The following is a 115343-nucleotide window of genomic DNA, read 5'->3' as shown; positions in this document are numbered from 1 at the left end:
AGCGCGTCGTCGAACCGCTTGCCGGCACGGCCTGCGACCCGCCAGCGCTCGAGCAGCGCGCGGTAGTCCGGGATGGCGTCGGCGCCCTGGGGCACCAGCGCCTCGGCCTGGTCGATGAGCGCCTGCTTGGCCTGCTTGGCCTCGCGGTGCGCGGAGTCGAGGTCGGCGAAGAACGCCTTGCGGTTCTGCTCGATCGTGGTGCGCGCTCCGCGGAACCGGCGCCACAGCTCGTTCGCGTCGTTCTTGGGAAGGCGCGGGCCCTGCTGCTGGTGGTTCTGCCAGCGGGCGAAGAGGTCGTCGATCGCGGCGCTGGCCTGCTTCCACTGCGTCTTCGCCGGGTCGACCGCCGCCAGGGCCTCGGCCTCGGCGACGATCGCCTCGCGGTAGGCGAGGGCCTCGGACAGCGCGGCCTTCGACTCGGCCGCCTGCTGCTCGGTCAGATCCTCGACGGAGCCGCTCAGCGCGTCGACCCGGGTCTGCAGCGACTCGAGGTCGCCGACCGCGTTCGCCTGCGCGATGGCCGCGGACAGCGACTGCACCGTCCGGGCGACGTCTCCGGCGGGTGCGCCCCGCTTGGCGCGCTGCTCGAGCAGGGAGACCTGCCCGGCGAGCTCCGTGTACTTGCGCTCGTAGTAGGCGAGCGCCTCCTCGGGAGTCGCATCGGGGTACTGGCCGACCTCTCGCTCCCCGTCGCCGACGCGGACGTAGACCGTCCCGTCGTCGCCGACCCGTCCCCACGGCTGCTGGTCACTCATCGCTCGGAGCCTCACCTTGCTGTTCGATGTCGTGCTTCTCGGTGCCCGTCGCGTCGTCGGCCGGTGGGGCTCGACGGCCGGAGGGCCGAAGACCGCGCTCGGCCGCGAACGGGCAGTGACGACAAGCCTATTGCACTCCCCGCGCGGGCGGACCGTGACGACGCCGCGGGTGCGGCTACTCGACGGAGACGGAGGTGATGGTCACGGGCTCGGCGGGGGCGCCGTCACCCGATCCGTCGGCCGTGCCCTTCGACACGACGTCGCTGACGAGCGCGTCCAGTCCCGAGGTGACCTGCCCGAGCACGGTGTACCCGCCGGCCGCGTCGGCGGGCAGGGTCGTGTCCTGGTAGACGACGAAGAACTGGCTGCCCTGGCTGTAGCCGTTGCCGCCCTGGCGGGCCATGGCGATGGTCCCGGCCGGGTAGACGCCGTCCTCGGGCGCGTTCTCGACGGGGCCGTAGCTGTAGCCGGGGCCGCCGGTGCCGTCGCCGTCCGGGTCGCCGCACTGGAGGACGTAGAGGCCCTCCGTGGTGAGGCGGTGGCAGGAGACGCCGTCGTAGAAGCCGGACTGCGTCAGCGAGATGAAGGAGGACACCGCCTGCGGGGCGGCGGCGCCGGCGAGCGTGATGCCCAGCGGGTCCTCGCCGATCGTGAGCGTGCCCGTCCAGTCGCGGCCCTCGGCGATGTCGGAGGAGGGGACGTCGCCGGTGTTCGACCCCGTCGCCTCGGGCGTCGGGGTCGCGGAGGAGGAGGAGGTCGGCTCGGCGACCGGGGTGCCGGGGCCGCCGGAGAAGTAGAGGATCTGGGCGACGACGGCGAGCCCGATCACGACGACGGCGGCGATCGCCGCGATCACGTTGTCGCGCACGCGCCGCTTCTGCCTCGAGCGGTGGAGGCTCTGACGGGCCTGGTAGGCCCGGAGCCGGGTGCGCGCCTCGCGGTCGTTCGACTTGCCCTGGGCCACGTGTTCCTCCGACGTCCTCGTCCGCGCACGGCTTCGGCGCGGCGGCCCGCGCACGCAGGCCGCGTCGAGCCTACGAGAACCGCCGGAGACGCGACAAACGCCGCTCCGTCGCGCCGGGCAGTCGGGCCGGGGCTCTGTCGGAGGCCGTCGTTACGCTGGGGGCATGACCATGCAGCAGGCCGGACTCCGCTCCGGGGCGACTCCGCTCGCCGTGCGGATGCGGCCGCGCAGCCTCGAGGAGGTCGCCGGCCAGCGCCACCTCCTGACGCCCGGCTCGCCCCTGGTCGCCCTCGCCGCCGACACGACGGGGGAGCGGGGAGCGGTGTCCGTGATCCTCTGGGGCCCTCCCGGCACGGGCAAGACCACGCTCGCGCAGGCGGTGGCCCACTCCAGCGGCCGCCGCTTCGTCGAGCTCTCCGCCGTCACGGCGGGCGTGAAGGACGTGCGGCAGGTGATGGAGGAGGCACTCTCCACCCGCGACCTCTACGGCACGTCCACCGTGCTCTTCCTCGACGAGATCCACCGCTTCACCAAGGCGCAGCAGGACGCACTGCTGCCCGGGGTCGAGAACGGGTGGGTCATCCTCATCGCGGCCACGACCGAGAACCCCTCGTTCTCGGTGATCGCGCCGCTGCTCTCGCGCTCGCTCCTGCTGACCCTCGAGCCGCTCAGCGACGACGACCTGGGCGTCCTGGTCGACCGCGCCCTGCACGACGAGCGGGGTCTGCGCGACTCGGTGACGCTGGAGGAGGAGGCCCGGGCGAGCATCGTGCGGCTCGCCTCCGGAGACGCCCGGCGGGCACTGACCGCGCTCGAGGCCGCCGCCACCTCCGCCCGCTCGGAGGCCCGCGAGGCCGACCGGGTCGCCCGCGCCGCCGCCGCGGAGGACCCGGACGAGGAGAACGAGGACGACGAGGGCGCTCCCGTCGAGGCCGCCGCCGAGGAGCCCGCGCTCCCCGTCATCACGACCGAGGTCGTCGCGCGCGCCGTCGACCGCGCCCTGCTGCGCTACGACCGCAACGGCGACGAGCACTACGACGTCATCAGCGCCTTCATCAAGTCCATCCGGGGCTCGGACGTCGACGCGGCGCTGCACTACCTGGCCCGGATGATCGAGGCGGGGGAGGATCCGCGGTTCATCGCCCGCCGCATCATCGTCTCCGCGTCCGAGGACATCGGCATGGCCGACCCGCAGGCGCTCGTCGTCGCGATCGCCGCGGCGGACGCCGTGCAGTTCATCGGCATGCCGGAGGGGCGCATCCCGCTCGCCCAGGCGGTCGTGCACCTGGCGACCGCCCCGAAGTCGAACGCGTCCTACTCCGCCATCGACGCGGCCATCGCGGACGTGCGCGCGGGCCGCGCGGGCCGCGTGCCGGCGCACCTGCGCGACGCGCACTACCCCGGCGCCAAGAAGCTCGGCCACGGGAAGGGCTACCGGTACCCGCACGACGCCGACCTCGGCGTCCTCGAGCAGCAGTACCTCCCGGATCCGCTCCAGGGCGCGCGGTACTACCGGCCCACCGAGCACGGCAACGAGCGCGACGTCTCCGCACGCCTGGCGAAGCTCCTGCGCATCATCCGCGGCGACCGGGGCTGACCGCGCCGACCACGAGCTCGCGCGACCCGCACGGGAGGCCGTGGCCTGATAGTCTTGCGAGGTTGCCCACCGCTCTGTAGCCGAGCGGAGCAGCGCATCCCTCTGAATCGCGCAGCCCGCCACTGCGGTCACCCTTCCCCCGCACCCGCGGAGGACACGACCGCGGCGACCGCCCTCCTCCCGGAGCCGGCGGTCGAGAGCTGCGACCGAACCTCTCAGACCTTGGAAGGACCACTGTGTCGACCACGTCCCGTACCCGCTCGAAGACGCGCCTCTCGCGCGCCCTCGGCATCCCCCTGACCCCGAAGGCCGCCCGCTACCTCGAGAAGCGTCCCTACGCTCCCGGTGAGCACGGCCGCTCGAAGCGCAAGGCCGACTCCGACTACGCCGTCCGCCTCCGTGAGAAGCAGCGTCTGCGCGCCCAGTACGGCATCCGCGAGAAGCAGCTCCGCATCGCCTTCCAGGAGGCGCGCCGCACCCAGGGCCTGACCGGTGAGAACCTGGTCGAGCTCCTCGAGATGCGCCTCGACGCCCTCGTCCTGCGCTCGGGCTTCGCCCGTACCACCGCGCAGGCCCGCCAGTTCGTCACCCACCGCCACATCATGGTGGACGGCAAGACGGTCGACCGCCCCTCCTTCCGCGTGAAGCCGGGCCAGGTCATCCACGTCAAGACCCGCTCCGAGGGCACCGAGCCCTTCCAGGTCGCCGCCGCCGGTGGACACGTCGACGTCCTCCCCAAGACCCCGGGCTACCTCGAGGTCGAGATCGACAAGCTGCAGGCGACGCTCCTGCGCCGCCCGAAGCGCGCCGAGGTCCCCGTGACCTGCGAAGTGCAGCTCGTCGTCGAGTACTACGCGGCCCGCTGAGTCCAGCCCCGCAGAGAAAGGCCCCGGTGTCCGCACCGGGGCCTTTCCCGTTCCCGGGGTCGCGATCCGGAGTGCCCGCCGCGCTCCGAGAGTCCCGCGCTGCGCCCGATCCGGCCGTCGCGCCCGAGCCGAGCGCCCGTCCCCGCGTCCGACCCTCTCGCGGCCCGTCGGTAGGCTGGAGTGCCGCGCTGGGCGGCATCGAACGGAGGTCACCGTGACCGGTGGAGACATCGCAGGGCTCATCGCCGCGGGGGTGTTCGCGATCCTGGTGGCGATCACCGCCGTCCCGCTCTGGAAGCTCGGGCGCGTCTTCGACAGCACGAGCGAGGCCATCAAGCAGGCCAGCGACGGCCTGACGCCGATCCTCGACGAGTCGGCCTCCACCCTCCGCGAGGCCAACCACCAGCTCGCGCGGGTGGACACGATCACCAAGGACGTCGCCGAGGTCACCGGCAACGTCAACGCGCTCGTCGCCCTCACAGCCGCGACCGTCGGCGGTCCGCTCATCAAGCTCGCCGGCTTCACCGCCGGAGTCCGCGCCGTGCTCGTCGCCGGACGCACGGCCGACAAGGCCGGAGCCGCGGTCGGCCGCTCCGCCGCGAAGCGCACGAAGAGGCCGCGCTCGAAGTAGCGCCGCGCCCGCGCCCTAGAATCGAACGGGTCGTCGCGCCGTCGCGCCCGCCCCGCCGCTGTGGAAGGACACCCCGTGAAGAACATCCTCCTGATCGTCATCGGGATCGGCCTCGGATTCGCGGTCGCCCACCAGGTCTCGCGCACCGAGGCGGGCGCCCGGCTCTTCGCCGACATCAACCGCACCGCGAAGGAGCTCGGCGAGGCCGTCTCCGAGGGCTACCACCAGCGCGAGGCCGAACTGAAGGCCGCCATCGGCGAGGGCTGACGCCCCGCCGCCCGACATCCGCGTCGTCACCGACCGAACCGTAACGGAACCCATGCAGACCGCAGACATCCGCAACCGCTGGCTCGACTTCTTCGGGAGCCGCGGCCACACCGTGGTCCCCTCCGCCTCCCTCGTGAGCGAGGACCCGAGCCTCCTCTTCACCGTCGCCGGCATGGTGCCGTTCGTGCCCTACCTCACCGGAGTGGTCCCCGCGCCCTACCCGCGTGCCACCAGCGTGCAGAAGTGCATCCGCACCAACGACATCGAGGAGGTCGGCAAGACGCCTCGTCACGGCACCTTCTTCCAGATGAACGGCAACTTCTCCTTCGGCGACTACTTCAAGGAGGGGGCGATCGGCTACGCCTGGGAGCTGCTCACCGGCGCCGAGAGCGACGGGGGACTGGGCTTCGACGAGAAGGACCTCTGGGTCACCGTCTACAAGGACGACGACGAGGCGATCGCGCTCTGGAAGACGATCGCGGGACTGCCGGACGAGCGCATCCAGCGCCTGGACAAGGACACCAACTACTGGTCGACCGGCCAGCCCGGCCCCGCGGGCCCCTGCTCCGAGATCTTCTTCGACCGTGGACCCGCCTACGGGATCGACGGCGGCCCGGCGACGGACGACGACCGCTACGTCGAGATCTGGAACCTCGTCTTCATGCAGTACCTCCGCGGCGAGGGCACGAGCAAGGTCGACTTCGACATCCTCGGCGAGCTGCCGCGCAAGAACATCGACACCGGCATGGGCCTCGAGCGCGTCGCCTTCCTCAAGCAGGGCGTCGAGAACATGTACGAGATCGACCAGGTCCGTCCGGTCCTCGATCGCGCCGCCGAGCTCTCGGGCCGCCGCTACGGAGCCGTCCACGAGGACGACGTCCGCATGCGCGTCATCGCCGACCACGTGCGCTCCTCGCTGATGCTGCTGTCGGACGGCGTGACGCCTTCCAATGAGGGGCGCGGCTACATCCTCCGTCGCCTGATGCGCCGCACGGTGCGCGCCATGCGCCTGCTCGGAGTGGACACCGCGACGTTCCCCGAGCTCTTCGCCGCCTCGCGCGACGCGATGGCGTCGGCCTACCCCGAGGTGTCCACGGAGTTCGAGCGCCTCTCGACCAGCGCCTACGGCGAGGAGGAGGCGTTCCTCCGCACCCTCGCGGCCGGCACCGAGATCCTCGACCTCGCGGTCCTGAAGACGAAGAAGGCCGAGTCGCCGACGCTGCCGGGCGACACCGCGTTCCTCCTGCACGACACCTTCGGGTTCCCGATCGACCTCACCCTCGAGATCGCCGAGGAGTCGGGTCTGACGGTCGACCGCGAGGCGTTCGACTCCCTCATGACCGCGCAGCGCACGCGTGCGAAGGCCGACGCGAAGTCGAAGAAGTCGGCGCTGGCCGATCTCTCGGTCTACGCCGACTTCCGCGCCCACGGCGAGACGCTGTTCACCGGCTACGACGTGCTCGACACCGAGACGCGCATCCTCGGCCTCATCGTCGGCGGGCACTCCGTCACGAAGGCGGTCGCGGGCGACATCGCCGAGGTGATCCTCGAGGCGACCAGCCTCTACGCGGAGTCGGGCGGCCAGGAGGCCGACGCCGGCCGCATCGTCGGCTCCGGCTTCGATCTTGAGGTCCTCGACGTGCAGAAGCCCGTCAAGGGGCTCATCAGCCACAAGGTCCAGGTCGCCAGCGGCGAGGTCGGAGTGGGCGACGCCGCCACCTCCGTCGTCGACCGCGACTGGCGCCGGGGCGCCACGCAGGCGCACTCGGGCACGCACCTCATCCACGCCGCGCTGCGCCAGGTGCTCGGTCCGCAGGCGCACCAGTCCGGCTCCTACAACAAGGCGGGCTACCTGCGCCTGGACTTCTCGTGGAACCAGGCCCTCTCGCTCGAGACCCGCAGCGAGATCGAGGAGATCGCCAACACGGCGATCCGTGACAATCTCGAGGTCGTCACGCGCGAGCTCCCGATCGACGAGGCGAAGGCGCTCGGCGCGATGGCCCTCTTCGGCGAGAAGTACGGCGACGTCGTCCGCGTGGTCGACATCGGCGGGCCCTGGTCGCGCGAGCTCTGCGCGGGCACCCACGTCGGGCGCTCGTCCGAGGTCGGCGTGATCAGCCTGGTCAGCGAGTCCTCGGTCGGATCGACCAACCGCCGCGTCGAGTCGCTCGTGGGCCGCGAGGCCTTCCAGGAGCTCGCCGCCGAGCGCGCCCTCGTCAGCACGATCTCGTCCTCGCTGAAGACACCCCGCGAGCAGCTCCCCGAGCGGATCGGCGAGCTCGTCGCGAGCCTCAAGGCCGCCGAGAAGCGGATCGCCGCGTTCGAGGCCAAGGCCCTCGCCGACCGGGTGCCCGCCCTCGCCGCGACCCGTCGCACGGTGGGCGGCACGACCGTCGTCGCCGAGAGCATCGGCACCGCGGGATCGACCGACGAGCTGCGCTCCCTCGTGACCTCCGTCCGCGAGCGGCTCGGCCAGGAGCCGGCCGTCGTCGCGCTCGCCGCCGACGTCTCGGGCAAGCCCGCGGTGATCGTCGCCACCAACCAGGCCGCCCGCGACCAGGGCCGCCGCGCGGGTGCGCTCGCCAAGCGCGCCGCCGGGATCCTCGGTGGCGGCGGAGGCGGCAAGGACGACCTCGCCCAGGGCGGCGGCTCCGACGTCTCCGCCATCGGCGCGGCGCTCGAGGCCGTGGTGCAGGAAGCGACCAGCTGAATGGGCCGGTTCGGCGTCCGGCTCGGCATCGATGTGGGCCGTGCCCGCATCGGGGTCGCCCGCTGCGACGCCGACGGCCTGCTCGCGGTGCCCGTCGAGACGGTCGCGCGGGCGGGCACTGACGGCGGATCCTCGGACGTCTCCCGGATCGCGCACCTCGCCGCCGAGTACGATGCCCAGGCGATCATCGTCGGACTGCCGTTGTCGCTGTCGGGGGCCGAGACGGCCTCGACGGAGGACGCGCGCGGATTCGCTCGACTGCTCGCCGAGGCGGTGCCCACCGCCCCGGTGCGGCTCGTCGACGAGCGGCTGTCGACGGTCACCGCTCAGAGCGCCCTGCACCGCTCCGGACGCACCACCCGCGGCTCCCGAGCCGTGATCGACCAGGTCGCCGCCGTGGTGATCCTGCAGCACGCCATCGATTCCGAGCGCTCGGCCGGCACCCCGGCCGGAGTCCTGCTCGAACCGAACGAAGGACCTCCTCGTGACCGACGTCCCCCCGAGCCGCCGCGACGCCCGCGCCGCCGAGCAGGCGCAGCCGACTCCGCCCGACCCGACTCCGGAGCAGCAGCCCGCGCCGACTGAGGCGCACGATCCGCTGGGCCGCCTCTTCACCGGGCCCGACGTGCCCGAGCCCCGTGGCCGCGACGACGCGGCCGCGTTCGACCCGGACGCGCGCCCGAAGCGTCGCCGCGCGGCTCGCGCGACGGGCGGCGCGAAGAAGCGACGCAGCCGCCGCGGGCTCATCGGCGGGCTTCTGGCCTTCGGCGTCTTCGCCGCGCTCGTCGCCATCGCCGTCACGATCTTCCTCGAGCCCGTGCGCGGCCTGTTCGCCGAGCCCGAGCCGACCGACTTCACCGGCACCGGCTCGAGCGAGGTGCTGTTCACGATCCACCAGGGCGACGGCGGCAGCGACATCGCCAACAACCTCGTCTCGGACGGGGTCATCAAGTCGTACGACCCCTTCTACGACCTGCTCCTCGCCCAGAGCCCGGAGCCCGTCTTCCAGCCCGGCGCGTACTCGCTCAAGGCCGAGATGAGCGCCAAGGCCGCACTGTCGGCGCTGCTCGACTCCGAGTCGACGCGCCTCGCGAACACCTTCGTCATCCCCGAGGGGACGGCGCTCAAGGAGGCGCTGCCGCTCATCGCGGACGGTACCGGGGTCGCGCTGACGGACCTCGAGGCGGCCGCCGCCGACTGGGGCTCGTTCGGGCTCCCGGCCGGGGCGACGAGCCTCGAGGGGTTCCTGTTCCCCGCGACCTACGACATCGACCCGTCGACGCCGGCGCACGACATCCTGAAGACGCTGGTCGACCGGATGTACCAGTCGCTCGACCAGGCCGGTGTGCCGGTGGACGACCGCTACCGCGTCGTGGTGTTCGCGTCCCTCGTGCAGCGCGAGGCCCGCGTCGCCGAGGACTTCCCGAAGGTCGCGCGCGTGTTCCAGAACCGCCTCGACCAGGGGTGGCGCCTGCAGTCGGACGCGACCGTGGCGTACGGCACCGGCGCGACCGACCGCGTCTCGACCACGGACGCCGAGCGGAACGACGCCGGCAACGTCTACAACACCTACCAGCGCGACGGCCTGCCGCCCGCGCCGATCTCGAACCCGGGCGACGTGGCGATCGACGCGGTCATGCACCCCGCGGACGGCACCTGGATGTACTTCGTCACGGTGAACCTCGAGACGGGCGAGACGGTCTACTCCACCACCGACGCCGAGCACAACGCGGCCGTCGACCAGTGGCAGGCCTGGATGCGGGACCACCCGGAGTACCAGTGACGGTCGCCGGGTACCGCCTCGCGGTCCTCGGCGCGCCGATCGCGCACTCGAAGTCGCCCGCGCTGCACGCGGCCGCCTACCGGGTCCTCGGACTCGACTGGAGCTACCGCGCCGTCGAGACGACGGAGGCGACCCTCTCCGAGGTCGTGTCCGGTGAGCCCTGGCACGGCCTGTCGCTGACCATGCCGCTCAAGCACGCGGTGCGCCCGCTGCTGGCGGAGGAGGACGCGGTCGCCCGGGTCACCGGCGCGGTCAACACCGTGCTGGTCGACCGCTCCGGCCCGGCACCCCGCCTCCGCGGGTTCAACACCGACGTCGCGGGCATCGTGCGCGCCCTCGCCGAGGCGGGCGTCGTCTCGGCGGAGCGCGTCCAGGTGCTCGGCGGGGGAGCGACCGCCGCCTCCGCCCTGGCCGCCGCCGCCGAGCTCGGCGCGGCGCGGGTCGATCTCGTCCTGCGGTCGGCGTCGAGGGCCGTCGAGCTCGCTCCGCTCGCGGAGTCGCTCGGCGTCCCGCTCTCGGTCCGCTCCTTCGCCGACTGGTCCACCGGAGCGCCGCTGGTGATCTCGACGCTCCCCGGCGGGGCGGCTGACGGCCTCGACGTGCCCGACGCGGCGGTCGCGGGCTCGACCCTGTTCGACGTGGCGTACTCCCCGTGGCCGAGCGCTCTCGCCCAGCGCTGGGAGCAGGGCGGCTCCCCGGTCGTCTCCGGGCTCGGGATGCTGCTCCACCAGGCCCTCGTGCAGGTGCGGATCTTCGTCGGCGGCGACCCGGCCCTGCCTCTCGATCGCGAGGACGAGGTGCTCGCGGCGATGCGCCGAGCAGTCTCGGCGGGTCCGGCGCACTGACCTCGTGTGCCAGAATCGGAGGATGCTCCGTTGGCTCACGGCCGGGGAATCCCACGGTCCCGAACTCGTCGCCGTCCTCGAAGGACTGCCGGCGGGCGTCCCCGTCTCCCTCGACGACATCCGCGCCGATCTGGCGCGCCGGAAGCTCGGCTACGGCCGCGGAGCCCGGATGAACTTCGAGCAGGACGAGCTGACGATCTCCTCCGGCGTCCGGCACGGAGCGACGATGGGCAGCCCCATCGCCCTGCGCATCGGCAACACGGAGTGGCCGCGCTGGGTCGACGTCATGTCGGCGGAGCCCCGCGACCCCGAGAGCCTGCCCAAGGGCCGCGGCGCCGCGCTCACCCGGCCCCGCCCGGGCCACGCCGACCTCGTCGGGATGCAGAAGTACGGCTTCCCCGAGTCCCGCAACGTGCTCGAGCGCGCCTCCGCCCGCGAGACCGCGGCCCGTGTCGCCCTCGGTGCCGTCGCCCGCCGCTTCCTCGGCGAGCTCGGCGTCTCGCTCGTCAGCCACACCCTCGCCATCGGGCCGGTCCGCGTGCCCGAGGGCTCGCCGCTGCCCGGCCCGGCCGACGTCGCCGCCCTGGACGCGGATCCGCTGCGCTGCCACGACGCCGCGACCAGCGCCCTCATGGTCGCCGAGGTGGACCGCGCCCACGACGACGGCGACACCCTCGGCGGCGTGGTCGAGGTCCTCGCGTACGATCTCCCGCCCGGACTCGGCTCCTACGTGCACTGGGATCGTCGTCTCGACTCCCAGCTCGCGGCAGCCCTGATGGGGATCCAGGCGATCAAGGGCGTCGAGGTCGGCGACGGCTTCCTCACCACCACCCGCCGCGGCTCGGAGGCGCACGACGAGCTCTTCCAGTCCGACGCCGGCATCTCCCGGTCCAGCGACCGGGCCGGCGGCACCGAGGGCGGGATGAGCACGGGGACCGTGCTGCGGGTCCGCGCCGGCATGAAGCCGATCGCGACCGTGCCGCACGCGCTGCGCACCGTCGACGTCGCCACCGGCGAGGCAGCCGGCGCTCACCACCAGCGCTCCGACGTCTGCGCGGTGCCGGCGTCCGGTGTCGTCGCGGAGGCGATGGTCGCCCTGGTGCTCGCGAACGCCGTGCTCGAGAAGTTCGGCGGCGACAGCGTCACCGAGACCCGCCGCAACCTGCAGGGCTACCTCGCCGCCATCCCCGACGAGCTCCGCACGGCCGCCGCGAGCGACCCGGGTCTCGGGCTCGCCTGATGGCCGCGTCCTCGGCGGCCCGCTGATGGCGGGTCACGATACCGGCGCGGCCCGCGCCCGCCTCGTCCTGATCGGCCCGATGGGCGCCGGCAAGACGACGATCGGCAAGCGGGTCGCGAAGGCGCTGAGCGCCGGGTTCGTCGACTCCGACGCGGAGTTCGTGCGCACCCACGGCCCGATCGCCCCCTACTTCGACGCCCACGGCGAGCCGGCCTTCCGCCGGGAGGAGCGCCGTGTCGTCGAGCGCGCCGTCCGCCGCGACGTGGTGCTGAGCCTCGGCGGGGGAGCGGTGCTCGATCCCGCGACGCGCGCCGACCTCGCGGACGTGCCCGTCGTGCTCCTCACCACCACGGCCGAGGCCGTCCGCGACCGGCTCGGCTCCGGCTCCCGCCCGCTGGTGCGCGGCGGAGTCGGCGACTGGGTCCGCATCTTCGACGAGCGGCGCCCGGTCTACGAGTCCCTCGCGGACACCGTGGTCGACACCTCCCGGCGGCCGATCACCCTGATCGCCGCCGAGATCGCGGAGTGGGTGCGCGCGCAGCGCCCCTCCGCCACCCCTGCACCATCGGACCCGGCGGCCACGAGCCGCCCGAGCGGAAGACAGTCATGAACGACGGCACCACCGCCATCCCCGTCGCTGGAGAGAACGGCTACGACATCCACGTCGGGCGCGGACTCCTCGACGGCCTCGCCGACGCGATCGGCCCCCGGGCCGCGAAGGTGCTCATCGTGCACCCGCCGACCCTCGCGGTCCTCGCCGCCGAGATCCGCGAGAGCCTGCTCGAGCGCTACGAGGTGCTGCTCGCCGAGGTCCCGGACGCCGAGGCCGCGAAGCGCGTGGAGGTGGCGGCCTTCTGCTGGCAGGTGATGGGGCAGTCGGACTTCACCCGCACGGATGTGGTCGTCGGCTTCGGCGGCGGCGCGATCACCGACCTGGCCGGCTTCGTCGCCGCCACCTGGCTCCGCGGGGTCGACCTGGTGCAGGTGCCGACCACCGTGCTCGGGATGGTCGACGCGGCCGTCGGCGGTAAGACCGGCATCAACACGGCCGAGGGCAAGAACCTCGTCGGCGCCTTCCACGCGCCGCGGGCGGTCGTCGCCGACCTCGACGTGCTGACCAGCCTCCCGCGCAACGAGATCCTCGCCGGCTTCGGCGAGATCGTGAAGTACGGGATGATCGCCGAGCCGCGCATCCTCGACATCATCGAGTCCGACATCGACCTGGCCACCGACCCGACGTCGGAGGAGTTCCGCAGCCTGGTCGAGCTGTCGATCGGGATCAAGGCGCGGGTCGTCGGCGAGGACTTCACCGAGAAGGGCCTGCGCGAGATCCTGAACTACGGGCACACCCTCGGGCACGCGGTCGAGCACGCCGAGCGCTACCAGTGGCGCCACGGCGCGGCCGTCTCCGTCGGGATGATGTTCGCGGCCGAGCTCTCGCGCCTGACCGGCTCGCTCAGCGACGCGGTCGTGGACCGCCAGCGCCGGGTCCTCGAGTCGCTGACCCTGCCGACGAGCTACCCGCTCGGACGGTGGGAGACGCTCCTCGCCGCGATGCAGCGCGACAAGAAGACCCGCGCGGGGATGCTCCGCTTCGTGGTCCTCGACGACATCGCCCGCCCGAGCATCCTGCAGGGGCCGGAGACGTCGCTGCTGTTCGCGGCGTACCAGGAGATCGGATCGTAGGTCCGACTCGGCTGAGCCCGGGCGGCGCCGTCAGCCTCCGCCCAGGGCGGCCCTCCGCGCCTGGGCGTACTCGGCGTCGGTGATCGTGCCCGCCGCTCGCAGTGCCTCCAGCTCGGCGAGCCGGTCCGCCAGCGGGCGGGCGGAGCCGGGACCTTCGCGCGCGAAGCGGGCCGCGACGTCGGTCCGAAGGGTCAGCGGATCCACTCCGAGCGAGCGCGCCCGGCGCACGTTCACGACGATCAGCACCACGACGAGCACGATCACGACGGCGATGACGATCGGCACCGCGGTGAACGCGATCGAGTACCAGGGCGGCACGACGGTGTCGGCGGGAACGGCGTCCCTGTGCTCCTCCTCGGGTCGGTCCTCCACCGTCTCGCGCTCCGGCGGACCGGTGGGGCGATTCGCATGCGGCGTCCAGACTCCTCTGCCGACGGGGCCGCGTCGACTACACTCGACGGGTCAGCCGGACCGGCCGATATCGCCGCGCCCGCGTACCGGGCTCGCCGGCGCAGACTTCCACCGAAACGGATCCCCCTTCGCATGGCCTCTACCACCGACATCAAGAACGGCACCGTCCTCAGCATCGACGGCCAGCTCTGGAACGTCATCGACTTCCAGCACGTCAAGCCGGGCAAGGGCGGCGCCTTCGTCCGCACCAAGATGAAGAACGTCCTCACGGGCAAGGTCGTCGACAAGACCTTCAACGCGGGCGCCAAGATCGACACGGCCAACGTCGACCGCCGCGACTTCCAGTACCTCTACCGCGACGGCGCGGACTTCGTGTTCATGGACACCAGCGACTACGACCAGATCACCGTCCCCGAGGCGGTCGTCGGCGACGCGGCGAACTTCATGCTCGAGAACCAGAACGTGACCCTCGCCCTGCACGACGGCGACCCGCTCTACATCGACCTCCCCGCCTCGGTCGTCCTCGAGATCACGTACACGGAGCCGGGCCTCCAGGGCGACCGCTCGACCGGCGGCACCAAGCCCGCGACGGTCGAGACCGGCTACCAGATCCAGGTCCCGCTGTTCCTCGAGCAGGGCACGAAGGTCAAGGTCGACACCCGCACGGGCGACTACCTCGGCCGCGTCAGCTGAGCCGGGCCTCCCGTGAGTGCTCGCACGAAGGCGCGCAAGCGCGCCCTCGACATCCTCTACAACGCCGACGTCCGGCAGATCAGCTTCGCCCAGTCGCTGCGCGCCGAGGCCGAGCGGGCGGCGAACGAGCCGGCCCGTGAGGCCTCGTGGCTCTACGCCCGTGAGATCGTCGACGGGGTCATCGACCACGCCGACGAGATCGACGAGCTGATCGCCCGGCTCGCCCAGGGCTGGACCCTCTCGCGCATGCCCTTGGTCGACCGCGCGATCCTCCGGATCGGGGTGTGGGAGATCCTGCACAACGACGCGGTGCCCGACGGCGTCGCCATCTCGGAGGCCGTCGAGGCCGCCACGTCGCTGTCGACCGACGACTCGGCGGGCTTCATCAACGGGCTCCTCGCCTCCGTCGCGGAGTCCCGCACGACGGCCTGACCCGCCCCGGAGACCTGCTCGGCCCGCCGGATCCCCGTGATCGGACGGGCCGAGGTCGTTCCCGGGGAGGTCGTCCGGCGGGCCACGCGACGGCCCCTATACTCGTCACGGCTTTTCCTTTAACAGCCGTCCTGTGAGGCGGGGAAGGAGGTCGGTGTGACGGCACGAATCGTGCTCAACGGCGCTGACATCACGCGAGCGCTCACGCGCATCGCCCACGAGATCCTCGAGTCGAACCGCGGCCCCGAGTCGCTGGTCGTCCTCGGCATCCCGACGCGCGGCGTCGCCCTCGCGAGGCGCATCGCCGAGACGATCGCGCGGATCGAGCCGGACGGTCCCCCCGTCTTCGCCGGCTCCCTCGACGTGACCATGTACCGCGACGACCTCTCCCGGCACCCGGTCCGCACCCCCGCGCGCACCGCCGTCCCCGCGAGCATCGACGGCCGGACCGTGGTCCTCGTCGACGACGTCCTCTTCTCGGGCCGCACCATCCGCGCCGCCCTGGACGCCCTCAGCGACATCGGCCGTCCGCGAGCCGTGCGGCTGGCCGCGCTGGTCGACCGCGGACACCGCGAGCTCCCGATCCGGGCGGACTTCGTCGGCAAGAACCTGCCGAGCAGCCTGAGCGAGCGGATCAACGTCCGGCTCGTCGAGACGGACGGTGAGGACCTGGTCGCGATCGAGTCGCAGGCCACCGGCGAGGAGACGGCTCCGTGAAGCACCTGCTCTCGACCCGGGACCTCGACCGCGCGAGCGCGATCGCCCTCCTCGACATCGCCGAGGACATGGCGGACGTGCAGAACCGCGAGGTCAAGAAGCTGCCGACCCTGCGCGGGAAGACCGTGGTCAATCTCTTCTTCGAGGACTCCACCCGCACGCGGATCTCGTTCGAGGCGGCGGCGAAGCGGCTCTCGGCCGACGTCATCAACTTCAGCGCGAAGGGCTCCAGCGTCTCCAAGGGCGAGAGCCTGAAGGACACCGCGCAGACGCTCGCCGCGATGGGCGCCGACGGAGTGGTCATCCGCCACAGCGCCTCCGGAGCCCCTGCGGTTCTGGCGGCGAGCGGCTGGATCGACGCCTCGATCCTCAACGCCGGCGACGGGACCCACGAGCACCCGACCCAGGCGCTCCTGGACGCGTTCACCATCCGCCGGCGCCTGCACGGCGCCTCCGCGTCCCGCGGCAAGAGCCTCGACGGCGTCGCGGTCACCATCGTCGGCGACGTCCTGCACTCGCGGGTGGCGCGCTCGAACGTCTGGTTGCTGACGGCGCTGGGCGCCGAGGTGACCCTGGTCGCACCGCCGACCCTCGTGCCGGTCGACACGCGCGACTGGCCCGCGACCATCCGCTTCGATCTGGACGAGGCTATCGACACCGGGCTCCCCGACGTCGTGATGCTCCTGCGCATCCAGCTCGAGCGGATGTCGAGCGGGTTCTTCCCCAACGGCCGGGAGTACGCGCGGATCTGGGGCCTCGACGACGAGCGGCTCGCCCGGCTGGGTCCCGATACCATCGTCATGCACCCCGGACCCATGAACAGGGGCGTCGAGATCTCCTCGGCGGCCGCCGATTCGAGCCGCTCCACGGTGCTCGAACAGGTCACGAACGGAGTGTCCGTCCGGATGGCCGCGCTCTACCTGCTGCTGTCCGGCGAACGGGAGGTCCACTGATGAGCACTGCCCAGCCGCTTCAGAGCACGGCGCCGGAGCGGATCCTGATCTCGGGGGCGACGCTCGCCGACGAGTCGACCGCCGACCTGCTGATCGACGGGGGCGTGATCGTCGAGATCGGCGCCGACCTCGACTCGCGCGGGGCCCGCGTGATCGACGCCGACGGCCTGCTGGCGCTGCCCGGCCTGGTCGACCTGCACACCCACCTGCGCGAGCCGGGGTTCGAGCAGAGCGAGACGATCCTCACCGGCACGCGAGCTGCGGCCGCCGGAGGCTTCACCGCCGTCTTCGCGATGGCGAACACCTCGCCGGTGCAGGACACCGCGGGCGTGGTCGAGCAGGTGCAGAGCCTGGGCGAGGACGCCGGCTACGCGACGGTCCGCCCGATCGGCGCGGTGACCGTGGGTCTGGCGGGGGAGTCGCTCGCCGAGCTCGGCGCGATGGCCCGCAGCCGCGCGGCCGTGCGGGTCTTCTCGGACGACGGGAAGTGCGTCTCGGACGCGCTGCTGATGCGCCGCGCTCTCGAGTACGTCAAGGCGTTCGACGGAGTCGTCGCCCAGCACGCGCAGGAGCCGCGGCTCACCGTGGGCGCGCAGATGAACGAGGGCGCCGTCTCCAGCGCCCTCGGCCTGCAGGGCTGGCCCGCCGTGGCCGAGGAGGCGATCATCGCCCGCGACGTGCTCCTCGCCGAGCACGTGGGCTCCCGCCTGCACGTCTGCCACGTCTCGACCGCGGGCTCGGTCGACGTCATCCGCTGGGCGAAGGCCCGGGGGATCGACGTGACCGCCGAGGTCACCCCCCACCACCTGCTCCTCACCGAGCAGGCCGTCGCCGGCCAGGACGGGCCGAGCTACGACGCCCGCTTCAAGGTGAACCCGCCGCTGCGCCGCGACGAGGACGTGCTCGCCCTCCGCGAGGCCCTCGCCGACGGCACCATCGACATCGTCGCCACCGACCACGCGCCGCACCCGGTCGAGGCGAAGGACTGCGAGTGGGACGCCGCGGCGTTCGGCATGGTCGGCCTCGAGAGCGCGCTGAGCGTGGTGCACGCCGCCGTCGTCGAGGACGGGCGGATGAGCTGGTCCGACGTCGCGCGCGTGCTCTCCTCCGCCCCCGCCCGCATCGGCCGGCTCGACGGCTACGACCGGGGCCTCGCCGTCGGGGCCGCCGCGAACGTCGTGCTCTACGACCCGGAGGCGCGACGCCGCTTCTCCGTCGAGGACCTGCGCGGCCGCAGCGGCAACTCCCCGTACCTCGGTCGCGAGCTGCCGGGCCGCGTCGTCGCCACCCTCCACCGGGGCTTCCCGACCGTGCTGGACGGCGAGCTCGTCGACGCGGCGGTCGTCGCCGGCTCCGCGAAGGCCTCCCGTGGATAGGGCCGCGATCACGATCGTCATCGCCGCGGTCGTCGTCCTCGTCTTCGTCGGCATGCTGCTCTCCTGGCGCGCGCGGCGCCGCCGCTCGGCCGCCCTCGCGCCGGAGCCCGTGCCCGCGTCCTCGCTGGGCGCCGAGGTCGAGCGCGTCGACCTCCCGTACGTGGCCACGACCCGCTTCGAGCAGCCGCTCGAGCGCGTCGTGCTGCCGGGGCTCGGCTTCCGCGGCAACGCGGTGCTGCGCCTCCACGAGCGCGGCGTCGTGATCGCCCCCGTCGGCGAGCGCGAGACGGTGATCCCGGCCTCCCTCCTGCGCGGAGCGGGCCAGGGCAGCTACGTGATCGACCGCGTCGTCGAGGAGGGCGGCCTGCTCGTGATCTCCTGGTCGCCCCGCGGCGACGAGACCGTCGACAGCTACCTCCGCGTGGCCGAGCCCGCCCTCCGGGCGCACCTGGTCGCCGAGCTGCAGCGCCTCGCCGGCCTCCGTTCCTCCCCCTCCCACCCCGGAGCCGCCGACGGCGGCCCCGACACGACCCAGAAGGGCTCCTAGTCCGTGCCAACGACACGCCTCAGCACCGAACCCACCGCCGTCCTCGTCCTCGAGGACGGACGACGATTCCGGGGACAGGCCTACGGCGCCCGAGGCCGCACCCTGGGCGAGATCGTCTTCGCCACCGGCATGACCGGGTACCAGGAGACGCTGACCGACCCGAGCTACGCCGGCCAGATCGTCGTGCAGACCGCGCCCCACATCGGCAACACCGGGACCAACGACGAGGACATGGAGTCGCGCCGCATCTGGGTCGCCGGCTACGTCGTCCGCGACCCCTCCCGCGTCGTCTCCAACTTCCGCGCGCAGCGCTCCCTCGGCGACGACCTGGAGACCGACGGCATCGTCGGGATCTCCGGCGTCGACACCCGGGCGATCACCCGCCACATCCGCTCGGCGGGCTCGATGCGCGCCGGCGTGTTCTCCGGCGAGGACCTCGCCCTCCCCGAGGAGGAGCAGCTCGCGCTGGTCCTCGGCGGCCGGCAGATGCAGGGGCTCAACCTCTCCTCCTCGGTCTCGACCGACGAGCAGTACACGGTGCCCGCCCGCGGCGAGCGCGTCGGCTCGGTCGCGGTCATCGACCTGGGGGTGAAGACCTCGACGGTCAACTACCTCGCGGAGCGCGGCTTCGACGTGCACGTGCTGCCCGAGTCGGTGACCGCCGAGCAGGTGCTCGCGCTCGACCCGTCCGCGCTCTTCTTCTCCAACGGCCCCGGCGACCCCGAGGCCTCGGACCGCCACGTCGAGCTGCTGCGCACCACCCTGCGCGCCGACCTGCCGTTCTTCGGCATCTGCTTCGGCAACCAGCTGCTCGGGCGCGCTCTCGGCTTCGGCACCTACAAGCTCCCCTTCGGCCACCGCGGGATCAACCAGCCCGTGCTCGACAAGCTCACCGGCCGCGTGGAGATCACCTCGCAGAACCACGGGTTCGCCGTGGACGCGCCGATCGAGGGCGAGCTGGACTCGCCCGAGGGCTTCGGCCGCGTCGAGGTCAGCCACTACTCCCTCAACGACTCGGTCGTCGAGGGCCTGCGCTGCCTCGACATCCCCGCCTTCTCGGTGCAGTACCACCCGGAGGCGGCGGCCGGCCCGCACGACTCCAACCACCTCTTCGACCGCTTCCGCGAGATGGTCGTGCAGCGCACGGCCGGGCGCGCGGCCTCGGAGCCCACCGACATCCCCACGACCAGCAGCATCGGAGAGCAGAAGTAATGCCGCGCAGGGAAGACATCCAGAGCGTCCTGGTCATCGGCTCCGGCCCGATCGTCATCGGACAGGCCGTCGAGTTCGACTACTCCGGCACCCAGGCCTGCCGCGTGCTGCGCGCCGAGGGGGTGCGCGTGATCCTCGTCAACTCCAACCCGGCGACGATCATGACCGACCCCGACTTCGCCGACGCCACCTACGTGGAGCCGATCACGCCCAAGGCGATCGAGGCGATCATCGCCAAGGAGAAGCCGGACGCGATCCTGCCGACCCTCGGCGGGCAGACGGCCCTGAACGCGGCCATCCAGCTGCACGACCTCGGGATCCTCGAGAAGTACGGCGTCGAGCTCATCGGCGCGAGCTTCGAGGCGATCAACCGCGGTGAGGACCGCCAGATCTTCAAGCAGCTGGTGCTGGACGCGGGCGCCGACGTCGCGAAGTCCTACATCGCGCACACCGTCGACGAGGCGATCGAGTACGCCGAGGACCTGGGCTACCCCCTCGTCATCCGCCCGTCGTTCACCATGGGCGGCCTGGGCTCCGGCTTCGCCTACACCCGCGAGGAGCTGGTGCGGATGGTCGGCGACGGCCTGCACCAGAGCCCCACCACCGAGGTGCTCCTGGAGGAGTCGATCCTCGGCTGGAAGGAGTACGAGCTCGAGCTCATGCGCGACACGGCCGACAACACGGTCGTCGTCTGCTCGATCGAGAACGTCGACCCCGTCGGCGTGCACACGGGCGACTCGATCACCGTCGCACCGGCGCTGACCCTCACCGACCGCGAGTACCAGAAGCTGCGCGACATCGGCATCCGGATCATCCGCGACGTGGGCGTGGACACCGGCGGCTGCAACATCCAGTTCGCGATCGACCCGGCGGACGGCCGGATCATCGTGATCGAGATGAACCCGCGCGTCTCCCGCTCCTCCGCCCTCGCCTCCAAGGCGACCGGCTTCCCGATCGCCAAGATCGCCGCGAAGCTCGCCATCGGCTACCGCCTGGACGAGATCCCGAACGACATCACCAAGGTGACGCCGGCGAGCTTCGAGCCGACGCTGGACTACGTGGTCGTGAAGGTCCCGCGGTTCGCGTTCGAGAAGTTCCCGGCCGCCGACAAGACGCTGACCACGACCATGAAGTCGGTGGGCGAGGCGATGGCGATCGGCCGCAACTACGCGCAGGCGCTGCAGAAGGCGCTCCGCTCGCTCGAGAAGCGCGGCTCGTCGTTCCACTGGGGCGCGCAGGAGCGCTCGGTCGAGGAGCTCCTCGAGATCGCGAGGACCCCGACCGACGGCCGCATCGTCACCGTGCAGCAGGCGCTGCGCCTGGGAGCCACGGTCGAGCAGGCGTTCGAGTCCACGAAGATCGACCCCTGGTTCCTCGACCAGATCGTGCTGATCAACGAGATCGCCGACCTGGTGCGCGAGCACGACGGCCTCGACGCCGGACTCCTCCGCCTGGCGAAGGACCACGGCTTCTCGGACGCGCAGATCGCCGAGCTCCGCGGGCTCGACGAGGCGGAGGTCCGCCGCACCCGCTACGCGCTGGACGTGCGCCCGGTCTACAAGACCGTCGACACCTGCGCGGGCGAGTTCCCGGCGCTCACGCCGTACCACTACTCCTCGTACGACGAGGAGACGGAGGTCGTCGCCGCCGACCGCCGCAAGGTCGTCATCCTGGGCTCCGGCCCCAACCGCATCGGCCAGGGGGTCGAGTTCGACTACTCCTGCGTGCACGCCTCGTTCGCGCTCTCGGACGCGGGCTTCGAGACGATCATGATCAACTGCAACCCCGAGACGGTCTCGACCGACTACGACACCTCGGACCGCCTCTACTTCGAGCCGCTGACTCTCGAGGACGTGCTCGAGGTCATCCACGCGGAGTCGCAGTCCGGCGAGCTCGTCGGCGTCGTCGTGCAGCTGGGCGGCCAGACGGCGCTCGGGCTCGCCGCGGGCCTCGAGGCGGCCGGCGTGCCCATCCTCGGCACCACCCCCGCGAACATCGACCTCGCGGAGGAGCGCGGCGCGTTCTCGCGGATCCTCGACGAGGCGGGGCTTCTCGCTCCGCGCAACGGCACCGCGACCGACCTCGACGGCGCCCGTGAGGTCGCGGTGGAGATCGGCTACCCGGTCCTCGTCCGTCCGTCCTTCGTCCTCGGCGGGCGCGGCATGGAGATCGTCTACGGCACGCCCCAGCTCGAGGACTACTTCGAGCGGATGGCCGGCGAGGGGATCATCGACGAGGCGCACCCGCTGCTGGTGGACCGCTTCCTCGACGACGCGATCGAGATCGACGTCGACGCGCTCTTCGACGGCGAGCAGCTCTACATCGGCGGCGTGATGGAGCACATCGAGGAGGCCGGCATCCACTCCGGCGACTCGGCGTGCACGCTCCCGCCGGTGACGCTCGGCCGCCGGCAGATCGACCAGGTGCGGGAGGCGACCCTCGCGATCGCTAAGGGCGTCGGCGTCCGGGGACTGCTGAACGTCCAGTTCGCGATCGGCCAGGGCGTGCTCTACGTGCTCGAGGCGAACCCCCGGGCCTCGCGCACCGTGCCGTTCGTGTCGAAGGCGCTGGGCATCCCGCTCGCGAAGGCCGCGTCGCGCCTGATGGTGGGCGAGACCATCGCCGCGCTGAAGGCCGAGGGCCTGCTGCCCGAGCGCGACGGCTCCGACGTCCCGATGGACTCTCCCATCGCGGTGAAGGAGGCGGTCCTGCCGTTCAAGCGCTTCCGCACCAAGGAGGGCCAGATCGTCGACTCGCTGCTCGGGCCCGAGATGCGCTCCACCGGCGAGGTCATGGGGATCGACCGCGACTTCCCGCGCGCCTTCGCGAAGAGCCAGGACGCCGCGTACGGCGGCATGCCGGCGAGCGGGACCGTCTTCATCTCGGTCGCCGACCGCGACAAGCGCTCGATCGTCCTGCCCGCGCTGCGCCTGCGCCAGCTCGGCTTCGACATCCTCGCGACCGAGGGCACGGCCGAGGTGCTGAACCGCAACGGGATCCAGGCCCGCGTGGTCCGCAAGTACAGCGAGACCGCCGAGGGCGACGCGCCCTCCATCGTCGAGCTGATCGCCCGCGACGAGGTCGACGTGGTGATCAACACGCCCAGCGGAGGAGCGACCCGCGCCGACGGCTACGAGATCCGCGCCGCCGCGGTCGCCGCGGACAAGCCGCTGTTCACCACGATCGCCCAGCTCGCGGCCGCGGTCGCCTCGCTCGACGCGGCGAACGAGCCCTTCGAGGTGACGAGCCTGCAGGACTACGCCCTGCGCCGCGCGGAGCGCACCGCGTGAGCGGCGGCGCGGCGGGCACCGCCTCCTTCGGCTCGCGCCTCGAGGCGGCGTTCGCCGCGCACGGCCGGCTCTGCGTCGGGATCGACCCGCACGCGTACCTGCTCGACGCGTGGGGCCTCGCCGACGACGCAGCCGGACTCGAGAGCTTCGGCCGCACGGTCGTCGAGGCGGCGGCCGGCCGCGTGGGCGTGGTGAAGCCGCAGATCGCGTTCTTCGAGCGGCACGGCTCGGCGGGCTACGCCGCGCTCGAGCGCGTGCTCGCCGACGCCCGCGAGGCCGGACTGCTGGTGATCGCCGACGTCAAGCGCGGCGACATCGGCACGAGCGTCACCGCCTACGCCGAGGCGTGGCTCCGGCCGGGCTCGCCGCTCGAGGCGGACGCCATGACCGCCGCGGCCTACCAGGGGCTCGGCTCCCTCGAGGGGATGCTGACCCTCGCCGAGGAGGCGGGCAAGGGCGTGTTCGTCCTCGCAGCCACCTCCAACCCCGAGGCCCGTCCCGTGCAGCGCGCTCTCGTGCAGGACGGCGACCGGGCGGGATCCACCGTGGCACGCGCGGTCGTGGCGGACGTGGCATCCTGGAACGACGCTCACGCTCGCGCGTCGATCGGCTCGGTCGGCGTGGTGCTCGGCGCCACGGTCGCCCTGGGCGACTTCGGCATCGGCATCGACGAGCCGCTGCACCCCGCACTCCCGGTGCTCGCGCCCGGCTTCGGCCACCAGGGCGCGGCCGTCGCGGACGCGCAGCGGCTGTTCGGCGCGCTGAGCGCCGCCACCATCATCAGCGAGTCGCGGAGCGTGCTCGGCGCCGGCCCCTCGGGGATCGCGGCCGAGATCACCCGCCGCGCGACCGACATCCAGGAGACCCTTGTCCGCTGAAACCGTCAGCCCCGATCCCGGCGCCTCCTCGCGCCCGGAGGCCGTGCGCCGTCCCTCGCCGCCCGAGGTGGACCGGCGCGCCGCCTCCGAGGCCGCGATCGCGGCGCGCCGTGCCCGCGCCGCCGTCAAGAAGGCCGTCGCCGCCGGACGCCGCCCCGCGACCGCCGTGCTCGCGGCGGCCCAGGCCGAGCCGCTCGGAGTCGAGGGGCGGATGCGCGTCAGCGAGTTGCTCCGCGCGGTGCCCGCACTCGGCGTGGTGAAGACGCCCCGGGTGATGGACCAGCTGCGGATCGCCGAGTCGAAGCGCCTCGGCGGCCTCGGCCGGCGCCAGGTCGAGGGCCTGGCGTCGTTCCTCGAGGAGCGGGAGTCGCGGCAGCGCCGCCCCGGCCGCAACCGCCTGCTCGTCCTCGCCGGTCCGACTGCGGTCGGCAAGGGCACCGTGTCGACCTACATCCGCGAGAACTACCCGGACGTCCTGCTCTCGGTCTCGGCCACCACCCGGGCCCCGCGTCCGGGCGAGGTGAACGGCGTCAGCTACTACTTCGTCGACGACGCCGAGTTCGACCGGATGGTCGCGGCGGGGGAGTTCCTCGAGTACGCCGTCGTCCACAACGCGCACCGCTACGGGACGCCCCGCGGCCCCATCGACGCCGCGCTGGAGCAGGGCCGCCAGGTGATGCTCGAGATCGACATCCAGGGTGCCCGCCAGGTGCGCGAGCGGATGCCGGACGCGCGGCTGGTCTTCCTCCTGCCGCCGAGCTGGGACGAGCTGGTCCGCCGCCTGGTCGGCCGCGGCACCGAGAGCGCGGAGGAGCAGGAGCGCCGCCTGGCCACCGCGAAGGTGGAGCTGGCCGCGCAGGACGAGTTCGATTTCGCCGTCGTCAACAGCACCGTGCCCGAAGCGGCCCGCGAGGTCGTAGAATTGATGTCGCCTCGTGCCGACGGCGCGCCCGCTGACCCGGGCCGCTGACACCGGGCCACCGACCACCTCCGGGCCGACGCCCCGGGTCCCACCGGGCACACGCCCCTCGGAGCCCGCGCGCCGTGTTGCTCCGGAGCCGCAGATCGGCGCTGATGCGCCTGCAAGGAGACACCCATGGCCAACAACCTCGGCATCATCGACCCGCCCATCGACGAGCTCCTCTCGAAGGTCGACTCCAAGTACGCGCTGGTGATCTTCGCCTCCAAGCGCGCCCGCCAGATCAACGACTACTACGCCGACCTCCACGAGGGCAGCCTGTTCGACAACGTCGGCCCGCTGGTCGACTCCACCATCGACGACAAGCCCCTCTCGGTCGCACTGCACGAGATCAACGAGGACAAGCTCGTCGCCAAGCCCCTCGCCGAGTAGTCCCCTCCGGGTGGGCTCCTCTCTCGAGGCCGGCCGACGGCTCAACGTCGTCGTCGGCATCACCGGCGGCATCGCCGCGTACAAGGCCGTCGGAGTCGTCCGCGCGCTGGTCCTCGCGGAGCACGACGTGCACGTCGTCGCGACCGAGGCCGCGCTGCGCTTCGTCGGCAAGCCCACCCTCGAGGCCATCTCGCGGAACCCGGTGCACACCGAGCTCTACGAGGGCGTCGCCGAGGTCCGGCACGTGGCCATCGGCCAGGCCGCCGACCTCATCGTGATCGCGCCCGCGACGGCGCACACGCTCGCCAAGCTCGCCGCCGGCCTCGCCGACGACCTGCTCGGCAACACGGTGCTCGCGAGCACCGCCCCGCTCGTGGTCGCCCCCGCGATGCACACCGAGATGTGGGCGAACGCCGCCACCGTCGCGAACACGGCGGTGCTCCGCTCCCGCGGCGTGCACGTCGTCGGCCCCGCGGTCGGCCGCCTCACCGGCGCCGACTCGGGCCCCGGCCGCATGGAGGAGCCCGAGACGATCGTGGCGGAGGCCCTCGCCGTCCACGCCCGCTCCGCCTCCGCCCGCCGCGACCTCGCGGGCGTGCGCGTCCTCGTGACCGCCGGCGGCACCCGCGAGCCCCTCGACCCGGTGCGCTTCGTCGGCAACCGCTCCAGCGGCAGGCAGGGCGTCGCGCTCGCGCTGGCCGCTGCGGCCCGGGGCGCGGAGGTCACCCTCCTCGCCGCGAACCTCGACGTGCCGGCGCCGGAGGGCGTCACGGTCCTCCCGGTGGGCACCGCGCTCGAGCTGCGCGAGGCCGCCCTCGCCGCGGCCACCGGCGCGGACGTCGTGATCATGGCCGCGGCCGTCGCCGACTACCGGCCCGCCGCGGTCGCCGACGCGAAGATCAAGAAGGAGCAGCAGGGCGACCGTCTCGTCCTCGAGCTCGTCAAGAACCCGGACGTCCTCGCCGAGATCTCCGCCTCCCGGCGGGAGGGGCAGATCGTCGTCGGCTTCGCCGCGGAGACCGAGCCGGACCGGGACGCGATGCTCGCGCTCGGCCGTGCCAAGATCGCCCGCAAGGGCTGCGACCTGCTCGTCCTCAACAGGGTGGGCTGGGCCGAGGGTTTCCAGAGCGACAGCAACGCCGTCGTGGTCCTCGATCGGGCCGGCGATATAGTTGGCGAGGCCTCGGGCAGCAAGGCGGAGGTGGCCGATCGCGTCCTCGACGCGGTCGTGCGCTAGCCCCGCCGGTCCGCCCGCCCAGGCGCCGATCGCCTGCCGCCCGGCATCGCGCCCGCCAGGCCACTCCCGGTACGAACGACCCCGGTCCGCACGAGCCGGGACGAGAAGAGAAGCATGACCTCCGGTCCCCTCCGCCTGTTCACCTCCGAGTCCGTCACCGAGGGCCACCCGGACAAGATCTGCGACCAGATCTCGGACCGCATCCTCGACGCCCTGCTCCGCGAGGACCCGCACAGCCGGGTCGCCGTCGAGACGCTGGTCACGACGGGGCTCGTGCACGTCGCGGGCGAGGTCTCCACGAGCGGCTACGTCGAGATCCCCAAGATCGTGCGCGACACGATCGTCGAGATCGGCTACGACTCCTCGGAGAAGGGCTTCGACGGCCGCTCCTGCGGCGTCTCGGTCTCGATCGGCCAGCAGTCGCCCGAGATCGCGGCGGGCGTCGACACGGCGCTCGAGGTCCGCTCCTCCGAGGCGGGCGAGGACGCCTTCGACCGCCAGGGCGCGGGCGACCAGGGCCTGATGTTCGGCTTCGCGACCGACGAGACCCCCGAGTACATGCCGCTGCCGAGCTGGCTCTCGCACCGCCTCGCCGAGCGCCTGGCCGCCGTCCGCAAGTCGGGCGAGCTCGACTACCTCCGACCCGACGGCAAGACCCAGGTCACCATCGGCTACGACGGCACGACGCCGTCCACCATCGACACCGTCGTCCTGTCCACCCAGCACGCCGAGCACGTCAGCACCGAGACGATCCACGCGGACATCGCGGCGCACGTCATCCGCCCCGTCCTCGAGACGGTCGACCTCGACTCCTCCGCCGTGCGCCTGCTGATCAACCCGACGGGCCGCTTCGAGATCGGCGGCCCTCAGGGCGACGCCGGGCTCACCGGCCGCAAGATCATCGTCGACACCTACGGCGGAGCGTCCCGCCACGGCGGTGGCGCGTTCTCGGGCAAGGACCCGTCGAAGGTGGACCGCTCGGCCGCCTACGCCATGCGGTGGGTCGCCAAGAACGCGGTCGCCGCGGGGCTCGCCTCGCGGCTGGAGGTGCAGGTCGCCTACGCCATCGGCAAGGCGGCCCCGGTCGGCCTCTACGTCGAGACCTTCGGCACCGGCACCGTCTCCGACGAGACGATCACCGAGGCGATCCGCTCGGTCTTCGACCTGCGCCCGGCCGCGATCATCCACGCACTCGACCTGCTCCGCCCGATCTACGCGCAGACCGCGGCCTACGGCCACTTCGGCCGGGAGCTCCCCGACTTCACCTGGGAGCGCCTCGACCGGGTCGACGACCTGCGCTCCGCCGCGGGCCTCTCGTAGCGGGCGCGGCGGCGATGGCGACGAGCGGAGCCGTCGCGCGCGTGCTCCTGGACTCGCCCCTCCCGCAGCTCGACCGGCTCCTGGACTACGCGGTGCCGGAGGAGCTGCGCGGCGAGGTGGTCCCCGGCGTGCGCGTGCGGGTGCCGTTGCGGACCGGAGGCCGGATCGCCGACGCGTTCGTCGTCGAGACGGGGGAGGGGACCGAGCACGCCGGAGCGCTCAGCGGCATCGAGGAGCTGGTCTCGCCGCTCGTCGTGCTGACCCCGGAGGTCTGGGCCCTCGCCCGCCGGGTGGCCGACCGCGCCTCCGGGGGCGCGAGCGACGTGCTGCGCCTGGCCGTGCCGCGCCGCCACGTCCGCGTCGAGAAGGCGCGACTCGCCGCGGGTCCCGCTCCTGCGGCGCCCGCGGTCGAGGCGGGCGGCGTGACGGGCTACCCCGACGCCTCCTTCGTTGGACTCGCCGAGGGGGCCCGGCTGGCGGTCGGCGCCGTGCCGGCTCCGGTGAGGCTCGACTCGGGCGCGTGGGTCGGCGGCTGGGCCGTCACGCTCGCCGAGCTCGCCCGGGACGCGCTCGCCGCGGGCCGCGACGCGATCCTGGCCGTCCCCGACTACCGCGACCAGGAGCAGCTGGAGCTCGCTCTCGCCGCCCTCGTCCCCGCGGAGGCGGTGGTGCGCCTCGATGCGCGGCAGAAGGGCGCCGAGCGCTACTCCGCCTTCGTCCGCTGCCTCGATCCCGGGCCGCGGGTCGTCGTCGGCAACCGCTCCGTCCTCTATGCGCCCTCCTCCGCCCTCGGCCTGATCGCGCTCTGGGACGACGGCGATCCGCTCTTCGCCGAGCCGCTCGCGCCCTACGCGCACGCGCGCGACGTCGCCCTGGTGCGGCAGGAGCAGAGCGGCGCCGGCCTCGTCCTGCTCGGCAACACGCGCACGGTCGAGGTCGAGCGGCTCGTCGAGATCGGCTTCGCGACCGAGGTGGAGCCGCGGCCGAGCCGCCGCCCGCACGTCGTGCCGACCGCCCAGCAGTGGGCGGCCGACGAGCACGACGCGGCAGCGCGCATCCCCTCCTCCGCCTGGCGGGAGGCGCGGAAGGCCCTCGACTCCGGTCCCGTGCTCGTCCAGGTCGCGCGCCCCGGCTACGCGCCGGTGGTCGCCTGCGCCCGCTGCCGGACCGTCGCACGCTGCAACCGCTGCCAGGGTCCGCTCGGCGTGCACTCCGAGGGCGGGCGGCCGAGCTGCGGCTGGTGCGGCCTGATCGCGGCCGACTGGACCTGCTCCGTCTGCGAGGCGACGGCTCTGCGCCTCGTCTCCCTCGGCGCGGGCCGCACCGCGGAGGAGCTCGGACGCGCCTTCCCGGGTGCCAAGGTGATCGTCGCCGACGGGCAGCGCCCCGTGCTCACCCTCCCCGACGAGCCCGCGCTCGTCGTGGCCACGCGCGGGGCGGAGCCGCGGGCCGACGGCGGCTACCACGCCGTCCTGCTGCTGGACGGCGAGCGGATGCTGGCCCGCGAGAGCCTGCGGGTCGCCGACGACGCGCTCCGCACCTGGTCGAACGCCGCGGCGCTGGCCCGCCCGGGCGCGCCGGTCCTCCTGGTCGGGGTCGGCGGCCGGCTCGCGACCGCCCTGGCGACCTGGCGGCAGGCCGAGTACCTCCGGGCCGAGCTCCAGGAGCGGCGCGCTCTGCGCTTCCCGCCCGCGGTGCGCCTGGCCACGGTGAGCGGCGACGCGCACGCGGTGGAGGAGGCGCTCGACGCGCTCGACGAGGACGACCGGCACGAGGTCCTCGGTCCTGTCGGGCTCGAGGACGGCTCCGTCCGGGCGATCGTCCGGTTCGACTACGCTCGCGGTGCGGATGTGGCCGCGCGCCTCCGCTCCGCCGTGATCCGCAACGCCACGCGCCGTCGTCGCCCGCCGACCACGCCCGGCCGCTTCCGGCCGGCCCCCCGGCTCCGGGTCCGTCTCGACGACCCCGACATCCTCTGACTCCCCAGGAGACCCCCGTGCGCCTCGTCTTCGCCGGCACGCCCGCCGCCGCCGTTCCGACCCTCCGCGACCTCGCCGCCTCCGCGCACGAGGTCGTCGCCGTGGTCACCCGGGAGGACGCCCCGGTGAGCCGCAAGCGCGTGCTCACCCCCTCGCCGGTCGCCGTCGCGGCCGAGGAGCTGGGGATCCCGGTGATCCGGGCGAACCGCCTCGACGAGGACGTGACCGACCGGATCGCGGGCCTCGCCCCCGACCTCGGCGTGATCGTGGCCTACGGCGGCCTCGTCCGGCAGCGCCTGCTGGCGGTGCCGCGCCTGGGCTGGATCAACCTGCACTTCTCCCTGCTGCCGCGCTGGCGCGGGGCGGCTCCCGTCCAGCGGGCGCTGATGGCGGGCGACACGCGGATCGGCGCGAGCGTCTTCCAGCTGGTCGCCGAGCTCGACGCCGGTGACGTGTACGCCGAGCTCGCCGTCGACGCGGGGGAGCGCACCGCGGGCGAGCTGCTGACGGAGCTGGCCGGGAGCGGCGCCGGCCTCACCCTCGGCGTGGTCGACGCGCTGGAGGAGGGCACGGCCGTCGCGACTCCGCAGACCGGAGAGGCGACCCCCGCTCCCAAGCTCGACGCCGCCGACGGCCGGATCGACTGGAGCCTCCCGACCGCGCGGGTCCTCGCGCTCGTGCGCGGAACGACTCCCGAGCCCGGAGCCTCGACCGCGGTGGGGGACGCGCGCCTCAAGGTGCTCGCGGTCCGCGCGGCCGAGGGGGACCTCGCTCCCGGCGTCGTCCGCCTCGACTCGGGGCGCGCCCTCGTCGGCACCGCGGACGGAGCGGTGGAGCTGGTCACCGTCCAGCCCGCCGGCAGGACCCCGATGGCCGGCGCCGCCTGGGCCCGCGGCCTGCGCGAGAGCACGGTGCTCGCGTGAGCGCCCGGCGCGAGGCCGCTCCCGCCCGCCGGGTCGCCTACGACGTCCTGCTCGCGGTGAGCGGGTCGGACGCCTACGCCAACCTGGTCCTGCCCGCGCGGATCAGCGCCGCCGGAATCTCGCCCGCCGACGCGGGACTGGCCACCGAGCTCTGCTACGGCACTCTGCGGATGTCCGGCTACTACGACCGCGTGATCGCCCTGGCGGCCGGCCGGTCCGTCGAGAGCATCGATGCGCCCGTGCTCGACGCGCTGCGCCTGGGCGTGCACCAGCTGCTCGCGACCCGTGTGGCCCCGCACGCCGCGGTGAACGAGAGCGTCGCGCTCGTCGCGGCCGGCTCCTCGCGGGGAGCGGTGGCCTTCGCCAACGCCGTGCTGCGCGCGGTCTCGCGCTCGAGCGCCGGCGAGTGGCGCGAGCGGGTCTCCGCGGCCGCGGTCTCCGGGGACGACCGGATCGCCGCGCTGAGCTCCCACCCCGTGTGGATCGTGCGCGCCCTGCGACGGGCGCTGGCGGCGGAGGGGGCGGCCGACGAGCTCGACGCGCTGCTCGCCGCCGACAACGCGGCTCCGCGCGTGAATCTGGTGGCTCTGCCGGGCCTGGCGTCTCCCGGCGAGATCGCCGACGCCGAACCCGACCGGTTCTCGCCGGTCGGCATGACCAGCACCGGCGGCGACCCGGAGGCGTTCCCCGCGGTGCACGAGGGCCGCGTGCGCGTGCAGGACGAGGGCTCCCAGCTCGCCGCTCTGGCGCTCTCCCGGGCACGGCCGGTCCGCCCGGGCGAGCGCTGGCTCGACCTGTGCGCGGGACCCGGCGGCAAGGCGGCGCTGCTCGCGGCGGAGGCGCGCGCAGGAGGGGCGGCGCTGCTCGCCAACGAGGTGGTCCCGGGCCGCGCGGGCCTGGTGCGGCAGGCGCTGGCCGCCGTCGATCCGTCGGTCGAGGTGCGCACCGGCGACGGGCGAGACCTGGGCGACGAGCAGCCGGGATCGTTCGACCGCATCCTCCTCGACGCGCCGTGCACCGGTCTCGGTGCGCTGCGGCGGCGGCCGGAGGCGCGCTGGCGCAAGTCCGCGGCCGACGTGGAGCCGCTGGCCGCACTCCAGGGCGAGCTGCTCGACTCCGCGGTGAGAGCTCTCGCTCCCGACGGTCTGCTGGCCTACGTGACCTGCTCGCCGCACCTCGGAGAGACCCGGCGCGTGCTCGCCCTCGCGCAGGAGCGGCACGAGCTCGAGCTCGTCGACACGCCGGCCGTGCTGCGCGCGGTGACGGCGGACCCGCTCCCGCTGCCGGACGGCCCCCTCCACGTGCAGCTCTGGCCGCACCGGCACGGCACCGACGCCATGTTCGTGCAGCTCCTCCGCCGCCGGCCCCTCGAGGCGGCGTCCGGGAACGCCTGACCCCTCCGGAGCGGGAGCGTGCTCGGCCGGGCGGACGCGGAGGACGCTCCGATCTAGGCTGAAGGCATGCCCGCACGGATCAACCCCAGCATCCTCTCCGCCGACTTCGTGAACTTCGAGGCCGAGCTGCAGCGCATCGCCGGCGCCGACCTCGTGCACGTCGACGTGATGGACAACCACTTCGTGCCGAACCTCACCTTCGGGCTGACCATGGTCCAGCGCCTCCAGGACGTCTCGCCCCGGCCGCTCGACCTGCACCTGATGATCGACGACCCCGACCGGTGGGCCCCCGACTACGCCGAGACCGGCGCCTACTCCGTGACCTTCCACGCCGAGGCCGCACGCGACGCCGTGGCCCTCGCGCGGCGCCTGCGCGAGATCGGCTCGCGAGCGGGGATCGCGCTCAAGCCGGGCACGATGGTGGACGACTACCTCGACCTCCTGCCCGAGTTCGACCAGGTCCTCGTGATGACGGTCGAGCCCGGCTTCGGGGGCCAGTCCTTCATGGAGGAGACGATGCCCAAGCTGCGCACGCTCCGGAACGTGGTGGACCGCACCGGGCTCGACGTCTGGCTCCAGGTCGACGGCGGGATCGCTCCCGGCACGATCGAGATCGCAGCGGAGGCGGGAGCGGACACCTTCGTCGCGGGCTCCGCGGTCTTCGGCGCGGACGACCCGGAGGCCGCGATCGCGTCGCTGCGCGAGACGGCGACCGCTCACCTGCACCGGCACTGAGGCGGCCCGCGTCCGGCCGCCGTATAGACTTCCCCGGTGAAAACTTTCGACGACCTCTTCGCTGAGCTGGGCGAGAAGGCCGCCGCCCGTCCCGAGGGTTCGGGCACCGTCCGCGAGCTCGACGCCGGCGTGCACTTCATCGGCAAGAAGATCGTCGAGGAGGCCGCCGAGGTGTGGATGGCCGCCGAGTACGAGGGCGACGAGCGCACCGCCGAGGAGATCTCGCAGCTGCTCTACCACCTGCAGGTGCTCATGCTCGCCAAGGGACTGACGACGTCCGACGTCTACCGGCATCTGTGAGCCCCGCCCCGCTCGCCGGGGTGCGCCTCCGCTCCGCGCCGTCGCGCCCGCACGCTCCCCGAGGAGCCGTGCCGCCCCCTGAACAGCCGTCGAGTCATGAAGGACGTCCCGTGACCACCACCCCCGCCCCGGCGCTCCTGCGCGTCGCCGTCCCCAACAAGGGCTCCCTCTCGGAGACCGCCGGTCAGATGCTCGCGGAGGCCGGCTACACCGGCCGTCGCGACCCGAAGGAGCTGCACGTCGTCGACGAGCGCAACGGGGTGGAGTTCTTCTACCTGCGCCCGCGCGACATCGCCACCTACGTCGGCTCCGGCGCTCTCGACGTCGGGGTCACCGGCCGCGACCTCCTGATCGACTCCGGCTCCGAGGCGCGGGAGATCGCGAGCCTGGGCTTCGCCAACTCCACCTTCCGCTTCGCCGGGCCCGCAGGCCGCTACGACGAGCTCGCGCAGATCGACGGCCTCCGCGTGGCGACCAGCTACCCGGGCCTCGTGGGCCGCTTCCTCCGGGAGCACGGCGTCGAGGTGACGCTGATCCGCCTCGACGGCGCGGTCGAGTCCGCGATCCAGCTCGGCGTCGCCGACGTCATCGCCGATGTCGTCGAGACCGGCACCACGCTCCGCAAGGCCGGCCTCGAGATCTTCGGGCCGGTCATCCTGGACTCGACCGCCGTCCTGGTCTCCGCCGCAGGGGAGCCCGAGGGCATCCCGGTGCTGCTGCGCCGCCTGCAGGGCGTGCTGGTCGCCCGCGAGTACGTGCTGCTCGACTACGACTGCCCCGTCGCGCTCCTGGAGAGCGCCACGGCGATCGCCCCGGGCTTCGAGTCCCCGACGGTCTCGCCGCTGCACGACGCCGAGTGGGTGGCCGTCCGCGTGATGGTGCCGCGCTCGGACATGAACCAGGTGATGGACCGCCTGTACGACCTGGGCGCCCGCGCGATCCTGGTCACCTCCATCCACGCCGCGCGCCTGTAGAGGGGGAGCCGATGAGTCTCGCCGTCCGCGTCATCCCCTGCCTCGACGTCGCCGCCGGCCGCGTCGTGAAGGGCGTCAACTTCCAGAACCTGCGCGATGCGGGCGACCCCGTCGAGCTCGCCCGCCTCTACTTCGAGCAGGGCGCCGACGAGCTGACCTTCCTCGACGTCACCGCCACGGTCGACGACCGCTCGACCACCTACGACGTGGTGCGGGCGACCGCCGAGCAGGTCTTCATCCCGCTCACGGTCGGCGGAGGCGTGCGCAGCGCCGAGGACGTCTCGCGACTGCTCGCGCACGGCGCCGACAAGGTGGGCGTCAACTCCGCCGCGATCGCCCGGCCCGAGCTCCTCGGCGAGATCGCCGACGTCTTCGGCGCGCAGGTGCTCGTGCTCTCGCTCGACGTCAAGCGGAGCGACGCCACGGCGTCCGGCTTCGTCGTCACCACTCACGGCGGACGCCGCGAGACCGAGCTCGACGCCCTGGTCTGGGCGGCCGAGGCCGTCGAGCGCGGCGCCGGGGAGCTGCTGGTCAACTCCATCGACGCCGACGGCACCAAGCAGGGCTTCGACCTCGAGCTGATCGCCGCGATGCGCGAGCTGAGCTCCGTGCCGGTCATCGCCTCCGGAGGCGCCGGCGCCGTCGAGCACTTCGCTCCGGCCGTCGACGCGGGGGCCGACGCCGTGCTCGCCGCCTCCGTCTTCCACAACCGCGAGCTGACGATCGGCGACGTCAAGCGCGCGCTCGCCGCCTCCGGGATCGAGATCCGATGACCCCCGCCGAGCTCGACGCCGTCCTGGACCGCGCCGCCTTCGATCCGACCGGGCTCCTGCCCGCGATCATCCAGCAGCACGACACCCGCGAGGTGCTCATGATGGGCTGGATGGACCGCGAGGCGCTCCGGCGGACCCTCACCGAGGGCCGCGTCACCTTCTGGTCGCGCTCGCGCCAGGAGTACTGGCGCAAGGGCGACACGTCCGGGCACGCGCAGTACGTGCGGGGTGCCGCCCTCGACTGCGACGCCGACACTCTGCTGGTCCAGGTCGAGCAGATCGGCGCAGCCTGCCACACGGGCGAGCACGCCTGCTTCGACGTCGACCCCCTCGTGCCGTTCACCGGCCTCGGCCCGGCGGAGTGAGCATGAGCGGACGGCGGCTGAAGTACACGGCGATCCTCGGGGTCGTGCTCCTCGCCGCGCTCGAGCTGACCTCCTCCACCCAGACCTGGTCCACGCTGACCCTGGCGGCGATCGAGGGGGAGGGCCAGCGGATCGACGTGGCCGGGACCGTCGCCGCGCCCGCGCTCTCCGCCCTGGCGCTCGCAGGCCTCGCCCTCGCCGCGGCCCTCGCCATCGCCGGCCCCGTCTTCCGGATCGTGCTCGGTGTGCTCCAGGCCGTCCTCGGCGCCTCGGTGGTGCTCGCGGCCGCGACGGCACTGGGCGACCCCGTGCGCGCCGGCGCCTCGCTGGTCACGGAGGCGACCGCCATCGCGGGGGAGCAGTCCGTCGCCGCGCTCGTGGCCTCGTCCTCCGCGACGGCCTGGCCCGTCGTCGCCCTGGTCTGCGGCGTGCTCACCGCGCTGCTCGGGATCGGCGTCCTTGCGACCTCGCGCCGCTGGCCGGGAGCGGCGCGGAAGCGCGCGTCCCGCTTCGAGCCCGCCGACGGCTACGGCCACGGCGCGTCGACCGTGCAGACGGACGACGGCGACATCGATCCGGTCGTCTCGTGGGACGAGCTCTCGCGCGGCGACGACCCCACCTCGGGCCGCTGACACCGGCCGGGGACGTGTCCGGCGGTCCGGCATCCCCGCCTCCTGCAGGCGACTGCGCAGGCGAGTCCGGGGCCGGGCGCTCAGGCGCCTCACGCTAGACTGCTCTGGTCCCGATGCACCCCCAGGAGGAGACCCATGAGCACCGAGCACGACGACGACAACCACGGCCACTCGCCCGCAGCGTGGACGGCCGTCGTCATCATGCTGGTCGGATTCACGATCGGCACGATCGCGTTCTGGTTCGACGTGCCCCTGGTGGTCTGGCTCTCGGCCGGCCTGGTCGTGGTGGGTCTGCTCGTGGGCATGGGCATGGCCAAGGCGGGCTACGGCGTCAACGGCGCGAAGGCGAACCCGAAGGCGCGCGCCTAGGTGCTCGCCGACCTCACCGCCGGCGCCCTGGCCGACGCGGCCCGGCGCCGCGAGAGCGCCCCGCTCGAAGCCGTCGAGCGCCGCGCGCTCGCCCAGGCGCCCGCCCTCGACGCCCTGGCCGCTCTGGCCCCCGCCGAGCGCGTCAGGATCATCGCCGAGGTGAAGCGCGCCAGCCCGTCGCGCGGAGCCCTCGCCGACATCCCCGTCCCCGCCGAGCTGGCCGGGCAGTACGAGCTCGGGGGAGCGAGCGCGATCAGCGTCCTCACCGAGGAGCGCCGCTTCAAGGGGTCCCTCGCGGACCTCGAGGCGGTCCGCGAGCGCGTGTCGATCCCCGTCCTGCGCAAGGACTTCGTCGCCGAGCCGTACCAGGTCCTCGAGGCCCGCGCGGCCGGAGCCGACCTGGTCCTCCTCATCGTCGCCGCGCTCGAGCAGCCCCTGCTCGCCGAGCTGCACGCCCTCGTGCTCGAGCTGGGGATGACCCCGCTCGTCGAGACGCACTCGGCCGACGAGCTCGAGCGGGCCGCCGACCTCGGCGCGCGGCTCATCGGCGTGAACGCCCGCGACCTCTCCACCTTCCAGCTCGACCGCGACCTCTTCGGCCGCCTCTCCGAGCGCTTCCCCGACGATGCGGTGAAGGTGGCCGAGTCGGCCGTCCTCACCGCCGACGACGTCGCGCACTACCGCGGCTCCGGAGCCGACGTCGTCCTCGTGGGCGAGGCTCTCGTCACCGGCGGCGACCCCGTCTCCACCCTCGCCGGCTTCCTGGCGCACTGACCACACCGATAGGCGGTACCCCCATGGCACTCCGGGATGAACTCGGCCCCTACTTCGGCGAGTTCGGCGGACGCTACGTCCCCGAGTCCCTCGTCGAGGCCCTCGACGAGCTGAGCGCCGAGTACGAGCGCACGAAGGTCGACCCCGCGTTCGCGGCCGAGCTGATGGAGCTGCACCGCAGCTACACCGGTCGTCCGTCGATCATCACCGAGGTGCCGCGGTTCGCCGAGCACGCCGGCGGTGCGCGGATCATCCTCAAGCGCGAGGACCTCAACCACACCGGCTCGCACAAGATCAACAACGTGCTGGGCCAGGCGCTGCTCACCAAGCGGATCGGCAAGACCCGCGTCATCGCCGAGACGGGAGCGGGCCAGCACGGCGTCGCGACCGCCACGGCCGCCGCCCTGTTCGGCCTCGACTGCGTGGTCTACATGGGCGAGGTCGACACCGAGCGCCAGGCCCTCAACGTCGCCCGCATGCGCCTGCTCGGCGCCGAGGTGATCCCCGTGACGACCGGCTCGCGCACTCTCAAGGACGCGATCAACGACGCGATGCGCGACTGGGTGACGAACGTCGGTACCACGAACTACATCTTCGGCACCGTCGCGGGCCCGCACCCGTTCCCGGCTCTCGTCCGCGACTTCCAGAAGATCATCGGCGAGGAGGCGCGCGAGCAGGTCCTCGAGCTGACCGGCTCGCTGCCCACCGCGGTCACCGCCTGCGTCGGCGGCGGCTCCAACGCGATGGGGATCTTCCACGCCTTCCTCGACGACCCCGAGGTCCGCCTCGTCGGCTTCGAGGCCGGCGGCGACGGGATCGAGACCCCCCGCCACGCGGCGACCATCAGCAAGGGCCGCCCCGGCGTCCTGCACGGCGCCCGCAGCTTCCTCCTCCAGAACGAGGACGGCCAGACCGTCGAGTCGCACTCGATCTCGGCCGGCCTCGACTACCCGGGCATCGGCCCGGAGCACGCGTGGCTCTCGAGCATCGGCCGCGCCGACTACCGCGCGGTCACCGACTCGGCCGCGATGGACGCGCTCATGCTGCTCAGCCGCACCGAGGGGATCATCCCGGCGATCGAGTCCGCGCACGCGCTGGCCGGCACGCTGGAGCTCGGGCGCGAGCTCGGCCCCGAGGCCACCATCCTGGTCAACCTCTCGGGCCGCGGCGACAAGGACATGACGACCGCTGCGCACTACTTCGGCCTCATGGACCAGGGCGCGGTGCAGTCGTGAGCGGCCGCGGACCGAGCGTCGCCGAGACCGTCCGGCGCCGGAACGAGGAGGCGGCGGGCGCCCTGATCGGCTACCTCCCCGTCGGCTTCCCCGACCTGCCGACCAGCATCGACGCCGCCGTGGCCATGGCCGAGAACGGCGTCGACGCGATCGAGCTCGGTCTGCCCTACTCCGATCCGGTGATGGACGGACCCGTCATCCAGGAGGCGACCCAGGCCGCCATCGCGGGCGGCTTCCGCCTCCGCCACGGCTTCGAGGCCGTCCGCGAGATCCGGGCGCGCGTCGACGTGCCGGTCCTGGTGATGACCTACTACAACCCCGTCCTGCAGTACGGGGTCGAGCGCTTCGCCACCGATCTGGCCGAGGCCGGCGGGTCCGGCCTCATCACGCCCGACCTGATCCCGGACGAGGGCGCCGAGTGGCTCGCCGTCTCCGAGCGGCTCGGACTCGACCGCGTGTTCCTCGCGGCGCCGTCCTCGACGGACACGCGCCTGCGCCAGGCCGTCGACTCGAGCCGTGGATTCGTCTACGCGGTCTCGACGATGGGCATCACCGGCGCGCGCACCGACGTCGACTCCGCGGCCCGCACCCTGGTCGACCGCCTCCGCGCCGCCGGCTCCGAGAGCGCGTGCGTCGGCCTGGGCATCTCGACCGGCGAGCAGGTCGCCGAGATCCTCGCCTACGCGGACGGCGCCATCGTCGGATCCGCCCTGGTGCGGGCGCTGGCGTCCGGCGGGGTCGACGCGGTCGCCGAGACCTCCCGCGGCCTCGCCGAGGGCACCCGCCTGCGCTCCGCGCGCTGACACCCTCCCGCTACAATCGGGATGCCCACCGGGGCGCGGCCGAGCCGTGCCCGGGGGACCCCCTCCTTCGAAAGGTCGAGTACCGGTGTCCGTACCGCTGAGCATTCCGAGCCCCCCCGACGCGTGGAGTCAGTACGACCTCACGATCGGCACCTTCACGCTCGCGATCCACACCTACGCGCTCTGCATCCTCGCGGGGATCATCGTGGCGACGATCATGACGAACCAGCGGCTCAAGCGCCGCGGCGCGGAGCCGTGGGTCGTGCTCGACATCATCATCTGGGCGGTGCCGCTCGGCATCGTCGGCGCCCGCGCCTACCACGTGCTTACTCACCCCGGCGACTACTTCTACGACGGCGCCGACCCGTGGGAGGTCGTCCGCATCTGGAACGGCGGCAACGCCATCTTCGGCGGGCTGATCGGAGGCGCGGTCGGCGCGTTCATCGGCTGCCGCTGGACAGGAGTGCGGTTCTGGACCTTCGCCGACGCCCTCGCCCCCGGCATGCTCGCCGCGCAGGCGCTCGGGCGTCTGGGCAACTGGTTCAACCACGAGCTCTTCGGCCTGCCCACGACCCTGCCCTGGGGCCTCGAGATCGAGACCACCAACCCGGCCTTCCCCGTCGGCCTCCCGGCGGGCACGCTCTTCCACCCGACCTTCCTCTACGAGATCCTCTGGAACGTCGTCGGCATCGCGGTCATCCTCCTGCTCGAGCGCCGTCTCAAGCTGCAGTGGGGCACCGTCTTCGCCGCCTACCTGATCTGGTACGGGATCGGCCGCGTCTGGTTCGAGTCCATCCGGATCGACCCGAGCGAGTTCTTCTGGGGCATCCGCACCAACGTCTGGGCCGCGCTCATCGCCGTGGTCATCGGCCTGGTCCTCGTGGTGATCCAGAAGCGCGAGCACCCGGGCGCCGAGCCCTCGGCCTACCGGCCGGGTCGCGAGTGGACGCCCGCCCCGGCTGCGGTAGAATTCGAGGACGTCGAGTCCGACTCCGACGACACCACCACCCCTGCTTCCGGCACCGACGCCGAGAAGCCGACGGTCTCCCGCACCTGACGGAGGTCGCGGAGCCTCCGCGACCGCCTCCCGGGTGCCCGACACCTCCACGACCGCCCCATCGCGGCGCAGCCACGAGCGCTGCCGCGGGCGGGTCGTCGTGCAGGCACCGCCGACGGCGCGCGACGCTCGCGCCACGGCAGAACCCTGCGGCCCTCCCGATCGGGGAGCCGCTCCTCCTCCACCACCGCGGGCCAGCGACGTCCCGATCAGCCATCACCCCCGTGAGGACGGTTCCCATGGCCTCCGCCCAGCCCTCGACCCCGGCCCGCGCCGTGCCCTTCCTGGGCATGCCGCCTGCGCAGGGGATGTACGATCCGGCCGCCGAGAAGGACGCGTGCGGTCTCGCGATGGTCGCCACCATGCGCGGCACCGCCGGCCACGACATCATCGACGCCGCGCTGAACGCGCTGCGCAACCTCGAGCACCGCGGCGCCGTCGGCTCCGACGCGGGAACGGGCGACGGCGCCGGGATCATCACGCAGATCCCGGACGAGTTCCTCCGCGCGGTCGCTCCCTTCGAGCTCCCGCCGCTGGGCCAGTACGCGGTGGGCAACGCCTTCCTCCCGGTGGACGTGTTCGAGCGCGAGCGGGTCAAGTCGACGATCGCCGACATCGCCCGCGAGGAGAACCTCGCCGTGGTCGGCTGGCGCTCCGTGCCCGTGCAGCCCGACGAGATCGGCACGCTCGCCCGGGCCGCCATGCCGGCGATCGAGCAGCTGTTCATCCGGAGCGAGCTGACCGACGAGAGCGGCACGCCCCTCTCCTCCGTGCGCCTCGACCGCCTGACCTTCCGCCTGCGCAAGCGCGTCGAGCGCGAGCTCGAGGTCTACTTCATGTCGCTCTCGAGCCGCACGCTCGTCTACAAGGGCATGGTGACGACGCTCCAGCTGGAGCCGTTCTACCCGGACCTGTCCGACGAGCGCTTCGCGTCGAAGCTCGCGCTGGTGCACTCCCGTTACTCCACCAACACCTTCCCGTCGTGGCCGCTCGCTCAGCCGTTCCGGATGATCGCGCACAACGGCGAGATCAACACGGTTCAGGGCAACCGCAACTGGATGCGCGCACGCCAGTCGCAGCTGAAGAGCCGCGAGCTGGGCGACCTGGCCCCGCTGTTCCCGATCGTCTCGCCCGGCCGCAGCGACTCCGCCTCGTTCGACGAGACCGTCGAGCTGCTCAACCTGGCCGGCCGGTCGCTCCCGCACGCGGTCATGATGATGGTGCCGGAGGCCTGGGAGAACCAGGACGGCGCGCTCGACCCGAAGCGCCGCGCGTTCTACGAGTACCACTCGATGCTCATGGAGCCGTGGGACGGCCCGGCCGCGATCGTCTTCACCGACGGCGAGCTCGTCGGCGCCACCCTCGACCGCAACGGGCTCCGCCCCGGCCGCTACGTCGTCACCGACGACGGGCTCGTGGTGCTCGCCAGCGAGATCGGCGTGCTCGACATCGACCCCGCGAAGGTGGTCCGCAAGGGACGCCTGCAGCCCGGCCGCATGTTCCTGGTCGACACCGAGCAGGGCCGCATCGTCGAGGACGAGGAGATCAAGGGGCAGCTCGCCGCCTCCGGTCCGTTCGAGGAGTGGCTCGAGAAGGGCCGCATCAACCTCAAGGACCTCCCCGAGCGCGAGCACATCGTGCACACGCCCGCCTCGGTCAACCGCCGCCAGCGCACCTTCGGCTACACCGAGGAGGAGGTCCGCCTCCTCCTGCTGCCGATGGCGCGTGCCGGTGCGGAGCCGCTCGGAGCGATGGGCTCGGACACCCCCGTGGCCGTCCTGTCCAAGCGCCCCCGCCTGCTCTTCGACTACTTCACGCAGGCCTTCGCACAGGTGACGAACCCGCCGCTGGACTCGATCCGCGAGGAGGTCGTGACCTCGCTCCGCCTGGGCCTCGGCCCCGAGCGCAACCTGCTGACCGCCGGTGCCGAGCACGCGCGCCAGGTCGTCCTCGACTTCCCGGTCATCGACAACGACGAGCTCGCGAAGATCCAGCACATCGCGCCGCGCCCGCTGAGCCACATCACCACGACGATCCGCGGCCTGTACCGCGTCGACGCGGGACCCCGCGCGATGCAGGACCGCATCGACGAGATGTGCGACGAGGCCGACGAGGCCATCGCCGCGGGAGCGCAGTTCCTGGTGCTCTCGGACCGCGACTCCACCAAGGACCTCGCGCCGATCCCCTCGCTGCTGATGCTCGCCGCCGTGCACCACCACCTCATCCGCACCGAGAATCGGATGCGAGTGGGGCTCGTGGTCGAGGCGGGCGACGTCCGCGAGGTGCACCACGTGGCGACGCTCATCGGCTACGGCGCCTCCGCGGTCAACCCGTACCTGGCGATGGAGACCTGCGAGGACCTCGTCCGCAGCGGCATGCTGTCGGACGTCTCGCCGGAGAAGGCCGTGAAGAACGTGATCAAGGCGCTCGGCAAGGGCGTGCTGAAGATCATGTCCAAGATGGGCATCTCCACCGTGTCGAGCTACGCCGGGGCGCAGACCTTCGAGGCCGTCGGCCTCAGCCAGGCGTTCGTCGACCAGTACTTCACCGGCACCGTCTCGAAGCTCGGCGGCATCGGCATCGACGTCGTCGCCGAGGAGAACGCCGCGCGTCACCGCGCCGCCTATCCCGAGGACGGCGCGATCGTCGCGCATGAGCGCCTGGCGGTCGGCGGCGAGTACCAGTGGCGCCGCGACGGCGCCCCGCACCTGTTCAACCCGGACACGGTGTTCCGCCTGCAGCACTCGACGCGCAACCGCCGCTACGACGTCTTCCGCGAGTACACGAAGATGGTCGACGACCAGGCGAGCTCGCTGATGACCCTCCGCGGCATGTTCAAGCTCGACACCGCGGGGCGCACGCCGATCCCGATCGACGAGGTCGAGCCGGTCGAGGCGATCGTGAAGCGCTTCTCGACGGGCGCGATGAGCTACGGCTCCATCTCGCCGGAGGCGCACGAGACGCTCGCCATCGCGATGAACCGCCTCGGCGCCAAGTCGAACACGGGCGAGGGCGGCGAGGACACCGAGCGGCTGCTCGACCCGGAGCGCCGCTCCGCGATCAAGCAGGTCGCCTCGGGCCGCTTCGGCGTCACGAGCATGTACCTCACCCACGCCGACGACATCCAGATCAAGCTCGCCCAGGGCGCCAAGCCCGGCGAGGGCGGTCAGCTGCCGCCGACGAAGGTGTACCCGTGGATCGCGCGCACCCGGCATGCGACCGCCGGCGTCGGCCTGATCTCGCCGCCGCCGCACCACGACATCTACTCGATCGAGGACCTCAAGCAGCTGATCTTCGACCTCAAGCGGGCGAACCCGTCGGCGCGCATCCACGCGAAGCTGGTCAGCCAGTCGGGCATCGGAGCGGTCGCCGCCGGCACCGCGAAGGCCCTCGCCGACGTGATCCTCGTCTCGGGTCACGACGGCGGCACCGGCGCGAGCCCGGTGAACTCGCTCAAGCACGCGGGCACGCCCTGGGAGCTCGGCCTGGCCGAGACCCAGCAGACGCTGATGCTCAACGGCATGCGCGACCGTGTGGTCGTGCAGGTCGACGGCCAGATGAAGACCGGTCGCGACGTCGTCATCGGCGCGCTGCTCGGAGCCGAGGAGTTCGGCTTCGCGACGGCTCCGCTGATCGTCGAGGGCTGCATCATGATGCGCGTCTGCCACCTCGACACCTGCCCGGTGGGCGTCGCGACGCAGAACCCGGAGCTGCGCCAGCGGTTCTCCGGCAAGCCCGAGTTCGTCGTCAACTTCTTCGAGTTCATCGCCCAGGAGGTGCGCGAGTACCTCGCGCAGCTCGGCTTCCGGAGCGTCGACGAGATCGTCGGCCACCGCGAGCTGCTCGACGTCGACCAGGCGATCGAGCACTGGAAGGCGAGCGGGCTCGACCTGACGCCGATCCTCGTCGGACCGGTCTTCACGGCGGAGGAGCCGCGCCGCCACGGCCGCGCGCAGGAGCACGAGCTCGAGCACCACTTCGACAACGAGCTGATCCGCCTCGCGGCGAACGTGCTCGACCACCGCGGCACCGTGCGGATCGAGCGCGAGATCAAGAACACCGAGCGCGCCGTCGGCACCATGCTGGGCCACGAGGTCACCGTCCGATTCGGCGAGAACGGCCTGCCGGCCGACTCCATCGTCGTGTCGCTCCGCGGCTCGGCCGGGCAGTCGCTCGGAGCGTTCCTCCCCGCCGGCATCACGCTGCGGCTCGAGGGCGACTCCAACGACTACGTCGGCAAGGGCCTCTCGGGCGGCCAGATCGTGGTGCGGCCGGACCGCCGCAGCACCTTCGACGCCTCGACGAACGTGATCGCGGGCAATGTGATCGGCTACGGGGCGACCCAGGGCACGATGTTCATCCGCGGGATGGTCGGCGAGCGCTTCCTGGTCCGCAACTCCGGCGCCACCGCGGTGGTCGAGGGAGTGGGCGACCACGCGCTCGAGTACATGACCGGCGGCCTGGCGGTGATCCTCGGCGAGACCGGGCGGAACCTCGGCGCCGGCATGTCGGGCGGCACGGCCTACATCCACGGCCTGCGCCGCGAGCTCGTGAACCGCGACGCGATCGCCTCCGGCGAGCTGACCCTCTCCGAGCTCGGTAGCGCCGACGTGGAGATCCTGCGCGACCTGCTCGAGCGGCACGTCGCGGAGACCGAGTCGACCCTGGCCCAGGGGATGCTCGACGATTTCGACGGAACGGTCTCGCGTTTCGTCAAGGTACTGCCCCGCGACTTCGCCGCGGTGCTCGCGACGCGCGCATCCGCTGTGGAGGAGGGGCTCGACCCCGACGGCGACGTCGTCTGGGGACGGATTCTGGAGGTGACCGGTGGCTGATCCCAAGGGGTTCCTGAAGGTGCAGGACCGGGAGCTGCCCAAGCGGCGTCCCGTGTCCGTCCGCCTGATGGACTGGAAAGAGGTCTACGAGCAGGGCGACTCCGCCGTGCTGCGCCGGCAGGCGGGCCGCTGCATGGACTGCGGCATCCCGTTCTGCCACAAGGGCTGCCCGCTGGGGAACCTGATCCCCGAGTGGAACGACCTGATGTGGCGCGGCGAGGGCCGCCAGGCGATCGAGCGCCTGCACGCGACGAACAACTTCCCGGAGTTCACGGGCCGGCTCTGCCCGGCGCCGTGCGAGTCGTCCTGCGTGCTCGGCATCAATCAGCCCGCCGTCACGATCAAGCAGATCGAGGTCTCGATCATCGATCAGGCCTTCGGCAACGACTGGGTGCAGCCGCACCCGCCGGAGCGCCTGACCGGCAAGACCGTCGCGGTCGTCGGCTCCGGCCCGGCGGGGCTCGCCGCCGCTCAGCAGCTCACCCGCGCCGGGCACACCGTCGCGGTCTACGAGCGCGACGACCGCATCGGCGGCCTCCTGCGCTACGGGATCCCGGACTTCAAGATGGAGAAGAAGCACCTCGAGCTCCGCCTGAACCAGATGAAGGCCGAGGGCACCCGGTTCCGCGCGGGCGTCGACATCGGCTCCGACATCACCTGGGACGACCTGCGGGCGCGCTACGACGCGGTCGTGGTCGCCACCGGTGCTCTCGTTCCGCGCGACCTGCCGATCCCGGGGCGCGACCTCGACGGCGTGCACTTCGCCATGGAGTACCTCGTGCAGTCGAACCGCGCGATCGCGGGCGACCGCGTCTTCGAGCAGATCTCGGCCGAGGGCAAGCACGTCGTCGTCCTGGGCGGAGGCGACACCGGAGCGGACTGCATCGGCACCGCCCACCGCCAGAAGGCCGCGTCGGTCACGAACCTGGCGATCGGGCAGCAGCCGCCGTCGCAGCGCCCGGACAGCCAGCCCTGGCCGATGGACCCGACCGTGTTCGAGGTCTCGAGCGCCCACGAGGAGGGCGGGGAGCGGATGTTCCTCGCGTCGACCGTGGAGTTCCTCGCGAACGAGGGCGGCGAGGTCCGCGCGGTGCGCGTGGCCGAGACCGAGTACCTCGACGGACGCCGCGTTCCCAAGGCGGGCACCGAGCGCGAGATCCCGGCCGACCTGGTCCTGCTCGCCCTCGGCTTCACCGGCCCGGAGGCGGACCACCTCGGCCGCCAGCTCGACGTCCCCTTCACCGAGCGCGGCAACGTCGCGCGCGGCGACGCCTTCGAGACGACCGTCCCCGGCGTCTTCGTGGCCGGCGACGCCGGGCGCGGCCAGTCCCTGATCGTCTGGGCGATCGCCGAGGGCCGCTCCGTCGCGGCCGAGGTCGACCGCTACCTCGAGGGCACGACCCAGCTGCCGGCGCCGGTCGGCCCCGACGACCGGGGCTTCACGCTCTAGTCCCCGGGACGCGATAGTCTCGGCCCGCCAGCAATCAGCTCACCCTCCCCGCTAACGACGCGCCTCCGGGCGCAGAACAACGGAGCACCCCCTCAATGAGACGAGCGAAAATCGTCGCCACCCTCGGCCCGGCAACGTCGTCGTACGAGACCATTCGTGCGATCATCGACGCCGGCGTGGACGTGGCCCGCATGAACCTCAGTCACGGAAGCTACGACGTCCACGAAGGCATCTACCGCATCGTGCGGAAGGCCGCGGACGACGCCGGGCGCGCGGTCGCGATCCTCGTCGACCTGCAGGGTCCGAAGATCCGCCTCGGCAAGTTCGAGGGCGGCCCGTACGCCCTCGCCGAGGGCGACGTCTTCACCATCACCACCGAGGACGTCCTCGGCACGCGCGAGCTCTCGGGCACCACGTTCAAGGGCCTCCCGGACGACGTGAACCCGGGCGACATGCTCCTCATCGACGACGGCAAGGTCGCTGTCCGCGTCACCGCCGTCGAGGGCCCCCGGGTCGTCACCGAGGTCGTCGTCCCCGGCAACGTCTCGAACAACAAGGGCATCAACCTGCCCGGTGTCGCGGTCAACGTCCCCGCTCTCTCCCAGAAGGACGAGGACGACCTCCGCTGGGCGATCCGCCTCGGCGCGGACATCATCGCCCTCTCCTTCGTGCGCAACGCCAGCGACATCGAGCGCGTGCACGAGATCATGGCGGAGGAGGGCCGCAAGGCTCCCGTCATCGCCAAGATCGAGAAGCCGCAGGCGGTCGACAACCTGCAGGAGATCATCGACGTCTTCGACGGCATCATGGTCGCCCGCGGCGACCTCGGCGTCGAGCTGCCCCTCGAGGCGGTGCCGATCGTGCAGAAGCACGCCGTCGAGCTCGCCCGCCGCTGGGCGAAGCCGGTCATCGTCGCGACCCAGATGCTCGAGTCGATGATCGAGAGCCCCCGCCCCACGCGGGCCGAGGCCTCGGACGTCGCGAACGCCATCCTCGACGGCGCGGACGCGGTCATGCTCTCGGGCGAGACCAGCGTCGGAGCCTGGCCCGTCGTCACCGTGCAGACCATGGCCCGCATCGTCGAGTCCACCGAGGAGCACGGCCTGGAGCGCATCCCCCCGCTGGGGAGCAAGCCCCGCACCCAGGGCGGATCCGTCACGCTGGCCGCCGCCGAGGTCGCCGAGTTCGTCGAGGCGAAGTTCCTCTGCGTGTTCACCGAGTCGGGCGACTCGGTCCGCCGCATGACGCGCCTGCGCCACGGCATCCCGATAATCGGCTTCACCCCCGAGCCGGCCGTCCGCCGCCGCATGGCGCTGAACTGGGGCGTCCAGTCCTTCGTCACGCCGCGCGTCAACCACACCGACGCGATGTTCGCGCAGGTGGACGCGGTGCTGCTCCGCGAGGGCCTCGCCCAGGCGGGCGAGACCGTGGTCGTCGTCTCCGGATCGCCCCCCGGGCGCGCCGGCACGACGAACGACATGCGGGTGCACATCGTCGGCTCGTCCAGCTCGGCCGACAGGGCCGAGAACTGGGACCACTGAGTCCAGCACCACCGGAGGGCCCGGTCGCGCGAGCGGCCGGGCCCTCCGGCGTTCCCCGGCGGCCCGCGTGGCGGGACGCGCCTCCGCGGGCGGATACCGTGGACCCATGCGACTCGGCGTGCTCGACATCGGCTCCAACACGGTCCACCTGCTCCTCGTCGACGCGCACCCCGGCGCCCGCCCGGTGCCCTACCGCTCGCACAAGCGGAGCCTCGCTCTCGTGGCGCACCTCGACGAGGCGGGGGAGATCACCGAGCGGGGCCAGCGCGAGCTGATCGCGTTCGTGACCGAGGCCGCCGAGGTCGCCCGCGAGCACCGCGCGGAGGACCTGCTGGCGTTCGCGACCTCGGCGATCCGCGAGGCCGGCAACGGCGCGGCGGTCCTCGACCGGGTCCGCGCCGAGACGGGCGTGCACCTCCAGGAGCTCGGCGGCGAGGCGGAGGCGTCGGCCACCTTCCTCGCCGTGCGCCGCTGGTTCGGCTGGGGCGCGGGCTCGATCCTGGACCTCGACATCGGCGGCGGCTCGTTCGAGCTCTCGATGGGCGTGGACGAGGTGCCCGAGCTCGCCGTGTCGGTCCCGCTCGGAGCGGGGCGGGTGACGCGGGACCTGCTGGTCGGCGATCCCGCCTCGGCCACGAGCGTGAAGGCCGCCCGGCGTCACGCCCGCGAGGTGCTCGCGGAGCCCGTCCGCGGCTTCCTCGCCCTGGGGCGCCCGGACCTGGTCGCAGGCACGTCGAAGACCTTCCGGTCTCTGGCGCGGATCACCGGCGCCGCTCCGAGCGCCGCCGGTCCGCTGGTGCGCCGGGAGCTGCACCTGGTCGACCTCCGGCTGTGGTCCGCTCGCCTCGCCGCGATCAGCGCGGCCGACCGCTCAGCGCTGCCCGGCGTCTCCGCTCTGCGGGCTCCGCAGCTGCTCGCGGGCGCTCTCGTCGCGGAGGCGGCCATGGACGCCCTCGGCATCGAGACGCTGGTGATCTGCCCCTGGGCCACCCGCGAGGGGCTGATCATCCGCCGCTTCGAGCTGCTCGACGCGCAGATCCAGCGCGAGGACGTTCAGCTCAGCGCGATGCTGTAGGTCAGCGACCGCCGGCCGCCCGGCTCGAGGACGATCTGGCGCGGCTTGTCGACGATGTCGCCGTCCCAGCCCTCGGGGGTCGGGACGCTCCGCCAGGGCTCGAGGCAGACGAACGGGGCCCCGACGGGCTTCCACACGCCGACCACGTCGAAGTCCCCGGTGTCGACGACGATCGCGCGGGCGGCGCCGTCGGCCTCGAGCCGGAGGGTCCGCCGGCGCGGCTCGTCGAAGATCATCACGCCCTCCTCGAAGTGCGCGTCGTCCACTGTCAGGACCCCGTCCTCGAGCGGCGCCGGGTGGCGCGCCTCGAGCAGCAGGTTCTCCGGAGCGCGGCGGTACCCCTCCGGCTCGGGCTGCGCGAAGCGGATGCGGTGCTCGCCGCGGCCCTCGGGCAGCGGCAGCGCGAAGGCCGGGTGGTTGCCGAGCGAGAAGCCCAGCGGAGAGGGACCCCTGTTCTCGACGGTCTGGGTGATCCGGAGCGAGGCGCCGGTCACGGCGTAGGCGATGAGGAGCGTCCAGTCGAAGGGGAACACCGCGCGCGTGACGTCGTCGCTCCGGAGCCGGAACACCGCCTCGTCCGCCGAGACGCCCGCGAGCTCGAAGACCCGGTCCCGCGCGAAGCCGTGCTGCCCCATCCGGTGGTCCGCGCCGTCGTGGTGCAGCGTGTCGCCGGGGAGGCGCCCGATGATCGGGAACAGGACGGGAGCGTGCCGGCGCCACTCCGGGCCGGCCTGCCACAGGTACTCGCGGCCCTCGTCGTCGCGGAGGGACGTCATCTCGGCCCCGGCGGTCGTCAGGGCGAGGCGCAGGCTCTCGCTGCCGAGGGTGAGGACGGTGGGCGCGGGGGAGTCGCTGCTGGTCATCCTCCGATTCTGCCCGTCACGCGGTGCGGGCGGGGGTGTCGGCGGCGCGTGGCAGCATGGGGCGGTGCCTCCCGAGTCGACCCCCTCCTCCTGGCGCGCCCGCGTCGGCGAGCTCAGCGGAGCCGCCGAGGCCGAGTCGCCGCCCGTCCTCACGCCGATCGGGCTGCAGTTCGAGCTGCGCCGGCTGGTGCGCCGGGCCGACGATCCGTGGCGGGCGCCGGCGAGCGAGCGCGTCACGGCGAAGACCTACGACGCCGACGAGCGCCGTGACCACCGTCTGGCCACCCGCCCCGTCGTCCGCGGGCGCGGGGGCGCCTGGAACCGCACCACCCTGACCTGGAAGTCGCTGAACTTCCAGACCCACCGGCTCTCGCTCGACCCCGCTCACCAGCGCTGGTTCGCCGAGTTCGCGGCCCTGCACCGCGCCACGCGCACCGTCCACCTGGGGCAGGACCCCGACTGGATCCACCTCGACGACTACGAGAGCCCACTGCTCTGGCGGCTGCTCGAGCAGGCGCAGGCCGCCGGGATCCCGCTGCTCGCCCCGGAGAAGGGCGCGGTCCGTCTCGCCGGTCCCGCCCATGTGGCGGTGACGGTCTCGGCGGAGGAGGGAGCGCTCCGGCTGCGGCCCGTCCTGCGGATCGACGGCGCGGAGCACGCACCCGAGTCGGCGCGTCCGGTCGCCCGGCACGGCGTGTACGCGGTCGAGGGCGGCGATCCGTCCTCGCTCCTGCTCGCGCCCGCGTCCCTGCCCTTCGACGACGAGGAGCTGCGGCTCCTCGACCACCCCGAGGAGACGGAGGTCCCGGTGGAGGACGTGCCCGAGTTCGTCGGCGAGCACCTCCCCGCCCTCCGCGGTCGGGTCGCGGTCCGCGAGGAGGGCGTCGACCTCGTCCTGGACGATCCGGAGCCCCCGCGCCTGGTCTGCACGGTCTCGTTCGAGCCGCGGCGCGCTGTCGGAGTGGGCTGGCACTGGCGCCGCTCGCCCGATCGTGCGGGCGAGCTCGACGGCACGGCCGACGCGGCTCTCGAGCGCGCGGTGCTCCGCCGGGTGCGCTCGGTGCTCGGCGAGGCCGGGTCCGCTCTCGTGCCGGAGCCGGGGACGAGCGCGGTCCTGCGCGGGGCCGAGGCGGCGGTGTTCGTGGTGGAGCAGCTCCCGCAGCTGGAGGGGATCGGCGGGGTCCGGATCGAGCGCGAGGGCGCGGCCCCGGACTACCGCCTGCTGACCGGACCGCTCACGCTCACGATCACCGCCGTCGACACCGAGAGCGCCGACTGGTTCGACCTCGGCGTCGTCGTGACGATCGGCGACGCGACCGTGCCGTTCCTGCCCCTCTTCCGCGCTCTGGCCGCTGGCGGCGACCGCATCCGCCTGGTCGACCACTCCTACCTCTCGCTCGCGCACCCCGGCCTCGACCGGCTCCGGGAGCTGCTGACCCGGGCGGACGAGCTCGAGGAGTGGGAGACGGGACCGCGGCTCGGCCGGCACCAGACCGGGCTGTGGAACGAGCTGGAGGAGCTCGCCGACGAGAGCGTCCCCTCCGACGCGTGGCGCGCCGTGCTCGACTCGGCGCTGGCCGCCGGGTCGCCGGAGGACGTGGAGCCTCCGGAGGGCCTGACCGCCCGGCTGCGTCCGTACCAGCGGGCGGGCTACGCCTGGCTCGTGCACCGCCTCCGTCACGGGCTCGGCGGGATCCTGGCCGACGACATGGGCCTCGGCAAGACCCTGCAGGCGCTGGCCATGATGCTCGACGCGGTCGAGGAGGCGGGCCGCGCCGGGATCCGCCGCGCGCCGTTCCTCGTGGTCGCCCCCACCTCGGTCGTGCCGGGCTGGCGCTCGGAGGCCGAGCGCTTCGCGCCCGCCCTGCGCGTCCACGTCGTCGCGAGCTCGCGGGAGGGCGCGCTCGACGCGATCCCGGCCGACGCGGACGTGGTCCTCACCAGCTACGCGGTCCTGCGCCTCGGCGGCGAGCGCTGGGCGGCGAGGACGTGGTCGGCGCTGATCCTCGACGAGGCCCAGTTCGTCAAGAACCCCGCCTCGCAGACGCACCGGGCCGCCCGCGGGGTCGGCGCGCCCGTCACGCTCGCGCTCACCGGCACACCGCTGGAGAACTCGCTCGACGAGCTCTGGGCGGTCCTCGCACTGGTGGCGCCCGGGCTCCTGCCGCCGTTGCGCCGCTTCCGCGAGGAGTACACCCGGCCGATCCTGCACGCGGAGGCGCCCGTCGGCATCGCCTCGCCCGATCTGTCCGAGGGACGGACCGTCAGCCACACCGAGGGCGCGCGCCGCCGCCTCGAGAGACTGCGCCGACGACTGCGTCCGTTCCTGCTCCGCCGCACCAAGGAGGCGGTGGCGCCGGAGCTCCCCGAGAAGCAGGAGCAGACGATCGAGGTCGCGCTGACCCCCGCCCACCGGGTGCTCTACGACGGCTACCTCCAGCGCGAGCGGCGGAAGCTCCTGGGTCTAGTCGACGACCTCGACCGGCAGCGCTTCACGGTGTTCCGATCGCTCACCCTCCTGCGCCTGCTCGCGCTCGACGCGTCCCTGGTCGACCCGGCCTACCGGCACGTCCCGTCCGCGAAGCTCGACGTGCTCGTCGAGCAGCTCGACGACGTGATCGCGGAAGGCCGTCGGGCCCTCGTCTTCAGCACCTTCACCTCGTACCTGGATCGGGCGGGGGAGCGGCTGCGTCGGCGCGGCATCCCGTTCGTGCAGCTCGACGGCTCCACGCGGGACCGCGCGGGAGTGATCGAGGAGTTCCGCTCCGGAGCCGCGCCCGTCTTCCTGATCAGCCTGAAGGCGGGCGGCACCGGGCTCACCCTCACCGAGGCCGACCACGTCTTCATCCTCGACCCGTGGTGGAACCCGGCGGCCGAGGCGCAGGCCGTCGACCGCGCGCACCGCATCGGCCAGGAGCGGCGGGTGAACGTGTACCGGCTGGTGGCGACGGACACGATCGAGGAGAAGATCGTGCGCCTCCAGGAGCGCAAGGGCCGCCTCAGCACGGCGGTGCTCGACGAGGGCGAGCTCTTCGCCCGGGCGCTGTCGGCCGACGACGTCCGCGAACTGCTGGCCGAGTGACCACGGCCCCACGAAGGGTGACAGAACGGCCAGGCGCGGCCCAGGATCCGAGCGCACACTGAGCGGATGAGACGCCGCCGCCCCCGCCCCCGCGCCGACTGGATCGTGGCCCTCGAGAAGGGCGACGACGCCGGGCTCTTCGGACCGGGCAGCGCGGTCTGGGCGGTCAACGGCGGCCTGCCCACGATGATCGCCGGAGTGCGGGCTCTGCTCATGCAGACCCTCCACGCCGGAGCGATGGCCGGTGTCCACGACCACTCCCGCTACCGCGAGGACCCGATGGGCCGGCTCGACAACACGGTCCGCTGGGTCCTGACCACCAGCTTCGGCGACACCGCCGCGGCGAGCGGAGCGGCGCGCTGGGTGACCGGCGTGCACGAGCGGATCGTCGGCTCCTACGAGGACGCCGGCGGGCGCGAGCGCTCCTACTCGGCGCAGGACCCCCGCCTGCTGCTCTGGGTGCACGACGCCTTCACCGACGCGTTCCTCGGCGCCCACGAGATCTGGGGCGGACGGATCCCCGGCGGCCCCGACGCCTACGTGCGCGAGTGGGCCGCCTCCGGCCGGCTGCTCGGAGTGCAGGATCCGCCCGAGAGCGTCGCGGAGCTCCGCGCGCAGCTCGCCGGATTCGCGGGCGAGCTCAAGCCCGACGCACGCGTGCACGAGGCGGTCGGGTTCCTCCGCGACATCCGGCTGCCGGGCGAGGCGGGCGTGGTCTACCCGCTGCTGTTCGCCGGCGCGGTCGCCTCGCTCAGCCCCGAGGTGCGGAGGCTCCTGGGCCTCCGGCGCCCGTGGTGGCCCGCGATCACGGCGAACCGCCTGCTGTTCGTGTTCCTGGGCCGGTATCTCGGCCGGGTCTCGCCGAGCGAGCAGGCCGCGATCGACCGCATCGCCGGCCTCGACCAGGTTCGCACCGGCGCCTGACGCTCTTCCCGTACACCTGTCCGGGAAGTGGTAGACTGACGTCGATGACTCCCGCCCGCCTCGCCTCCGTGCCCGCGGCGGAGTCCCCCTCGGCGCTCGGCTCCGCCGATCCGCGAGCCCGGCGCACCCGCCGCCGCGTGTTCGACGCGGTCGAGCGGCTCGTCATGCAGAGCGACGGCGAGAGGGCCGAGGGCATCGCGGTGAGCGACATCGTGCGCGAGGCCGGGATCAGCCGCAGCTCGTTCTACGCCCACTTCGACGACGCGGCGGGAGTCGCCTCCGCGCTGCTCCGCCAGGACCTCGTGGTCGCCGACGTCGCCGAGGGCGATCCCGCCGACCGCTCCGGAGCCGACGCCCTGCAGCGCGGCTACTCGCGGCTCGTCGAGCGGCTGGTCGACCGCCACGCCTTCCATGCCCGGCTCCGCGCGCGGGCCTCCGCCCGGGTCGCCTCCGACGACGCCGTGCTCGACACGGCGCTCGCCCTGCACCGCGAGGTGCTCGCCCGGGTCGACGTCCCCGCAGCGGTCGACCCCGAGCTCACCGCGGTCTTCGCGGCCGGCGGCGTCCTCTCCGTGGTCGGTGCCTGGCTCGCCGGCTCCCTCGACGGCACCGACGAGGAGCTGGTCGAGCACCTCGTCGCGCTGCTCCCGGCCTGGCTCGCCGCGGCGCCGCTGCGCCCCCTGGACTCCTCACTCCCACCACGCCCCACGACGAAAGGCACGACATGATGACATTCGAGGTCGGCGAGACCCTGGTCTACCCGCACCACGGAGCGGTGACGATCACCGGGCTCGAGAAGCGCTCGGTCAAGGGCGTCGAGAAGACGTTCATGACGATGAACGTGCACACCAGCGAGCTCACCATCACCCTCCCCGTCGAGAACGCCGAGCTCGTCGGCGTCCGCGAGATCATCGACGACGCCGGAGTCCAGGCGGTCTACGACGTCCTGCGCAGCGACGTCGCGGAGGAGGCCAGCAACTGGTCCCGCCGCTTCAAGGCCAACCAGGAGAAGATGGCCAGCGGCAGCGTGTACCGCGTCAGCGAGGTCGTCCGCGACCTGTGGCGCCGCGAGCAGGCGGGCGGCGTCTCGGCCGGCGAGAAGCGGATGCTCCTCAAGGCGCGTCAGATCCTCGTGTCGGAGCTCTCGCTCGCCCTGAAGGGCACCGACGAGGAGGCCTCGGCCAAGCTCGACGAGGTCCTCGCCTCGGCGATCTGACCCCGCGTCGCGGCGGGTCGGCTCACTCGGGCCGGCACGCCGCGATGATCCTTGCGGCGACCTCGTCCTGCGAGGCGGAGCCGTCGATCCGCACCAGGAGCTCGCGCTCGTCGTAGACCTCCGCCAGAGGAGCCGTCTCGCGCTCGTAGACCTCGATCCGGTTCCGCACCACCTCGGGGTCGTCGTCGGCGCGGTCCTGCTCCTGCGCCCGCACGTGCAGCCGTTCGAGGACCACGTCCGCGTCGGCCGTCAGCAGCACGACGCACGAGAGCGGCGTGCCCCGCTCCTCGAGGAGCTCCGCCAGCGCGTCCACCTGGGCGAGCGTGCGCGGGTAGCCGTCGAGGATGAACCCGTCCCGGGCGTCCTCCTCGGCGATGCGCTCGGCGACCAGGGCGTTCGTCAGCTCGTCCGGCACGTACTCGCCGGCCTCCACGAGCGCCCGCAGACGCCGTCCGAGGTCGGTGCCGTCGGCGACGTGCGCGCGGAACAGATCGCCGGTGGAGATCGCCGGCACCCCCAGCTCGCGCGACAGCACGGCCGCCTGGGTGCCCTTGCCCACGCCGGGCGGGCCCATCATGATGACGCGCATCGCTCGTCCTCCTCGGTGTCGTCAGGCGATGCTAGCGGTGCGGAGCGGGGTGGCCGGTGCACACCGCGCCCGTAGGCTGGCGGGACGAGCCGAGGAGGAGCGATGCCCGCAGCACCCGGGGCCGAGCAGGCCGCCGCCGATCTGGCCGCGCTCCTGCGCGAGGTCTCCGCCGAGCTCGACGCCCGCGGCATCGCCGACCAGGCCGTCGCCGAGCTGCGGACGCCGCGCGCGATCCTCGGCTTCCGCCGCAAGCCGGTGATGGCGCCGGTGACCCGCGCGTGGCGCCTCGGCGTGGTGCTCCTCGGACGCGAGGGCGAGCTCCTCGCGACGGGATCGGTCACTCGTGCCGTCGCTCCGCTGCACGCCAACAACCAGTCCGAGTCGCAGGAGGCGCGCCGCGAGATCCGGCGCGCCGCCTTCGACGGTCCGTTCCAGGAGGGCGAGATCGTCAACTACGGCTGGCGGCGCCTCGCACTGGACGCCGCAGCGCTCGAGTCGGGCCAGGAGCCGCTGGCCCTGCGCGGCTCCGAGGTGCTCGTGCGCTGGGCGCCCGGTCTGGGCGAGCAGGGACTGATGCCGCTGCGCCGGTACCTGGCCGACCGCCTCGACCTCCTCGAGGCCGACTAGCGCCGGGTCACTCCTCCTCGGCCACCGGGTGGAACCACGGCGGGTAGACGGCGACGCGGGGAGAGGCGTCGATGCCCTCGAAGAGAGCCTTGACGCGGTTGCGGGCGGCGACCGACGCCACGCCGACCGTCGCGACGCCCTCGAGCGGGAAGCGCTCGGGCACGAGCGCCTCGGCGCTGCGCAGGGCCGGCTCGTCGACCAGGAGGCGCGCGAAGGTGCGCACGAGCGCGTCGCCCTCGGTGAAGCGCGTGAGGACGTGGGAGGCGTCGCCGTCGCTCAGGACCGGGGCGGAGGCGAGCGAGCCCACCAGGACGACGTACTGCGAAGCGGTGGTCTCGTGGGCGCTCGGCGACCAGTGCGGAGCGACCCGCTCGCCGCGCAGGTCGGCCCAGAGGGCGGCGTCGGGGGAGAGGAAGAAGGGCACGAAGCCGGCGACGCTGACGCCGTCCTTCACCTGCACGGCACGGCGGTGCTCGCGGGTGGTCTCGGCGCTGACGTCGATCGCGGGGCGCTCCTGGAGCTGCTGGTCCGCCAGGATCGCGCCGGCGGCGACGATCGCCTCGAGGTTGTCGAGGTGGGTGACGTGGTAGATCCGCTGCGCGGCGATGTCGACCTTCGGCAGGGGCTTCTCGCGCGCCGTGCCGCGGGCGGCGGCACGGGCGGTGGCCGCACGGGAGGTCCCGGGCACGCGCGCGGGGGCGCGGGTGGCACGGCCGACCTGCTCGGGGAGCTTCTTCGGGGTGCAGACGTCGCAGAGCGCGATGTCGAGGCCGTGGATGCATTCGGTGGGCACTCTGGATTCCTTCTGCGCGCGGGCTCGGGGTTCCGCCGCAGGGACGACGTTACGCGACCGGGGCCCCCGCGCGTCCCGGCGGCGGGGATCTGCGGAGCCGCGGCGTCCGCCCGGGCATCATCTGGGAGGCGCCGGAGCACCGCTCCCCGCCGCGTAGCGTGAGCGGGATGAAGCGCGTGCCGCCCGCCGAGGGCCAGGAATCCGTCTGGGACTACCCGCGACCCCCGAGGGTCGAGACCACCGCCGAGCACGTGGTCGTGCGGCTGGGCGGCGTCGTCGTCGCCGAGTCCCGCGACGCTCTCCGCGTCCTCGAGACGAGCCACCCTCCCGTCTACTACCTCCCCGTGTCCTCGTTCGCGCCCGGGGCGCTCGAGCCCGCGCCCGGCCGCAGCATCTGCGAGTTCAAGGGCGCGGCCTCCTACCTGACCGTGCGCGGGGGAGGAGGAGCGGTCGCGGAGGCGGCGGGCTGGACGTACCCCGAGCCGATGGCCGGCTTCGAGGCCCTCGTCGACACCGTCGCCCTCTACCCCGGCCGGATGGACTCCTGCACGGTCGACGGCGAGGCGGTCCAGCCGCAGCCGGGCGACTTCTACGGCGGCTGGATCACCTCGCGCGTGGTCGGTCCGTTCAAGGGCTCGCCGGGCACGATGTTCTGGTGAATCAGACGGGGGAGGGCGGACCGAGCGGGTCCTGGACGAGGACCGCTCGTGCGGCGTCGATCCCCGAGGCCTCCAGCGTCCATTCCGGCCGTACCAGGGTCTCCTGCGTGACGCGGAACCGCAGCTCCTCGACCGGCGCACCGTCCGGACCGACGATCCGGTGCGTCCCGTTCGGCCGGTAGCCGAGGGCCTCCGAGACCCGGATCGAGCGGGTGTTCCAGGCGAGAGCGGCGCTCTCGGCGACCTCGGCTCCGAGGTGGTCGAAGGCGAGGAGGAGGACGGCGGCGCGCATCTCCCGCCCGAGGCCGCGGCCCTGCGCCGAGCGGGTGAGCCACGAGCCCGTGGTCAGGGTGCGGGTGGCGGCGAAGGCCTCGGCGACCACGTCCTGGCAGCCGACGACCCGGCCGTCCTCGACCACGGCGAACGCGACGCGCCACGACTCCCGCGTCGTCTGCGCGCGCTGCGACCAGTGGAAGCGGGCGAGCTCGCCGGGCAGGCGCTCCGCCGGCGCCTCGGCCCAGGGGGAGGGGAACGGCGAGCGGCCGCTCTCGTGCACGCCCGCGAGGGCTGCCTCGGCGAGAGGGCCGAGGTCGGCGTCGCGGACCGGATGAAGCTCGAGCCGCGGCGTGCGCAGCTCCAGCGAGAACAGGGGCCAGGGGTCGGTGCTCATCCGACGACGCTAGCGAGCGGAGCCGCGCACCGCGCGACCAGGCGGGTACCGGTGGTGGGACTCGAACCCACAAGCCCTCTCGGACAGAGCATTTTGAGTGCCCCGCGTCTGCCATTCCGCCACACCGGCTCATCACCAGCCCGTCGAGAATACCGTAGGCTCATCGGCGTGACTGACCAGGAACCCTCGTCGACCGCACCCCGTCGGGTCGTCGTCGCCGAAGACGAATCCCTCATCCGCCTCGACATCGTGGAGATCCTCCGCGACAACGGCTTCGAGGTCGTCGGCGAGGCCGGCGACGGCGAGACCGCTGTGGCCCTCGCCACCGAGCTGCGCCCCGATCTCGTCATCATGGACGTCAAGATGCCCCAGCTCGACGGCATCTCGGCGGCCGAGCGCCTCTCGAAGGCGCACATCGCGCCCGTCGTCCTGCTCACCGCCTTCAGCCAGAAGGAGCTCGTCGAGCGCGCCAGCGAGGCCGGAGCGCTCGCCTACGTTGTGAAGCCCTTCACGCCCAACGACCTGCTGCCCGCGATCGAGATCGCCCTCTCGCGGTACGCCCAGATCCTCACCCTCGAGGCCGAGGTCGCCGACATGGTCGAGCGCTTCGAGACCCGCAAGCTCGTCGACCGCGCCAAGGGCCTGCTCAACGAGAAGATGGGGCTCACCGAGCCCGAGGCGTTCCGCTGGATCCAGAAGGCCTCCATGGACCGCCGGCTCACCATGCACGACGTCGCGCAGGCGATCATCGAGCAGCTGAGCACGAAGAAGGCCTAGCGCGAGGCCGGGCCCGAGGGCCCACGGCCTCAGGGCCAGAGGCGGGTGCGCTCCCACGGGGAGCCGCCCGCCTCCGTCGTTCCCGGGCGGTACTCGAGACGGGTGTGATCCTGCTCCGGCGCGGTCGAGCCCTGCCAGAACTCGATGCGCTCGGGCACGACGCGGTAGACGGCCCACTCCCGGTCGAGCGTCGCCGGCGAGCAGCCCACGGCGACGCTGGTCTGGAGCGTGACGAGGCCGAAGTCCTGCGCGCTGCGCATCGGCTCGCTCTGGCGTCCGACGAGCAGGGCGGTGCGAGCGGCCTCGGAGCGGCGGCGGAAGTCGTCGGCCGACTCCTGCGCGGAGGCGCGCTCGACCCGGCCCTCGACCCGGACCTGACGGCCCTGGACCGGCCAGAAGAAGGTCAGCGCAGCGTGCGGGTTCTCCTCCATGGCGCGTCCCTTGGGGCTGGTGGCATGGGTGGAGAACGCCCAGCCCGCCTCGTCGATCTCGCGCAGCACGAGCACGCGCGCCGAGACCGTGCCGTCGTCGGAGGCGGTGGAGAGCGTGGCGCCGTGGGGGAGGAGCTGGCCCGCGTCCTTCGCCTCCTCGAGCCACTGCGCGAACAGCTCGAGAGGATCGGCCGGAGCCGCCTCCGCATCGAACGAGGGCAGCTCGGAGGGCATGGACGGGAGGCTCTTGAGGAGATGGCGAAGGCTCATCCGCTCAGTGTCGCCCTTCGGGCACCACCGGGCACAGTCGCGCGCCGCTTGACAGTGCCGCTCGCCGCGGTGCCGGGTCCCCGAGCGGCGCGGCCGACCGGTCGATCCCCCGTCGCTCGCAGGCGCGGGCGGTCCCGACGGCGGTCGCGGTCCTGGGCGCGGTCGTCGCCCTCCGCTCCCGCGAGGGGGACCCGTCCGCTCCCGTCAGCGGGCGTCGCGGATGATGTTGGTGATCCGCACGGTGGAGAGGCGGCGCCCCTCCTGGTCGCGCACGACGATCTCGTGGGTGGTGAGGGTGGACCCCAGGTGGATCGCGTCGCAGGTGGCGATCACGAAGCCCGAGTGGACCGAGCGGCTGTGGCTCGCGTTCAGCTCGATGCCCATCGCCAGGCGGCCCGCGCCGGCGTGCACGTTCGCCGCGATCGAGCCCATCGACTCGGCGAGCACGACGTGCGCGCCGCCGTGCAGGATGCCGACCGGCTGCCGGTTGCCCTCGACGGGCATCGAGGCCACCGAGTGCTGCGGGGTGAGCTCGTGCCAGAGGATCCCCATCCGCTCGGCGAGCTCGCCCATGCCGCGGCCGATCCCGGCGACCAGGTCGAGCGCGGGCGGGCGGATCCAGGCGGTCGTGGTGGGGGTCGGCTCGGTCACGTCGCTCCTCGCGCTGGAGCCTCGGAGCGGCCCTGACCGGCGGGCGCGAGCGGGCCGATCCGGTGTCGGAGGCGCTGTGTAGTCTGGCCCTGTGTCAGATCCGGAACAGCCTACCCTCCTGCTCGTCGACGGCCATTCCCTGGCGTTCCGGGCGTTCTACGCGCTCCCGGTCGACAGCTTCCAGACCCGCGAGGGCCAGCACACGAACGCCATCCACGGCTTCCTCTCGATGCTGATCCTGCTGCTGAAGAACGAGAAGCCGACCCACCTCGGCGTCGCGTTCGACATCTCCCGCTACTCGTTCCGCACGCGCGAGTACCCGGAGTACAAGGGCACCCGCGGCGAGACGCCGCCCGAGTTCAAGGGCCAGGTCCCCCTCCTCGAGGAGGCGCTGCACGCCATGAACATCCGGACCGTCTCGAAGGAGGACTTCGAGGCCGACGACATCCTCGCGACGCTCGCCCGCCAGGGGGCCGAGGCCGGCTTCCGCGTGCTGGTCGTCTCGGGCGATCGCGACACCATCCAGCTGGTGACTCCGGACGTCACCCTGCTCTACCCCTCCACCCAGGGCGTCTCGCAGCTCACCCGCTACGACCGCGACAAGGTCTTCGAGAAGTACGGCGTCGAGCCGCACCAGTACCCCGAGATCGCCGCGCTCGTCGGCGAGACCAGCGACAACCTGCCCGGCGTCGACAAGGTCGGCCCCAAGACGGCCGCGAAGTGGGTCAACCAGTACGGCACGGTCGCCGACATCATCGCCCACGCCGACGAGATCAAGGGCGTGGTCGGCGAGAAGCTGCGCGAGCAGAAGGAGAACGCGCTCCGCAACCGCCGCCTCAACCGGCTGGTGACGGACGTCGAGCTCCCCCTCGGGCCGCACGATCTGACGCGCCGTCCGATCGATCCCGACGCGGTCCGCGAGATCTTCAGCCGCCTCGAGTTCAAGACCCTGCAGGAGCGGGTCCTCACGATCGCCGCGGAGGAGGGCGTCGACGGCGCCGCCGCGGCCCTGGCGGGCGACGTGGTCACGACCTCAGCGCCCGCCGTCCGCACCCTGGTCGACGAGGAGCTCGCGCACTGGCTCGACCGCGTGTCGGCGAAGGGCACCGCGCCCGTCGCCGTGCAGGTCCTGCTCGGAGCCGGCGGGCTCGAGGGTGTGGGTCTCGCGGTCGAGAAGGAGACGGCGTTCGTCCCGTGGGCCGCCGAGCGGCCCGACTACACCGCGCTCGAGCAGTGGCTGGCCGGGCCCGCCCCCAAGTACTTCGCCGACGCGAAGCCCCAGATCAAGGCGCTGCGGAGGGCCGGACTCCCCGTCGCGGGGCTCGCGTTCGACACCCGCGTCGCCTCCTGGCTGGTGCAGCCCACCGGGCACCCGGCCACGCTCGCGGCGCAGGTCGCGCAGCACCTCGACGAGACCATGGCGCAGGGCGACCCGAACCAGCTGGTCCCCACCGTCGAGCCGATGGGGCCCGCCACCGAGGCCTGGTACGCGTACCGGCTCGTCGCTCCGCTGCGCGAGCGGCTGGGCGAGGGGATGCTCTCGGTGCTCGTCGACATCGAGCTGCCGATCGTCCAGGTCCTCGCGACGATGGAGCTCACCGGCGTCGCGATCGACGCCGACGTGCTGGCGCGCCTCCGCGCCGAGCTGACCGTCTCGGCCGCCGACCTCGCGAGCCGCGCGTTCGCCGAGATCGGCCACGAGATGAACCTCGGCTCGCCCAAGCAGCTGCAGCAGGTCCTCTTCGAGGAGCTCGACATGCCGCGCACCCGGGCCACGAAGACGGGCTACACCACCGACGCCTCCGCCCTCGCTGACCTGCAGGAGTCCCACCCGCACCCGTTCCTCGGGCTGCTCCTCGAGCACCGCGACGCGACCAAGCTCAAGCAGATCATCGAGACGCTCGAGAAGTCGGTCACCGCCGACGGCCGGATCCACACCAGCTACGACCAGACCGGCACGGCCACCGGCCGGATCTCCTCCAACGACCCGAACCTGCAGAACATCCCCGTCCGCAGCGAGGTGGGCCGCCGCATCCGCACCGCCTTCGTCCACGGAGCGGACGCGAGCACCCTCCTCACCGCCGACTACTCGCAGATCGAGATGCGGATCATGGCGCACCTCTCCGGGGACGCCGGGCTGATCGAGGCCTTCCACTCCGGCGAGGACCTGCACCGCTTCGTCGGATCGCGGATCTTCGGCGTCGATCCGGGCGACGTCACCTCGGCCATGCGCAATAAGGTCAAGGCGATGTCGTACGGTCTCGCCTACGGCCTGAGCGCCTTCGGCCTGTCGAAGCAGCTGCGCATCTCGAGCGCCGAGGCCAAGCAGCTGATGACCGACTACTTCGTCCGCTTCGGCGCGGTGCGCGACTACCTCCGCAGCGTCGTCGAGCAGGCCCGCGAGACCGGCTACACCGAGACGATCTTCGGTCGCCGGCGTCCCTTCCCCGACCTGCAGAGCGCGAACCGCGTCCTCCGCGACAACGCCGAGCGGGCGGCGCTCAACTCGCCGATCCAGGGCTCGGCCGCCGACATCATGAAGCGGGCGATGATCGGCGTGCAGGCCGACCTCGACGAGCAGGGGCTCGGCTCGCGGATGCTCCTCCAGGTGCACGACGAGCTCATCTTCGACGTCGCCCCCGGCGAGGAGGAGCCGCTCGAGGCGGTCGTCCGCGGCCGGATGGCGGGAGCCGCCGACCTGAGCGTCCCGCTCGAGGTGCAGGTGGGCCACGGGTCCGACTGGGACGTCGCCGCGCACTGAGCCGGCCGCAGCGCCTGGCTAGGCTCGGAGGCATGAGCACCGACACCCCCCGCGAGCCCACCGCCGTCGACGCCGTCGCCGAGCGCTGGGTCGACACGCTCGTCGACCTCGACCCCACCCTCGGCACCGCGATCGGACGCAGCGGCGCGAACGGCCGTCTGGGTGACTACTCGCCGGCCGGTCTCGAGCAGGCCCGGGCGGCGACCGCCTCGGCCCTCGCCGAGCTCGAGGCCGCCGACCCCGTGGACGACGTCGACCGCGTCACGGCCGCCGACCTCGGCGCCGAGCTCCGGCTCTCCCTGGAGGGGCACGACGCCGGTCTGCCGCTGCGGGACCTCAACGTGATCGCGTCCCCGGCGCAGGAGCTGCGCGACGTCTTCGACCTGATGCCGACGGACGAGGTCGCCGACTGGGAGGCGGTCGCCGAGCGGCTGCTGGCCGTGCCGGCCGCCCTCGAGGGCTACGCGGAGACCCTGCGCGAGGGGATCCGCACCGGCGTGGTCCCCGCCCGCCGCCAGGTCGAGCTCGTCGCCGAGCAGGCGCGGAAGATCGCCGCTCCCCGGGGGTTCTTCGCCGAGCTGGCCGCGGAGGCCGCTCCCGCCGCCGGATCCCTGCCCGCGTCGCTCGCTCAGCGACTGGAGGACGGCGCCCGCCGTGCCTCGGCCGCCTACGGGTCGCTCGCGCAGTTCCTCCGGGGCGAGCTCGCCCCCGCCGCGACCGAGCAGGACGCCGTCGGCCGGGAGCTGTACGCGCTGCACTCCCGCCGCTTCCTCGGCGCTGTCGTCGACCTCGACGAGACCTACGAGTGGGGGATCGAGGAGTTGGCCCGCATGACGTCCGAGCAGGAGGCGATCGCGCGCGAGATCCTGCCCGGCGCCTCCGTCGCCGAGGCGATCGCCCACCTCGAGGCGGACCCGGCCCGCACTCTGCACGGCGTCGACGCTCTGCAGGCCTGGATGCAGGAGACCAGCGACCGCTCCGTCCGCGAGCTCGCCGGCACCGCCTTCGACATCCCGGAGGAGGTGCGCCGCCTCGAGTGCAGGATCGCGCCGACCCAGGAGGGCGGCATCTACTACACCGGTCCGAGCGACGACTTCTCGCGCCCGGGGCGGATGTGGTGGTCGGTCCCGGCCGGAGTCACCGAGTTCGCCACCTGGCGGGAGCTGACCACGGTCTACCACGAGGGCGTCCCGGGCCATCACCTGCAGATCGGCCAGGCCGTCCACAACCGCGCCCGCCTCAACACCTGGCGCCGTCAGCTCGCCGGGACCTCCGGCCACGCCGAGGGCTGGGCGCTCTACGCGGAGCGGCTGATGGAGCGCTTCGGCTACCTCGACGACCCGGCCGACCGCCTGGGCATGCTCGACGGCCAGCGGATGCGCGCGGCGCGCGTCGTGCTGGACATCGGCGTGCACCTCCAGAAGCCGATGCCGGGCTCCGGCACCGTCTGGACCGCCGAGTCGGCCCTCGACTTCATGCGGGCCAACGTGAACATGGACGACGCGTTCGTGCGCTTCGAGGTGAACCGGTACCTCGGCTGGCCGGGGCAGGCTCCGTCCTACAAGATCGGGCAGCGGATCTGGGAGCAGCTGCGCGACGAGGCGGAGGCGCGCGAGGGCGCCGCGTTCTCGCTCGCGGCCTTCCACCGGAGGGCGCTCGACCTCGGCGGCGTCGGTCTCGACACCCTCCGCTCCTCCCTCGCCGGCTGACTCCGGAACCCGCGCCTGGACGGGCGCGGCGAGATTGCCGTGCGCCTCCCGGGGCGTCTAAGCTGGGGTGTCACATCTGTGGCGCCGCCGTGCCCGCGGCGCGCGAGGAAGGCCGGTCCTCCGGCCGGCCGAGCGCGGCTCCCGGGCCGGAGGCACATCCCTCACCACCGCAGTGGTCACCACTCCGCCGAGCCGCGAGGCCCGCAGGCGGCCGCCGCCCGAGACCCATCCATCCTGGAGCATCCCTTAATGACAACCGCAACGACCGACAAGGCAACCAAGCAGGTCGCGATCAACGACATCGGGTCTGCTGAAGACTTTCTTGCCGCGGTCGAAAAGACTCTGAAGTTCTTCAACGACGGAGACCTCATCGAAGGCACCGTCGTGAAGATCGACCGCGACGAGGTCCTCCTCGACGTCGGCTACAAGACCGAGGGCGTCATCCCCTCGCGCGAGCTCTCCATCAAGCACGACGTCGACCCCTCCGAGGTCGTCAACGTGGGCGACAGCGTCGAGGCCCTCGTCCTCCAGAAGGAGGACAAGGAGGGTCGCCTGATCCTGTCCAAGAAGCGTGCGCAGTACGAGCGCGCGTGGGGCGACGTCGAGAAGATCAAGGAGTCGGACGGCGTCGTCACCGGCTCGGTCATCGAGGTCGTCAAGGGCGGTCTCATCGTCGACATCGGCCTCCGCGGCTTCCTCCCGGCCTCGCTCATCGAGCTGCGCCGCGTCCGCGATCTCACGCCGTACCTCGGCCAGGAGATCGAGGCGAAGATCCTCGAGCTCGACAAGAACCGCAACAACGTGGTCCTGTCGCGTCGCGCGCTCCTCGAGCAGACCCAGTCCGAGAGCCGCACCACGTTCCTGAACAACCTGCACAAGGGTCAGGTCCGCAAGGGCGTCGTGTCGTCGATCGTCAACTTCGGTGCGTTCGTCGACCTCGGCGGCGTCGACGGTCTCGTCCACGTCTCCGAGCTCTCCTGGAAGCACATCGAGCACGCCTCCGAGGTCGTCGAGGTGGGCCAGGAGGTCACCGTCGAGATCCTCGAGGTCGACCTCGACCGCGAGCGCGTGTCGCTCTCGCTCAAGGCGACCCAGGAGGACCCGTGGCAGGTCTTCGCCCGCACCCACGCGATCGGACAGGTCGCGCCGGGCAAGGTCACGAAGCTGGTCCCGTTCGGTGCCTTCGTCCGCGTCGCGGACGGCATCGAGGGCCTCGTCCACATCTCAGAGCTGTCGGGCAAGCACGTCGAGCTCGCCGAGCAGGTCGTGTCGGTCGGCGAAGAGGTGTTCGTCAAGGTCATCGATATCGACCTCGACCGTCGCCGCATCTCCCTCTCGCTCAAGCAGGCGAACGAGAACGTCGACCCCGAGGGCACCGAGTTCGACCCGGCGCTCTACGGCATGGCCACGGAGTACGACGACCAGGGGAACTACAAGTACCCCGAGGGCTTCGACCCCGAGACCAACGAGTGGCGCGAGGGCTTCGAGTCGCAGCGCGAGGCCTGGGAGCAGGAGTACGCCGCTGCTCAGGCGCGCTGGGAGGCCCACAAGGCCCAGGTGGCCAAGTCGCAGGAGGAGGCGGCCACCGTCTCCGAGGGCGTCTCGGTCGGCGCCGGCTTCACCAGCGAGTCGACCACCGGCGGCACCCTCGCCGACGACGAGTCGCTCGCCGCGCTCCGCGAGAAGCTGTCCTCGAACAACTGATCGCGAGCACATCGCATCGAACGGCCGGTCCCCTCGGGGGCCGGCCGTTCGGCGTTCCGGGCGACGGCGCTGGGTAGGGTGGCCGGGTGCATCTCGTCGCCCTCACCGGAGGCATCGCCTCGGGCAAGTCCACCGTCGCCCGCCGTCTCGCCGAGCACGGAGCGGTGGTGGTCGACGCCGACGTCCTCGCGCGCGAGGTCGTCGAGCCGGGGGAGCCGGCGCTGGCGGCGATCGCCGAGCGCTTCGGCCCGTCCGTGATCGGCGCGGACGGCGCGCTCGACCGCCCGGCGCTCGGCGCGATCGTCTTCTCGGACGCGGCGGCCCGCGCCGACCTCAATGCGATCACCCATCCGGCGGTGACCCTCCGTTCGCAGCGGCTGTTCGCGGAGGCCGCGGCGGCGGACCCGGCAGCGGTGGTCGTCTACGACGTCCCCCTCCTGGCCGAGGGCCGCGGAGCGGGGGAGTTCGACGAGGTGGTCGTCGTGCACGCGCCGCAGCACCTCCGCATCGAGCGTCTCGTCGCCCTCCGGGGACTGACCGAGGAGGAGGCACGTGCGCGGGTGTCGTCGCAGGCGAGCGACGAGGAGCGCCTCGCCCTCGCCAACGTCGTGATCGACTCCTCCGGCACGCTGGAGGAGACGCTCGCTCGGACCGACGCGCTGTGGGAGCGTCTCGCCCGCTGACGGTCCGTCCCGGACACCCGCCCTCGTGGCCGAGCGGCCCGGCCGGAGAGCGCACCCCCGTTCGCCGCCAGCGCACGCGCCGTCCGGTGTCGGTGGTCGCGGCTACGCTTCGAATCATGGAGCCAACCCGTGCCGTGCACCCGTTCGAGGTCATCAGCGAGTACAAGCCGAGCGGTGACCAGCCCGGCGCGATCGCCGATCTGAGCGCCCGCATCAACGCCGGCGAGACCGATGTCGTCCTGCTGGGCGCCACCGGAACCGGCAAGTCCGCGACCACGGCCTGGCTCGTCGAGGCCGTGCAGCGCCCCACGCTCGTGCTCGCGCACAACAAGACCCTCGCCGCGCAGCTCGCCAACGAGTTCCGCGAGCTGTTCCCCAACAACGCCGTCGAGTACTTCGTCTCGTACTACGACTACTACCAGCCCGAGGCCTACGTCCCGCAGACCGACACCTTCATCGAGAAGGACAGCTCGGTCAACGCCGAGGTCGAGCGGCTGCGCCACTCCACCACGAACTCGCTCCTGAGCCGCCGCGACGTGATCGTGGTGTCGACCGTCTCGTGCATCTACGGCCTCGGCCAGCCCGAGCAGTACCTCGAGGCGATGGTGGCGCTCCAGGTCGGCCAGCGGGTCGACCGGGACCGCCTCATCCGCAAGTTCGTGTCGATGCAGTACGCGCGCAACGACGTCGACTTCGCCCGCGGCACCTTCCGGGTGCGGGGCGACACGATCGAGATCATCCCGATGTACGAGGAGCTCGCGATCCGGATCGAGATGTTCGGCGACGAGATCGAGGCGCTCTACACGCTCCACCCGCTCACCGGCGACATCGTCCGGAAGCTCGACTCCGTGTCGGTCTTCCCCGGCTCGCACTACGTCGCCAGCCAGGACGTCATGCACCGTGCGATCGACACCATCCAGCAGGAGCTCGAGGTGCGCCTGGCCGACCTCGAGAAGCAGAACAAGCTCCTCGAGGCGCAGCGCCTGCGGATGCGCACGACCTTCGATCTCGAGATGATGCAGCAGATCGGATTCTGCTCCGGCATCGAGAACTACTCCCGCCACATCGACGGCCGCGAGTCGGGCGAGGCCCCGCACTGCCTGCTCGACTACTTCCCGGACGACTTCCTCGTCGTGATCGACGAGTCGCACGTGACGGTGCCGCAGATCGGTGCGATGTACGAGGGCGACGCGTCCCGCAAGCGCACGCTGGTCGAGCACGGCTTCCGCCTGCCCTCGGCGATGGACAACCGGCCCCTGAAGTGGGAGGAGTTCAAGTCGCGCGTCGGTCAGACCGTCTACCTCTCGGCGACCCCGGGCCGCTACGAGATGGGCATCGCCGACGGCATCGTCGAGCAGATCATCCGCCCGACCGGCCTGATCGATCCCGAGATCGTCGTCAAGCCGACGAAGGGCCAGATCGACGACCTGCTCGAGGAGATCAAGCGCCGCACCGAGCGCGACGAGCGCGTGCTCGTCACGACGCTGACGAAGCGCATGGCCGAGGAGCTCACCGACTTCCTCACGGAGGCCGGCGTCAGGGTCCGCTACCTGCACTCCGACGTCGACACCCTGCGGCGCGTCGAGCTCCTCTCGGAGCTGCGAGCGGGCGTGTACGACGTCCTGGTCGGCATCAACCTGCTGCGCGAGGGGCTCGACCTGCCCGAGGTCTCGCTCGTGGCGATCCTCGACGCCGACAAGGAGGGCTTCCTCCGCTCGTCCACGTCGCTCATCCAGACGATCGGCCGTGCGGCGCGCAACGTCTCGGGCGAGGTCCACATGTACGCCGACAAGGTGACGGACTCGATGCGGCTCGCGATCGACGAGACCGACCGCCGACGCGAGAAGCAGGTCGCCTACAACCTCGACCACGGCATCGACCCGACGCCGCTGCGGAAGAAGATCGCCGATATCACCGACGCCCTCGCCCGCGAGGGGGCCGACACCGCCAAGCTGCTCGCCGGGCGCGACGCCAAGAAGAAGAGCCCGACGCCGAACCTGCGCCGTCAGGGTCTCGCCGCGAACGGCGGCAACGACCTCGAGGCGATCATCTCCGACCTCAACGGGCAGATGCTCCAGGCGGCGGGCGAGCTCAAGTTCGAGCTCGCGGCCCGGCTGCGGGACGAGGTCCAGGAGCTCAAGCGCGAGCTCCGCCAGATGGAGAAGGCCGGGCACCTGTCCTGATCGGGGGCGCTGATCCGCAAGGGGAGGGGCCCGCGGATCAGCGCCCAGCGAACGCCACGGGCGATGTCGGTGGCTCCGCATACACTTTCGGAGTGTCGATCCTGAACGCCGTTACGGACCCCTCCTCCACCCCCTCTCCCTCCTTCCACCGCTTCGTCTCCTCGCTCGACGAGTCGTCCTCGAAGCTGGTGGTGAGCGGCGCGCGGGTGCACAACCTGCAGAACGTCGACCTCGAGATCCCGCGCGACTCGATGGTGGTGTTCACCGGTCTCTCGGGCTCGGGCAAGTCCTCCCTGGCCTTCGACACGATCTTCGCGGAGGGCCAGCGGCGCTACGTCGAGTCCCTCTCCGCGTACGCCCGCCAGTTCCTCGGGCAGGTGGACCGGCCGGACGTCGACTTCATCGAGGGCCTCAGCCCCGCGGTCTCGATCGACCAGAAGTCGACGAACCGCAACCCGCGCTCGACCGTCGGCACGATCACCGAGATCTTCGACTACATGCGTCTGCTGTGGGCGCGCATCGGCGTCCCGCACTGCCCCATCTGCAGCGAGCGGATCTCCGCGCAGACCGTGCAGCAGATCGCCGACCAGCTGATGGAGCTCGAGACCGGTACCCGCTACCAGATCCTCAGCCCCGTCGTCTCGCAGAAGAAGGGCGAGTTCGTCGACCTCTTCAAGGAGCTGACCGCGGGCGGCTACTCCCGCGCCATGGTGGACGGGAAGCTCGTCCAGCTGAGCGAGCCGCCGGTGCTCAAGAAGCAGTACAAGCACGACATCTCCGTCGTGGTCGACCGGCTCGTGGCCGGCCCCGACATCCTCGGGCGCCTCACCGACTCGCTCGAGACGGCCCTGCGGCTCACCGACGGCATCGTGCAGATCAACTACGTCGACGGCGAGGGCGACGGCGCCTGGACCACCTACTCCGAGAAGCTGTCCTGCCCCAACAACCACCCGATCTCGCTGACCGAGATCGAGCCGCGGACATTCTCCTTCAACGCGCCCTTCGGCGCCTGCCCGGAGTGCTCGGGCCTCGGCACGCGCATGTCGGTCGACGACGAGCTGCTGCTCGGCGACCCCGACCTGAGCATCGCCGAGGGCGTCATCATCCCCTGGACCACCCAGGGCAAGGGCTTGTTCCAGTACTACGAGAAGCTGCTCGACGGCCTGTCCCGCGACCTCGGCTTCACGCTCACCACCCCGTGGAAGCGCCTCAGCACCGAGGTGCAGCAGGCCGTCCTCCACGGCGATAACTTCGAGGTCAAGGTCAAGTGGAAGAACCGCTACGGCCGCGAGATGAGCTACACCTCGGGCTTCGAGGGCGTCGTGCCCTACATCGAGCGCCAGTTCGTCCAGGCCGAGACCGACGTCCAGCGCACCCGCTGGTCCGAGTTCCTCCGCGAGGTGCCCTGCCCCGTGTGCAAGGGCTCCCGCCTCAAGCCCGAGGTGCTCGCCGTGCTCGTGCACGGGGCGAGCATCGCGGACGTGGCCGACCTCAGCCTCGGCGACGCCCAGGACTTCATGAGCCGGCTCGAGCTGACCGACCGCGAGGCGCACATCGCCGCGCAGGTGCTGCGCGAGATCCGCGCGCGCATCGACTTCCTCATCGAGGTCGGGCTCAACTACCTCAACCTCTCGCGCGCCGCCGCCTCCCTGTCGGGCGGCGAGGCGCAGCGCATCCGCCTGGCGACCCAGATCGGCTCCGGGCTGACCGGCGTGCTCTACGTGCTCGACGAGCCGAGCATCGGCCTGCACCAGCGCGACAACCGCCGCCTGATCGACACCCTCATCAAGCTGCGCGACCTGGGCAACACGCTGATCGTGGTCGAGCACGACGAGGACACCATCCGCACCGCCGACTGGATCGTCGACATCGGCCCGGGCGCCGGGGTCAACGGCGGCAAGGTCGTGCACTCCGGCTCCTACGAGTCGCTGCTCGAGAACACCCACTCGCTGACCGGCGACTACGTCTCGGGCCGCAAGGCGATCGAGGTCCCGAAGAAGCGGCGGAAGATCGACCGCAAGCGGATGATCAAGGTCGTCGGGGCGAACGCCAACAACCTCCGCAAGGTCGACGCGGAGTTCCCGCTCGGCACGTTCGTCGCGGTCACCGGGGTCTCCGGCTCCGGCAAGAGCACCCTCGTGAACGACATCCTCTACCGCGTGCTCGCCAACCAGCTCAACGGCGCCCGCAAGGTGCCGGGCAAGCACACGCGCGTCACCGGCCTCGAGAACCTCGACAAGGTCGTGCACGTCGACCAGAACCCGATCGGCCGCACGCCGCGCTCGAACCCCGCCACCTACACGGGCGTGTTCGACCGCATCCGCAACCTCTTCGCCGAGACCACCGAGGCGAAGGCGCGGGGGTACCTGCCCGGACGCTTCAGCTTCAACGTCAAGGGCGGCCGCTGCGAGGCCTGCTCGGGCGACGGCACCATCAAGATCGAGATGAACTTCCTGCCCGACGTCTACGTGGCGTGCGAGGTCTGCGGGGGAGCGCGCTACAACCGCGACACACTGACCGTGCACTACAAGGGCAAGAACATCGCCGAGGTGCTCGACATGCCGATCGCCGAGGCGGCCGACTTCTTCGAGCCGATCACGGCGATCCACCGCTTCCTCCGCACGCTGGTGGAGGTGGGCCTCGGCTACGTCCGCCTCGGGCAGAGCGCGACCACGCTCTCCGGCGGCGAGGCGCAGCGCGTCAAGCTGGCGACCGAGCTCCAGCGCCGCTCCAACGGCCGCAGCGTCTACGTGCTCGACGAGCCGACGACGGGCCTGCACTTCGAGGACGTCCGCAAGCTCCTCCTCGTCCTCAACGGCCTGGTCGACAAGGGCAACACGGTGATCACCATCGAGCACAACCTCGACGTCATCAAGTCGGCCGACTGGCTGATCGACATGGGTCCCGAGGGCGGCGCCGGCGGCGGACAGGTGGTCGCGGTGGGCACCCCCGAGCACGTGGCGAAGGTCGAGGGCAGCCACACCGGCATGTTCCTCGCCGAGATCCTCGGCTGACGCGAGCGAGAGGCATGGCGCAGACAGTCGACTTCCGGCCGAAGCCGGGTGAGATCCCGACCCTCCCGGGCGTGTACCGCTTCACGGACGCCCGGGGGCGGGTGCTCTACGTGGGCAAGGCCAAGAACCTCCGCGCGCGGCTGAGCAACTACTTCGCCCCGCTGCCGAGCCTGCACGAGCGCACCCGGCGGATGGTCACCTCGGCCTCCGGCGTCGAGTGGACCGTCGTCGGCACCGACGTCGAGGCCCTGCAGCTCGAGTTCACCTGGATCAACGAGTTCGATCCACCCTTCAACGTCAAGTTCCGCGACGACAAGTCCTACCCCTACATGGCGGTGACGCTCGGCGACGAGGCCCCGCGGGTGATGGTCACGCGGAACGCCAAGATCAGGAAGGCCCGCTACTTCGGGCCCTACCCGAAGATCTGGGCGATCCACGAGACGATCGACCTGATGATCAAGGCGTTCCCGATCAGGACCTGCAACGACTCCAACTACAAGCGCGCCATGCAGAGCGGCAAGCCCTGCTTCGCGTCGCAGATCAGCCGCTGCGGCGGGCCCTGCTCCCACCGCGTCACCTTCGCCGAGCACCGCGAGATGGTCGACCGCTTCGTCGCCTTCATGGGCAGCCACGACCGCCGGATGATCGGCGAGCTCGAGAAGGAGATGCGCGAGGCCGCCGCGGCGATGGAGTACGAGCGCGCCGGCAAGCTGCGCGATCAGGCCGCCGCCCTCGACGCGGTCCTCGCCAAGAGCGCGGTCGTGCTCAAGGACAACGTGGACGTCGACCTCTACGCGATCGTCCACGACGAGCTCGCCGCCTCCGTGCAGCAGTTCCGGGTCCGCGGCGGGCGCATCCGCGGCGAGCGGGGCTGGGTCGTCGACAAGGAGCTCGACATGAGCACGGCGGAGCTCGTCGACACGGCCCTCCAGGCCGCCTACGAGACCGGCGACGTCCCGCCCCGGGAGGTCGTCGTGCCGGAGCTGCCCGAGGACACCGAGGCGCTCGAGGAGTGGCTGAGCGGACTGCGCGGCACGAACGTGCGCCTCCGAGCGGCCCAGCGCGGAGACAAGGCCGCCCTCCTCGAGACGGCGACGCAGAACGCGAAGCACTCGCTGATGCTCTACAAGACCCGCCGCTCCGCCGACTTCACCGCTCGGACGCAGGCTCTGGAGGACATCCGCGACGCCCTCGGCATGAGCGAGGCGCCGCTCCGGATGGAGTGCTACGACGTCTCCCACCTCAGCGGCACCAACATCGTCGCCTCGATGGTGGTCTTCGAGGACGGGCTCGCGCGGAAGGACCAGTACCGGCGGTTCTCCATCGCGGAGTCGACGGACGACACCGAGTCGCTGCACCAGGTGCTCACCCGCCGCCTCGCCTACCTCCGCGAGCCGGTCGAGCCCGCGGCGGTCGACCCCGAGACCGGCGAGGCCAAGCGGCGCAAGTTCTCGTACCCCCCGCAGCTGCTGATCGTCGACGGCGGCCAGCCGCAGGTCGCGGCGGCGCAGCGCGCGCTCGACGAGTCCGGGGTGACCGGCATCACCCTCTGCGGGATCGCCAAGCGCCTCGAGGAGATCTGGCTGCCGGACTCCGACTTCCCCGTCATCCTGCCGCGCAACAGCGATGCGCTCTTCCTGTTCCAGCGCATCCGCGACGAGGCGCACCGCTTCGCGATCACCCACCAGAGGACGCGTCGCAAGCGCGACATCTCGTCGCAGCTGGCCGAGGTGCCCGGGCTCGGAGGCACGCGAGTCCGCGACCTGCTGAAGCACTTCGGATCCGTCGCCCGGCTCCGCGAGGCGGGCGAGGCCGAGATCGCCGAGGTCAAGGGCATCGGCCCGACGCTGGCGGGCGCGATCCACGCGCACCTGCATCCGGACGGGTCCGCCGTCGGGGGCACGCCCTAGGCTGGAGGCCCGCGCTCCGGGGGAGAGCGGCCGGTGCCCGGCACCGAGGACACGAGCAGACACGAGCACGGAGAGCGCATGAGCACGGAGAGCGAGCAGCAGGACGTGCTGATCGTCACGGGGATGTCCGGAGCGGGCCGGTCCACGGCCGCGAACGCGCTGGAGGACCTCGGCTGGTACGTCGTCGACAACCTGCCGCCGCAGATGCTGCGCCCGCTGGTCGACCTGGCGCAGCGTGCAGGGGACACGCTGCCGAAGATCGCGGCGGTCGTCGACGTCCGCGGACGCGACTTCTTCGAGGACCTCGGCGACATCGTCCGCGAGCTGCGCGCCGGGGTCGACCTCCGAGTGGTGTTCCTCGAGGCCACCGACGCCGCGCTCGTCCGTCGCTTCGAGCAGGTGCGCCGTCCGCACCCGCTGCAGGGCCGGGGGACCCTCCTCGACGGCATCTCCGCCGAGCGGACGCGCCTCGCTCAGCTGCGGGAGTCGGCCGACATCGTCATCGACACCTCGGATCTCAACATCCACCAGCTGGCCACCAGCATCACCGAGCGCTTCGCCGAGGCCGGCCGCGCGGGCCTCCAGGTCACGGTGATGAGCTTCGGCTTCAAGTACGGGCTGCCGACGGACGCCGACATGGTGGCCGACGCGCGGTTCCTGCCGAACCCGTACTGGATCCCGGAGCTGCGTCCGCACACGGGTCTCGACGAAGAGGTGAGAGACTACGTGCTGGCCCAGCAGGGCGCCGAGGAGTTCATCGACTCCTACTCCCGGGCCCTGCGCCCCGTGCTCGACGGCTACCAGCGCGAGAACAAGCGCCACGCGACCATCGCGATCGGCTGCACGGGAGGCAAGCACCGCTCCGTCGCGGTCGCGGGCCGTGTCGCGGCCCGTCTGGCCGAGCTGCCGGGCGTCGCCGTCAACGTGGCGCACCGCGACCTCGGCCGAGAATGATCCCCGCGCGCTCAGCCGCGCACCCGACGTAAGGAAGACTCCGTGGCCCTCACCGCAGACGTCAAGGGCGAACTGGTCGCGATCGTCTCGCGCAAGAACACCGTCCGTGCCGCCGAACTGGCGACCATCCTCCGCTTCTCCGGAGGACTGCACATCATCTCCAACCGCCTCGCGGTCGAGGTCGAGCTCGACTCCGCCCCGCTCGCGACCCGCGTGCGCCGCGACCTCGCCGAGCTGTACGGCGTCCGCAGCGAGGGCAGCATCGTCTCGGCCGGCGGATCCCGGAGGACCACGAGCTGGCTGGTGCGCGTCGTCGAGGGCGGGGACACCCTCGCCCGGCAGACCGGCCTCCTCGACCAGCGGGGCCGGCCCGTCCGCGGCCTGCCCAACCGCCTCACGACCGGCTCCCGCGAGGAGCTCGCCGCCCTGTGGCGCGGCGCCTTCCTCGCTCAGGGCTCGCTGACCGACCCGGGCCGCTCCGCGGCGCTCGAGATCGTCTGCCCCGGCAACGAGGCGGCCATGGCGATCGTCGGAGCCGCTGGACGCCTGGGCGTCCAGGCCAAGTCCCGCGAGGTGCGCGGCGTCCACCGGGTCGTCATCCGCGACGGCGAGAGCATCAGCGCGATGCTCACCCTGATGGGCGCGACCGCGACCGTCGCGAGCTGGGAGGAGCTGCGCCAGCGCCGCGAGGTGCGGGCGACCGCGAACCGACTCGTCAACTTCGACGACGCGAACCTCCGCCGCTCCGCCCAGGCCGCCGTCGCGGCGTGCGCCCGTGTCGAGCGCGCGATGGAGATCCTGGGCGACGACATCCCCGAGCACCTCCGCTACGCCGGGCGCCTGCGCCTCGCGCACCGCGACGCGAGCCTCGACGAGCTCGGCCACCACGCCGATCCGCCGATGACGAAGGACGCCGTCGCCGGCCGCATCCGCCGCCTCCTCGCGATGGCCGACAAGCGCGCGTCCGACCTCGACATCCCGGGCACCGACGCGAACCTCCCGGCCGAGCTGCAGGACCTGTAGGCCCGGCCGCACGGCGTGCCCCGCCCGGCGAACGCTGAGTGTCTCCTGGTCGAACAACGCAAGCCCTCCGAACGCGGAGGGGCCCCCTCGCTAGACTGATCGGGTCGCTCAGGACACTCCCGGCCCTCCTCCTCCGCCTCGCGGAGGACGCCGAGACGCCGGCGGGTCGCACGGGAGCGACGACCACGAACAGGAGATCGCACATGGCTGACTACACGCTCGCCGAACTGCCCTACGACTACTCGGCCCTCGAGCCGAACATCAGTGGGCGGATCATGGAGCTCCACCACGACAAGCACCACGCGACGTACGTGGCCGGGGCGAACACCGCCCTCGCCTCGCTGCAGGAGGCTCGCGACAGCGAGAACCTCGCGAACGTGAACAAGCTCCAGAAGGACCTCGCCTTCAACCTCGCCGGTCACGTGAACCACACCGTGTTCTGGAACAACCTCTCGCCGGACGGCGGCGACAAGCCCGTCGGCGAGCTCGCCGCGGCCATCGACGACAACTTCGGGTCGTTCGACAAGTTCCGCGCCCACTTCACCGCCTCGGCCCTCGGCATCCAGGGCTCCGGCTGGTCGATCCTCGCCTGGGACTCGCTCGGCGAGAAGCTCATCATCGAGCAGCTCTACGACCACCAGGGCAACCTCGCCGCGGCGACCGTCCCGGTCCTCCTCCTCGACATGTGGGAGCACGCCTTCTACCTCGACTACGTCAACGTGAAGGCCGACTACGTCAAGGCGTTCTGGAACATCGTGAACTGGGCCGACGTCTCCGCGCGCTTCGAGAAGGCCCGCGAGAAGACTTCGGGCCTGCTGCTACTGTCGTAGCGATCTCGGCGTCCCGGGCCCCGCGTCCGGGACGCCCTGTCGTCGGCTTCCACCCCTCCACTGCACCGTCGAGGTGCCTTTCCTCACCAGGAGATATCTGTGTCCGTCAAGATCGGCATCAACGGCTTCGGCCGTATCGGCCGTAACTTCTTCCGTGCAGCCCTCGCCAAGGGCAGCGACCTCGAGATCGTCGCGGTCAACGACCTCACCGACAACAAGGCCCTCGCGCACCTCCTGAAGTACGACTCCATCACGGGCCGCCTCGACGCGACCGTCGAGCTCGACGGCGACCGCATCGTCGTCAACGGCAAGCCGATCATCGTCCTCGAGGAGCGCGACCCCGCGAACCTCCCCTGGGGCGAGCTGGGAGTCGACGTCGTCATCGAGTCGACCGGCCGCTTCACCAAGTCGGAGGACGCGCGCAAGCACATCACCGCGGGTGCCAAGAAGGTCATCGTCTCCGCTCCCGCCACCGGCAGCGACGTCGCGACCCTGGTCCTCGGCGTGAACGAGAACACCTACGACCCCGCGACGCACGACATCATCTCGAACGCGTCCTGCACCACGAACTGCCTCGCGCCGCTCGCCAAGGTGCTGCTCGACAACTTCGGCATCGAGCGCGGCCTGATGACCACGGTCCACGCGTACACCGCCGACCAGAACCTCCAGGACGGCCCGCACAGCGACCTGCGTCGCGCCCGCGCCGCCGCCGTCAACATCATCCCGACCTCGACCGGTGCCGCCAAGGCGCTCGGCCTGGTCATCCCGGAGCTCGTCGGCAAGCTCGACGGCTACGCCCTCCGCGTCCCGGTCCCGACCGGCTCGATCACCGACCTCACCGTCGAGCTGACCAAGCCCGCCACCGTCGAGGAGATCAACGCGGCGTACAAGGCGGCCTCCGAGGGAGACCTCAAGGGCATCCTCAAGTACACCGAGGACCCGATCGTCTCGAGCGACATCGTGACCGACCCGCACTCGTCGATCTTCGACGCGGGCCTCACGAAGGTCATCGGCAGCCAGGTCAAGGTCGCCTCCTGGTACGACAACGAGTGGGGCTACTCCAACCGCCTCGTCGACGTCACCGAGTTCGTCGCCGGCAAGCTCTAAGGGCTGCGCGCAGTGACGCTCCGCACTCTGGACTCACTGGGCTCCCTCGCAGGCAAGCGCGTCGTCGTCCGCTGCGATCTGAACGTCCCCCTGAAGGACGGAACGATCACGGACGACGGCCGCGTGCGCGCGTCGGTGCCCACGCTCCAGCGTCTGGTCTCCGAGGGCGCCCGAGTCGTGGTCGTGAGCCACCTCGGGCGCCCCGAGGGGAAGCCCGAGGCGAAGTACAGCCTCGCTCCCGTCGCCGCCCGCCTCGGCGAGCTGCTCGACGCTCCGGTGGCCTTCGCCGAGGACACCGTCGGGGAGGCGGCCTCGGCCGCCGTCGACGCCCTCGAGGACGGCCAGGTCGTCGTCCTCGAGAACCTCCGGTTCAACGCCGGCGAGACGAGCAAGGACGAGGCCGAGCGCCGCACCTTCGCCGAGAAGCTGGCCGCCTACGGTGACGCCTTCGTCTCCGACGGGTTCGGCGTCGTGCACCGCAAGCAGGCGAGCGTCTACGAGCTCGCCGAGCTTCTCCCCAGCGCCGCCGGCACGCTGATCTCGGCCGAGCTCGAGGTGCTGGAGCGGCTCACCGAGAAGCCCGAGCGCCCCTACGCGGTCGTCCTCGGCGGCTCGAAGGTCTCGGACAAGCTCGGCGTGATCGAGCACCTGCTGCCGAAGGTCGACTCGATCCTCATCGGCGGCGGAATGCTCTTCACCTTCCTCAAGGCCCAGGGCCACGAGGTCGGCGCCAGCCTGCTGGAGGCGGACCAGGTCGACACCGTGCTCGGCTACCTCGCGAAGGCGAAGGAGCTGGGCGTGGAGATCGTCCTGCCGACGGACGTCGTCGTGGCGTCGGAGTTCGGCCCCGACGCCGAGCACCAGGTCGCCTCGGCCGACGCGATCGAGGGCACGCCCTTCGGTGAGAAGGGCCTCGGCCTGGACATCGGACCGGACACCGCCGCGCACTTCGCCGAGATCATCGCGGCGTCCGAGACGGTGTTCTGGAACGGCCCCATGGGCGTCTTCGAGCTCGAGCCGTTCGCGGCGGGCACCAAGACCGTCGCGCAGGCGCTCACCGAGGTCGACGGTCTCAGCGTCGTCGGCGGAGGCGACTCCGCCGCGGCCGTCCGCGCCCTCGGGTTCCGCGACGACCAGTTCGGCCACATCTCGACGGGAGGCGGAGCGAGCCTCGAATTCCTCGAGGGCAAGCGCCTCCCCGGACTGGAGGTCCTCGGATGGTAGACACCGCCGCCCGCACCCCGCTCATCGCCGGCAACTGGAAGATGAACCTGGACCACCTCCAGGCCATCGCCTTCGTGCAGAAGCTGGCATGGAGCCTCAAGGACGCCGATCACGACTTCGACGGTGTCGAGGTCGCGGTGTTCCCGCCCTTCACGGACCTCCGGCCCGTGCAGATCCTCGTCGACTCTGACAAGCTGCCGCTCAAGTACGGCGCGCAGGACGTCTCGAAGTTCGACAGCGGCGCCTACACCGGCGAGATCTCGGGCCAGTTCCTGAAGCAGCTCGACTGCGACTACGTGATCGTCGGCCACTCGGAGCGTCGCACGCTCCACGGCGAGACGGACGCGGACATCGCCGCCAAGTCGGCTGCGGCCGTCAATCACGGCGTCGCTCCGATCATCTGCGTCGGCGAGACCGCGGAGGACCTCGAGAAGCACGGCCCGTCGGCCGTGCCGGTCGCCCAGCTGAAGGAGGCCCTCACCGGCCTCCCCGCGGACGCCGACCTCGTCGTCGCCTACGAGCCGGTCTGGGCCATCGGCTCCGGACAGGCCGCGACGCCCGAGCAGGCCCAGCAGGTCTGCAAGGCGCTCCGCGGAGTCGTCGCCGACGTCCTCGGCGCCGACACCGCCGCGAAGACCCGCATCCTCTACGGCGGCTCCGTGAAGTCCGGCAACATCGCCGGCTTCATGCGCGAGCCCGACGTCGACGGAGCACTCGTCGGAGGCGCCAGCCTCCAGGTCGACGAGTTCGCGGCGATCGCGCGATTCCGGAACCACGTCGGGGTCTGAGCTGCTGCGACGAGAGGGCGGGCCTATCGGGCCCGCCCTCTCGTCGTCCACGCCGCTCCCCGCGCGGCGTGGCGCGGTCGGCTTCGCGACGGGGCGCGGTTCCGAGAGCGGGATGCGTTCGGCTACGTCGATCCGCTGGGACGCGGATCGCCGGTTCGCCTCGCTGTCGTCCACGCCGCTCCCTGCGCGGCGTGGCGCGGTCGGCTTCGCGAAGGGGCGCGGTTCCGGGAGCGGGATGCGTCCGGCTACGTCGATCCGCTCGGACGCGGATCGCCTGTTCGCCTCGCTGTCGTCCACGCCGCTCCGTGCGCGGCGTGGCGCGGTCGGCCTCGCGACGGGGCGCGGTTCCGAGAGCGGGATGCGTCCGGCTACGTCGATCCGCTGGGACGCGGATCGCCTGTTCGCCTCGCTGTCGTCCACGCCGCTCCCTGCGCGGCGTGGCGCGGTCGGCTCCGCGACCGGACGTGGTTCCGAGAGCGGGATGCGCCCGGCTACGTCGATCCGGTGAAACGCGGATCACCGGTTCGCCTCGGAAGATCCCACACCGGCTTCACGCGTTGGCCGGTCCGGTGCCGTCAGCTCCTCGCGGGGTGCCCTCCGAGAGCGTGGCGCGTTCGGCTCGATCGATCCGAAAGTACGTGGATCACAGGCTCGCGGTCCGGCGACTGGAGAGGTTGTCGAGGGCACCGCGACGAGGCCACCCGCTCCGCCCCTCGACGGACACTCGTATACATCGCCCCGAACACGGGACGACGCATTCCTCGCGGATTCGCAGGCGCCGTTATACTCGTCGGGGCGCGCAACGCGCCAGAACTTCGAAAGGTACCGCGTGGACATCCTCCAGGTCGTGCTCCAGGTCATCCTGGGCATCACGAGCCTCCTGCTCACCATGCTGATCCTGCTCCACAAGGGGCGCGGCGGCGGTCTGTCCGACATGTTCGGGGGCGGAGTCACCTCCAACCTCGGCGCGTCGGGCGTCGCCGAGCGCAACCTGAACCGCATCACCGTGATCCTGGGCGTCGTCTGGCTGGCCTGCATCGTGGTGCTCGGACTCATCACCAAGTTCACCACCGGAGCATAGGGGTACTCGCAATGGCATCAGGCGGCAGTGCAATCCGCGGTTCGCGCGTCGGCGCAGGACCCATGGGCGAGCAGGACCGGGGCTTCCACGCGGAGCGCGTCGCAGTCTCCTACTGGGACGCTCTCGGCAACGAGACGGTGCGCCACTTCTCGGCGGCCCTCCCCGAGGACGAGATCCCCGAGGTGATCGACTCGCCGCAGTCCGGTCTCCCCGCGGGCCGCGACCGGGCGAACCCGCCGCAGGTCGCGAAGACCGAGCCCTACAAGACGCACCTCGCCTACGTGAAGGAGCGCCGCACCGAGGCCGAGGCGGCTCAGCTCCTCGAGGAGGCGCTGCAGCAGCTGCGCGCCCGACGCGGCACCGCGACCCCGTCCTGATCCTCACCGCACGACGAACGACGGAAGGCCCGCCCCCTCGGGGGACGGGCCTTCCGTCGTTTCGGACCGGGCTCAGTAGCTCGGAGCGATGAGCGACTCGGGGACCTCGGCCGCAGCCTCCTGGTCGACGAAGAACACCGTGCGCTTGCGACCGAACGCGCCCGACGCGGGCACCTCGTTCGTGCTGGCACCCGCGAGCGCGAGGCCCAGGGCCGAGGCCTTGTCGGCGCCGGCGAGCACCATCCAGATGCGGTCCGACTGGTTGATCAGCGGCAGCGTGAGGGTGAGGCGCTCCGGCGGCGGCTTCGGCGAGTTGCGGACGGCGAGGACGCCGGGAGTCGTGGAGCGGATCGCGGAGCGCTCGGGGAACAGCGACGCGATGTGCCCGTCCGGCCCGACACCGAGGAAGGTGATGTCGAAGCGCGGGTAGTCGCGCCCCTCGGAGGCGTGCTCGCGCAGCTCCGCGTCGTAGGCAGCGGCGGCGCCGTCGAGGTCCAGGCCCTCGTCCGAGGCCGGGTAGGAGTGCACGTTCGCCGCCGGCACATCGAGGACGCTGAAGAGGTCCCCGGCCTGGACGTCGTTGCGGTCCTCGTGGCCGCGGGGCACCCAGCGTTCGTCGCCCCACCAGAAGTGCACGCGCGACCAGTCCACGTTGCCGGCGGCGGATGAGGAGCCGATCTCCTTGAGCGTGGCGGCTCCCATCGTCCCTCCGGTGAGCACGACGTTCGCCGAACCCAGGTCGTCGAGGACGTCGATCGTCTTGGTGAGGAACCGGGCGGCGACCGAGCCGGCGAGGGTCTGCTTGTCTCGGTGGACCAGCACGCGGCGTTCGGTGGTCATCTCAGGGGACTCCTTCGGGTTCGGGTGCCGATCGGCGGGGTTCGGCTCCGTGTCGGGAAGCTCTGAGGTGCGGGCGCTCTGGACGGGCGCCCACACCTCAGGAGGCGCTGCGGGCCTCGGCCTTCTCAGTGAGCATGTCGACCCCGCGCGAGATCACTTCACCGTACAGGTCATCCGGGTCGAGCCGGCGCAGCTCCTCCGCCAGGCAGTCCCGGAGGCTGCGGCGGGGGAGCGAGATGTCGTGGACCGGCTGATCGGGCTGCGTGAGCGTCGCGACGTTGGGCACCGAGCGCTCGAGCTCGATCACTCCGGAGTCGCGGATGAGCCGCACGCCGTGGATCCCGCTGGACCCGGTCGCGCTGATCGTGAGCTCGTGGTCGACGGGGATGTCGAGCTCGAGCTGCAGCCAGGCGGCGAGCAGGATCGTCGAGGGCGAGTCGGGCGCGCCCGAGACCTCGACGGCCGTGATCGGCTCGTAGGGCGGCTGGTCGAGCACGGCGGCGAGCTGCGCGCGCCAGAGGGTGAGGCGGGTCCAGGCGAAGTCGGTGTCGCCGGGGGCGTAGGTGGACGCGAGGTGGTGCAGCGCTTCAGCCGGGTTCGACTGGGCCGACGCGTCGGTGATCCGCCGAGTGGCGATCCGGCCGATCGGGGACGCGGAGGCGTTGTCCGGAGCGCTGTTCGGCCACCAGGCCACGACGGGGGCGTCGGGGAGGAGCAGGCCCGTGACCAGGCTCTCCTCGTCCTCGGCCGCGTCTCCGTAGGGACGGAGCACGACGACCTCGCTCGCGCCGGCGTCGCCTCCGACCCGGATCTGCGCGTCGACCCGCGCCGTCGCGTCGACCGGGACCGTGGTGGTGCCGTCGTCCTTCGAGACCACGATGACGCGCATCGGGTGCTCGCGGGACGCGTCGTTCGCGGCTTCGATGGCCTCTTCCTCGTGACCCCGGGAGGTCGCGATGATGAGGGTGAGGACGCGGCCGAGGGCGACGGCGCCGCCCTCCTCGCGGATCTTGACGAGGGTCTTCGAGACCTCGCTCGTCGTGGTGTCGGGCAGATCGACGATCATGGACGCCTCCAGGTGCGGCCGTCGCGGGCGAGGAGCTCGTCGGCGGAATCGGGGCCCCAGGTTCCGGGGCGGTACTGCTCGGGCTGGCCCTGCGTGGCCCAGAACTCCTCGATCGGGTCGAGGATCTTCCAGGACAGCTCGACCTCCTCGTGCCGGGGGAAGAGCGGCGGCTCGCCCAGGAGGACGTCGAGGATGAGGCGCTCGTACGCCTCGGGGCTCGCCTCGGTGAACGCGTGGCCGTAGCCGAAGTCCATCGTCACGTCGCGCACCTGCATGCCGGCGCCGGGCACCTTCGAGCCGAAGCGCATGGTGACGCCCTCGTCGGGCTGGACCCGGATGACGAGCGCGTTCTGGCCCAGCGACGTGGTCTGGCTCTCGGCGAAGAGCTGCTTCGGTGCCCGCTTGAACACGACCGCGATCTCGGTGACGCGGCGGCCGAGGCGCTTGCCGGCCCGCAGGTAGAACGGCACGCCGGCCCAGCGTCGGGTGCCGATGTCCAGGCGCATGGCGGCGTAGGTCTCGGTGGTCGAGGTGGGGCTCATGCCGTCCTCCTCGAGGAAGCCGAGCACCTTCTCGCCGCCCTGCCAGCCGCCGGCGTACTGTCCGCGGGCGGTAGAAGTGGAGAGGTCGGCGGGGAGGCGGACGGCCGCGAGGACCTTCTCCTTCTCCGCACGGAGGTCGGCCGCGTCGAACGAGATCGGCTCCTCCATGGCGGTCAGGGCGAGCAGCTGCAGCAGGTGGTTCTGGATGACGTCGCGCGCCGCTCCGATGCCGTCGTAGTAGCCCGCGCGCCCGCCCACGCCGATGTCCTCGGCCATGGTGATCTGCACGTGGTCGACGTAGTTCGAGTTCCAGAGCGGCTCGTACATCATGTTGGCGAAGCGGAGGGCCAGGATGTTCTGGACCGTCTCCTTGCCGAGGTAGTGGTCGATCCGGAAGACGGAGTCGGGCGGGAAGACCGACTCGACGACGTCGTTCAGCTCGCGAGCCGTCTTCAGGTCGCTGCCGAACGGCTTCTCGATGACGACGCGGCGCCACTGGCCGTCCTTCTGCTCGGCGAGGCCGGAGCTGCGCAGCTGCTCGGTGACCTGAGGGAAGGACTTCGGGGGGATCGAGAGGTAGAAGGCGAAGTTGCCGTTCGTGCCGCGCTCGCGGTCGAGGTCGTCGACGGTCGTCTTCAGGCGGGCGAACGCCTCGGGGTCGTCGAACTCGCCCTGCACGAACCGGATGCCCTGCGCGAGCTGCGCCCAGACCTCCTCGTGGAACTCGGTGCGGGCGTGCTTCTTCACGGAGTCGTGGACGACCTGCTCGAAGTCCTGGTCGTCCCAGTCGCGCCGGGCGAATCCGACGAGGGCGAAGCCGGGAGGCAGGAGGCCGCGGTTGGCGAGATCGTAGACCGCGGGCATGAGCTTCTTGCGGGAGAGGTCGCCGGTCACGCCGAAGATGACGAGGCCGCTGGGCCCGGCGATCCGGTTCAACCGGCGGTCGAAGCTCAACCTCAGCGGGTTGAACTCGGGGGTGATGTCCACAGACATGTGCAGTGTCCTTCTGTGTGCCGGTGGGACCGGCGCACTGCTATCGGTGAGGGAGGGGGAGGAGCGGGCGGGCCCGGCTGCTGCCCCGGGAAGTGGTCGCGGGACGACCGCGGGCACGCCGCCGCGCGCTCGAGAGCGCAGCGGCGGCGTGCCCGTCGGATCAGGTGTTGAGGGCCTCGAAGAGCGCCTCGAGGTCGGCCTCGGGGTCGGTCAGCGTGAGGGTCAGCACCGGCCGGCCGTGCTCGGCGAGCACGCTCGCGTCGCCGGCGGCCTGCGCCAGGATGAGCTGGCCGAAGGTGAACGGGCTGTCCGGGATCTCGAGGTCCACGTCGGAGCGCTCGGTGATCTGGAGGAACACGCCGGTCGGCGCCCCGCCCTTGTGGTACTGCCCGGTCGAGTGCAGGAAGCGCGGGCCCCACCCGAAGGTGACGGGGCGCTGGGCCTGCGCGGCGAGGAGGTCGCGCACGCCCTCGAGCTGCGGGAGCGCGAGGCGGTCGACGTACGCCTGGATCGAGACGTAGCCGCCGTCGCCCAGCTGCGCGAGGAGGCGGTCGACAGCGGCGGCGACGGTCGAGACGCCCTCGGTGACGCTGCTGCTGCCGGTGACCTCGATGCCCGCGTCGGTGAACGCGGGCGCCTCGGGCTCGGGGCGCTTCTCGAGCAGGGCCCGGGTCGCGACCTTCGCCGACTCGACGTCGGGCTGGTCGAACGGGTTGATGCCCAGGAGGCGACCCGCGACGGCGACGGCGTACTCCCACGACAGCATCTGAGCGCCGAGCGAGCCGGAGAGGAGGATCTCGCCCTCGTGGCGGTCGCGCGGGAACAGGTGCAGCGCCGTGGCGTCCTCGACCAGGCGGACGACCTGAACGTCGGGCAGGTCCTCCGAGAGCTCGGGGGCCAGCGTGCCGAGGACGACGGGGAGGATGCCCGTGCCGTCCTTGCCGGTGGACTCGGCGATGAGCTGCTCCGCCCAGTCGGCGAAGCCGACGATGTCGGTCCCGTCGGCGACGATCGCGAGCTTGTCGCGGCGCGGGCTGGTCGCGGCGATCGCCGCTCCGAGGATCAGGCCCGGGTTCTCGGGGGAGTCCACGGCGAGCCCGAGGGAGGCCTCGGCCGCCTCGTCGAGGAGGGCCTCGATGTCGGCGCCGGCGAGCCCGGACGGCACGAGGCCGAACGCGGAGAGCGCCGAGAAGCGCCCGCCGATGTTCGGGTCGGCGTTGAACACGCGGTAGCCGGCCTCGCGGGAGGAGGTGTCCAGGGGCGAGCCCGGGTCGGTCACGATGACGATGCGGTCGAGCGGATCGATGCCCGCCTCCGTGAACGCCTTCTCGTAGGCCTTCTTCTGGCTCGCGGTCTCGACGGTCGAGCCGGACTTCGAGGAGATGACGACCGCGGTCGACGCGAGCCGGTCGTTCAGGGCGGCGAGCACCTGGCCGGGCGCCGTCGAGTCGAGCACGGTGAGCTCGACGCCGGCGGTGCGGGTGATGACCTCGGGCGCGAGGGAGGAGCCGCCCATGCCGCCGAGGACGATGTGGTCGACGCCCTTGGCCTGGAACTCCTCGCGCAGGGCGAGGATCTGGGGGATCAGGGGGCGGGAGACGGTGGTCGACTCGGTCCACCCGAGGCGCTTGGCCGCCTCCTCCTCCGCCGCGGCGCCCCACAGGGTGGGGACCTGGGCGGTGATGCCGGACGCGACCTCGTCGGCGACGAGCTCAGGGACGACGCGGTCGACCGCCTTCTCGGCGTCTCCGCTGACGTGGATCTGGATGGCCATGATCAGGCCTGCGCCTTCGCGCCCTCGAGCGCCGCGGTGACGGTGTCGAGCAGCTCGTTCCAGGAGACGATGAACTTCTCCACGCCCTCCTTCTCGAGCAGCTCGGTGACGTCGGCGTACGAGACGCCCTGCGCCGCGACGGCGTCGAGGACGGCGTTCGCGTCGGCGTACGAGCCGGTGACGGAGTCGCCGGTGATGACGCCGTGGTCGAAGGTCGCCTCGAGGGTCTTCTCGGGCATCGTGTTGACCACGCCGGCCGCGACGAGCTCGGTCACGTAGAGGGTGTCGGGGAGGTCGGTCGACTTGACGCCGGTCGAGGCCCAGAGGGGGCGCTGGCGGTTGGCGCCGGACTCCTGGAGCAGCAGGGCGCGCTCGGTGGCGAACGCCTCGACGAAGACCTCGTAGGCCAGCTGCGCGTTGGCGACGCCGGACTTGCTCTTGAGGGCGCGGGCCTCGTCGGTGCCGACGGCCTCGAGGCGCTTGTCGATCTCGGTGTCGACGCGCGAGACGAAGAACGAGGCGACGGAGTGGATGGTCGACAGGTCGATGCCGGCGTCCTTGGCCTTCTCGAGGCCGGCCAGGTACGCGTTGATGACGGCGCGGTAGCGGGCGAGCGAGAAGATCAGGGTGACGTTCACCGAGATGCCGGAGCCGATGACCTCCGTGATGGCCTCGAGGCCCTCGACGGTCGCGGGGATCTTGATCATCGCGTTGGGGCGGTCGACCTTGGCCCAGAGGGCCTTGGCCTGCTCGATGGTGCCCTGGGCGTCGTGCGCCAGGCCGGGCTCGACCTCGATCGACACGCGGCCGTCGTAGCCGTTGGTCGCGTCGTAGATCGGGCGGAAGATGTCGGACGCCGCGGCGACGTCGTCGGTGGTGATCTCGAAGACGGCGTCGGTCACCGAGGTGCCGGCGGAGGCGAGCTCGCGCACCTGGGCGTCGTAGGACTCGCCGTTGGTCAGGGCCGCGGCGAAGATCGTGGGGTTCGTGGTGACTCCGACGACGTTCTTCTCCTCGATGAGCTTCTGCAGCCCTCCGGTGGAGATGCGCGAGCGGGAGAGGTCGTCGAGCCAGATGCTGACGCCGGCGGCGGAGAGCTCTGCGGTGGGGGTGTTCTCGGTCATGTCTCTTCTTCTTCTGCGTAGGTGGTGCGTGGTGTGAGGGGGAGCCGCTGCTCCGACGGCGAAGGCCGCGTCCGTGGTGGACGCGGCCTTCGGGTCAGGAGGCTGCGAGCGACTCCTTGGCGGCGGACAGTGCCGCCTCGGTGGTGATCCCGAACTCGCGGAACAGGGTCTTGTAGTCGGCCGAGGCGCCGAAGTGCTCGATCGAGACGGAGCGGCCGGCGTCGCCGACGTACTTCTGCCAGCCCAGGCTCAGGCCGGCCTCGATCGAGACGCGCGCCTTCACCGAGGAGGGCAGGACCTTCTCGCGGTACTCGGCGTCCTGCTCCTCGAACCACTCGAGGGACGGAGCCGAGACGACGCGGGCGTTGACGCCCTCGCTCCTCAGGGCCTCGCGCGCCTCGACGGCGATCTGGACCTCGGAGCCGGTCGCGATGAAGATCACGTCCGGGGTGCCGCCCGGCGCCTCGGCCAGGATGTAGGCACCGCGGGCGACGTTCGCGGCGGAGGCGAAGGTCTCGCCCTCCGCGTCGCCCTCGCCGCGCTCGAACACCGGGATGTTCTGACGGGTGAGCGCGAGGCCGGCGGGGCCCTCGCGGCGCTCGAGGATGGTCTTCCAGGCGTAGGCGACCTCGTTCGCGTCGCCGGGGCGGACGACGTCCAGGCCCGGGATCGCGCGGAGGGTCGACAGCTGCTCGACCGGCTGGTGCGTCGGGCCGTCCTCGCCGAGCGCCACGGAGTCGTGGGTCCAGACGTAGATGGCCGGCGCCTTCATGAGCGCGGCGAGACGGACCGCCGGGCGCATGTAGTCGGAGAAGATCAGGAAGGTGCCGCCGAAGGGGCGGGTGTTGCCGTGCAGGACGATCCCGTTGAGGATCGCGCCCATGGCGTGCTCGCGGATGCCGAAGTGCAGCACGCGGCCGCCCTTCTTCCCGGTCCACTCGTGGGTCGAGAACTCCGTCGGGACGAAGGAGCCGGCTCCCTCGATCGTCGTGTTGTTCGACTCGGCGAGGTCGGCGGAGCCGCCCCACAGCTCGGGGATCACGCCGGCGAGGGCGTTGATGACCTTGCCGGACGCGGCGCGGGTCGAGACCTCCTTGCCGGGCTCGAAGACGGGGAGCGCCTCCTGGACGCCCTCGGGCAGCTCGCCCGAGAGGACCCGGTCGAGCAGCTCCTTCTTCTCGGGGTTCGCGGACGCCCAGGCGGCGAGCTGCTCGTCCCACTCGGCGTGCTGGGCCTGGCCGCGCTCGACGGCCTTGCGGGTGTGCTCGATGACCTCGTCGGCGACGTCGAAGGTCTTCTCGGGGTCGAAGCCGAGCACCTCCTTGAGTCCGCGGAGCTCGTCGGCGCCCAGGGCGGAGCCGTGGATCTTGCCGGTGTTCTGCTTCTTCGGCGACGGCCAGCCGATGATGGTGCGCAGGATGATGAGCGACGGCTTGTCGGTCTCGCCCTTCGCGGCCTCGATCGCGGCGTGCAGCTCGGCGACGTCCTCGTGGTACTCGCCGGTCTTCTTCCAGTCGACGACCTGGACCTGCCAGTCGTAGGCCTCGTAGCGCGCCTTGACGTCCTCGGTGAAGGCGATGTTGGTGTCGTCCTCGATCGAGATCTGGTTGGAGTCGTAGATGACGACCAGGTTGCCGAGCTTCTGGTGGCCGGCCAGCGAGGAGGCCTCGCTGGTGACGCCCTCCTGCAGGTCGCCGTCGCCGGCGATCACGTAGACGAAGTGGTCGAACGGGGAGGTGCCCGCGGCGGCCTCCGGGTCGAACAGGTCGCGCTCGAAGCGCGAGGCGTAGGCGAAGCCCACGGCGGAGGCGAGGCCCTGGCCGAGCGGTCCGGTGGTGATCTCGACGCCGTCGGTGTGGCCGTACTCCGGGTGGCCCGGGGTCTTCGAGCCCCAGGTGCGCAGCGCCTTGAGGTCGTCGAGCTCGAGTCCGTAGCCGCCCAGGTAGAACTGGACGTACTGCGTCAGCGAGGAGTGGCCGACCGACAGGATGAACCGGTCGCGGCCGATCCAGGTCGCGTCGGACGGATCGCGGCGCATGACCTTCTGGAACAGGAGGTAGGCGGCGGGCGCGAGGCTCATGGCGGTCCCGGGATGGCCGTTGCCGACCTTCTCGACCGCATCCGCGGCGAGAACCCTCGCCGTGTCGACTGCCTTCTCGTCAATGGATTCCCATTGCAGTTCTGACACTTGGTACTGACCCTTCTCGAGACGTGGGGCAGACGGGGACCGTCCGCCCTCTCGCATGGTGGAGCACGCCGCATGACGACTTCGACACGATGCTCCGGCGACGGCCCTCTCGGCCCCGTGCCGACGATCGTCGGGCGGGCTCGGGTGCGTGCCGGGCGCTCTGGCGAGCAGTCCCGAGTATACGGAGGGGGGTGCGCCGCCGACCGGGGGTTGCGTGGTCGCATATGTCTGCGTCCGATTGGACAAGCGTGCACGCCGGGCCCGGCTCCCGGACGGGCGCATTACACTCGTTCGGGATCATCGAATCGTTAGAGGAGCAATGGACGCAGTCGTGGAGACCACCGCCGTCGAGCGGGACGGGGCGTCGCCGACGACCCTCTCGCGCAAGGTGAAGGCCTTCGTCGCTCTGACGAAGCCGCGCGTGATCGAGCTGCTCCTCGTGGTGACCGCTCCGACGATGATCCTGGCGCAGGGCGGGATCCCGAACCTGCTGCTGGTCCTCAACGTCCTGATCGGCGGCGCCCTGAGCGCCGGGTCGGCGGGCGCGTTCAACTGCTACTTCGACCGCGACATCGACCGGATCATGAACCGGACGAAGAACCGGCCGCTCGTGACCGGGGAGATCTCGGACCGGTCCGCGCTCGTCTTCGCGACCACGATCGGCGTCCTGTCGATCGTCTGGCTCGGCCTCACGGCCAACTGGCTCTCCGCGGGGCTCTCGCTCGCCGCGATCCTGATCTACGTCGTGTTCTACACGCTCTTCCTCAAGCGCCGGACGCCGCAGAACATCGTGTGGGGCGGCATCGCGGGCTGCATGCCGGTGCTGATCGGCTGGGCGGCGGTCACCGGCTCGCTCGACTGGGCCCCCGTCATCCTCTTCTCCGTCATCTTCCTCTGGACGCCGCCGCACTACTGGCCGCTGTCGATGAAGTACCGGGACGACTACCAGGCCGCCGGCGTGCCGATGCTGGCCGTCGTGCGCGGACGCACGATCGTCGGGCTCCAGGTCATCCTCTACGCCTGGGCCACCGTCGCCTGCTCGCTCCTGCTGATCCCCGTCGCCGGCATGGGGGTGCTCTACACGGTGGTCGCGCTCGGCAGCGGAGTCTGGTTCATCGCCGAGACGCACCGCCTCTACAGCCTCGCGATCCGTCACGAGCACGTCTCGCCGATGCGGGTGTTCCACGGGTCCATCGGATACCTCACCCTGCTCTTCCTCGCCGTCGGCATCGACCCGCTGCTGCCCTTCTGATGGTGACGCCGTTCTCCTTGCTCGCCGAGCGGGTGACCCTCGGTCCGCGCGCACTGCGCTGGGGGACCACCGCGGCGCTCGTCGCGAGCATCCTGATCATCTTCTTCGGGGGCGTCGTCCGGCTGACCGGCTCGGGCCTCGGCTGCCCCACCTGGCCGGCGTGCGAGCCGGGCTCGCTCACCTCGACCCCCGAGCTCGGGATCCACGGCTTCATCGAGTTCACGAACCGTGCGTTCACCGGCGTCCTCGTGGTCGCGGTGGGCTGGGCGATCACGGCCGCGCGCCTGCAGAAGCCGCGCGACCGCACCATGACCCGGCTCGCCTGGTCGCAGTTCTGGCTCGTCGTCGCGAACGCCCTCGCGGGCGGCGCGACCGTGCACTCGGGCCTCAACCCGTACATCGTGGCCGGGCACTTCGTTCTCGCCATCGCCCTCCTCACCACCACCGCACTGACGTGGCACCGCGCCCACCGCTCGCAGTCCGTGGCCTTCGAGCCGGACCGCGCGACGCGGGCGCTCAGCACCGGGCTCGTCGGCCTGACGCTCCTCGTGATCCTCGTAGGGACCCTCGTGACGGGGACCGGCCCGCACGCCGGCGACTCCGCGGAGGTGCCCCGCATGCAGTTCCACTGGGAGAGCGTGACCGTCGTGCACGGCGTGCTCGGCACAGCGGTGCTCGTCGTGGGCGCCGCGCTGCTCCTGCGCCTGTCGCGGGCGGCGGGCTCGGAGCTCGCCCGGCGGCGCGTGATCGCCTTCCTCGTGGTCGTCGTGCTGCAGGCGCTGGTCGGGGTGGCGCAGTCGCTCACCGCGCTGCCCGAGACGCTCGTCGCGGTGCACCTCCTCGGCTCGGCGCTCATCTGGGTCGGCGCGGTCCGCGTGCTGCTCGACGTGAACCCGAGGCTGTTCACCGTGCGCGCCCAGCGCCGGGACGCCGCCCAGGAGCTCCAGCCCGCCGCCTGACCGCGGGCTCCGGCTCGGCGGAGAGCAGGTGCCGCCGGAGGCGCAGGAGCACGCGGGGGAGCGCCCGCAGCGGGAGGTCGGCCGCGATCGCGAGGGCGAGAGGGCCGAACGCCCGTGCGGGTCCGGCCGGCAGGCGGGCGCCCACCAGTGCGGTCACGAGTCGTGCGGGGATCGGGGTCGATGCGTCGTTCGTCATGGCGGAACCGAATCACGGACCACCGACACCGGTATGGCCATGCGCGTCTGGAGGCACGTCACCGGTGCCCGGCCGACACCCAGGTGCGGAGGTTCCCCTGAACGGCGGACGCCGGTAGAATGAGAAGCTGGTCACGGTTCGACGCACCCTGCGCACGTGATCCGCACACGGCCCGATGGAGCGCCGACGCACACCTCCGGAATCCAGGGACGCACATCATCCGCTCCGCGCATCAGATCGATCGCGCGACCGGCCGGAGAGCACCCGCGGGCCACCCCCGGGGGAATGACTCCGGGACCCGACCGGTTAGCAGTGGGTAGGAAACGAGGTACACATGTCAGACATCCTGATCGACCGCCCCGAGCTCGAGAGCCTGGGCGTCTACGAGTTCGGCTGGTCCGACTCGGACTCCGCCGGAGCCTCCGCACGACGCGGCATCTCGCCCGAGGTCGTCTCCGACATCTCCGCGCTCAAGAACGAGCCCGCCTGGATGCGCGACCGCCGCATGAAGGCCCTGAAGCTCTTCGAGCGCAAGCCCATGCCGACGTGGGGCGCCGACCTGTCGGACATCGACTTCGACAACATCAAGTACTTCGTCCGCTCCACCGAGAAGCAGGCGCAGACCTGGGACGACCTCCCGGACGACATCAAGAACACGTACGAGAAGCTCGGCATCCCGGAGGCGGAGCGCCAGCGCCTCGTCGGCGGCGTCGCGGCCCAGTACGAGTCCGAGGTCGTCTACCACCAGATCCGCGAGGACCTGGAGGAGCAGGGCGTCATCTTCATGGACACCGACACGGCGTTGCGCGAGCACCCCGAGATCTTCGAGGAGTACTTCGGCACCGTCATCCCCGCGGGCGACAACAAGTTCGCGGCGCTGAACACCGCGGTCTGGTCCGGCGGCTCCTTCGTGTACGTCCCCAAGGGCGTCCACGTCGACATCCCGCTGCAGGCCTACTTCCGGATCAACACCGAGAACATGGGCCAGTTCGAGCGGACCCTGATCATCGCGGACGAGGACAGCTACGTCCACTACATCGAGGGCTGCACGGCTCCGATCTACAAGTCGGACTCGCTGCACTCGGCCGTGGTCGAGATCATCGTGAAGAAGAACGCCCGCGTGCGCTACACGACGATCCAGAACTGGTCGAACAACGTCTACAACCTCGTCACCAAGCGCGCGATCGCGCACGAGGGCGCGACGATGGAGTGGATCGACGGCAACATCGGCTCCAAGGTCACGATGAAGTACCCGTCGATCTTCCTGGTCGGCGAGCACGCCAAGGGCGAGACCCTCTCCGTCGCGTTCGCGGGGCCCGGCCAGCACCAGGACGCCGGCGCGAAGATGGTCCACATGGCGCCGTACACGCAGTCGTCGATCGTCTCGAAGTCGATCGCCCGCGGCGGCGGTCGCGCCGGATACCGCGGAGAGGTCCGGGTGGACGCGAACGCGCACCACTCGGCGAACACCGTGCGCTGCGACGCCCTCCTGGTCGACACCATCTCGCGCTCCGACACCTACCCGGCGATCGACATCCGCGTCGACGACGTGCAGCTCGGCCACGAGGCGACGGTGTCGAAGGTCAGCGAGGAGCAGCTCTTCTACCTGATGTCGCGCGGCCTGCCGGAGGACGAGGCGATGGCCATGATCGTCCGCGGCTTCATCGAGCCGATCGCGCGCGAGCTGCCCATGGAGTACGCCCTCGAGCTGAACAAGCTCATCGAGATGGGGATGGAGGGCAGCGTCGGTTGACGCCCGCCTCCCCCCTCGAAGGGGCGCCCGGACGGGGCGCCCCGCACCCATCGAAAGGAACCACCGCCAGATGACGGTCCCCACGAGCGCCGCGACCCCCGAGATCGACGGCGCGGCCGCCGCAGAGCGCCTGGGCATCAGCGCCCACTCCGACGGGGCGTTCACGCCCGTGCAGACGCGCTCCGAGCGCTTCGCGTCGGTCGACGTCGCGGCCTTCGAGGCCGTCACCGGCCGCGAGATCGCCTGGAAGCTGACGCCCGTCGCCCGCCTCGGCGATCTCATCGACGGCGTGCTCGACGGCTCGCCCGCCCCCCTCGAGCACACGCCGGTGGACGGTGTCGACGTCTCGTGGGTCGGCCGCGACGACCAGCGGATCGGCACTGCCGGCCTCCCCGAGGACCGCGCCGCCGCGAACGCCTGGTCGAGCTTCGAGAAGGCCCTCGCCGTCAGCGTGACGGGAGAGGACGAGAAGGTCGCCACCCTCGTCCGCTCGGGCCTCGGCTCCGCACCCCGCGCCGCGCACACGATCATCGAGGCGGCGCCCTACGCCCGCGCCGTCGTCGTGCTGCAGAACGAGGGGGAGGCCTCCCTCGCGGAGAACGTGGAGATCCTCGTCGGCGAGGGCGCGCAGCTCACCGTCGTCACCGTGCAGGAGTGGGCGGACGACGCCCGGCACCTGGCCAACCACTTCGTGCGGGTCGGACGCGACGCGAAGGTGAAGCACATCGTGGTCACCCTCGGCGGCTCCATCGTCCGGGTGAACCCCTCGGCGCACCTCGTCGAGCGCGGAGCGGACGGCGAGCTCTTCGGCCTGTACTTCGCCGACGGCGGCCAGCACCTCGAGCAGCAGGTGTACGTCGACCACGACGCCCCCGACACCCGCAGCCGCGTGACCTACAAGGGCGCGCTGCAGGGCGAGGGCGCGCGCACCGTCTGGATCGGCGACGTCCTGATCCGCAACAGCGCCACCGGCACCGACAGCTACGAGCAGAACCGCAACCTCGTCCTCTCGGACGGCACGCGCGCCGACTCCATCCCGAACCTCGAGATCGAGACCGGTGACATCGCCGGAGCGGGGCACGCCTCGGCGACCGGCCGCTTCGACGACGAGCAGCTCTTCTACCTGCAGTCCCGCGGGATCCGTGAGGACGAGGCGCGACGCCTGGTCGTGCGCGGGTTCCTCAGCGAGATCGTGCAGCAGATCAAGGTCGCCGAGCTCGAGGACCGCCTGCAGCTCGCGATCGAGGCGGAGCTCGCCGGCAGCGCCGGCCAGACCGGCTCCTCCCGCGGAGCGACGGTCCCCGCATGAGCAACGCCGCGATGATCTGCTCGGTCTCCGAGCTGATCCCCAACCAGGCCATGCGGGTCGAGGTCGACGGAGTCGCGATCGCGGTCGTGCAGGACTCCGCCGGCGAGATCCACGCCATCGGCGACACCTGCACCCACGGCGAGATCTCGCTCTCCGAGGGCTTCGTCGAGGGCGACAGCCTCGAGTGCTGGGCGCACGGCTCCCAGTTCTCCCTCCGCACCGGCACCCCGCTGAACCTCCCGGCCTACGAGCCGGTCCCCGTCTTCGTCGTCGAGATCATCGACGGCGACGTCTACATCGACCCGACCGTCACGAAGGAAGTCTGAATGTCCGTTCTCCAGATCAGCGATCTCCACGTCAGTGTCGAGACCGAGCAGGGGACCAAGCAGATCCTCCGCGGTGTCGATCTCACCATCAACCAGGGTGAGATCCACGCGATCATGGGCCCCAACGGGTCCGGCAAGTCCACCCTCGCGTACACGATCGCGGGACACCCCAAGTACCACGTCGACGGCGGCTCGATCACCCTCGACGGCGTCGAGGTCCTCGACATGTCCGTCGACGAGCGCGCCCGCGCGGGCCTCTTCCTCGCCATGCAGTACCCGGTCGAGATCCCCGGTGTGACCAACACCAACTTCCTCCGCACCGCCAAGACCGCGATCGCCGGCGAGGCGCCCGCGATCCGCACGTGGACGAAGGACGTCAAGTCGGCGATGGCGAACCTCCGCATGGACTCGTCCTTCGCGGCGCGCAACGTCAACGAGGGCTTCTCGGGCGGCGAGAAGAAGCGCAACGAGATCCTCCAGCTCGAGCTGCTCGCCCCGCAGTTCGCCGTCCTCGACGAGACCGACTCCGGCCTCGACGTCGACGCGCTCAAGATCGTGTCGGAGGGAGTCAACCGCGCCCACCAGAGCACCGGTCTCGGCGTGCTGCTGATCACGCACTACACGCGGATCCTGCGCTACATCCAGCCCGACTTCGTCCACGTCTTCGTCGCCGGCCGCGTCGCCGAGCAGGGCGGCAAGGAGCTCGCCACCCGGCTCGAGGACGAGGGCTACGACCGCTTCCTGACCTCGGCGACGGTCTGATCATGGCGGTCACCACTCTCGAGCCGAAGCTCTTCGACCAGGTCGAGGAGGCCCTCAAGGACGTCATGGACCCCGAGCTCGGGGTCAACGTGGTCGACCTGGGACTCATCTACGACCTGGGCTGGGACGACGAGAACGACGCCCTCGTCATCCACATGACCCTCACCTCGGCGGGCTGCCCGCTGACCGACGTGCTCGAGGAGCAGACCGCCGAGTCGCTCGACGGCATCGTCGAGGCGTTCCGGATCAACTGGGTCTGGATGCCGCCGTGGGGTCCCGACCGGATCACCGAGGACGGGCGCGACATGATGCGCGCACTGGGCTTCTCGATCTAGCCGCTGCACACCGACGCCGAAGGGCCGGGAGGAGTCGTCCTCCCGGCCCTTCGGCGTCTCTGTCGTCTCCAGCCGGTCGCAGTCCGTCGCGGAGTCGGAACGGCCGGACGGGTCGACTCCGGCGTCGAGGGCCGTCGTCGCCCCCGCCGGTCGAGTCGGTGGAGGTGCCCACCGAGGTCGAGCAGGTGGACCGGGCGGCTCGACCCCTGCCGGATGCCCGAAGGGCCGGGAGGAATCGTCCTCCCGGCCCTTCGGGCATCCGTGCGACCGCTCAGCGCGAGCGGCGCGAGAGCATCGCCCAGGTGGTGGGGAGCAGCGCGGCGGCGACCAGCGCCTTGAGCGCGTCGCCGACCAGGAAGGGCACGAGTCCCGCGGAGAGGACGGAGCCGAGGTCGGCGGGCAGCCCCAGCGAGGCGAGGGCGGCGGCCAGCCAGGGCAGACCGACGAGGTAGATGGTGGCGGTGCCGGCGAGGAAGGTCACCAGCGTGCCGAGGACGCGACGGTCCCACTGCCGCTGGGCGAGCCACCCGGTGACGATCGACGCGAGGACGAAGCCGACGATGTAGCCGCCGGTCGGACCCGCGAGGACCGCCCAGCCGTGCGAGCCCTCGGTGAAGACCGGGGCGCCGAGAGCGCCGACGAGCGCGTACACGAGCATGGACAGCGCGCCGCGGAGTGCGCCGAGCGTCGTGCCGACCAGGAGGACCGCGAAGGTCTGGCCCGTGAAGGGGACCGGCCACATCGGGATGAACAACTGCGCCATCGCTGCGGTGAGACCCGCACCCGCGAGCACCAGCAGGGCGTCGGTCGCGACGGAGCGGGTGACGAGCCGGTCGGCGAGGACCGGGCGCGGAAGGGCGGAAGAGGAAGGGGACATGGGTGATCTCCGAGAGTCCTGGTCGCCCGAGAGCGAGGAGCGAGCGCGTCCGCGGTGAGCGGACGTGGATCCGCCCCGCGGCTCAGGAAATATACTAGGGGGCTGCCGCATCGCGGCCCCTTGCCCCACTCCTCCCGAACCGAACGCCATTTCTTGGCGGGAACGGACAGCACTGTGCTCAGCGTGCACGACCTCGAACTCCGAGTCGGCGCCCGACTCCTGATGGAGAACGTCTCCTTCCGGGTGGGCGACGGCGACAAGGTCGGCCTCGTCGGCCGCAACGGGGCGGGGAAGACGACGCTGACCAAGGTCCTCGCGGGCGACCTCATCGCCTCGAAGGGCACGGTCGACCGCGGCGGCGAGATCGGCTACCTCCCTCAGGACCCGCGCTCCGGCGACCCGGAGGAGCTCGCGCGCACCCGCATCCTCGACGCCCGCGGGCTGGGGCAGCTGGTGCTCGGCATGCAGGAGGCGACGGTCGCGATGTCGAGCAGCGACACCTCCGTGAGCGAGGCCGGCATGAAGAAGTACGGCAACCTCACGGACCGCTTCCTCTCCCTGGGCGGATACGCGGCTGAGGCGGAGGCCGCGTCGATCGCGAGCAACCTCAACCTCCCCGACCGGATCCTCGACCAGCCGCTCAAGACGCTCTCCGGTGGCCAGCGGCGCCGCATCGAGCTCGCGCGCATCCTCTTCTCCGACGCGAGCACGCTGATCCTCGACGAGCCGACGAACCACCTCGACGCCGACTCCGTCGTCTGGCTCCGCGAGTTCCTCAAGAACTACCGCGGCGGCTTCATCGTGATCAGCCACGACATCGAGCTGGTCGGCGAGACCGTGAACCGCGTCTTCTACCTCGACGCCAACCGCCAGGTCATCGATGTCTACAACATGAACTGGAAGAACTACCAGCGCCAGCGCGCCGCCGACGAGGAGCGCCGCAAGAAGGAGCGGGTCAACGTCGAGAAGAAGGCCGGCGCCCTCCAGCTGCAGGCCGCGAAGTTCGGCGCGAAGGCCTCGAAGGCCGCAGCGGCGCACCAGATGGTCGCGCGTGCCGAGCGCATGCTCAGCGGGCTCGAGGAGGTCCGCGCGGTCGACCGCGTCGCGAAGCTCCGGTTCCCGACCCCGTCCGCCTGCGGTCGCACCCCTCTGCAGGCTCAGAACCTGTCGAAGAGCTACGGCTCGCTCGAGATCTTCACCGCCGTCGACCTCGCGATCGACCGCGGCTCCAAGGTCGTCATCCTGGGGCTCAACGGAGCGGGCAAGACGACGCTCCTGCGCATCCTGGGCGGCGTGGACCAGCCCGACACCGGAGTGATCGAGGCCGGGCACGGCCTCCGGATCGGCTACTACGCGCAGGAGCACGAGACGATCGACGTCAAGCGCTCGGTGCTCGAGAACATGGTCTCCTCCAGCCCGAACCTCACCGAGACCGAGGCGCGCCGGGTCCTGGGCTCGTTCCTGTTCACCGGGGACGACTCGCACAAGCCGGCCGGGGTCCTCTCCGGCGGGGAGAAGACCCGTCTCGCCCTGGCGATGATCGTGGTCTCGGGCGCGAACGTGCTCCTGCTCGACGAGCCCACCAACAACCTCGACCCCGCGAGCCGCGAGGAGATCCTCGACGCGCTCGCGCACTACGAGGGCGCGGTCGTCCTGGTCAGCCACGACGAGGGAGCCGTCGAGGCGCTGAACCCCGAGCGCGTCCTGATCATGCCGGAGGGCACCGAGGACCACTGGGCGGCCGACTACCTCGACCTGATCACGCTCGCCTAGCGGGCGTCGAGCAGCTCGTCCTCGACCTCGGAGTCGCTGCGGCCGCGGCGTCGGCGGCGCTCCTCACGCCGCTCCTCGGCCGCCACGACCTCGGGGTCGTCGGCGTTGCGGATGCGGTACTCGTGGCGGATCGCCCAGCCGAGCCCGCCGAAGCCCATGACGGCGAACAGCACCCACTGGACGGCGTAGCTGATGTGCAGGCCCTCGTCGGCGACCGGCTTGATCGCGGCCAGCGGCGGAGCGTCTACCGGCGCCGGCGCTTCGGCGACCAGCAGGCCGTACGCCGAGGTCCGCAGGGGCTCGTCCAGCTGCGCCGACAGGTCGTCGAGCTGGATCGTGGCGATCTGGCCGGCCGGTGCGGAGCGTCCGTCGATCCGTCCCTCCGCGGGCTTCAGGCGGGCGACGACGGTCACCTCCCCCTCGGGCGGCGCGGGGATCGCGTCGGGGGAGTCCTGGGTCGAGCCGACGGGGACCCAGCCGCGGTCGACGACGAAGACGCTGCCGTCGTCGAGCCGCAGCGGTGTCAGGATCTCGAAGCCGGGGTTGCCGTTGTAGGGCCGGTTGCGGACGAGGGTCTGCCCCTGCGTCTCGTAGACGCCGGTGACCTCGACCGGGCGGTACTCGAGCGCGTCGTCCCACGTGGAGTCGGCGGGGAGCAGCCCGTCGAGCGCCACCGGGCCGGCGGTCCAGTTCGCGGTGACCAGCCGGTTGGTCGAGGCGGCCTGGTCGAGCCGCGCGACCTGCCAGCGCGAGAGCAGCACGCAGGCGACGGCGAAGACGATCGCGAGCGCGAGATAGCCGGACCAGCGCCGCGAGAAGACGAAGCGCCAGGAGGGACGGGGCGCGTCGCCGCTCATCGTTCCGCTCCGCGGTCGACCGTGTAGAGCGGCTTCACCTCGAGAGGGAAGTCGCGGGCGAGGAGGAACTCGCGCAGGAACTCCAGGTGCTCGCCGCAGGCCAGCCAGGTCTTCCGACGGTCCTCCGCGTGGATCCTCGGGTTCCGCCACTCGATCGCGAACGTCGCCGTCCGCGGGCAGCCCGCTCGGGAGCAGGTGTGCGCGTCGGGGACCCGGCCGAGCGGGATCACGGCCGGTCTCCCCGCGGGTCGCCGCCCTCGGGGCCGGTCGGCGCCTCGGAGTCGGGGGCGGGGGCGGGGGGCGGCGGGACCGGCCGGGAGAGGACGATCGCACCCGGCCGCTCGACGTTGCCGCGCTCGCCCGCACTGCCGACGTTGGCCAGCACGACGGCGAAGTAGGGCAGGACCACGGCGCCGATGGCGAAGAACAGCAGCCACCAGCCGTGGGCGAAGAGCAGGCAGATGACGCAGAGCATCCTGATGCCCATGGCGATCGAGTACTTGATCGCGCGGGAGCGCCGCTCGGCGCTCGGCGACGGCGGTAGGGAGGTGAGTGTCTCGCGTGGTTTCACAGCTCTGCAAGCCTACGTCGCGGCGGGCGGGTGCAGGCCGGGAGGGCCTCATCCCGGAATCTGTTGCGCGACGCGCCTCTAGGATGTACGGGTCGCCCGGCGCCGCACGAGCGCCGGCAGGAGGGACACCATGACCACGCCGCGCACCGTCCTCGTCACCGGGGGCAACCGGGGGATCGGCTTCGCCATCGCCCAGGAGTTCGTGGCCGCCGGTCACCGGGTCGCCGTGACCGCGCGCTCGGGCTCCGGTCCGGAGGGCTCCCTCACCGTCGTCGCGGACGTGACCGACGCCGCCTCCATCGACGCCGCGTTCACGCAGGTCGAGGCGGAGCTGGGCCCGGTCGAGATCCTGGTGGCGAACGCGGGCATCACCCGCGACACCCTGCTGCTGCGCATGACGGAGGAGGACTTCACGTCCGTCGTCGACACGAACCTCACCGGGGCGTTCCGCGTCGTCAAGCGCGCATCGAAGGGGATGCTCAAGCAGCGCTTCGGCCGCGTCGTCCTCATCTCCAGCGTGGTCGGCCTCTACGGGTCGCCGGGCCAGATCAACTACTCCTCGTCGAAGGCCGCCCTCGTGGGCTTCGCCCGCTCGCTGACCCGCGAGCTCGGCGCCCGCAACATCACCGCCAACGTCGTCGCTCCCGGCTTCATCGAGACCGACATGACCGCGGAGCTCTCGCCGGAGCAGCAGGCGGAGTACCGGAAGAGCATCCCGCTCGCCCGCTACGGCACCGCTGCCGAGGTCGCGAAGGTCACGCGCTGGCTGGCCGGCGACGAGGCGGCGTACATCTCGGGTGCGGTGATCCCGGTCGACGGCGGCCTCGGGATGGGCCACTGACCGATAAGCCCTGGGCTTATATCCGACGGATATAAGCTCTAGGCTTATGCGATGACCTCCTCCGATGTCGTCGCCGTGCTCCTGGACCTGGTGACCTCCCGCTCCCTCGTCGACCGGGCGGGTGCTCAGCGCGAGATCGAGCGGGGCTTCGCCGAGGTGGAGGCCGCGGTCCCGGCGATCCAGCCCCTGCACCCGACGGTCGGCGACGAGTTCCAGGCGATCTACCCCACCGTCCACACCGCGCTCCGGGCGACGCTGCAGGCGCGCCTCTCGCTCCCCGCCGGCGTCGACTGCCGCGCGGGTATCGGCCTGGGCGAGGTGCGGGTGGTCGGGTCGGGGATCGCCGGGGACCTCGAGGACGGGTCCGGCTGGTGGCGCGCGCGCGAGGCCATCGATCGGGCCCACGCGCTCGAGGACGGTGCCGTGCCCACGGCCCGCGGATGGTTCGTCGCCGGGGACGCCGACGGGAACTCCGGCGAGGCGGCGGTCAACGCCTACCTCCTCTCCCGCGACGCCCTGGTCGGAGCGCTCAGCGCGCGCGATCGCCGGCTCGTGCTGGGGAGCCTGCGCGGAGCGTCGCAGAAGGAGCTGGGCGAGCAGGAGTCGATCTCGCAGCCCGCCGTCTCGCAGGCGCTGCGGCGTGCGGGAGCGGGCGCCCTCCTCGCCGGCGCGCGCCTGCTGGAGGAGACGTGCTGACGGCGCTGCTGCTCGCCGTGATCGGCCTCGGCGACCTCGCGCGCACGCACCTCCGCCGCCGTGCGGCCCTCCTCGCGATCCCCGTGCTCGCCGCCGCAGCCGTGACCGCAGCGCTCCTCGTCGGAGCCCCGCCGCTCGGTGCGGCGATCGTCGTCGTCCTGGCCGGAGCCTGGCTGCTGACGACCACGACCGTCGAGAACGCGCGGCCGCCAGGGGGTCTGCGTCCGGCCGTCGCCCTCGTCGCGGCGGTCCTGGTGCTGACCGCTGTCGACCGCGCAGTCGGCGTCCCGACGGGGCCGCTCGCGCCGACCACCGTCGCGAACACGCTCCCTCCGATCGAGCAGCTCGCTCTGGCGGTCGGAGCCGGGCTCTTCCTGCTGGAGAGCGGCAACGTGATCGTGCGGGCGGCGCTGTTCCGCGAGCTCCCGCAGGCCGAGCCCGCGCCGCGTCCGCGCTGGAGCGAGCGGTTCGCGCGTCGGGAGCCGGCCGACGCCCGCCTGCCGGACCTCCAGGGCGGGCGCACGATCGGACCGCTGGAGCGGCTGCTGATCGCCGGCCTCACGCTCGCCGGAGCCATCGGCCTCGCCGGTGCCGTGCTCGCGGCCAAGGGGATCGTGCGCTTCCCCGAGATATCCCGCGACGGCGGCAGCGGCGAGAAGGCGGAGTACTTCCTGGTGGGCTCGCTCGTCAGCTGGGCTCTGGCACTCGGCTGCGCCGGACTCGTCGCGATCGCGGGCCGCTGACCTCCCTGAGGCCGGGGGAGGCGGGCGTCAGCCGCGGAGGCCGAGGACAGGCAGCAGCTGCGACAGGTCGAGGCCGCCGACGACGAGGTCGGCGCGCTCGCGCACCAGGGGCTTGGCGTTGAAGGCGACCGCGAGGGAGGCGACCGCCATCATCTCCAGGTCGTTCGCACCGTCGCCGACGGCGATCGTGCGCTGCGGCGGGACGCCCGAGACCGCCGCCCACTCGCGGAGCGCCTCCGCCTTGGCCGCGGCGTCGATGACCGCCCCGTCGACCGCTCCGGTCAGCAGGCCGTCCCCGCAGCAGAGGCGGTTGGCCCGGACGAAGTCGAGGCCGAGCGCACCGGCGACCGGGTCGAGGACCTCGTGGAACCCTCCGGACACCACACCGACGCGGCCGCCGGCGGCGTGGACGCCGGCCACGAGCTCGGCGGCGCCGGGCGTGACGCGGACGCCCGAGCTCACACCGGGGAGCACCGACTCCGGAACCCCGGCGAGAGTGGCGACCCGCTCGCGGAGACTCTCGCCGAAGTCGAGCTCGCCGCGCATCGCCCGCTCCGTGACGGCGGCGACGCGCTCCTCGGAGCCGGCGTGCACCGCGAGGAGCTCGATCACCTCGTCCTGGAGGAGGGTGGAGTCCGCGTCAAGGACGACGAGGAAGCGGGCAGGCGTCGCAGGACGCTCACTCATGGGCCGGTCCGATCGGTCGGGTGGGCGCGCCGGGGCGCAGAGCTCGACCCGCGGGGGTGCTACGGGTGGACGACGACGCCCTTGCCGACGACGGTGATGCCCGACTCGGTGACGGTGAACCCGCGCTCGCGATCGCGGTCGTGGTCCACGCCGACTCGAGCACCGGGCTCGACGACGACGTCCTTGTCGAGGATAGCGCGGACGACCAGCGCGTCAGGGCCGATGCGGACCTTGTCGAAGACCACCGAGTCGGTGACCGTCGCGTTCGACTCGATGACCGTCCAGGGCCCGACGACGCTGCGCTCGATGTGCGCGCCCGAGATCACGGTGCCGAGCGAGACGACCGAGTCGACCGTCGATCCCATGTTGCCCTTGCCGTCGCGGACGATCTTGGCCGGAGGGGAGTTCAGCTGCGACGAGAAGATCGGCCACTGCTGGTTGTAGAGGTTGAAGACCGGCAGCGCCGAGATGAGGTCCTGGTGGGCCTCGAAGAAGGAGTCGATGGTGCCGACGTCCCGCCAGTAGTAGCGGTCGCGGTCGGTCGAGCCGGGGACGTCGTTGAGCTTGAGGTCGTAGACGCCGGCCTCGCCGCGCGCGACGAAGTCGGGGATGATGTCGCCGCCCATGTCGTGGTCCGACGTGGAGGACTCGCCGTCGCGGATGACCGCGTCGATCAGGGCGTCCGCGTCGAAGACGTAGTTGCCCATCGAGGCGAGGACCTCGTGCGGGGAGTCGGCCAGGCCGACGGCGTCCTTGGGCTTCTCGAGGAACTCGGAGATCATCGTCGGGACGACGCCGTCGCCCGCCTCGTCACCGGCGAGCTGGATGACGCCGAACTGGTCCGCGAGCTCGATCGGCTGGCGGATGGCCGCGACGGTCGCCTTCGCACCGGACGTGATGTGCGCGTCGATCATCTGCGAGAAGTCCATGCGGTAGACGTGGTCGGCGCCGACCACGACGACGATGTCGGGCTTCTCGTCGCGGATCAGGTTGAGGCTCTGCAGGATCGCGTCGGCCGAGCCGCTGAACCAGCGCTTGCCCAGGCGCTGCTGCGCGGGGACCGAGGCGACGTAGGAGTTCAGGAGCCCGGAGAGGCGCCAGGTCTGCGAGACGTGGCGGTCGAGCGAGTGCGACTTGTACTGCGTCAGCACGACGATCTGGGTGAGACCGGAGTTGATCAGGTTGGACAGCGCGAAGTCGATCAGCCGGTACTGCCCGCCGAACGGCACCGCGGGCTTGGCCCGGTCCGCCGTGAGGGGCATGAGGCGCTTTCCCTCGCCGCCGGCGAGGACGATGCCGAAGATCTTCTTTGACTGCATGGCACCACAGTAGGGGCTCGGGCTTCCCCGTGGACCCCGGCTGTCGCCGGGGGAGCGCCCTGTACTACGGTTCGGGGGTGCGAGTCGATCTGCTGACCAAGGAATACCCGCCCGAGGTGTACGGGGGAGCCGGTGTCCACGTGGCCGAGCTCACCAAGGCGCTGCGCAGCGACCTGGAGGTCGTGGTGCGCTGCTTCGGCGCGCCGCGCGAGGAGGAGGGCACGTTCGCGTACTCCGTCCCCGCGGAGCTCGCCGAGGCGAACGGCGCGCTGCAGACCCTCGGGGTCGACCTGCAGATCGCGCAGGACGCGGCGGGGGCCGACCTGGTCCACTCCCACACCTGGTACGCCAACGCCGCGGGGCGTCTCGCCCAGCTCCTGCACGGCATCCCGCACGTGGTCTCGGCGCACAGCCTCGAGCCGCTGCGTCCGTGGAAGGCCGAGCAGCTCGGCGGCGGCTACCGCGTCTCGAGCTGGATCGAGCGGGAGGCGTACGAGAACGCCGACGCCGTGATCGCGGTGTCCGGCGGCATGCGCGAGGACATCCTCCGCTCCTACCCGGCCCTGGACCCGGCGAAGGTCCACGTGGTCTACAACGGCATCGACCTCGACGCCTGGCACCCGGTCGAGGACGAGGCCGTCCTCGCCGAGCTGGGCATCGACCCCTCGCGCCCCTCCGTGGTCTTCGTCGGCCGCATCACCCGGCAGAAGGGCCTGCCCTACCTGCTCCGCGCCGCCGCGACCCTGCCTCCCGAGGTGCAGCTCGTGCTCTGCGCGGGCGCCCCCGACACCCCCGAGATCATGGCCGAGGTCACCTCCCTCGTCCGCAGCCTCCAGGAGGAGCGCACCGGCGTCGTCTGGATCGACCGGCACCTGCCGCGCCACCAGCTCTCCGCGGTCCTGACGAACGCGACCACGTTCGTCTGCCCCTCGATCTACGAGCCCCTCGGCATCGTCAACCTCGAGGCGATGGCCTGCGGTGCGGCGGTCGTCGGGACGGCGACCGGCGGCATCCCGGAGGTCGTCGACGACGGCGTGACCGGCCGTCTCGTCCCGATCGAGCAGGTCACCGACGGCACCGGCACCCCCGTGGACCCGGAGCGCTACGTCGCCGACCTGGCCGCCGCCCTCGCCGAGGTCGTCGCCGACCCGGAGACGGCGAAGCGGATGGGCGCCGCGGGCCGCGAGCGCGCGCAGAGCCACTTCAGCTGGACGCAGATCGCGCGGGACACCCGGGCGATCTACGACTCGCTCGTCTGAGCCTCCCGGCCGCCTCCTTTAGAATGGCTCCCATGCCCAGCGTTGTCTCGTTCGTCGATGTGTCCTTCGTCCGGAACGGCAAGCGGATCCTCGACCACGTGTCGTGGGACGTGGCCGAGGACGAGCGCTGGGTGATCCTCGGCCCCAACGGGGCGGGCAAGACCTCGATCCTGCAGATCGCCGCCGCGCAGAACTACCCCTCGACCGGTGCCGCGCACCTGCTCGAGGAGACCCTCGGCCGGGTCGACGTGTTCGAGCTGCGCCCGCGCATCGGCTACGCCTCGACCGCGATGGCGCGCCGCCTCCCGGCCGGCGAGAGCGTGCTCGACGTCGTGATGACCGCCGCCTACGCCGTCACCGGCCGCTGGAACGAGGGCTACGACGCGATCGACGAGCGCCGCGCCCGCCGCGTGCTGTCCGAGTGGAAGCTCGAGCACCTCGCCGAGCGCACCTTCGGGACGCTCTCGGACGGCGAGCAGAAGCGCGTCCAGATCGCCCGCGCGATCATGACCGACCCCGAGCTGCTCCTGCTCGACGAGCCGGCCGCGAGCCTCGACCTCGGCGCCCGCGAGGAGCTCGTCCAGCTGCTGGGCGGCTTCGCGAAGGACCCGGCGTCGCCCGCGATCGTGATGGTGACCCACCACGTCGAGGAGATCCCCGACGGCTTCACCCACGCCCTGCTCCTCCGCGACGGAGCGGTGGTGGCGGCGGGCCCGCTGGCCGAGTCCCTGACCGAGGCGACGCTCGCCGAGACCTTCGGGCTCGACATCGCTCTCACCCGCGAGAACGGGCGCTTCTCGGCCCGCGCCCGCGGCTGACCCCGGCTCCGGGGTCCGGGCGCGGCGCGACTTCTGCGCGCGCTGCCGGTCTGGTATTCTCGGTAGCTGGTTCGGGCCCGTTCGCGGTGCGCCCGCCCTCATCCACCCGTTCCCGTCGACGACAGGTGCGGTTCAGGACCATCGACGACAGGACACGACCATGAAGACCGACATCCACCCCGAGTACTCCGCGATCGTCTTCCGCGACCTCGCGTCCGGTGAGACCTTCCTCACCCGCTCGACCGCGAAGAGCAGCAAGACGATCGAGCTCGACGGCGTGACCTACCCCGTCATCGACGTCGAGATCTCCTCCGCCTCGCACCCGTTCTACACGGGCAAGCAGCGCATCATGGACTCGGCCGGCCGCGTCGAGAAGTTCAACAGCCGCTACAAGAACTTCGGCAAGTAGCACTCCTCGAAGGGCCCTCGACCTCACGGTCGGGGGCCCTTCGTCGTTCCCGCGGGGCGGTCCTCAGTAGCGGTAGAAGCCCTCTCCGGTGGCCGTTCCGAGGCGGCCGCGATCGAGGTACTCCGTCTTCAGGTGGGCGGCGAAGGCCTGGGAGGCCTCGTCCGGGGCCGCGGCGGCGATGTTGTAGGCGGTTCGCAGACCGACGACGTCGAAGATCTGGAAGGGTCCGAGCGGGGCGCCGGTGCCGATCCTCCAGGTCTTGTCGATGGTCTCGTGGTCGGCGTAGCCGCCCATGAGCAGCCCCGACGCGGCGTTGAGGAGCGGCACCAGCAGCGAGTTCAGGACGTAGCCGGCCTTCTCCTTCTGCAGCCTGATGGGCTCGAGGCCGCTGGAGACGGCGAACTCCACGACGGCGTCGACCACGGCGGGGTCCGTGTCCGCCGTCCCCATGATCTCGGCCGTGTTCTGCGCCCAGACGTGGTTGGCGTAGTGCAGCGCGAGGAACCGGTCGGGTCGGCCGGTCGAGGCCTTCAGGTCGCTGGGGAGCAGCGTGGACGAGTTGGTCGCGAAGACCGTGCGCTCGGGAGCGAGCGCACCCAGGCGGCCGTACAGCTCCTGCTTCAGGCCCAGGTCCTCGGGGACGGCCTCGATCACGAGGTCGGCGTCGGCGACAGCCTCCGCGAGGTCGGAGGTGAGGCGGAGGGAGTCGAGCGCCTCCTGCGGTCCGCCGGCGACGCCGCCGGGCACCGACTCGTAGACGCCCGCGAGACCGCGGAGCCGCTCGCGCGCCGACTCGAGGACGTCGTCGGAGAGGTCGTAGACGGTGACGTCGAAGCCGTGGAAGGCCGACTGGAAGGCGATCTGGGAGCCGAGCACTCCGCTGCCGAGGACGGTGACCGTGCGGATCGTGGGCATGACTTCTCCTTGCGAGAGGGGGGAGGGGGAACACGTGCTCACCCGATCCCACAGCGCCGCGGTCCGCGGAGCGAGGGCTTGCGCCGACGGGCGGGCCGTGGCCGTCGGGGAGCCGGCGCGGTAGCGTCCCGGCATGGTGTCCTTCGCCGACAAGCCGATCCTGCCGTTCACGACTCCTGAAGAGTGGGACGCCTACCTCCGCGGCGAGCCCGACCCGGACGGAGTCCGGCTGAAGCTGCGGAAGAAGGCCGCCGTCGATCCGGGGATCACCTATGCCGAGGCGCTCGACATCGCGCTCTGTCACGGCTGGATCGACGGTCAGGCGGGAGCCTTCGACGAGCAGTTCAAGCTCCAGGCCTTCACGCCGCGGCGTCGCGCGAGCCCGTGGTCCAAGGTCAACCGCGATCATGTCGCACGGCTGCTGGCGGAGGGTCGGATGCTGCCGGGCGGGCTGGCCGAGGTCGAGCGGGCACGCGCCGACGGGCGCTGGGACGCGGCCTACCGGCAGCGCGATGCGGAGGTGCCGGACGACTTCCAGCGGGCGCTCGACGCGGATCCGCAGGCCCTGGCCTTCTTCGCGACCGTCGGCGGGCAGAAGCGCTTCGCGTTCCTCTTCCGCCTCTCGCAGCTGAAGCGGGCGGCGACGCGGGAGCGGCGGATCGCGGAGTACGTGGCGCTCCTGCGCGAGGGGCGCACCCTGACCTGAGGGGTCAGTGGCGGACCGGCCAGCCCCCGTCGGCGACGAAGGACTCGTCGCGGACGCGGCGCATGTACTCCTGGAAGGACTCGGCCTGGGTGCGGCACCAGTCGACCTGGAGCGCGTGCAGGGCCTCCGCGCCGACTCCGAGCTCGTCGGCGAAGGCGCGGCCCAGCGCCTGGGCGACCCGACCCGCCGCGATCGCGTCCGCGCCCGCGTCGTGCGCCTCGGTGAGGGCGACGCCGTAGTGCTCGGCGGCGAGGGTCAGGGTGCGCTTGCCCTTGCGGTAGCGGTCCACCGCCTTGTCGATCACGAGCGGATCGACGACGGGGCTCGGGTCGAGCAGCACGGGCACGCCCCAGCGGCGCGCCTCGTAGGCGAGAAGCGAGAGGTCGTAGGGGGCGTTGTAGACGACGACCGGGATGCCGCGGGCGAGGAGCGAGCGCAGCGCCTCGGAGATCTCGGCCACGACCTCGCCGGCGGGGCGGCCGTGCGCGCGGGCGTGCTCGGTGCTGATCCCGTGGACGGCGGAGGCGCCGGCCGGGATCTCGACCCCGGGATCGGCGAGCCAGGTCGTGCCCTCGATCGGCTCGCCCGCCTCGTCGATCACGCCGACGTGCGCGGTGACGATGCGGCTCGTGCGGACGTCGATGCCGGTGGTCTCGAGGTCGAACACGGCCAGCAGATCGAACCACCGCGCCCCTTCGGAGGGGACGAGCGCCCGCTCGGCGTCGTCGAACAGCATCGGCTCGGTCTGCGTCTCGGTCGTTCCGGTGGTGCTCACGCCGACAGCCTAAAGGGGGCCTCCGACATCGGCCGGAGGCCCCTCGGCGTGCTGCCGGGTCAGCGGGCCTCGTGCGCCTTGGCGACGTGGAGCCAGAAGAAGCCCTGCGTGCCGAGCGTCATCGTCAGCGTGCCGTCGTCCGAGAATCCGGGGAAGCGGCCGCCGCCGAACAGGTCGCTGAGCGTCGATCCGGGGTTCTCCGGGTCCGTGATCGTGACCGAGACCGGGTTGTGGTTGAAGCTGAAGACGCAGAGCACCTCCTCGGGCTGGTCGCCCATCTCGGAGCCCGAGCCGGCGTAGTCCCGCACGAAGGCGAGCACCGACTCGTGGTCCGTCTCGAGGACGCGCATCGACCCCAGGCCGAACGCCGGGTGGCCGCGGCGCACGTGCAGGACGTTCCGCATCCAGTGCAGCAGGGAGCGGGACTGCGCCAGCTGCGCCTCCACGTTGACCTGGTTGTAGTGGTAGACGAGCGACTGGACGATCGGCTGCACGAGCTTGCCGGGGTCGGCGGCCGAGAAGCCGGCGTTGCGGTCGGGCGTCCACTGCATCGGCGTGCGCGACGCGTCGCGGTCGTTGAGCCAGATGTTGTCGCCCATGCCGATCTCGTCGCCGTAGTACAGGAACGGGCTGCCGGCGAGGGAGAAGAGCAGGGCGTTGATCAGCTCGAGCTCGGCGCGCGAGTTGTCCAGAAGCGGCGCGAGCCTGCGGCGGATGCCGATGTTGGAGCGCATCCGCGGGTCGTAGGCGTACCAGCCGTACATGGCCTGGCGGTACTCCTCGGACACCATCTCGAGCGTGAGCTCGTCGTGGTTGCGGAGGAACACGCCCCAGGCGGCGCCGCTGGGGATGTCGAACGTCTCGGAGAGCACCTTCTTCAGCTCGTTCGCCGTCTGCGCGCGGAGGGAGTAGAAGATGCGCGGCATGACCGGGAAGTCGAACGCCATGTGGCACTCGGGCTCCTCCTCCGTGCCGAAGAACGCGGCGACCTCTCGCGGCCACTGGTTCGCCTCGGCGATCAGGATGCGGCCGGGGTAGTCGCGGTCGACCATGGTGCGGAGGTTCTTGATGAACTCGTGGGTGGGCGGCTCGCCCTCTCCGTTGCCCTCGTCGGACTCGTAGAGGTAGGGGATCGCGTCGAGCCGGATGCCGTCGACGCCGAGGTCGAGCCAGAACTTGACCACGTCGTGGATCGCCTCGTGCACGGCGGGGTTCTCGAAGTTGAGGTCAGGCTGGTGCGAGAAGAAGCGGTGGAAGTAGAACTGGCGGCGCTCGGCGTCGAAGGCCCAGTTCGAGTCCTCGGTGTCGACGAAGATGATGCGGATGTCCGGCCACTTGTCGTCGGTGTCGTTCCAGACGTAGAAGTCGCCGTAGGGACCCTCGGGGTCGGAGCGGGACTGCTGGAACCATTCGTGCTGGTCGCTGGTGTGGTTGAGCGGGAAGTCCATCACGATGCGCATGTTGCGCTCGTGGGCCTTCCGCACGAGGTCGCGGAAGTCCTCCATCGTGCCGAACTCGGGGAGGATCGCCTTGAAGTCGGAGACGTCGTAGCCGCCGTCGCGCAGAGGCGACATGTAGAACGGCGGGAGCCAGAGGGCGTCGATCCCGAGCCACTGCAGGTAGTCGAGCTTGGAGGCGAGCCCGTTGATGTCGCCGGCGCCGTCGCCGTTGGAGTCGTAGTACGACCGGATCATCACCTCGTAGAACACCGCCCGGCGGTACCACTGGGGGTCGAGGGCGAGTCCGGGGAGTTGGATCGGCGACGTGAAGCTCACGGTGCTCCTTCTGCTGCTGCCTGAGCGGATGACCGTCTCGCGAGACGGGTGGGCGGTGCGCCGTGTTGCGAGCGCGTGATCATGCTCCCGGCTCGGATCGAGGCCACGCAAGGCGTTGCGGCCAGATCTTCGACGGGCTTTCCCTACGATAAGGAACGCGATGACCACTCCCTCCCCCTACGCCTCCGATCTCGGCCGTGTCCCCGTCCGCGAGGCCGCGGTGGACGTCGCCGGATCCCGCACCGCCTACTGGACCTACGGCGCTCCGGACGCCTCGACCGTCCTCGTGCTGGTGCACGGGTTCCGCGGCGAGCACCACGGCCTCGAGCCCGTCGTCGCCCGTCTGCTCGCCGGGGGAGCGGACGTGCGGGTCGTCGCTCCCGACCTGCCCGGCTTCGGCGCCTCGACCCCGATGACGCGCCTGCCGCACGACGTGGACGGCTACGCCTCCTGGCTCGGCTCCTTCCTGGACACGCTGGGGCTCCGCGGCGAGGCGGCCGTCCTCGGCCACTCCTTCGGCTCGATCGTCGCGGCCGCGGCCGTCGCCGACGGGCTGCCCGCTCCGCTCCTGGTGCTGGTCAACCCGATCGGCGCGCCCGCCCTGCAGGGTCCGCGCGGCGTCCTGACCAGGCTCGCCGTCCTCTACTACCGGCTCGGCGCGCTCCTGCCGGGGCCCCTCGGACGCCGCCTGCTCAGCGACCCGCTGATCGTGCGGGTGATGAGCCTGGCGATGGTGAAGACGAAGGAGCCGGCGCTGCGACGCTTCGTGCACGACCAGCACGACCGCTACTTCAGCGCCTTCGCCTCCCGCGACACGGTCCTCGAGGCGTTCCGCGCCTCCGTCTCGCACGACGTCGGCGAGTACGCCTCCCGGATCCGGGTGCCGACGCAGCTGATCGCCGCGGCGCGGGACGACATCACTCCGCTCTCGGCGCAGTACCGCCTGCTCGAGAGGCTGCCGCACGCCCGCCTGCACGTCATCGACGGAGTCGGCCACCTGATCCACTACGAGACGCCGGACGAGGCCGCCGCCGTGCTGCGGACGGCCCTCGAGGAGGGGATCGACCGATGAGGATCGTCGTCGACTGCCGGTACACCCGGCTCGAGCGGCACGACGGGATCAGCCGCTACACCGCGGAGCTCGTCCGCGAGCTCGCGAAGCTGCACGACGTGACCATGCTGATCAGCGACCGCCGCCAGCTCGCGATGCTCCCGTCGCTCCCGTGGGAGCGCGTGACCGGGCCGACCAGCCCGTTCGAGCCGTTCGTCGCGCTGCTGGTGAACCGGCTGCGGCCCGACGTGGTCTTCTCGCCGATGCAGACCATGGGCTCGCTCGGCCGCCGCTACCGGCTCGTCCTGACCGTGCACGACCTCATCTACTACCGCCACCGCACTCCACCGCGCGACCTGGCCGCTCCCGTGCGCGCGCTCTGGCGGCTCTACCACCTCGCCTGGTGGCCGCAGCGGAGGCTCCTCCAGCGCGCCGACGCGGTGGTCACCGTCTCGGCGACGACCCGCGACCTGATCCGCTCCCACCGCCTCACCACCCGGCCGGTGGTCGTCGTCCCGAACGCGGCGACCGAGCCCGACGAGGCGAGCGCCGCTCTGGCGGGATCGCTGCCCGACCGGTCGGCCGCGCGCTCGCTCGTCTACATGGGCTCGTTCATGCCCTACAAGAACGTCGAGACGCTCGCTCGCGCGATGCGGCTGCTGCCCGACTACGAGCTGCACCTGATGAGCCGGGCGAGCGACGAGACCGTCGAGACGCTCCGGGCCCTGGCGCCGACCGCGAAGCTGGTGTTCCACCAGGGGGCGCCGGACGCGGAGTACCGTGCGGTGCTCGCGCGGGCGACCGCTCTCGTGACGGCGAGCAGGGACGAGGGCTTCGGGATCCCGCTGGTCGAGGCGATGGCGCTCGGGACGCCGGTCGTGGTGAGCGACATCCCGATCTTCCGCGAGATCGCCCAGGACGCCGCCGTGTACGTCGACCCGTCGAGCGCGAAGGGCATCGCGGACGGTGTGCGGTCGCTCGAGGACGGCGCCGTGTGGCGGACGCACTCGGCCCGGGCCAGGGAGCGGGCCGCGGCCTTCTCCTGGCGCGACTCCGCCCGGGTGCTCTTCGGGCTCCTGCAGGACCTCGGCCGGCGCTGACGCGGTCCGGCGATCGGACCGCCTCCGGGAGGCGGGCCGTCAGGCTCCCGGGGCCGGGCTGAGCACGTCGTCGAGGTCGACGTCCGCCACGACCACGTCGCCGGAGTCGTCGACGCCGACGATGCGCAGTGCCCCGTCGACGATCGCGAAGTCGTGCCGGGAGCCGTTGCCGACCGAGACGCCGTGCACGGGGAGGTCCTCGCTGCTGAGCGCGCGGATCAGGCTGCCGATGACCGCACCGTGCGTGGCGACGACGACGGACGCGTCGGGGAAGCGCTCGGCCACCTCGAGCAGCGCGGCGGTCGCCCGCTCGACGACCTCGGCGCGGGTCTCGCAGCCGGGGATCGGCGCGCGCTCGATGCCTCCGGGGAAGCGCTCGGCGAGCTCGGGACCGGTCATCCCCTCCGCCTCGCCGTAGGCGCGCTCGGCCAGGCCCGGCACCGCCAGCGGCTCGTCGAGTCCGAGACCGCGCGCGATGATCGCTCCGGTGTCGAAGGCGCGCTGCAGCGGACTGGCGACCACCGCGTCGAAGCGCCGGTCGGCGAGCAGCCGCGCCGCCGCCCGCGCCTGGGCGCGCCCGGTCGCGTTGAGCGGGATGTCGCTCCTGCCCTGGATGCGCCGGGCGGCGTTCCAGTCGGTCTGGCCGTGGCGGACGAGGGTGAGCTGGGTCACAGGGGCCTCTCGGGAGGTCGGGTGCGGAGCGGGCGGGAGCTCAGAGGGCGGCGGTGCGGCGCGCGGGCAGGCGCTCGGCGAGCTCGCGGAGCACCTCGCTGGTGCCGCCGTCGATCTTGATGCTCGCGCGCGAGTCGCCCTTGGTGGTGCCGCGGTTGACGATCACGATCGGCATCCGGGCGCGACGGGCGATCTCGAGGAAGCG

At 72.0% G+C, this 115343-nt stretch carries 106 protein-coding genes, 1 tRNA gene and 1 pseudogene (2 of these 108 only partly in view); 81 read left to right on the top strand and 27 right to left on the bottom strand.

Annotation, left to right across the window (positions count from 1 at the left end):
• Together GTU71_RS05570 and GTU71_RS05565 are read right to left on the bottom strand one after the other, a co-directional pair.
• Positions 1-755 carry the 5' portion of a DUF349 domain-containing protein gene (locus tag GTU71_RS05570; protein WP_104224762.1) on the bottom strand. 469 nt of this gene lie to the left of the window's left edge, so 755 of the gene's 1224 nt are visible here — the first part of the coding sequence; it begins with the start codon at positions 753-755; its stop codon lies beyond the left edge, outside the window.
• 175 nt (positions 756-930) lie between these two features.
• Positions 931-1719, bottom strand: coding sequence for a peptidylprolyl isomerase (locus GTU71_RS05565; RefSeq protein ID WP_104325434.1), 789 nt, complete (start codon positions 1717-1719; stop codon positions 931-933).
• 163 nt (positions 1720-1882) lie between these two features.
• Here GTU71_RS05565 and GTU71_RS05560 point away from each other — a divergent pair, with 163 nt between their 5' ends.
• From GTU71_RS05560 to aroB, 11 genes and pseudogenes are all read left to right on the top strand, one after another.
• Positions 1883-3316 carry a replication-associated recombination protein A gene (locus GTU71_RS05560; RefSeq protein ID WP_104351670.1) on the top strand — a complete coding sequence of 478 codons (1434 nt, stop codon included), beginning with the start codon at positions 1883-1885 and terminating at the stop codon, positions 3314-3316.
• A 236-nt stretch (positions 3317-3552) separates the two neighbouring features.
• Positions 3553-4182 (top strand): 30S ribosomal protein S4, encoded by a 630-nt coding sequence (gene rpsD, locus GTU71_RS05555; RefSeq protein WP_068210518.1) that lies wholly within the window; start codon positions 3553-3555, stop codon positions 4180-4182.
• Between the two features lie 214 nt (positions 4183-4396).
• Entirely contained in the window at positions 4397-4813 is a 417-nt protein-coding gene (locus GTU71_RS05550) for a DUF948 domain-containing protein (protein ID WP_104224759.1), read from the top strand.
• Between the two features lie 75 nt (positions 4814-4888).
• Complete coding sequence (locus GTU71_RS05545) at positions 4889-5080, top strand: hypothetical protein (RefSeq protein WP_104225329.1); 192 nt, start codon at positions 4889-4891, stop codon at positions 5078-5080.
• 52 nt (positions 5081-5132) lie between these two features.
• The gene (gene alaS, locus GTU71_RS05540; protein WP_104296193.1) at positions 5133-7790 is read left to right on the top strand and encodes an alanine--tRNA ligase; all 2658 of its coding nucleotides are present in this window, start codon (positions 5133-5135) and stop codon (positions 7788-7790) included.
• Positions 7791-8252, top strand: a pseudogene (gene ruvX / locus GTU71_RS05535) (Holliday junction resolvase RuvX); the annotation flags it as partial.
• A 22-nt stretch (positions 8253-8274) separates the two neighbouring features.
• Entirely contained in the window at positions 8275-9573 is a 1299-nt protein-coding gene (mltG, locus tag GTU71_RS16270; RefSeq protein WP_104313171.1) for an endolytic transglycosylase MltG, read from the top strand.
• Complete coding sequence (locus GTU71_RS05525) at positions 9570-10418, top strand: shikimate dehydrogenase (protein ID WP_208543611.1); 849 nt, start codon at positions 9570-9572, stop codon at positions 10416-10418. Before mltG ends, GTU71_RS05525 begins: the two co-directional genes overlap by 4 nt.
• 22 nt (positions 10419-10440) lie before the next feature.
• Positions 10441-11658: a chorismate synthase gene (gene aroC, locus GTU71_RS05520; protein WP_104292662.1), complete on the top strand. Its 1218-nt coding sequence runs from the start codon at positions 10441-10443 to the stop codon at positions 11656-11658.
• Positions 11659-11683: 25 nt separating this feature from the next.
• A complete protein-coding gene (locus tag GTU71_RS05515) occupies positions 11684-12268 on the top strand; it encodes a shikimate kinase (RefSeq protein ID WP_104225325.1) in 585 nt (194 codons plus the stop codon).
• Positions 12265-13344, top strand: coding sequence for a 3-dehydroquinate synthase (gene aroB, locus GTU71_RS05510; protein WP_104224752.1), 1080 nt, complete (start codon positions 12265-12267; stop codon positions 13342-13344). The genes GTU71_RS05515 and aroB overlap by 4 nt, the downstream gene beginning before the upstream one ends.
• 30 nt (positions 13345-13374) lie before the next feature.
• On the opposite strand, the gene GTU71_RS05505 is transcribed toward aroB, so the two are convergent.
• Positions 13375-13716: an SHOCT domain-containing protein gene (locus GTU71_RS05505; RefSeq protein ID WP_159939452.1), complete on the bottom strand. Its 342-nt coding sequence runs from the start codon at positions 13714-13716 to the stop codon at positions 13375-13377.
• A 171-nt stretch (positions 13717-13887) separates the two neighbouring features.
• Here GTU71_RS05505 and efp point away from each other — a divergent pair, with 171 nt between their 5' ends.
• The 31 genes from efp to GTU71_RS05350 all read left to right on the top strand — a co-directional run bounded on the left by efp (position 13888) and on the right by GTU71_RS05350 (position 48975).
• Positions 13888-14448 carry an elongation factor P gene (gene efp, locus GTU71_RS05500; RefSeq protein WP_068210208.1) on the top strand — a complete coding sequence of 187 codons (561 nt, stop codon included), beginning with the start codon at positions 13888-13890 and terminating at the stop codon, positions 14446-14448.
• A gap of 12 nt (positions 14449-14460) precedes the next feature.
• Positions 14461-14880: a transcription antitermination factor NusB gene (nusB, locus tag GTU71_RS05495; protein ID WP_104224751.1), complete on the top strand. Its 420-nt coding sequence runs from the start codon at positions 14461-14463 to the stop codon at positions 14878-14880.
• Between the two features lie 156 nt (positions 14881-15036).
• A complete protein-coding gene (gene pyrR / locus GTU71_RS05490; protein WP_104224750.1) occupies positions 15037-15597 on the top strand; it encodes a bifunctional pyr operon transcriptional regulator/uracil phosphoribosyltransferase PyrR in 561 nt (186 codons plus the stop codon).
• Entirely contained in the window at positions 15594-16550 is a 957-nt protein-coding gene (locus tag GTU71_RS05485; protein WP_104224749.1) for an aspartate carbamoyltransferase catalytic subunit, read from the top strand. The genes pyrR and GTU71_RS05485 overlap by 4 nt, the downstream gene beginning before the upstream one ends.
• Positions 16550-17926, top strand: a complete 1377-nt coding sequence (locus GTU71_RS05480) for a dihydroorotase (protein WP_159939451.1) — start codon at positions 16550-16552, stop codon at positions 17924-17926. Before GTU71_RS05485 ends, GTU71_RS05480 begins: the two co-directional genes overlap by 1 nt.
• On the top strand, positions 17919-18473 hold the full coding sequence (locus tag GTU71_RS05475) for a hypothetical protein (RefSeq protein WP_104225322.1): 555 nt from the start codon (positions 17919-17921) through the stop codon (positions 18471-18473). The genes GTU71_RS05480 and GTU71_RS05475 overlap by 8 nt, the downstream gene beginning before the upstream one ends.
• 3 nt (positions 18474-18476) lie before the next feature.
• Positions 18477-19685 (top strand): glutamine-hydrolyzing carbamoyl-phosphate synthase small subunit, encoded by a 1209-nt coding sequence (gene carA, locus GTU71_RS05470; RefSeq protein WP_104335604.1) that lies wholly within the window; start codon positions 18477-18479, stop codon positions 19683-19685.
• A complete protein-coding gene (carB, locus tag GTU71_RS05465; protein ID WP_159939450.1) occupies positions 19685-22975 on the top strand; it encodes a carbamoyl-phosphate synthase large subunit in 3291 nt (1096 codons plus the stop codon). The genes carA and carB overlap by 1 nt, the downstream gene beginning before the upstream one ends.
• On the top strand, positions 22972-23853 hold the full coding sequence (pyrF, locus tag GTU71_RS05460; protein ID WP_159939449.1) for an orotidine-5'-phosphate decarboxylase: 882 nt from the start codon (positions 22972-22974) through the stop codon (positions 23851-23853). The genes carB and pyrF overlap by 4 nt, the downstream gene beginning before the upstream one ends.
• Positions 23854-23896: 43 nt before the next feature.
• Entirely contained in the window at positions 23897-24823 is a 927-nt protein-coding gene (gene gmk, locus GTU71_RS05455) for a guanylate kinase (RefSeq protein WP_159941112.1), read from the top strand.
• A gap of 126 nt (positions 24824-24949) precedes the next feature.
• Positions 24950-25204, top strand: coding sequence for a DNA-directed RNA polymerase subunit omega (gene rpoZ, locus GTU71_RS05450; protein WP_104221835.1), 255 nt, complete (start codon positions 24950-24952; stop codon positions 25202-25204).
• A 10-nt stretch (positions 25205-25214) separates the two neighbouring features.
• Positions 25215-26441, top strand: a complete 1227-nt coding sequence (coaBC, locus tag GTU71_RS05445) for a bifunctional phosphopantothenoylcysteine decarboxylase/phosphopantothenate--cysteine ligase CoaBC (RefSeq protein ID WP_104292131.1) — start codon at positions 25215-25217, stop codon at positions 26439-26441.
• 114 nt (positions 26442-26555) lie between these two features.
• Positions 26556-27761, top strand: a complete 1206-nt coding sequence (metK, locus tag GTU71_RS05440; RefSeq protein WP_104221839.1) for a methionine adenosyltransferase — start codon at positions 26556-26558, stop codon at positions 27759-27761.
• 14 nt (positions 27762-27775) lie between these two features.
• Complete coding sequence (locus tag GTU71_RS05435; protein WP_159939448.1) at positions 27776-29740, top strand: primosomal protein N'; 1965 nt, start codon at positions 27776-27778, stop codon at positions 29738-29740.
• Positions 29741-29757: 17 nt separating this feature from the next.
• On the top strand, positions 29758-30663 hold the full coding sequence (locus GTU71_RS16395; protein WP_159939447.1) for a methionyl-tRNA formyltransferase: 906 nt from the start codon (positions 29758-29760) through the stop codon (positions 30661-30663).
• The gene (locus tag GTU71_RS05425) at positions 30660-32057 is read left to right on the top strand and encodes a transcription antitermination factor NusB (protein WP_244230645.1); all 1398 of its coding nucleotides are present in this window, start codon (positions 30660-30662) and stop codon (positions 32055-32057) included. Before GTU71_RS16395 ends, GTU71_RS05425 begins: the two co-directional genes overlap by 4 nt.
• 66 nt (positions 32058-32123) lie before the next feature.
• On the top strand, positions 32124-32792 hold the full coding sequence (rpe, locus tag GTU71_RS05420; protein ID WP_104232661.1) for a ribulose-phosphate 3-epimerase: 669 nt from the start codon (positions 32124-32126) through the stop codon (positions 32790-32792).
• A 36-nt stretch (positions 32793-32828) separates the two neighbouring features.
• Positions 32829-33092, top strand: coding sequence for a phosphoribosyl-ATP diphosphatase (locus GTU71_RS05415; protein ID WP_159939446.1), 264 nt, complete (start codon positions 32829-32831; stop codon positions 33090-33092).
• 110 nt (positions 33093-33202) lie between these two features.
• A complete protein-coding gene (hisG, locus tag GTU71_RS05410; protein ID WP_104221851.1) occupies positions 33203-34066 on the top strand; it encodes an ATP phosphoribosyltransferase in 864 nt (287 codons plus the stop codon).
• 11 nt (positions 34067-34077) lie between these two features.
• Positions 34078-34839, top strand: a complete 762-nt coding sequence (gene hisF / locus GTU71_RS05405) for an imidazole glycerol phosphate synthase subunit HisF (protein WP_159939445.1) — start codon at positions 34078-34080, stop codon at positions 34837-34839.
• Positions 34836-35204 carry a phosphoribosyl-AMP cyclohydrolase gene (hisI, locus tag GTU71_RS05400; RefSeq protein ID WP_104221855.1) on the top strand — a complete coding sequence of 123 codons (369 nt, stop codon included), beginning with the start codon at positions 34836-34838 and terminating at the stop codon, positions 35202-35204. Before hisF ends, hisI begins: the two co-directional genes overlap by 4 nt.
• 2 nt (positions 35205-35206) lie before the next feature.
• Positions 35207-35836, top strand: coding sequence for a Trp biosynthesis-associated membrane protein (locus tag GTU71_RS05395; protein WP_104221858.1), 630 nt, complete (start codon positions 35207-35209; stop codon positions 35834-35836).
• A gap of 135 nt (positions 35837-35971) precedes the next feature.
• A complete protein-coding gene (locus GTU71_RS05390) occupies positions 35972-36205 on the top strand; it encodes a DUF6704 family protein (protein ID WP_104221860.1) in 234 nt (77 codons plus the stop codon).
• Positions 36206-36979, top strand: a complete 774-nt coding sequence (gene trpC, locus GTU71_RS05385) for an indole-3-glycerol phosphate synthase TrpC (protein ID WP_104221862.1) — start codon at positions 36206-36208, stop codon at positions 36977-36979.
• 23 nt (positions 36980-37002) lie between these two features.
• Positions 37003-38214 (top strand): tryptophan synthase subunit beta, encoded by a 1212-nt coding sequence (gene trpB / locus GTU71_RS05380; RefSeq protein ID WP_159939444.1) that lies wholly within the window; start codon positions 37003-37005, stop codon positions 38212-38214.
• On the top strand, positions 38211-39017 hold the full coding sequence (gene trpA / locus GTU71_RS05375; RefSeq protein WP_104232657.1) for a tryptophan synthase subunit alpha: 807 nt from the start codon (positions 38211-38213) through the stop codon (positions 39015-39017). Before trpB ends, trpA begins: the two co-directional genes overlap by 4 nt.
• Positions 39018-39102: 85 nt before the next feature.
• A complete protein-coding gene (gene lgt, locus GTU71_RS05370; RefSeq protein WP_258059820.1) occupies positions 39103-40074 on the top strand; it encodes a prolipoprotein diacylglyceryl transferase in 972 nt (323 codons plus the stop codon).
• Positions 40075-40364: 290 nt separating this feature from the next.
• Positions 40365-44909: a glutamate synthase large subunit gene (gene gltB / locus GTU71_RS05365; RefSeq protein ID WP_244230672.1), complete on the top strand. Its 4545-nt coding sequence runs from the start codon at positions 40365-40367 to the stop codon at positions 44907-44909.
• The gene (locus GTU71_RS05360; protein WP_104232655.1) at positions 44902-46359 is read left to right on the top strand and encodes a glutamate synthase subunit beta; all 1458 of its coding nucleotides are present in this window, start codon (positions 44902-44904) and stop codon (positions 46357-46359) included. The genes gltB and GTU71_RS05360 overlap by 8 nt, the downstream gene beginning before the upstream one ends.
• A 95-nt stretch (positions 46360-46454) precedes the next feature.
• Positions 46455-47900: a pyruvate kinase gene (gene pyk / locus GTU71_RS05355; RefSeq protein WP_104221869.1), complete on the top strand. Its 1446-nt coding sequence runs from the start codon at positions 46455-46457 to the stop codon at positions 47898-47900.
• A 106-nt stretch (positions 47901-48006) separates the two neighbouring features.
• Entirely contained in the window at positions 48007-48975 is a 969-nt protein-coding gene (locus tag GTU71_RS05350; protein WP_104232654.1) for an exopolyphosphatase, read from the top strand.
• On the opposite strand, the gene GTU71_RS05345 is transcribed toward GTU71_RS05350, so the two are convergent.
• On the bottom strand, positions 48954-49838 hold the full coding sequence (locus GTU71_RS05345) for an aldose 1-epimerase family protein (RefSeq protein WP_159939443.1): 885 nt from the start codon (positions 49836-49838) through the stop codon (positions 48954-48956). The two genes, GTU71_RS05350 and GTU71_RS05345, sit on opposite strands and share 22 nt — an antisense overlap.
• Positions 49839-49902: 64 nt before the next feature.
• Here GTU71_RS05345 and GTU71_RS05340 point away from each other — a divergent pair, with 64 nt between their 5' ends.
• From GTU71_RS05340 to GTU71_RS05325, 4 genes are all read left to right on the top strand, one after another.
• Positions 49903-52920: a DEAD/DEAH box helicase gene (locus tag GTU71_RS05340; RefSeq protein ID WP_159939442.1), complete on the top strand. Its 3018-nt coding sequence runs from the start codon at positions 49903-49905 to the stop codon at positions 52918-52920.
• 66 nt (positions 52921-52986) lie between these two features.
• Positions 52987-53844, top strand: a complete 858-nt coding sequence (locus tag GTU71_RS05335) for an oxygenase MpaB family protein (RefSeq protein WP_104221875.1) — start codon at positions 52987-52989, stop codon at positions 53842-53844.
• 44 nt (positions 53845-53888) lie between these two features.
• Positions 53889-54572: a TetR/AcrR family transcriptional regulator gene (locus GTU71_RS05330; RefSeq protein ID WP_104221877.1), complete on the top strand. Its 684-nt coding sequence runs from the start codon at positions 53889-53891 to the stop codon at positions 54570-54572.
• A complete protein-coding gene (locus tag GTU71_RS05325; RefSeq protein WP_068257183.1) occupies positions 54572-55060 on the top strand; it encodes a CarD family transcriptional regulator in 489 nt (162 codons plus the stop codon). The genes GTU71_RS05330 and GTU71_RS05325 overlap by 1 nt, the downstream gene beginning before the upstream one ends.
• Positions 55061-55082: 22 nt before the next feature.
• Here GTU71_RS05325 and GTU71_RS05320 read toward each other — a convergent pair whose 3' ends face one another.
• Positions 55083-55649: an adenylate kinase gene (locus GTU71_RS05320; protein ID WP_104221879.1), complete on the bottom strand. Its 567-nt coding sequence runs from the start codon at positions 55647-55649 to the stop codon at positions 55083-55085.
• A 102-nt stretch (positions 55650-55751) separates the two neighbouring features.
• Between GTU71_RS05320 and GTU71_RS05315 the strand changes: the two genes are divergently transcribed.
• The gene (locus GTU71_RS05315; protein WP_104232649.1) at positions 55752-56276 is read left to right on the top strand and encodes a hypothetical protein; all 525 of its coding nucleotides are present in this window, start codon (positions 55752-55754) and stop codon (positions 56274-56276) included.
• 7 nt (positions 56277-56283) lie between these two features.
• Here the strand turns inward: GTU71_RS05315 and GTU71_RS05310 are convergent, their stop codons facing one another.
• The gene (locus GTU71_RS05310) at positions 56284-57069 is read right to left on the bottom strand and encodes a DarT ssDNA thymidine ADP-ribosyltransferase family protein (protein WP_104221883.1); all 786 of its coding nucleotides are present in this window, start codon (positions 57067-57069) and stop codon (positions 56284-56286) included.
• 167 nt (positions 57070-57236) lie between these two features.
• Here GTU71_RS05310 and GTU71_RS05305 point away from each other — a divergent pair, with 167 nt between their 5' ends.
• Positions 57237-57728 (top strand): DUF427 domain-containing protein, encoded by a 492-nt coding sequence (locus GTU71_RS05305; protein ID WP_159939441.1) that lies wholly within the window; start codon positions 57237-57239, stop codon positions 57726-57728.
• A gap of 1 nt (position 57729) precedes the next feature.
• On the opposite strand, the gene GTU71_RS05300 is transcribed toward GTU71_RS05305, so the two are convergent.
• A complete protein-coding gene (locus tag GTU71_RS05300) occupies positions 57730-58398 on the bottom strand; it encodes a GNAT family protein (protein WP_159939440.1) in 669 nt (222 codons plus the stop codon).
• Between the two features lie 46 nt (positions 58399-58444).
• Positions 58445-58527: transfer RNA gene (locus GTU71_RS05295), tRNA-Leu, on the bottom strand.
• Between the two features lie 39 nt (positions 58528-58566).
• On the opposite strand from GTU71_RS05295, the gene GTU71_RS05290 reads away from it, so the two are divergent.
• Positions 58567-59175 (top strand): response regulator, encoded by a 609-nt coding sequence (locus tag GTU71_RS05290; RefSeq protein WP_104221889.1) that lies wholly within the window; start codon positions 58567-58569, stop codon positions 59173-59175.
• Positions 59176-59204: 29 nt separating this feature from the next.
• Here the strand turns inward: GTU71_RS05290 and GTU71_RS05285 are convergent, their stop codons facing one another.
• Together GTU71_RS05285 and GTU71_RS05280 are read right to left on the bottom strand one after the other, a co-directional pair.
• Positions 59205-59876 (bottom strand): pyridoxal 5'-phosphate synthase, encoded by a 672-nt coding sequence (locus GTU71_RS05285; protein ID WP_104232645.1) that lies wholly within the window; start codon positions 59874-59876, stop codon positions 59205-59207.
• 204 nt (positions 59877-60080) lie between these two features.
• A complete protein-coding gene (locus GTU71_RS05280; protein WP_104222132.1) occupies positions 60081-60449 on the bottom strand; it encodes a hotdog fold thioesterase in 369 nt (122 codons plus the stop codon).
• Between the two features lie 169 nt (positions 60450-60618).
• On the opposite strand from GTU71_RS05280, the gene polA reads away from it, so the two are divergent.
• The 15 genes from polA to GTU71_RS05205 all read left to right on the top strand — a co-directional run bounded on the left by polA (position 60619) and on the right by GTU71_RS05205 (position 81875).
• Entirely contained in the window at positions 60619-63288 is a 2670-nt protein-coding gene (gene polA / locus GTU71_RS05275; protein ID WP_104347762.1) for a DNA polymerase I, read from the top strand.
• Between the two features lie 32 nt (positions 63289-63320).
• A complete protein-coding gene (locus tag GTU71_RS05270; protein ID WP_104232643.1) occupies positions 63321-64997 on the top strand; it encodes a DUF885 domain-containing protein in 1677 nt (558 codons plus the stop codon).
• A gap of 249 nt (positions 64998-65246) precedes the next feature.
• Positions 65247-66701 (top strand): 30S ribosomal protein S1, encoded by a 1455-nt coding sequence (gene rpsA / locus GTU71_RS05265; RefSeq protein ID WP_104221897.1) that lies wholly within the window; start codon positions 65247-65249, stop codon positions 66699-66701.
• Between the two features lie 86 nt (positions 66702-66787).
• On the top strand, positions 66788-67384 hold the full coding sequence (gene coaE, locus GTU71_RS05260; protein ID WP_159939439.1) for a dephospho-CoA kinase: 597 nt from the start codon (positions 66788-66790) through the stop codon (positions 67382-67384).
• Between the two features lie 116 nt (positions 67385-67500).
• Positions 67501-69567 (top strand): excinuclease ABC subunit UvrB, encoded by a 2067-nt coding sequence (uvrB, locus tag GTU71_RS05255; RefSeq protein WP_104221901.1) that lies wholly within the window; start codon positions 67501-67503, stop codon positions 69565-69567.
• 188 nt (positions 69568-69755) lie between these two features.
• The gene (gene uvrA / locus GTU71_RS05250) at positions 69756-72581 is read left to right on the top strand and encodes an excinuclease ABC subunit UvrA (protein ID WP_244229661.1); all 2826 of its coding nucleotides are present in this window, start codon (positions 69756-69758) and stop codon (positions 72579-72581) included.
• A gap of 14 nt (positions 72582-72595) precedes the next feature.
• Positions 72596-74491, top strand: a complete 1896-nt coding sequence (uvrC, locus tag GTU71_RS05245; RefSeq protein ID WP_159939438.1) for an excinuclease ABC subunit UvrC — start codon at positions 72596-72598, stop codon at positions 74489-74491.
• 78 nt (positions 74492-74569) lie between these two features.
• Positions 74570-75445: an RNase adapter RapZ gene (gene rapZ / locus GTU71_RS05240; protein WP_097166020.1), complete on the top strand. Its 876-nt coding sequence runs from the start codon at positions 74570-74572 to the stop codon at positions 75443-75445.
• A 42-nt stretch (positions 75446-75487) separates the two neighbouring features.
• Positions 75488-76468, top strand: coding sequence for a DNA-binding protein WhiA (gene whiA, locus GTU71_RS05235; RefSeq protein WP_104237489.1), 981 nt, complete (start codon positions 75488-75490; stop codon positions 76466-76468).
• 203 nt (positions 76469-76671) lie between these two features.
• Positions 76672-77298, top strand: a complete 627-nt coding sequence (locus tag GTU71_RS05230; RefSeq protein ID WP_104221907.1) for a superoxide dismutase — start codon at positions 76672-76674, stop codon at positions 77296-77298.
• A gap of 99 nt (positions 77299-77397) precedes the next feature.
• The gene (gene gap, locus GTU71_RS05225; protein WP_104221909.1) at positions 77398-78405 is read left to right on the top strand and encodes a type I glyceraldehyde-3-phosphate dehydrogenase; all 1008 of its coding nucleotides are present in this window, start codon (positions 77398-77400) and stop codon (positions 78403-78405) included.
• Between the two features lie 12 nt (positions 78406-78417).
• Positions 78418-79629, top strand: coding sequence for a phosphoglycerate kinase (locus GTU71_RS05220; protein WP_159939437.1), 1212 nt, complete (start codon positions 78418-78420; stop codon positions 79627-79629).
• Positions 79623-80417, top strand: a complete 795-nt coding sequence (gene tpiA / locus GTU71_RS05215; protein WP_104221913.1) for a triose-phosphate isomerase — start codon at positions 79623-79625, stop codon at positions 80415-80417. The genes GTU71_RS05220 and tpiA overlap by 7 nt, the downstream gene beginning before the upstream one ends.
• Positions 80418-81246: 829 nt before the next feature.
• Positions 81247-81498 (top strand): preprotein translocase subunit SecG, encoded by a 252-nt coding sequence (secG, locus tag GTU71_RS05210; protein ID WP_104221915.1) that lies wholly within the window; start codon positions 81247-81249, stop codon positions 81496-81498.
• Between the two features lie 11 nt (positions 81499-81509).
• A complete protein-coding gene (locus tag GTU71_RS05205) occupies positions 81510-81875 on the top strand; it encodes an RNA polymerase-binding protein RbpA (protein WP_055791968.1) in 366 nt (121 codons plus the stop codon).
• 72 nt (positions 81876-81947) lie between these two features.
• Here the strand turns inward: GTU71_RS05205 and pgl are convergent, their stop codons facing one another.
• The 6 genes from pgl to tkt form a co-directional block, all read right to left on the bottom strand.
• A complete protein-coding gene (pgl, locus tag GTU71_RS05200; RefSeq protein ID WP_104221917.1) occupies positions 81948-82715 on the bottom strand; it encodes a 6-phosphogluconolactonase in 768 nt (255 codons plus the stop codon).
• A gap of 97 nt (positions 82716-82812) precedes the next feature.
• A complete protein-coding gene (locus GTU71_RS05195; RefSeq protein WP_104232638.1) occupies positions 82813-83781 on the bottom strand; it encodes a glucose-6-phosphate dehydrogenase assembly protein OpcA in 969 nt (322 codons plus the stop codon).
• Positions 83778-85316, bottom strand: coding sequence for a glucose-6-phosphate dehydrogenase (zwf, locus tag GTU71_RS05190; RefSeq protein WP_104225293.1), 1539 nt, complete (start codon positions 85314-85316; stop codon positions 83778-83780). Before zwf ends, GTU71_RS05195 begins: the two co-directional genes overlap by 4 nt.
• A 160-nt stretch (positions 85317-85476) precedes the next feature.
• The gene (locus GTU71_RS05185) at positions 85477-87090 is read right to left on the bottom strand and encodes a glucose-6-phosphate isomerase (protein WP_159939436.1); all 1614 of its coding nucleotides are present in this window, start codon (positions 87088-87090) and stop codon (positions 85477-85479) included.
• 2 nt (positions 87091-87092) lie between these two features.
• A complete protein-coding gene (gene tal / locus GTU71_RS05180) occupies positions 87093-88214 on the bottom strand; it encodes a transaldolase (protein ID WP_159939435.1) in 1122 nt (373 codons plus the stop codon).
• A gap of 94 nt (positions 88215-88308) precedes the next feature.
• Positions 88309-90402, bottom strand: a complete 2094-nt coding sequence (gene tkt, locus GTU71_RS05175; RefSeq protein ID WP_104255364.1) for a transketolase — start codon at positions 90400-90402, stop codon at positions 88309-88311.
• A 319-nt stretch (positions 90403-90721) separates the two neighbouring features.
• Between tkt and GTU71_RS05170 the strand changes: the two genes are divergently transcribed.
• From GTU71_RS05170 to GTU71_RS05140, 7 genes are all read left to right on the top strand, one after another.
• Positions 90722-91654 carry a heme o synthase gene (locus tag GTU71_RS05170; protein ID WP_104232635.1) on the top strand — a complete coding sequence of 311 codons (933 nt, stop codon included), beginning with the start codon at positions 90722-90724 and terminating at the stop codon, positions 91652-91654.
• On the top strand, positions 91654-92613 hold the full coding sequence (locus tag GTU71_RS05165; protein ID WP_159939434.1) for a COX15/CtaA family protein: 960 nt from the start codon (positions 91654-91656) through the stop codon (positions 92611-92613). Before GTU71_RS05170 ends, GTU71_RS05165 begins: the two co-directional genes overlap by 1 nt.
• Before the next feature lie 530 nt (positions 92614-93143).
• Positions 93144-94562, top strand: coding sequence for a Fe-S cluster assembly protein SufB (gene sufB, locus GTU71_RS05160; RefSeq protein ID WP_104221933.1), 1419 nt, complete (start codon positions 93144-93146; stop codon positions 94560-94562).
• Between the two features lie 70 nt (positions 94563-94632).
• Positions 94633-95871: a Fe-S cluster assembly protein SufD gene (gene sufD / locus GTU71_RS05155; protein WP_159939433.1), complete on the top strand. Its 1239-nt coding sequence runs from the start codon at positions 94633-94635 to the stop codon at positions 95869-95871.
• Complete coding sequence (locus tag GTU71_RS05150; RefSeq protein ID WP_077222834.1) at positions 95868-96197, top strand: non-heme iron oxygenase ferredoxin subunit; 330 nt, start codon at positions 95868-95870, stop codon at positions 96195-96197. Before sufD ends, GTU71_RS05150 begins: the two co-directional genes overlap by 4 nt.
• Positions 96198-96959, top strand: coding sequence for a Fe-S cluster assembly ATPase SufC (sufC, locus tag GTU71_RS05145; protein WP_104221937.1), 762 nt, complete (start codon positions 96198-96200; stop codon positions 96957-96959).
• Between the two features lie 2 nt (positions 96960-96961).
• A complete protein-coding gene (locus GTU71_RS05140) occupies positions 96962-97294 on the top strand; it encodes a metal-sulfur cluster assembly factor (RefSeq protein WP_104221939.1) in 333 nt (110 codons plus the stop codon).
• 271 nt (positions 97295-97565) lie between these two features.
• Here GTU71_RS05140 and GTU71_RS05135 read toward each other — a convergent pair whose 3' ends face one another.
• Entirely contained in the window at positions 97566-98171 is a 606-nt protein-coding gene (locus GTU71_RS05135; protein WP_104232632.1) for a biotin transporter BioY, read from the bottom strand.
• Between the two features lie 174 nt (positions 98172-98345).
• Here GTU71_RS05135 and GTU71_RS05130 point away from each other — a divergent pair, with 174 nt between their 5' ends.
• Complete coding sequence (locus GTU71_RS05130; RefSeq protein WP_104221943.1) at positions 98346-99944, top strand: ABC-F family ATP-binding cassette domain-containing protein; 1599 nt, start codon at positions 98346-98348, stop codon at positions 99942-99944.
• On the opposite strand, the gene GTU71_RS05125 is transcribed toward GTU71_RS05130, so the two are convergent.
• The 3 genes from GTU71_RS05125 to GTU71_RS05115 are packed head-to-tail and all read right to left on the bottom strand — an operon-like array spanning position 99941 to position 101372.
• Positions 99941-100801, bottom strand: a complete 861-nt coding sequence (locus tag GTU71_RS05125) for an SURF1 family protein (protein ID WP_159939432.1) — start codon at positions 100799-100801, stop codon at positions 99941-99943. The genes GTU71_RS05130 and GTU71_RS05125 overlap by 4 nt on opposite strands.
• Positions 100798-101031: a hypothetical protein gene (locus tag GTU71_RS05120; RefSeq protein ID WP_104273115.1), complete on the bottom strand. Its 234-nt coding sequence runs from the start codon at positions 101029-101031 to the stop codon at positions 100798-100800. Before GTU71_RS05120 ends, GTU71_RS05125 begins: the two co-directional genes overlap by 4 nt.
• A complete protein-coding gene (locus tag GTU71_RS05115; protein ID WP_159939431.1) occupies positions 101028-101372 on the bottom strand; it encodes a DUF3099 domain-containing protein in 345 nt (114 codons plus the stop codon). Before GTU71_RS05115 ends, GTU71_RS05120 begins: the two co-directional genes overlap by 4 nt.
• A gap of 130 nt (positions 101373-101502) precedes the next feature.
• On the opposite strand from GTU71_RS05115, the gene GTU71_RS05110 reads away from it, so the two are divergent.
• The 3 genes from GTU71_RS05110 to GTU71_RS05100 are packed head-to-tail and all read left to right on the top strand — an operon-like array spanning position 101503 to position 103652.
• Positions 101503-102213 (top strand): beta-ketoacyl-ACP reductase, encoded by a 711-nt coding sequence (locus tag GTU71_RS05110; RefSeq protein ID WP_104225284.1) that lies wholly within the window; start codon positions 101503-101505, stop codon positions 102211-102213.
• A 51-nt stretch (positions 102214-102264) separates the two neighbouring features.
• Positions 102265-102909, top strand: a complete 645-nt coding sequence (locus tag GTU71_RS05105) for a SatD family protein (protein ID WP_159939430.1) — start codon at positions 102265-102267, stop codon at positions 102907-102909.
• Entirely contained in the window at positions 102903-103652 is a 750-nt protein-coding gene (locus tag GTU71_RS05100; RefSeq protein WP_159939429.1) for a hypothetical protein, read from the top strand. The genes GTU71_RS05105 and GTU71_RS05100 overlap by 7 nt, the downstream gene beginning before the upstream one ends.
• Before the next feature lie 27 nt (positions 103653-103679).
• Here GTU71_RS05100 and serB read toward each other — a convergent pair whose 3' ends face one another.
• Both serB and GTU71_RS05090 read right to left on the bottom strand, forming a co-directional pair.
• Positions 103680-104339, bottom strand: a complete 660-nt coding sequence (gene serB / locus GTU71_RS05095; protein WP_104262940.1) for a phosphoserine phosphatase SerB — start codon at positions 104337-104339, stop codon at positions 103680-103682.
• Positions 104340-104398: 59 nt separating this feature from the next.
• On the bottom strand, positions 104399-105658 hold the full coding sequence (locus tag GTU71_RS05090; RefSeq protein ID WP_159939428.1) for a glucose-1-phosphate adenylyltransferase: 1260 nt from the start codon (positions 105656-105658) through the stop codon (positions 104399-104401).
• 77 nt (positions 105659-105735) lie between these two features.
• On the opposite strand from GTU71_RS05090, the gene glgA reads away from it, so the two are divergent.
• The 3 genes from glgA to GTU71_RS05075 all read left to right on the top strand — a co-directional run bounded on the left by glgA (position 105736) and on the right by GTU71_RS05075 (position 108144).
• Positions 105736-106917, top strand: a complete 1182-nt coding sequence (glgA, locus tag GTU71_RS05085) for a glycogen synthase (RefSeq protein ID WP_104225282.1) — start codon at positions 105736-105738, stop codon at positions 106915-106917.
• A 32-nt stretch (positions 106918-106949) separates the two neighbouring features.
• The gene (locus GTU71_RS05080; protein WP_104221964.1) at positions 106950-107735 is read left to right on the top strand and encodes an ABC transporter ATP-binding protein; all 786 of its coding nucleotides are present in this window, start codon (positions 106950-106952) and stop codon (positions 107733-107735) included.
• 160 nt (positions 107736-107895) lie between these two features.
• Positions 107896-108144, top strand: coding sequence for a type B 50S ribosomal protein L31 (locus tag GTU71_RS05075; RefSeq protein ID WP_068253003.1), 249 nt, complete (start codon positions 107896-107898; stop codon positions 108142-108144).
• A gap of 63 nt (positions 108145-108207) precedes the next feature.
• Here the strand turns inward: GTU71_RS05075 and GTU71_RS05070 are convergent, their stop codons facing one another.
• Complete coding sequence (locus GTU71_RS05070; RefSeq protein WP_159939427.1) at positions 108208-109059, bottom strand: 3-hydroxyacyl-CoA dehydrogenase; 852 nt, start codon at positions 109057-109059, stop codon at positions 108208-108210.
• A 133-nt stretch (positions 109060-109192) separates the two neighbouring features.
• On the opposite strand from GTU71_RS05070, the gene GTU71_RS05065 reads away from it, so the two are divergent.
• A complete protein-coding gene (locus GTU71_RS05065; RefSeq protein ID WP_104232624.1) occupies positions 109193-109765 on the top strand; it encodes a YdeI/OmpD-associated family protein in 573 nt (190 codons plus the stop codon).
• Positions 109766-109769: 4 nt separating this feature from the next.
• On the opposite strand, the gene GTU71_RS05060 is transcribed toward GTU71_RS05065, so the two are convergent.
• Both GTU71_RS05060 and treS read right to left on the bottom strand, forming a co-directional pair.
• A complete protein-coding gene (locus GTU71_RS05060; protein WP_159941108.1) occupies positions 109770-110501 on the bottom strand; it encodes a 3'-5' exonuclease in 732 nt (243 codons plus the stop codon).
• 98 nt (positions 110502-110599) lie between these two features.
• Positions 110600-112315, bottom strand: a complete 1716-nt coding sequence (gene treS / locus GTU71_RS05055; RefSeq protein ID WP_104221970.1) for a maltose alpha-D-glucosyltransferase — start codon at positions 112313-112315, stop codon at positions 110600-110602.
• Between the two features lie 160 nt (positions 112316-112475).
• Between treS and GTU71_RS05050 the strand changes: the two genes are divergently transcribed.
• Both GTU71_RS05050 and GTU71_RS05045 read left to right on the top strand, forming a co-directional pair.
• The gene (locus tag GTU71_RS05050) at positions 112476-113387 is read left to right on the top strand and encodes an alpha/beta hydrolase (protein WP_159939426.1); all 912 of its coding nucleotides are present in this window, start codon (positions 112476-112478) and stop codon (positions 113385-113387) included.
• Positions 113384-114466 carry a glycosyltransferase family 1 protein gene (locus GTU71_RS05045; protein WP_159939425.1) on the top strand — a complete coding sequence of 361 codons (1083 nt, stop codon included), beginning with the start codon at positions 113384-113386 and terminating at the stop codon, positions 114464-114466. Before GTU71_RS05050 ends, GTU71_RS05045 begins: the two co-directional genes overlap by 4 nt.
• A 39-nt stretch (positions 114467-114505) precedes the next feature.
• Here GTU71_RS05045 and GTU71_RS05040 read toward each other — a convergent pair whose 3' ends face one another.
• A complete protein-coding gene (locus GTU71_RS05040; RefSeq protein WP_104232621.1) occupies positions 114506-115138 on the bottom strand; it encodes a histidine phosphatase family protein in 633 nt (210 codons plus the stop codon).
• A 40-nt stretch (positions 115139-115178) separates the two neighbouring features.
• On the bottom strand, positions 115179-115343 hold the final stretch of the coding sequence (locus tag GTU71_RS05035) for a Sir2 family NAD-dependent protein deacetylase (protein WP_104250355.1). Its footprint extends 705 nt past the window's final position; 165 of the gene's 870 nt are visible here — the last part of the coding sequence; its start codon lies beyond the right edge, outside the window — the gene reads right to left on this strand; it ends in the stop codon at positions 115179-115181.

It is taken from the genome of Rathayibacter sp. VKM Ac-2762 (assembly GCF_009866585.1).
Classification (GTDB): domain Bacteria; phylum Actinomycetota; class Actinomycetes; order Actinomycetales; family Microbacteriaceae; genus Rathayibacter.
The sequence above is the reverse complement of the archived record's forward strand: the minus strand, read 5'-3'. Positions and strand labels throughout refer to the sequence as shown.

Bases quoted from the DNA above. Each gene is read 5' to 3' on its own strand.
- aroB (WP_104224752.1), top strand. From the start codon at position 12,265: ATGAACGACGGCACCACCGCCATCCCCGTCGCTGGAGAGAACGGCTAC.
- GTU71_RS05560 (WP_104351670.1), top strand. From the start codon at position 1,883: ATGACCATGCAGCAGGCCGGACTCCGCTCCGGGGCGACTCCGCTCGCC.
- GTU71_RS05335 (WP_104221875.1), top strand. From the start codon at position 52,987: ATGAGACGCCGCCGCCCCCGCCCCCGCGCCGACTGGATCGTGGCCCTC.
- GTU71_RS05065 (WP_104232624.1), top strand. From the start codon at position 109,193: ATGGTGTCCTTCGCCGACAAGCCGATCCTGCCGTTCACGACTCCTGAA.
- hisF (WP_159939445.1), top strand. From the start codon at position 34,078: ATGAGTCTCGCCGTCCGCGTCATCCCCTGCCTCGACGTCGCCGCCGGC.
- GTU71_RS05105 (WP_159939430.1), top strand. From the start codon at position 102,265: ATGACCTCCTCCGATGTCGTCGCCGTGCTCCTGGACCTGGTGACCTCC.
- GTU71_RS05150 (WP_077222834.1), top strand. From the start codon at position 95,868: ATGAGCAACGCCGCGATGATCTGCTCGGTCTCCGAGCTGATCCCCAAC.
- GTU71_RS05320 (WP_104221879.1), bottom strand. From the start codon at position 55,649: ATGCGCGTCATCATGATGGGCCCGCCCGGCGTGGGCAAGGGCACCCAG.
- sufB (WP_104221933.1), top strand. From the start codon at position 93,144: ATGTCAGACATCCTGATCGACCGCCCCGAGCTCGAGAGCCTGGGCGTC.
- GTU71_RS05050 (WP_159939426.1), top strand. From the start codon at position 112,476: ATGACCACTCCCTCCCCCTACGCCTCCGATCTCGGCCGTGTCCCCGTC.
- GTU71_RS05125 (WP_159939432.1), bottom strand. From the start codon at position 100,801: ATGAGCGGCGACGCGCCCCGTCCCTCCTGGCGCTTCGTCTTCTCGCGG.
- GTU71_RS05345 (WP_159939443.1), bottom strand. From the start codon at position 49,838: ATGACCAGCAGCGACTCCCCCGCGCCCACCGTCCTCACCCTCGGCAGC.
- gltB (WP_244230672.1), top strand. From the start codon at position 40,365: ATGCCGCCTGCGCAGGGGATGTACGATCCGGCCGCCGAGAAGGACGCG.
- pgl (WP_104221917.1), bottom strand. From the start codon at position 82,715: ATGACCACCGAACGCCGCGTGCTGGTCCACCGAGACAAGCAGACCCTC.
- carB (WP_159939450.1), top strand. From the start codon at position 19,685: ATGCCGCGCAGGGAAGACATCCAGAGCGTCCTGGTCATCGGCTCCGGC.
- GTU71_RS05080 (WP_104221964.1), top strand. From the start codon at position 106,950: ATGCCCAGCGTTGTCTCGTTCGTCGATGTGTCCTTCGTCCGGAACGGC.
- uvrC (WP_159939438.1), top strand. From the start codon at position 72,596: ATGGCGCAGACAGTCGACTTCCGGCCGAAGCCGGGTGAGATCCCGACC.
- GTU71_RS05435 (WP_159939448.1), top strand. From the start codon at position 27,776: ATGGCGACGAGCGGAGCCGTCGCGCGCGTGCTCCTGGACTCGCCCCTC.
- GTU71_RS05205 (WP_055791968.1), top strand. From the start codon at position 81,510: ATGGCATCAGGCGGCAGTGCAATCCGCGGTTCGCGCGTCGGCGCAGGA.
- rapZ (WP_097166020.1), top strand. From the start codon at position 74,570: ATGAGCACGGAGAGCGAGCAGCAGGACGTGCTGATCGTCACGGGGATG.
- GTU71_RS05280 (WP_104222132.1), bottom strand. From the start codon at position 60,449: ATGGGCGAGCTCGCCGAGCGGATGGGGATCCTCTGGCACGAGCTCACC.
- zwf (WP_104225293.1), bottom strand. From the start codon at position 85,316: ATGTCTGTGGACATCACCCCCGAGTTCAACCCGCTGAGGTTGAGCTTC.
- rpoZ (WP_104221835.1), top strand. From the start codon at position 24,950: ATGGCCAACAACCTCGGCATCATCGACCCGCCCATCGACGAGCTCCTC.
- metK (WP_104221839.1), top strand. From the start codon at position 26,556: ATGACCTCCGGTCCCCTCCGCCTGTTCACCTCCGAGTCCGTCACCGAG.
- GTU71_RS05515 (WP_104225325.1), top strand. From the start codon at position 11,684: ATGGCGGGTCACGATACCGGCGCGGCCCGCGCCCGCCTCGTCCTGATC.
- GTU71_RS05285 (WP_104232645.1), bottom strand. From the start codon at position 59,876: ATGAGCCTTCGCCATCTCCTCAAGAGCCTCCCGTCCATGCCCTCCGAG.
- rpe (WP_104232661.1), top strand. From the start codon at position 32,124: ATGCCCGCACGGATCAACCCCAGCATCCTCTCCGCCGACTTCGTGAAC.
- GTU71_RS05270 (WP_104232643.1), top strand. From the start codon at position 63,321: ATGAGCACCGACACCCCCCGCGAGCCCACCGCCGTCGACGCCGTCGCC.
- serB (WP_104262940.1), bottom strand. From the start codon at position 104,339: ATGAGTGAGCGTCCTGCGACGCCTGCCCGCTTCCTCGTCGTCCTTGAC.
- GTU71_RS05170 (WP_104232635.1), top strand. From the start codon at position 90,722: ATGGACGCAGTCGTGGAGACCACCGCCGTCGAGCGGGACGGGGCGTCG.
- GTU71_RS05305 (WP_159939441.1), top strand. From the start codon at position 57,237: ATGAAGCGCGTGCCGCCCGCCGAGGGCCAGGAATCCGTCTGGGACTAC.
- alaS (WP_104296193.1), top strand. From the start codon at position 5,133: ATGCAGACCGCAGACATCCGCAACCGCTGGCTCGACTTCTTCGGGAGC.
- GTU71_RS05045 (WP_159939425.1), top strand. From the start codon at position 113,384: ATGAGGATCGTCGTCGACTGCCGGTACACCCGGCTCGAGCGGCACGAC.
- GTU71_RS05230 (WP_104221907.1), top strand. From the start codon at position 76,672: ATGGCTGACTACACGCTCGCCGAACTGCCCTACGACTACTCGGCCCTC.
- tal (WP_159939435.1), bottom strand. From the start codon at position 88,214: ATGACCGAGAACACCCCCACCGCAGAGCTCTCCGCCGCCGGCGTCAGC.
- GTU71_RS05395 (WP_104221858.1), top strand. From the start codon at position 35,207: ATGAGCGGACGGCGGCTGAAGTACACGGCGATCCTCGGGGTCGTGCTC.
- hisI (WP_104221855.1), top strand. From the start codon at position 34,836: ATGACCCCCGCCGAGCTCGACGCCGTCCTGGACCGCGCCGCCTTCGAT.
- sufD (WP_159939433.1), top strand. From the start codon at position 94,633: ATGACGGTCCCCACGAGCGCCGCGACCCCCGAGATCGACGGCGCGGCC.
- rpsA (WP_104221897.1), top strand. From the start codon at position 65,247: ATGACAACCGCAACGACCGACAAGGCAACCAAGCAGGTCGCGATCAAC.
- GTU71_RS05185 (WP_159939436.1), bottom strand. From the start codon at position 87,090: ATGGCCATCCAGATCCACGTCAGCGGAGACGCCGAGAAGGCGGTCGAC.
- sufC (WP_104221937.1), top strand. From the start codon at position 96,198: ATGTCCGTTCTCCAGATCAGCGATCTCCACGTCAGTGTCGAGACCGAG.
- GTU71_RS05195 (WP_104232638.1), bottom strand. From the start codon at position 83,781: ATGATCGTCGATCTGCCCGACACCACGACGAGCGAGGTCTCGAAGACC.
- GTU71_RS05135 (WP_104232632.1), bottom strand. From the start codon at position 98,171: ATGTCCCCTTCCTCTTCCGCCCTTCCGCGCCCGGTCCTCGCCGACCGG.
- GTU71_RS05325 (WP_068257183.1), top strand. From the start codon at position 54,572: ATGACATTCGAGGTCGGCGAGACCCTGGTCTACCCGCACCACGGAGCG.
- GTU71_RS05165 (WP_159939434.1), top strand. From the start codon at position 91,654: ATGGTGACGCCGTTCTCCTTGCTCGCCGAGCGGGTGACCCTCGGTCCG.
- GTU71_RS05110 (WP_104225284.1), top strand. From the start codon at position 101,503: ATGACCACGCCGCGCACCGTCCTCGTCACCGGGGGCAACCGGGGGATC.
- GTU71_RS05330 (WP_104221877.1), top strand. From the start codon at position 53,889: ATGACTCCCGCCCGCCTCGCCTCCGTGCCCGCGGCGGAGTCCCCCTCG.
- efp (WP_068210208.1), top strand. From the start codon at position 13,888: ATGGCCTCTACCACCGACATCAAGAACGGCACCGTCCTCAGCATCGAC.
- GTU71_RS05090 (WP_159939428.1), bottom strand. From the start codon at position 105,658: ATGCAGTCAAAGAAGATCTTCGGCATCGTCCTCGCCGGCGGCGAGGGA.
- GTU71_RS05350 (WP_104232654.1), top strand. From the start codon at position 48,007: ATGCGACTCGGCGTGCTCGACATCGGCTCCAACACGGTCCACCTGCTC.
- GTU71_RS05300 (WP_159939440.1), bottom strand. From the start codon at position 58,398: ATGAGCACCGACCCCTGGCCCCTGTTCTCGCTGGAGCTGCGCACGCCG.
- GTU71_RS05140 (WP_104221939.1), top strand. From the start codon at position 96,962: ATGGCGGTCACCACTCTCGAGCCGAAGCTCTTCGACCAGGTCGAGGAG.
- trpB (WP_159939444.1), top strand. From the start codon at position 37,003: ATGGCACTCCGGGATGAACTCGGCCCCTACTTCGGCGAGTTCGGCGGA.
- uvrB (WP_104221901.1), top strand. From the start codon at position 67,501: ATGGAGCCAACCCGTGCCGTGCACCCGTTCGAGGTCATCAGCGAGTAC.
- GTU71_RS05060 (WP_159941108.1), bottom strand. From the start codon at position 110,501: ATGCTGTTCGACGACGCCGAGCGGGCGCTCGTCCCCTCCGAAGGGGCG.
- GTU71_RS05480 (WP_159939451.1), top strand. From the start codon at position 16,550: ATGAGCACTGCCCAGCCGCTTCAGAGCACGGCGCCGGAGCGGATCCTG.
- aroC (WP_104292662.1), top strand. From the start codon at position 10,441: ATGCTCCGTTGGCTCACGGCCGGGGAATCCCACGGTCCCGAACTCGTC.
- GTU71_RS05315 (WP_104232649.1), top strand. From the start codon at position 55,752: ATGCCCGCAGCACCCGGGGCCGAGCAGGCCGCCGCCGATCTGGCCGCG.
- GTU71_RS05070 (WP_159939427.1), bottom strand. From the start codon at position 109,059: ATGCCCACGATCCGCACGGTCACCGTCCTCGGCAGCGGAGTGCTCGGC.
- GTU71_RS05075 (WP_068253003.1), top strand. From the start codon at position 107,896: ATGAAGACCGACATCCACCCCGAGTACTCCGCGATCGTCTTCCGCGAC.
- pyk (WP_104221869.1), top strand. From the start codon at position 46,455: ATGAGACGAGCGAAAATCGTCGCCACCCTCGGCCCGGCAACGTCGTCG.
- tpiA (WP_104221913.1), top strand. From the start codon at position 79,623: ATGGTAGACACCGCCGCCCGCACCCCGCTCATCGCCGGCAACTGGAAG.
- GTU71_RS05390 (WP_104221860.1), top strand. From the start codon at position 35,972: ATGAGCACCGAGCACGACGACGACAACCACGGCCACTCGCCCGCAGCG.